The sequence below is a fragment of the Streptomyces sp. KMM 9044 genome (genome assembly GCF_024701375.2).
Taxonomy (GTDB): domain Bacteria; phylum Actinomycetota; class Actinomycetes; order Streptomycetales; family Streptomycetaceae; genus Streptomyces.
Genome location: NZ_CP113910.1, coordinates 1,839,647 through 1,954,989 on the forward strand (window position 1 = coordinate 1,839,647; position 115,343 = coordinate 1,954,989).

The 115,343-nt window shown below is 71.6% G+C and carries 95 protein-coding genes, 5 tRNA genes and 6 pseudogenes (2 of these 106 running past the window's edge); 28 read left to right on the plus strand and 78 right to left on the minus strand.

Going from position 1 to position 115,343, the window contains the following annotated elements:
- From HUV60_RS08250 to HUV60_RS08275, 6 genes and pseudogenes are all read right to left on the minus strand, one after another.
- Positions 1-210: pseudogene (locus HUV60_RS08250) on the minus strand (GH12 family glycosyl hydrolase domain-containing protein); its annotated part reaches 434 nt to the left of the window's first position; the annotation flags it as partial.
- A 37-nt stretch (positions 211-247) separates the two neighbouring features.
- A complete protein-coding gene (locus HUV60_RS08255) occupies positions 248-2,542 on the minus strand; it encodes a glycoside hydrolase family 95 protein (protein WP_257848027.1) in 2,295 nt (764 codons plus the stop codon).
- The gene (locus tag HUV60_RS08260; RefSeq protein WP_257848026.1) at positions 2,539-4,506 is read right to left on the minus strand and encodes a beta-galactosidase; all 1,968 of its coding nucleotides are present in this window, start codon (positions 4,504-4,506) and stop codon (positions 2,539-2,541) included. Before HUV60_RS08260 ends, HUV60_RS08255 begins: the two co-directional genes overlap by 4 nt.
- 157 nt (positions 4,507-4,663) lie before the next feature.
- Complete coding sequence (locus HUV60_RS08265; protein ID WP_257848025.1) at positions 4,664-5,602, minus strand: carbohydrate ABC transporter permease; 939 nt, start codon at positions 5,600-5,602, stop codon at positions 4,664-4,666.
- Positions 5,599-6,642 carry an ABC transporter permease gene (locus tag HUV60_RS08270; RefSeq protein WP_257848024.1) on the minus strand — a complete coding sequence of 348 codons (1,044 nt, stop codon included), beginning with the start codon at positions 6,640-6,642 and terminating at the stop codon, positions 5,599-5,601. Before HUV60_RS08270 ends, HUV60_RS08265 begins: the two co-directional genes overlap by 4 nt.
- A gap of 27 nt (positions 6,643-6,669) precedes the next feature.
- Complete coding sequence (locus HUV60_RS08275; protein ID WP_257848023.1) at positions 6,670-8,361, minus strand: extracellular solute-binding protein; 1,692 nt, start codon at positions 8,359-8,361, stop codon at positions 6,670-6,672.
- A gap of 373 nt (positions 8,362-8,734) precedes the next feature.
- Between HUV60_RS08275 and HUV60_RS08280 the strand changes: the two genes are divergently transcribed.
- Positions 8,735-11,707 (plus strand): glycoside hydrolase family 3 protein, encoded by a 2,973-nt coding sequence (locus tag HUV60_RS08280; RefSeq protein ID WP_257848022.1) that lies wholly within the window; start codon positions 8,735-8,737, stop codon positions 11,705-11,707.
- A 112-nt stretch (positions 11,708-11,819) separates the two neighbouring features.
- Here the strand turns inward: HUV60_RS08280 and HUV60_RS08285 are convergent, their stop codons facing one another.
- The 4 genes from HUV60_RS08285 to HUV60_RS08300 all read right to left on the minus strand — a co-directional run bounded on the left by HUV60_RS08285 (position 11,820) and on the right by HUV60_RS08300 (position 17,588).
- Positions 11,820-13,265: an aldehyde dehydrogenase family protein gene (locus HUV60_RS08285; protein ID WP_257850126.1), complete on the minus strand. Its 1,446-nt coding sequence runs from the start codon at positions 13,263-13,265 to the stop codon at positions 11,820-11,822.
- Between the two features lie 208 nt (positions 13,266-13,473).
- Positions 13,474-15,087, minus strand: coding sequence for a PucR family transcriptional regulator ligand-binding domain-containing protein (locus tag HUV60_RS08290; RefSeq protein ID WP_257848021.1), 1,614 nt, complete (start codon positions 15,085-15,087; stop codon positions 13,474-13,476).
- Positions 15,088-15,245: 158 nt separating this feature from the next.
- Positions 15,246-17,384, minus strand: a complete 2,139-nt coding sequence (locus HUV60_RS08295; RefSeq protein ID WP_257848020.1) for an ATP-binding protein — start codon at positions 17,382-17,384, stop codon at positions 15,246-15,248.
- 48 nt (positions 17,385-17,432) lie between these two features.
- Positions 17,433-17,588 carry a hypothetical protein gene (locus HUV60_RS08300; protein ID WP_257848019.1) on the minus strand — a complete coding sequence of 52 codons (156 nt, stop codon included), beginning with the start codon at positions 17,586-17,588 and terminating at the stop codon, positions 17,433-17,435.
- Between the two features lie 152 nt (positions 17,589-17,740).
- Here HUV60_RS08300 and gabT point away from each other — a divergent pair, with 152 nt between their 5' ends.
- Both gabT and HUV60_RS08310 read left to right on the plus strand, forming a co-directional pair.
- Positions 17,741-19,075, plus strand: coding sequence for a 4-aminobutyrate--2-oxoglutarate transaminase (gabT, locus tag HUV60_RS08305; protein ID WP_257848018.1), 1,335 nt, complete (start codon positions 17,741-17,743; stop codon positions 19,073-19,075).
- Positions 19,076-19,549: 474 nt separating this feature from the next.
- Positions 19,550-20,155, plus strand: coding sequence for a phosphatase PAP2 family protein (locus tag HUV60_RS08310; protein ID WP_257848017.1), 606 nt, complete (start codon positions 19,550-19,552; stop codon positions 20,153-20,155).
- A gap of 351 nt (positions 20,156-20,506) precedes the next feature.
- Here the strand turns inward: HUV60_RS08310 and HUV60_RS08315 are convergent, their stop codons facing one another.
- Positions 20,507-21,910, minus strand: a complete 1,404-nt coding sequence (locus HUV60_RS08315; protein WP_257848016.1) for an NAD(P)/FAD-dependent oxidoreductase — start codon at positions 21,908-21,910, stop codon at positions 20,507-20,509.
- Positions 21,911-21,922: 12 nt separating this feature from the next.
- A pseudogene (locus HUV60_RS08320) lies at positions 21,923-22,483 on the minus strand (ABC transporter permease); the annotation flags it as partial.
- A 1,088-nt stretch (positions 22,484-23,571) separates the two neighbouring features.
- Here HUV60_RS08320 and HUV60_RS08325 point away from each other — a divergent pair.
- On the plus strand, positions 23,572-24,651 hold the full coding sequence (locus HUV60_RS08325; RefSeq protein WP_257848015.1) for an adenosine deaminase: 1,080 nt from the start codon (positions 23,572-23,574) through the stop codon (positions 24,649-24,651).
- 59 nt (positions 24,652-24,710) lie between these two features.
- Positions 24,711-25,400 carry a glycerophosphodiester phosphodiesterase gene (locus tag HUV60_RS08330; protein WP_257848014.1) on the plus strand — a complete coding sequence of 230 codons (690 nt, stop codon included), beginning with the start codon at positions 24,711-24,713 and terminating at the stop codon, positions 25,398-25,400.
- 80 nt (positions 25,401-25,480) lie between these two features.
- Here HUV60_RS08330 and HUV60_RS08335 read toward each other — a convergent pair.
- Both HUV60_RS08335 and HUV60_RS08340 read right to left on the minus strand, forming a co-directional pair.
- Positions 25,481-25,999, minus strand: a pseudogene (locus tag HUV60_RS08335) (hypothetical protein); the annotation flags it as partial.
- A gap of 188 nt (positions 26,000-26,187) precedes the next feature.
- Entirely contained in the window at positions 26,188-27,627 is a 1,440-nt protein-coding gene (locus HUV60_RS08340; RefSeq protein ID WP_257848013.1) for a gamma-aminobutyraldehyde dehydrogenase, read from the minus strand.
- Between the two features lie 180 nt (positions 27,628-27,807).
- Between HUV60_RS08340 and HUV60_RS08345 the strand changes: the two genes are divergently transcribed.
- From HUV60_RS08345 to HUV60_RS08370, 6 genes and pseudogenes are all read left to right on the plus strand, one after another.
- Positions 27,808-28,326, plus strand: a complete 519-nt coding sequence (locus HUV60_RS08345) for an Lrp/AsnC family transcriptional regulator (RefSeq protein WP_257848012.1) — start codon at positions 27,808-27,810, stop codon at positions 28,324-28,326.
- Positions 28,311-29,698 (plus strand): annotated as a pseudogene (locus HUV60_RS08350) (aspartate aminotransferase family protein). Before HUV60_RS08345 ends, HUV60_RS08350 begins: the two are co-directional and overlap by 16 nt.
- A gap of 238 nt (positions 29,699-29,936) precedes the next feature.
- The gene (locus HUV60_RS08355) at positions 29,937-30,686 is read left to right on the plus strand and encodes an ABC transporter ATP-binding protein (protein ID WP_257848011.1); all 750 of its coding nucleotides are present in this window, start codon (positions 29,937-29,939) and stop codon (positions 30,684-30,686) included.
- Positions 30,668-32,035 (plus strand): hypothetical protein, encoded by a 1,368-nt coding sequence (locus HUV60_RS08360; RefSeq protein ID WP_257848010.1) that lies wholly within the window; start codon positions 30,668-30,670, stop codon positions 32,033-32,035. Before HUV60_RS08355 ends, HUV60_RS08360 begins: the two co-directional genes overlap by 19 nt.
- 146 nt (positions 32,036-32,181) lie before the next feature.
- A complete protein-coding gene (locus tag HUV60_RS08365) occupies positions 32,182-32,589 on the plus strand; it encodes a VOC family protein (protein ID WP_257848009.1) in 408 nt (135 codons plus the stop codon).
- 217 nt (positions 32,590-32,806) lie between these two features.
- On the plus strand, positions 32,807-33,538 hold the full coding sequence (locus HUV60_RS08370; RefSeq protein ID WP_257848008.1) for an LAETG motif-containing sortase-dependent surface protein: 732 nt from the start codon (positions 32,807-32,809) through the stop codon (positions 33,536-33,538).
- A gap of 105 nt (positions 33,539-33,643) precedes the next feature.
- Here HUV60_RS08370 and HUV60_RS08375 read toward each other — a convergent pair whose 3' ends face one another.
- The 10 genes from HUV60_RS08375 to rpsB form a co-directional block, all read right to left on the minus strand.
- On the minus strand, positions 33,644-34,444 hold the full coding sequence (locus HUV60_RS08375; RefSeq protein ID WP_257848006.1) for a maleylpyruvate isomerase family mycothiol-dependent enzyme: 801 nt from the start codon (positions 34,442-34,444) through the stop codon (positions 33,644-33,646).
- A 24-nt stretch (positions 34,445-34,468) separates the two neighbouring features.
- A complete protein-coding gene (locus tag HUV60_RS08380; protein WP_257848005.1) occupies positions 34,469-35,488 on the minus strand; it encodes an ABC transporter ATP-binding protein in 1,020 nt (339 codons plus the stop codon).
- Positions 35,489-37,177, minus strand: coding sequence for an ABC transporter permease (locus HUV60_RS08385; RefSeq protein ID WP_257848004.1), 1,689 nt, complete (start codon positions 37,175-37,177; stop codon positions 35,489-35,491).
- A complete protein-coding gene (locus tag HUV60_RS08390; RefSeq protein WP_257848003.1) occupies positions 37,153-38,250 on the minus strand; it encodes a thiamine ABC transporter substrate-binding protein in 1,098 nt (365 codons plus the stop codon). Before HUV60_RS08390 ends, HUV60_RS08385 begins: the two co-directional genes overlap by 25 nt.
- A 236-nt stretch (positions 38,251-38,486) precedes the next feature.
- Positions 38,487-39,599, minus strand: a complete 1,113-nt coding sequence (gene rlmN, locus HUV60_RS08395; RefSeq protein WP_269441156.1) for a 23S rRNA (adenine(2503)-C(2))-methyltransferase RlmN — start codon at positions 39,597-39,599, stop codon at positions 38,487-38,489.
- A 171-nt stretch (positions 39,600-39,770) separates the two neighbouring features.
- A complete protein-coding gene (locus HUV60_RS08400; RefSeq protein WP_257848001.1) occupies positions 39,771-40,907 on the minus strand; it encodes a phosphatidate cytidylyltransferase in 1,137 nt (378 codons plus the stop codon).
- Entirely contained in the window at positions 40,907-41,464 is a 558-nt protein-coding gene (gene frr / locus HUV60_RS08405) for a ribosome recycling factor (protein ID WP_004924833.1), read from the minus strand. Before frr ends, HUV60_RS08400 begins: the two co-directional genes overlap by 1 nt.
- A 182-nt stretch (positions 41,465-41,646) precedes the next feature.
- Positions 41,647-42,402 (minus strand): UMP kinase, encoded by a 756-nt coding sequence (pyrH, locus tag HUV60_RS08410; protein ID WP_042168138.1) that lies wholly within the window; start codon positions 42,400-42,402, stop codon positions 41,647-41,649.
- Between the two features lie 190 nt (positions 42,403-42,592).
- Positions 42,593-43,438 (minus strand): translation elongation factor Ts, encoded by an 846-nt coding sequence (gene tsf, locus HUV60_RS08415; RefSeq protein ID WP_257848000.1) that lies wholly within the window; start codon positions 43,436-43,438, stop codon positions 42,593-42,595.
- Between the two features lie 160 nt (positions 43,439-43,598).
- Positions 43,599-44,576 carry a 30S ribosomal protein S2 gene (gene rpsB, locus HUV60_RS08420; protein WP_257847999.1) on the minus strand — a complete coding sequence of 326 codons (978 nt, stop codon included), beginning with the start codon at positions 44,574-44,576 and terminating at the stop codon, positions 43,599-43,601.
- 354 nt (positions 44,577-44,930) lie between these two features.
- On the opposite strand from rpsB, the gene HUV60_RS08425 reads away from it, so the two are divergent.
- Positions 44,931-45,512 (plus strand): M23 family metallopeptidase, encoded by a 582-nt coding sequence (locus HUV60_RS08425; RefSeq protein WP_257850125.1) that lies wholly within the window; start codon positions 44,931-44,933, stop codon positions 45,510-45,512.
- Between the two features lie 135 nt (positions 45,513-45,647).
- On the opposite strand, the gene HUV60_RS08430 is transcribed toward HUV60_RS08425, so the two are convergent.
- The 17 genes from HUV60_RS08430 to HUV60_RS08510 form a co-directional block, all read right to left on the minus strand.
- Complete coding sequence (locus tag HUV60_RS08430; protein ID WP_257850124.1) at positions 45,648-46,205, minus strand: TetR/AcrR family transcriptional regulator; 558 nt, start codon at positions 46,203-46,205, stop codon at positions 45,648-45,650.
- 119 nt (positions 46,206-46,324) lie between these two features.
- Positions 46,325-47,167: an RNA polymerase sigma factor WhiG gene (gene whiG, locus HUV60_RS08435; protein WP_257847998.1), complete on the minus strand. Its 843-nt coding sequence runs from the start codon at positions 47,165-47,167 to the stop codon at positions 46,325-46,327.
- A 311-nt stretch (positions 47,168-47,478) separates the two neighbouring features.
- Positions 47,479-48,642 (minus strand): DNA-processing protein DprA, encoded by a 1,164-nt coding sequence (gene dprA / locus HUV60_RS08440; protein WP_257847997.1) that lies wholly within the window; start codon positions 48,640-48,642, stop codon positions 47,479-47,481.
- Positions 48,639-50,264: a YifB family Mg chelatase-like AAA ATPase gene (locus tag HUV60_RS08445; protein ID WP_257847996.1), complete on the minus strand. Its 1,626-nt coding sequence runs from the start codon at positions 50,262-50,264 to the stop codon at positions 48,639-48,641. The genes dprA and HUV60_RS08445 overlap by 4 nt, the downstream gene beginning before the upstream one ends.
- 1 nt (position 50,265) lies before the next feature.
- Entirely contained in the window at positions 50,266-50,670 is a 405-nt protein-coding gene (locus HUV60_RS08450; protein WP_257850123.1) for a YraN family protein, read from the minus strand.
- Between the two features lie 58 nt (positions 50,671-50,728).
- A complete protein-coding gene (locus tag HUV60_RS08455; RefSeq protein ID WP_003993268.1) occupies positions 50,729-51,037 on the minus strand; it encodes a DUF2469 domain-containing protein in 309 nt (102 codons plus the stop codon).
- Positions 51,038-51,145: 108 nt separating this feature from the next.
- Positions 51,146-51,670, minus strand: a complete 525-nt coding sequence (locus tag HUV60_RS08460; protein WP_257847995.1) for an NUDIX hydrolase — start codon at positions 51,668-51,670, stop codon at positions 51,146-51,148.
- Complete coding sequence (lepB, locus tag HUV60_RS08465) at positions 51,660-52,445, minus strand: signal peptidase I (RefSeq protein WP_257847994.1); 786 nt, start codon at positions 52,443-52,445, stop codon at positions 51,660-51,662. Before lepB (HUV60_RS08465) ends, HUV60_RS08460 begins: the two co-directional genes overlap by 11 nt.
- A gap of 77 nt (positions 52,446-52,522) precedes the next feature.
- The gene (gene lepB, locus HUV60_RS08470; RefSeq protein ID WP_257847993.1) at positions 52,523-53,509 is read right to left on the minus strand and encodes a signal peptidase I; all 987 of its coding nucleotides are present in this window, start codon (positions 53,507-53,509) and stop codon (positions 52,523-52,525) included.
- Positions 53,397-54,491: a signal peptidase I gene (gene lepB, locus HUV60_RS08475; RefSeq protein WP_257847992.1), complete on the minus strand. Its 1,095-nt coding sequence runs from the start codon at positions 54,489-54,491 to the stop codon at positions 53,397-53,399. Before lepB (HUV60_RS08475) ends, lepB (HUV60_RS08470) begins: the two co-directional genes overlap by 113 nt.
- Positions 54,484-55,236: a signal peptidase I gene (gene lepB, locus HUV60_RS08480; RefSeq protein WP_257847991.1), complete on the minus strand. Its 753-nt coding sequence runs from the start codon at positions 55,234-55,236 to the stop codon at positions 54,484-54,486. Before lepB (HUV60_RS08480) ends, lepB (HUV60_RS08475) begins: the two co-directional genes overlap by 8 nt.
- A 45-nt stretch (positions 55,237-55,281) precedes the next feature.
- Positions 55,282-55,632, minus strand: coding sequence for a 50S ribosomal protein L19 (gene rplS / locus HUV60_RS08485; RefSeq protein ID WP_042168098.1), 351 nt, complete (start codon positions 55,630-55,632; stop codon positions 55,282-55,284).
- 131 nt (positions 55,633-55,763) lie between these two features.
- The gene (trmD, locus tag HUV60_RS08490) at positions 55,764-56,597 is read right to left on the minus strand and encodes a tRNA (guanosine(37)-N1)-methyltransferase TrmD (protein ID WP_257847990.1); all 834 of its coding nucleotides are present in this window, start codon (positions 56,595-56,597) and stop codon (positions 55,764-55,766) included.
- Entirely contained in the window at positions 56,597-57,163 is a 567-nt protein-coding gene (gene rimM / locus HUV60_RS08495; protein WP_257847989.1) for a ribosome maturation factor RimM, read from the minus strand. The genes trmD and rimM overlap by 1 nt, the downstream gene beginning before the upstream one ends.
- An 81-nt stretch (positions 57,164-57,244) precedes the next feature.
- The gene (locus HUV60_RS08500; protein WP_042168092.1) at positions 57,245-57,484 is read right to left on the minus strand and encodes an RNA-binding protein; all 240 of its coding nucleotides are present in this window, start codon (positions 57,482-57,484) and stop codon (positions 57,245-57,247) included.
- 2 nt (positions 57,485-57,486) lie between these two features.
- A complete protein-coding gene (gene rpsP, locus HUV60_RS08505) occupies positions 57,487-57,915 on the minus strand; it encodes a 30S ribosomal protein S16 (protein WP_257847988.1) in 429 nt (142 codons plus the stop codon).
- A 293-nt stretch (positions 57,916-58,208) separates the two neighbouring features.
- Entirely contained in the window at positions 58,209-58,811 is a 603-nt protein-coding gene (locus tag HUV60_RS08510) for a hypothetical protein (RefSeq protein WP_257847987.1), read from the minus strand.
- Positions 58,812-59,411: 600 nt separating this feature from the next.
- Here HUV60_RS08510 and HUV60_RS08515 point away from each other — a divergent pair.
- Positions 59,412-60,267, plus strand: a pseudogene (locus HUV60_RS08515) (methyltransferase); the annotation flags it as partial.
- 104 nt (positions 60,268-60,371) lie between these two features.
- On the opposite strand, the gene ffh reads toward HUV60_RS08515, so the two are convergent.
- The 5 genes from ffh to nsdA form a co-directional block, all read right to left on the minus strand.
- Positions 60,372-61,922, minus strand: coding sequence for a signal recognition particle protein (ffh, locus tag HUV60_RS08520; protein ID WP_257847986.1), 1,551 nt, complete (start codon positions 61,920-61,922; stop codon positions 60,372-60,374).
- Positions 61,923-62,142: 220 nt separating this feature from the next.
- Positions 62,143-64,614 (minus strand): [protein-PII] uridylyltransferase, encoded by a 2,472-nt coding sequence (locus HUV60_RS08525; RefSeq protein ID WP_257847985.1) that lies wholly within the window; start codon positions 64,612-64,614, stop codon positions 62,143-62,145.
- A 28-nt stretch (positions 64,615-64,642) separates the two neighbouring features.
- A complete protein-coding gene (locus HUV60_RS08530; RefSeq protein ID WP_042168077.1) occupies positions 64,643-64,981 on the minus strand; it encodes a P-II family nitrogen regulator in 339 nt (112 codons plus the stop codon).
- Positions 64,978-66,318 carry an ammonium transporter gene (locus HUV60_RS08535; RefSeq protein ID WP_257847984.1) on the minus strand — a complete coding sequence of 447 codons (1,341 nt, stop codon included), beginning with the start codon at positions 66,316-66,318 and terminating at the stop codon, positions 64,978-64,980. The genes HUV60_RS08530 and HUV60_RS08535 overlap by 4 nt, the downstream gene beginning before the upstream one ends.
- A 419-nt stretch (positions 66,319-66,737) precedes the next feature.
- On the minus strand, positions 66,738-68,231 hold the full coding sequence (nsdA, locus tag HUV60_RS08540; protein ID WP_257847983.1) for a transcriptional repressor NsdA: 1,494 nt from the start codon (positions 68,229-68,231) through the stop codon (positions 66,738-66,740).
- A gap of 444 nt (positions 68,232-68,675) precedes the next feature.
- Between nsdA and HUV60_RS08545 the strand changes: the two genes are divergently transcribed.
- On the plus strand, positions 68,676-69,350 hold the full coding sequence (locus tag HUV60_RS08545) for a bifunctional DNA primase/polymerase (protein WP_257847982.1): 675 nt from the start codon (positions 68,676-68,678) through the stop codon (positions 69,348-69,350).
- A 101-nt stretch (positions 69,351-69,451) separates the two neighbouring features.
- Here the strand turns inward: HUV60_RS08545 and ftsY are convergent, their stop codons facing one another.
- The 5 genes and pseudogenes from ftsY to HUV60_RS08570 all read right to left on the minus strand — a co-directional run bounded on the left by ftsY (position 69,452) and on the right by HUV60_RS08570 (position 76,851).
- Positions 69,452-70,651 carry a signal recognition particle-docking protein FtsY gene (gene ftsY / locus HUV60_RS08550; RefSeq protein ID WP_257850122.1) on the minus strand — a complete coding sequence of 400 codons (1,200 nt, stop codon included), beginning with the start codon at positions 70,649-70,651 and terminating at the stop codon, positions 69,452-69,454.
- 363 nt (positions 70,652-71,014) lie between these two features.
- Positions 71,015-71,812 (minus strand): annotated as a pseudogene (locus HUV60_RS08555) (MFS transporter); the annotation flags it as partial.
- 236 nt (positions 71,813-72,048) lie between these two features.
- Entirely contained in the window at positions 72,049-75,741 is a 3,693-nt protein-coding gene (gene smc, locus HUV60_RS08560; protein ID WP_257847981.1) for a chromosome segregation protein SMC, read from the minus strand.
- A 249-nt stretch (positions 75,742-75,990) separates the two neighbouring features.
- On the minus strand, positions 75,991-76,194 hold the full coding sequence (locus tag HUV60_RS08565; RefSeq protein WP_004924871.1) for a hypothetical protein: 204 nt from the start codon (positions 76,192-76,194) through the stop codon (positions 75,991-75,993).
- A gap of 375 nt (positions 76,195-76,569) precedes the next feature.
- Positions 76,570-76,851 carry an acylphosphatase gene (locus HUV60_RS08570; protein WP_257847980.1) on the minus strand — a complete coding sequence of 94 codons (282 nt, stop codon included), beginning with the start codon at positions 76,849-76,851 and terminating at the stop codon, positions 76,570-76,572.
- A 165-nt stretch (positions 76,852-77,016) separates the two neighbouring features.
- On the opposite strand from HUV60_RS08570, the gene HUV60_RS08575 reads away from it, so the two are divergent.
- Positions 77,017-78,372: a CAP domain-containing protein gene (locus tag HUV60_RS08575; RefSeq protein WP_257847979.1), complete on the plus strand. Its 1,356-nt coding sequence runs from the start codon at positions 77,017-77,019 to the stop codon at positions 78,370-78,372.
- 186 nt (positions 78,373-78,558) lie between these two features.
- Positions 78,559-78,969: a winged helix-turn-helix transcriptional regulator gene (locus tag HUV60_RS08580; RefSeq protein ID WP_257847978.1), complete on the plus strand. Its 411-nt coding sequence runs from the start codon at positions 78,559-78,561 to the stop codon at positions 78,967-78,969.
- On the opposite strand, the gene mutM is transcribed toward HUV60_RS08580, so the two are convergent.
- From mutM to recG, 8 genes are all read right to left on the minus strand, one after another.
- Positions 78,942-79,802 carry a bifunctional DNA-formamidopyrimidine glycosylase/DNA-(apurinic or apyrimidinic site) lyase gene (gene mutM, locus HUV60_RS08585; RefSeq protein WP_257847977.1) on the minus strand — a complete coding sequence of 287 codons (861 nt, stop codon included), beginning with the start codon at positions 79,800-79,802 and terminating at the stop codon, positions 78,942-78,944. The two genes, HUV60_RS08580 and mutM, sit on opposite strands and share 28 nt — an antisense overlap.
- 165 nt (positions 79,803-79,967) lie before the next feature.
- On the minus strand, positions 79,968-80,846 hold the full coding sequence (gene rnc, locus HUV60_RS08590; RefSeq protein ID WP_443047242.1) for a ribonuclease III: 879 nt from the start codon (positions 80,844-80,846) through the stop codon (positions 79,968-79,970).
- 7 nt (positions 80,847-80,853) lie between these two features.
- Positions 80,854-81,027 carry a 50S ribosomal protein L32 gene (gene rpmF, locus HUV60_RS08595; protein WP_003951102.1) on the minus strand — a complete coding sequence of 58 codons (174 nt, stop codon included), beginning with the start codon at positions 81,025-81,027 and terminating at the stop codon, positions 80,854-80,856.
- 2 nt (positions 81,028-81,029) lie between these two features.
- Positions 81,030-81,674: a YceD family protein gene (locus HUV60_RS08600; RefSeq protein ID WP_257847975.1), complete on the minus strand. Its 645-nt coding sequence runs from the start codon at positions 81,672-81,674 to the stop codon at positions 81,030-81,032.
- A gap of 194 nt (positions 81,675-81,868) precedes the next feature.
- Positions 81,869-82,993 carry a cell division initiation protein gene (locus HUV60_RS08605; protein ID WP_257847974.1) on the minus strand — a complete coding sequence of 375 codons (1,125 nt, stop codon included), beginning with the start codon at positions 82,991-82,993 and terminating at the stop codon, positions 81,869-81,871.
- Positions 82,994-83,170: 177 nt separating this feature from the next.
- Entirely contained in the window at positions 83,171-83,650 is a 480-nt protein-coding gene (coaD, locus tag HUV60_RS08610) for a pantetheine-phosphate adenylyltransferase (RefSeq protein WP_257847973.1), read from the minus strand.
- 26 nt (positions 83,651-83,676) lie between these two features.
- Positions 83,677-84,264 (minus strand): 16S rRNA (guanine(966)-N(2))-methyltransferase RsmD, encoded by a 588-nt coding sequence (rsmD, locus tag HUV60_RS08615; RefSeq protein WP_257847972.1) that lies wholly within the window; start codon positions 84,262-84,264, stop codon positions 83,677-83,679.
- A 110-nt stretch (positions 84,265-84,374) separates the two neighbouring features.
- A complete protein-coding gene (gene recG, locus HUV60_RS08620; RefSeq protein WP_257847971.1) occupies positions 84,375-86,624 on the minus strand; it encodes an ATP-dependent DNA helicase RecG in 2,250 nt (749 codons plus the stop codon).
- A 190-nt stretch (positions 86,625-86,814) separates the two neighbouring features.
- Here recG and HUV60_RS08625 point away from each other — a divergent pair, with 190 nt between their 5' ends.
- Positions 86,815-88,671, plus strand: coding sequence for an HSP90 family protein (locus HUV60_RS08625; RefSeq protein WP_257850120.1), 1,857 nt, complete (start codon positions 86,815-86,817; stop codon positions 88,669-88,671).
- Positions 88,668-91,697, plus strand: a complete 3,030-nt coding sequence (locus HUV60_RS08630; RefSeq protein ID WP_257847970.1) for a tetratricopeptide repeat protein — start codon at positions 88,668-88,670, stop codon at positions 91,695-91,697. Before HUV60_RS08625 ends, HUV60_RS08630 begins: the two co-directional genes overlap by 4 nt.
- Positions 91,698-91,749: 52 nt before the next feature.
- Here the strand turns inward: HUV60_RS08630 and HUV60_RS08635 are convergent, their stop codons facing one another.
- On the minus strand, positions 91,750-93,462 hold the full coding sequence (locus HUV60_RS08635) for a DAK2 domain-containing protein (RefSeq protein WP_257850118.1): 1,713 nt from the start codon (positions 93,460-93,462) through the stop codon (positions 91,750-91,752).
- Positions 93,463-93,729: 267 nt separating this feature from the next.
- On the opposite strand from HUV60_RS08635, the gene rpmB reads away from it, so the two are divergent.
- Positions 93,730-93,915 carry a 50S ribosomal protein L28 gene (gene rpmB, locus HUV60_RS08640; protein WP_004924906.1) on the plus strand — a complete coding sequence of 62 codons (186 nt, stop codon included), beginning with the start codon at positions 93,730-93,732 and terminating at the stop codon, positions 93,913-93,915.
- Positions 93,916-94,027: 112 nt separating this feature from the next.
- On the opposite strand, the gene thiD is transcribed toward rpmB, so the two are convergent.
- Both thiD and HUV60_RS08650 read right to left on the minus strand, forming a co-directional pair.
- On the minus strand, positions 94,028-94,909 hold the full coding sequence (gene thiD / locus HUV60_RS08645) for a bifunctional hydroxymethylpyrimidine kinase/phosphomethylpyrimidine kinase (protein ID WP_257847969.1): 882 nt from the start codon (positions 94,907-94,909) through the stop codon (positions 94,028-94,030).
- Positions 94,906-95,871, minus strand: a complete 966-nt coding sequence (locus tag HUV60_RS08650; protein WP_257847968.1) for a thiamine-phosphate kinase — start codon at positions 95,869-95,871, stop codon at positions 94,906-94,908. The genes thiD and HUV60_RS08650 overlap by 4 nt, the downstream gene beginning before the upstream one ends.
- 218 nt (positions 95,872-96,089) lie before the next feature.
- Between HUV60_RS08650 and HUV60_RS08655 the strand changes: the two genes are divergently transcribed.
- Together HUV60_RS08655 and HUV60_RS08660 are read left to right on the plus strand one after the other, a co-directional pair.
- The gene (locus tag HUV60_RS08655) at positions 96,090-96,323 is read left to right on the plus strand and encodes an Lrp/AsnC family transcriptional regulator (protein ID WP_257847967.1); all 234 of its coding nucleotides are present in this window, start codon (positions 96,090-96,092) and stop codon (positions 96,321-96,323) included.
- Between the two features lie 20 nt (positions 96,324-96,343).
- The gene (locus tag HUV60_RS08660; protein ID WP_257847966.1) at positions 96,344-96,844 is read left to right on the plus strand and encodes a DUF3515 domain-containing protein; all 501 of its coding nucleotides are present in this window, start codon (positions 96,344-96,346) and stop codon (positions 96,842-96,844) included.
- Positions 96,845-96,875: 31 nt separating this feature from the next.
- Here HUV60_RS08660 and HUV60_RS08665 read toward each other — a convergent pair whose 3' ends face one another.
- From HUV60_RS08665 to HUV60_RS08675, 3 genes are all read right to left on the minus strand, one after another.
- Complete coding sequence (locus HUV60_RS08665; protein WP_257847965.1) at positions 96,876-98,033, minus strand: D-alanine--D-alanine ligase family protein; 1,158 nt, start codon at positions 98,031-98,033, stop codon at positions 96,876-96,878.
- 148 nt (positions 98,034-98,181) lie between these two features.
- Positions 98,182-99,192 (minus strand): NAD(P)H-dependent glycerol-3-phosphate dehydrogenase, encoded by a 1,011-nt coding sequence (locus HUV60_RS08670; RefSeq protein ID WP_257847964.1) that lies wholly within the window; start codon positions 99,190-99,192, stop codon positions 98,182-98,184.
- On the minus strand, positions 99,189-100,052 hold the full coding sequence (locus HUV60_RS08675; RefSeq protein ID WP_257847963.1) for a lysophospholipid acyltransferase family protein: 864 nt from the start codon (positions 100,050-100,052) through the stop codon (positions 99,189-99,191). Before HUV60_RS08675 ends, HUV60_RS08670 begins: the two co-directional genes overlap by 4 nt.
- Positions 100,053-100,210: 158 nt before the next feature.
- On the opposite strand from HUV60_RS08675, the gene cofC reads away from it, so the two are divergent.
- Positions 100,211-100,849 (plus strand): 2-phospho-L-lactate guanylyltransferase, encoded by a 639-nt coding sequence (gene cofC, locus HUV60_RS08680; protein ID WP_257847962.1) that lies wholly within the window; start codon positions 100,211-100,213, stop codon positions 100,847-100,849.
- A gap of 9 nt (positions 100,850-100,858) precedes the next feature.
- Positions 100,859-101,062, plus strand: a complete 204-nt coding sequence (locus HUV60_RS08685) for a hypothetical protein (RefSeq protein ID WP_055572423.1) — start codon at positions 100,859-100,861, stop codon at positions 101,060-101,062.
- A gap of 103 nt (positions 101,063-101,165) precedes the next feature.
- Here HUV60_RS08685 and HUV60_RS08690 read toward each other — a convergent pair whose 3' ends face one another.
- The 4 genes from HUV60_RS08690 to leuC form a co-directional block, all read right to left on the minus strand.
- Positions 101,166-101,789 carry an HU family DNA-binding protein gene (locus HUV60_RS08690; RefSeq protein ID WP_257847961.1) on the minus strand — a complete coding sequence of 208 codons (624 nt, stop codon included), beginning with the start codon at positions 101,787-101,789 and terminating at the stop codon, positions 101,166-101,168.
- A gap of 136 nt (positions 101,790-101,925) precedes the next feature.
- Positions 101,926-102,156 carry a hypothetical protein gene (locus HUV60_RS08695; protein ID WP_257847960.1) on the minus strand — a complete coding sequence of 77 codons (231 nt, stop codon included), beginning with the start codon at positions 102,154-102,156 and terminating at the stop codon, positions 101,926-101,928.
- 275 nt (positions 102,157-102,431) lie between these two features.
- The gene (gene leuD / locus HUV60_RS08700) at positions 102,432-103,034 is read right to left on the minus strand and encodes a 3-isopropylmalate dehydratase small subunit (RefSeq protein ID WP_257847959.1); all 603 of its coding nucleotides are present in this window, start codon (positions 103,032-103,034) and stop codon (positions 102,432-102,434) included.
- Positions 103,035-103,036: 2 nt separating this feature from the next.
- Positions 103,037-104,467, minus strand: coding sequence for a 3-isopropylmalate dehydratase large subunit (gene leuC, locus HUV60_RS08705; RefSeq protein ID WP_257847958.1), 1,431 nt, complete (start codon positions 104,465-104,467; stop codon positions 103,037-103,039).
- Between the two features lie 203 nt (positions 104,468-104,670).
- On the opposite strand from leuC, the gene ndgR reads away from it, so the two are divergent.
- The gene (ndgR, locus tag HUV60_RS08710; RefSeq protein ID WP_257847957.1) at positions 104,671-105,384 is read left to right on the plus strand and encodes an IclR family transcriptional regulator NdgR; all 714 of its coding nucleotides are present in this window, start codon (positions 104,671-104,673) and stop codon (positions 105,382-105,384) included.
- 122 nt (positions 105,385-105,506) lie between these two features.
- Here the strand turns inward: ndgR and HUV60_RS08715 are convergent.
- From HUV60_RS08715 to HUV60_RS08755, 9 genes are all read right to left on the minus strand, one after another.
- Positions 105,507-105,579 (minus strand) — tRNA-Glu (locus tag HUV60_RS08715).
- Between the two features lie 28 nt (positions 105,580-105,607).
- A tRNA-Gln gene (locus tag HUV60_RS08720) sits at positions 105,608-105,679 on the minus strand.
- Between the two features lie 22 nt (positions 105,680-105,701).
- A tRNA-Glu gene (locus HUV60_RS08725) sits at positions 105,702-105,774 on the minus strand.
- An 86-nt stretch (positions 105,775-105,860) separates the two neighbouring features.
- Positions 105,861-105,933: transfer RNA gene (locus tag HUV60_RS08730), tRNA-Glu, on the minus strand.
- A gap of 40 nt (positions 105,934-105,973) precedes the next feature.
- Positions 105,974-106,045 (minus strand) — tRNA-Gln (locus HUV60_RS08735).
- A 91-nt stretch (positions 106,046-106,136) separates the two neighbouring features.
- Positions 106,137-106,868, minus strand: coding sequence for an HAD family hydrolase (locus HUV60_RS08740; RefSeq protein WP_257847956.1), 732 nt, complete (start codon positions 106,866-106,868; stop codon positions 106,137-106,139).
- Positions 106,869-106,943: 75 nt separating this feature from the next.
- Positions 106,944-108,443 carry a glutamate--tRNA ligase gene (gene gltX / locus HUV60_RS08745; protein ID WP_443047243.1) on the minus strand — a complete coding sequence of 500 codons (1,500 nt, stop codon included), beginning with the start codon at positions 108,441-108,443 and terminating at the stop codon, positions 106,944-106,946.
- Positions 108,427-109,212, minus strand: a complete 786-nt coding sequence (locus HUV60_RS08750; RefSeq protein WP_257847954.1) for a fumarylacetoacetate hydrolase family protein — start codon at positions 109,210-109,212, stop codon at positions 108,427-108,429. Before HUV60_RS08750 ends, gltX begins: the two co-directional genes overlap by 17 nt.
- Positions 109,213-109,440: 228 nt before the next feature.
- The gene (locus tag HUV60_RS08755; RefSeq protein ID WP_257847953.1) at positions 109,441-109,614 is read right to left on the minus strand and encodes a hypothetical protein; all 174 of its coding nucleotides are present in this window, start codon (positions 109,612-109,614) and stop codon (positions 109,441-109,443) included.
- 630 nt (positions 109,615-110,244) lie between these two features.
- Here HUV60_RS08755 and HUV60_RS08760 point away from each other — a divergent pair.
- The 4 genes from HUV60_RS08760 to HUV60_RS08775 all read left to right on the plus strand — a co-directional run.
- Positions 110,245-114,096 carry a sensor histidine kinase gene (locus tag HUV60_RS08760; protein ID WP_257847952.1) on the plus strand — a complete coding sequence of 1,284 codons (3,852 nt, stop codon included), beginning with the start codon at positions 110,245-110,247 and terminating at the stop codon, positions 114,094-114,096.
- A 9-nt stretch (positions 114,097-114,105) separates the two neighbouring features.
- Complete coding sequence (locus HUV60_RS08765) at positions 114,106-114,519, plus strand: roadblock/LC7 domain-containing protein (protein ID WP_257850117.1); 414 nt, start codon at positions 114,106-114,108, stop codon at positions 114,517-114,519.
- 111 nt (positions 114,520-114,630) lie between these two features.
- Complete coding sequence (locus tag HUV60_RS08770) at positions 114,631-115,026, plus strand: DUF742 domain-containing protein (protein WP_042167979.1); 396 nt, start codon at positions 114,631-114,633, stop codon at positions 115,024-115,026.
- A protein-coding gene (locus HUV60_RS08775; protein ID WP_257847951.1) for a GTP-binding protein crosses the window boundary here: on the plus strand, positions 115,007-115,343 show its 5' portion. The gene runs 254 nt beyond the window's last position; the window shows 337 of its 591 coding nt (coding positions 1-337); its start codon is at positions 115,007-115,009; its stop codon lies off the right edge, out of view. The genes HUV60_RS08770 and HUV60_RS08775 overlap by 20 nt, the downstream gene beginning before the upstream one ends.

Below are 115,343 nucleotides of genomic sequence, written 5' to 3' on the forward strand. Positions count from 1 at the left end.
GGAGTTGCCCCGGACGCACTGGCTGCCGGCGCCGGAGCCCCAGATGTTGTTGCAGAGGATGCAGCCGTTCGGAGTCGTGTTGCCCCACTGGTCGCAGGAGCTCCAGATCGCGGCGTGGGCGGGGGCGGAGGCCACGCCCACGGTGATACCGAGCACGAGGGCTGGCGCCGCCAGGACCGTGCCGATCCTGCTCATGGCGCTTGGTGCCATGAAATGTCCTTCCATGGGCGGGGGGATTGCGCCGATGTCACCGCGCCTTCAGGGTGAGGACGCGGTCTTCGTGGGCGACGAGGTCGAGCGGCTCGGCGCCTTCGGAAGTCCTCAGTTCGATGCGGACGGTGCGGGTGGGGCGCAGGACGGCGGTGACGCCGTCCGGGGCCCAGGTGAGGTCGAGAGCGGCGCCGAAGCGGGTCCGTACGCCGTGCAGCGTCCCGCGCGGGTACCCGGCGGGCGGGGCGGGCAGCAGGACCAGCCGGCCGGGGGTGGACTGCACGAGCGCCTCGATCAGCACGGCCGGGAGGGTGTGGGCGGCATCGGCGTTGTAGACGTCGCGGCGGGGGTAGTGCGCGCTCATCAGGGAGGCGTGGAAGAAGTCGCCCTCGAGGACCCGGCCGAGGGCGCCCGCGACCCGTTCGGCGTCGCGGAGGCGGGCGGCGATCAGGGCATGGTGCAGATGGCCGTGCGCGGAGTCGTTCTCGGGGCCGCGCAGTTCGAGGGCGCGGTGGGCGGCGGCCGCCAGGTCCGGGGTGTCGTACGGGGTGATCTCGTGCAGCGGCCAGACGGCGTAGAGGTGGCTGAGGTGGCGGTGGTCGTAGGAGTCCGCGAGGCCGGGCCGGGCCCATTCGGCGAGGGCCCCGTCGGCGTTGATCCGGTGCGGCGGAAGCCGGTCGGCGAGGGCCCGCCAGCGTTCGGCGTGCTCGGGGTGGCGGTCGGCGGCGGTGCGCAGCGCGTGCCGGGCGGCGGAGAGGTCCATGGCCGCGTTCACGGTGCCCCAGCCGGCGTTCGCGGGGCGGTTCTCCGGCGAGTAGGAGGGAACGACGACCAGGCGGTCCCCGTCGTCGGTACGGGTGAGGAAGTCCTGGTAGAACAGGGCGACTTCGGCGAGGGCGGCGGTGGTGCGGGCATCGTGCTCGCCGCAGGTGTCGTCGTGGTCGACGAGCGGCCCGAGGAGCCAGTCGGCGCCCGCTGTCCACAGGTGCAGCGGGTACTCGCGGTTGAAGTGGTAGCTGTGCCCGGACTCGCCGTCGGAGTGGGCGGGCGCGACCACGCCACGGGCACCGAAGACCTCGCGGGCGTTGTCCCGCCAGTCGGGAAGCTGGCGCTGGACGAGTGACGCCAGCGCCTCGGTGACCTCGGGGAGGGCCGCCGCGGCGGCGGAGGCGGTCTGGAGGTTGAGGTTGGCGTCGTTGGTGAAGGCTCCGGACCAGGCGGTGCCCCAGTCGCCGGTCCACAGGCCGGTGAGGCGGGGCGGGAACAGACCGCCGGAGGACAGCAGGTGGTAGCGGCCTGCCGCGAAGAGGCGCTCGAGCAGGGCCGCGCTGCGCGGCCGGTCCAGCAATGCCGATCCCTGCAGGGCCCGTTCGGCCGGGTCGGCGTCCAGGTCGAGGGTGACGCGGTCGTAGGCGGTGCGGTGGAGGGACAGGTGGCGGGCGAGGAGGGCGTCGTACGCCTCGGCGGGGGAACCGGGCCCTGCCGGCACGCCCTCGCTCCCGCGGCCGCCGTCGTCGCCGCCGTGGGCGTCCGTGAGCAGGTCACGGAGTGCGCGGCCCTCGCCGGTCACGTCCGTCTCCCCGGTATGCCGGCGTACCCGGGTGAGCAGGAGTACCGACCGCGCGCCCGCGACCCGCACGCCCGGCAGGGCGAGTGTCGTCGTGCCGCCGGTGACGGCGACCAGGGTGACACCGGTGTACGCGAGGTCGCTGTCCGGGTAGCGGGCGCGCAGGCTCAGCAGGGCGCCCTCGGCGGTGAGGACGGCGCCGTGTCCGACACCGAGCGTGGCGGGGGCACCGGCGAGTCGGTGGTCCAGGCGGATGTCGAGGGTGAGGTCCGGCCCGGTGACGTGCTGGACGATCACGTCGTCGGCGCGGGAGACGAAGACGCGGCCGGCCCGGTCGGCGCGGGTGGCCTCCGCCACGCCGGTACGGAAGTCGACGGCGCGACGGTGGAACGGCGGGGCGCCGGTCTCGTCCGGGGCACCGTCGGGTCGGCGCAGGCGTATCTGGAAGGCCGGGTGGAAGGGCCTGACCCACTGGAGCGGGCGGCCGTCGGTGAAGGACTCGGCGGCGCCCGTGTCACCGGCGAGCAACCGGTCCTGGAGGGCGGACAGTTCCCCGGCCAGTCGGGGCGGCAGCCGGCCCTCGTCGGCACCCACCGGACGGACCAGGGTGTGGTGGGTGACGACGACCCGTTCGTCGTCCGGGTCACCGGACACAAGGATCCCGTGGTGGCCGTTGCCGCTCAGGAAGGCGTCCTCCCAGCGAGCGGCGGGCTGCGGTTCCCAGGTCCCGTGAACGGGGGCGGTGGGGTTCACGGGCGCGTTCACGGGCGGAGCACCACCGCGCCGTGGCGGCCGAGGGTGACCCGGTCGGTGACGTCGGTGCCGGTGAGCAGGTCGTGGTGGGCGCCCGGCAGGTCGACGGCGACCGGTTCGCGGCCGTGGTTGAGCAGGAACAGCAGGTTCCCCCGGCGTACCGCCTCCACCTGGCCGGGGAGACCGTCGAGTACCGGCTGTACGCCCGCGCCGGCGGCGATCCGGGTGAGCAGGTCGCGCAGCGCCCCGGGTTCCGGGAGCGTCGAGACATACCAGGCGCGGCCCTTGCGCAGGACGGCGGGCAGGCCGTCGAGTTCACCGCCCTTGTAGGGGGTCGTCGCGTCGGCGGTGCCGTCGGCCTCCAGTTCCTCGGACCACAGGGTGCCGTGGAAGCCCTCGCAGGCGACCGTCTCCCCCGCGTCCAGCGGCCACCACTCGTGCAGGGTGCGGATGCCGAAGAGGTCCCGCAGCCGGGCGTCCATGCCGCCGGGCCGCACCCGGTCGTCCTCGTCGGCGACGCCGGTCAGGAAGCCGCAGACGAGCGTGCCGCCGCCGCGTACGTGGGCGAGGAGGTTGTCGACGGCCGCGTCCGTGAGCAGGTAGAGCTGCGGGACGACGACCAGCGGGTAGGCGGACAGGTCGTGCTCGGGGTGGGCGAAGTCGGTGGCGAGGTGGGCCTGCCACAGGGCGCGGTGCCAGGCGCGCAGCATGCCGGGGTGGTCGACCTCGTGGGACGGCCGGGCGTCCTGGTCACCGGCCCACCAGGAGTGCCAGTCGTGCAGTACGGCGACGCGGGCGGTGCTGTGCGCGCCGGCGACGTGCGGGGCGATCCGCGCCAGGTCGCCGCCGAACTGCCTGACCTCCTGGTACGTACGGCCCTGCTCGCCGGCGTGGCTCACCATCCCGGAGTGGAACTTCTCCGCACCCTGCCGGGACTGCCGCCACTGGAAGTAGCAGACGGCGTCCGCGCCGCGTGCCACGGCCTGCAGGGACCACAGGCGGTTGAGGCCGGGGGGCTTGGGGTGGTTCACGCCGCGCCAGTTGACCGGTCCGGCCGCCTGCTCCATGAGCATCCAGGGGCCTCGGGCCTGGGAGCGCGTCATGTCCTGGATCAGGGCGCCTTCCTGGGCGCCGAAGGGGTCGCGCGGGTCGGGGTAGAGGTCGACGGAGACGACGTCCTCCTCCTCGGCCCAGCGCCAGGCGTCCTGCCCCGCCCACAGCGGCATGAAGTTGGTGGTGACCGGGAGGTGCGGGGTGTGCCGGCGGACGATGTCGCGTTCGGCGGTGTAGCACTCCAGGAGCATGTCGGAGGTGAACCGTTTGAAGTCCAGCACCTGGGTGGGGTTCTTCAGGTAGTGCGGGTGGCGGGGCGGCATGATCTCGGCCCAGTCGCCGTAGCACTGGCTCCAGAAGGCGCTGCCCCAGGCGGTGTTGAGGGCGTCCAGGGTGCCGTGACGGTCGCGCAGCCAGTCGCGGAAGCGGGCGGCGGCCTCGTCGCCCCAGTCGTAGGTGCAGTACTCGTTGTTGATGTGCCACATGGTCAGGGCCGGATGGCCGGCGTAGCGGGCGGCCAGGTCCTCGGTGACGGCGGCGGCGTAACGGCGGTAGGTGGCGCTGGAGTGGGAGAAGTGCTGCCTGCCGCCCCACCACTCGGTGCGGCCTTCCTCGTCGCGGGGCAGGGTGTCCGGGTGCAGGTGCCCCATCCAGGGCGGCGGCGAGGCGGTCGGGGTGGCGAGGACCACGCCGATGCCGGCCTCGTGCATCAGGTCCATGATCCGGTCCAGCCAGCCGAAGTCCCTCTCCCCCGGACGGGGTTCGAGCTTCGCCCAGGAGAAGACGCCCAGTGTCACGGAGTTGACGCCAGCCTGTCGCATCAGGCGGACGTCCTCGTGCCAGGTCTCCTCGGGCCACTGCTCGGGGTTGTAGTCACCGCCGTAGAGGATGCGCCCGCGGGTGGCGTCGCTCAGTCCGGGCATCAGGCACGCTCCTGGCGGGTGAGGAGCGTACGGGATGTGCGGGACGCGTGCATGACCTGGCCTACCTCGTTCGGCGGATGGCGGGAAGTGCGGGAAGTGGGATGGGAGGACCGTGGGGAGCCGCGGCGGATCGGCGGATCGCCGGGCTCCCCGTCCGTCAGCCCTTCACGGCGCCCGTGAGCATGCCCTTCTTGAAGTGCTTCTGGACGAAGGGGGACAGCACGGCGACGGGGAGCAGGGCCATGACCATGACGGCCATCTGGACGGCCAGTCCCGACAGCTCACCGGTCTTGATGGCCTGACCGAGGCCGACGGGGGCCTCCTGTTTCTGGACGAGCTGGATCATGACGTTCTGCAGGGGCAGCATGTTCTGGTCGTTGAGGTACAGCGAGGCGTTGAACCAGGCGCTCCAGTAGCCGACGGCGTAGAAGAGCGTGATGACCGCGATCACCGCACGGGACAGCGGCATGACGATCTGCCACAGGATGCGGAAGTCGCCTGCCCCGTCGATGCGGGCGCTGTCGGTGAGTTCCTGCGAGATGTTCATGAAGAAGCCTCGCAGGACCAGGATGTTGAAGACGCTGAGGGCGCTGGGGAGGATCAGGGCGAGGTAGCTGTCGGTCAGACCCAGGGTCTGCACCAGCAGGTACGTCGGGATGAGGCCGGCGCTGAAGAACATGGTCGCCAGCAGCGTCATCAGGATCCAGCGGTGCCCCAGCGAGTCGGTACGCGACAGACCGTAGGCGCAGAGCACGGACACGGTCATCGAGAACACGGTGCCGACCAGTGTGACGCCGATGCTGACCAGGGCGGCCCTGGTGACCTGGCCGCCGCTGAGCAGCTCCTGGTAGGCGATGAAGGTGATGTCCCTGGGCACCATCACCAGGCCGCCGGCCTCGTCGATGGTCCTGCGGGTGGACAGGCTGGTGACGATCACGATCCACAGCGGGAAGACGACCGCCAGGCAGGCGAGGGCCAGGACGATGCCCTTGCCCGCGAGCCCGGCTCTGGTGGGAGCTTCCTCCCACACCGGGCGGGGCGGGGCGGCCCAGCTCCGGACCTTGTGCGTCGGGGGTTCGTCGATCACGGCGGTCACTTCTTGTACACCCCCTGCTCGCCCATGAGATGGGCCACCTTGTTCGCGGCGAGGACCAGTCCGAGGCTGACCACGCCCTTGATGAGGCCCGCGGCGGCCGCGTAGCCGAAGTCCTGGTTGCGCACGCCGTTCCACCAGACGAAGGTGTCGAGGACCTCCGACGCCCCCGGCCCCACGGCGTCGCGTTGCAGCAGGATCTGTTCGAAGCCGACGGTGAGCGCGTCACCCACCCGCAGGACGAGCAGCAGCGCGATCACGGGCCGCAGCGCGGGCAGGGTGACGTGCCACATCCGGCGCCAGCGTCCGGCACCGTCCATGGCGGCGGCCTCGTACAGGTCAGGGCTGACGGAGGCCAGCGCGGCGAGGAAGACGATGATCCCCCACCCGGCGTCCTTCCACACGCTCTGCGCGGTGAGCAGGAACACGAAGGTGTCGGGGTTGGTCATGACCTCCAGGCCGTCGTGGCCGTTCTGGCGCAGGAGCTGCGAGAAGATGCCCGCACCGCCGAACATCTGCTGGAAGACGGCGATGACCAGCACCCAGGAGAAGAAGTGCGGCAGGTACAGGACGGCCTGCGCGACCGCCCGCACCCGGGGCCTGACCACGCTGTTGATGAGCAGCGCGAGCAGGATCGGGATCGGGAAGAACAGCACGAGCTGGAGGAAGAAGAGCACCAGGGTGTTCTTCAGGGCGTTCCAGAACGCCGAGTCCTCGAGGATCCGCTGGAAGTTCTCCAGTCCCACCATGGGACTGTTCAGCATCGAGACGACGCCGTTGTCGCTGATGTAGGGGTCGTAGTCCTGGAAGGCGACGACGTTGCCGAGGATCGGCAGGTAGTTGAAGACCAGGACCAGTGCCACGGCGGGCAGGATCATCAGCAGCAGGACGCGGTCGCGCCGGTATCTGAGCCGCAGGCTCAGTCTGCCGCGCTTTCCCCGGCGTGGCGCGTCAGGGGGGCCGGCTGCGTCACCGGACGCCGCCGGCTTCTCGACCGGCTTCGTGGCCTCGGCCTTGCTCCGAGGCACCGTGCTGTGCGACACGGCGGTTCTCCTTGCCCCGGTCCCGGGTCAGCCGGCCGCCGGACCGTTCTCGTCGAGGATCTCCTGGTACCAGTCGCGCAGTTTGTCCCCGCCCTTGCTTTTCCAGTCGGAGACGGCCTGCTGTACGTCACCGATCTTCTTGCGGCCCCGGATGACGTCGTCCTCCAGTTGCTCGAAGTCGTTGGAGAGGTTGGTGTAGCGGGTGGGCTCGGTGATCTGCATGCCGTAGAAGGGCGACTTCCTGGTGAACGCGCCCATCCGCTGCTGCCACTCGACCTGGCCCTTGGCGACCTCGGGGAAGTCGGGGTGGGCGATGGTCGCGGCGGGGCTGGCGACCATCACGTAGGCGTTCATCACATCGATGTTGCCCTGGTCGTTCTTGGTGGGCACACCGTCCTTGACGGTGTAGTGGGTTCCCTCCACGCCGTAGTTGGTGAGCATGTACTCCTTGGTGCCGTACGGCGCGGCGGTGACGTTGGCGACGGCCAGCACGTCACGGATCACGGCCTCGGACGCCTTCTTGTTGACGAAGGCGAAGATGCCGGCCGGGTTCTTGGCCCACAGGGTGGGGTCGCCGCCGTCGTGACCGAAGATGTCCATACCCCAGATCTTGAAATCCGGGTTCTGGGTGGCCTGTTCGGCGGTGCGGCTCCACCACTGCGAGGAGTCCTGGTTGTAGATCAGGAACTCTCCGGCGGCGAACTTGGGCCCGGGGTCGGTGGCGTTGCTCTTGCCCAGCTCGGCGTCGGGGTGCACGACACCGGCGGCGAACAGCTTGCGCGTCCACTCCAGGGCCTCGAGGTACTCGTCGGTCTCGATGCGGTAGAGCAGCTTGCCGTCGGCCTGGTTCCAGCCGAGCGACTTCTCCTCGCCGGAGAGCACGCCGAAGGCGTTGAAGGCGGTCCACTTCATGTCCAGGCAGGCCCAGCGCTTGGCCCTGGCGTTGGTGGCGTCCTTGGCCAGCGCCATGAAATCGTCGCAGGAGCCGGGGACTTCGTACCCCTCCTTCTCGAAGATGTCCTGGCGGTAGAGCGGCACGATGCCGGTGACGTACGAGGAGGGCATGGGCAGGCCGCGCAGCTCGCCGCCGAAGATGGACCGCTGCCAGGCGTCGGTGGGGATCGCCGCGAGGTTCGGGTAGTCCTTCACCGCGTCGCCGGAGAGGTATGGGCCGAGGTCGGCGAACTTGCCGATGACGGCGCTGGGGATCTTGCCCGTCATGTTCCAGCCGGGCACGACGACCACGTCGGGCACGTCGCTGGAGGCGAGGACCGCGCCGAGCTTCTGGTCGTAGGTGTTGCCGTCCTGGTTCTGCCAGACCACGTCGACGCCGATGAGGTCGTTCATCGCCGTGTAGTAGGCGTTGCCGCCCTTGGGCGGGGAGCCCCAGAAGGGCGACATGACGGTGACCTTGCTGCCCTTGCCGAGCTTCTCGGGCACCGACGTCTTCAGGCCCGCGAGGTCGAGCTTGCTGGTGAAACCGACCGCCGAACCGTTCTTGCTGGGGATGTCGGGGGTGACCACAATGCCGGCCACATACGTCGGCAGCAGCTTCTTGGCGTCCTTGCCCGAGGTGGTGCCCTCCCGCGAACCTCCGTCGGACCCGCCGCACGCGGCGAGCAACGGCATTCCCCCCGCCACCGCTGCGGTGGCGACCGCCGTGGAGGCGAGGAAGCTTCTCCGGCTGGGCCCGGAGGAGGTGGAGGCGTTCGGCGTCATTGCGTCAACCCTTCATGGCACACCAGGACACCCGGCGGCCGTCGGCTGCGGTGTCTTCACTGGAACTGGCTGAGCCGAAGCGGTCGTTCGGAAGGAACGTGCCGGGGAGGCGGCCCTGCAGTCGAAGCGCTTCGATGTTGCTGCGAGGTTAAGTGAACACCCAGGGGCGCACAAGAGTTGCTTACAAGATTCCTCCGAGGTGTGCCGAGGAACTGCGCGATCATCATGCGCGCGCACTCCTCACGGAATGTCCGCGAGATCCCCCGGGGTGTCCGATCCGTCACACCCATGTCCTTGACACCCACCCCTGCTCGGAATGAGCATCGAAGCGCTTCGAAAGCGCCTCGCCGCTCCACCGCAAGGGGATGTCCACGTGACCGCACCAACGCCGCCCATGCCGCCTTTCCGCGATCCGCGCCTGCCGTTCGCGAAGCGCATCGACGACCTTCTGTCGCGGCTCACCCTCGAGGAGAAGATCGGAGCTCTGCACCAGTTCACGCCCGCTGTCGAGCGGCTCGGCATTGCCGCCTTCCGCACCGGCCAGGAGGCGCTGCACGGCGTGGCCTGGATGGGTCCGGCGACGGTGTTCCCTCAGGCCGTCGGGCTGGGGGCGACCTGGAACCCCGAGCTGGTGCGCCGGGTCGGCGAGGCGGTGTCCCGGGAGACCCGCGCGATGCGTGCCCGGGACGAGCGGGTCGGCCTCAACGTGTGGGCGCCGACCGTCAATCTGCTGCGCCATCCCCTGTGGGGCCGCAACGAGGAGGGCTACTCGGAGGATCCCCTGCTCACCTCGGCGATCGCCACCGCCTACACCCGCGGTCTGCGCGGTGATCACCCGGTGTACTGGCGCACGGCCCCGGTGCTCAAGCACTGGCTCGCGCACAACAACGAGACGGCCCGGGACACCGCATCCAGCTCGGTCCGCCCGCGCGTGCTGCACGAGTACGATCTGCGCGCCTTCCGCGACGCCGTCGAGGCCGGCGCGGTGGCCGGGGTGATGCCCGCCTACAACCTGGTCAACGGCCGCCCGAACCATGTCTCGCCGTATCTGCGCGAGCAGTTGCGTACCTGGACGGAGGAGGAGCTGCTGGTCTGCTCGGACGCCGGCGCACCGTCCAACCTGGTCGATTCCGAGCACTACTTCGACACCCACGAGGAGGCCGTCGCGGCCTCGCTGCGGGCCGGGGTGGACAGTTTCACGGACCACGGCACGGACAGCTCGGTCATCGTGGGTCGCCTCGAAGCGGCGTTGCGGCAGGGTCGGCTGACGGAGGCCGAGATCGACGGCGCCGTCCGCCGGCAGCTCTCGGTGCGCTTCCGGCTCGGCGAGTTCGACCCGGGCGAGGACCCGTACGGAAACGGCGGGGACGGCGGTGTCCCGCAGGCAAAGGGACGCGCCGGTGAGCACTCCTTCGACACCCCGGAGCACCGGGCGCTGGCGCAGGAGGCCGCCGAGCAGGCGGTGGTCCTGCTGAAGAACGACGGCCTGCTGCCCCTGGCACCGGCCCCCGCCCGTGTCGCCGTGGTCGGCCTGCTCGCCGACGAGTGCAAGCTCGACTGGTACAGCGGCACCCTCATCCACCGCTCCACTCCCCTGGAGGGGCTCTACCAGCGGTTCGGCACCGAGCGGGTGGAGTTCGCCGAGGGCGTGGACCGCGTCCTGCTGAGGACCTCCGCCGGCGCCTTCGTGCACGTGCCGCCCGCGCCCGACAGTCCCGACGAGGTGCGTGGCGCCGAGGGCGCGCTGGACCCGGCGCTGCTCGCGGGCCGGACCGACCTGGCCCCGCTCACCGCCGGGCCGGAGGGTACCGAGCTCGCCCTGGTCGACTGGGGTGAGGGCGTGCTGACCCTGCGCGCCCCGGACGGCCGGTATCTGTCGGTCGCCGAGGACGGCTACCTCCGCGCCTCCGCCGACCAGCCGGGCGGCTGGGTCGTGCAGGAGACGTTCCGGCTGGAACCGCACGGCGGCGGTCACCTCCTCAGGCACGTGGGAACAGGACGCCACGTGCAGGTCACCGCCGACGGCGTGAAGGTTGCCGCCGAGAACACCGAGAACACCGAGAACACCGAGAACCCGGAAGGGGTCACCACCGGGGAGAGCCCCGGCGCGTCGGCCCCCGAGGTCTTCGAGCTGATCGTCACCGAGAACGGCGCGGAGGCGGTGGCGCGGGCCGCGACGCAGGCCGACGTGGTCGTGGTGGTCGCCGGCAACGACCCGCACATCAACGGCCGGGAGACCGAGGACCGGGCGACACTCCGGCTGCCCGCCCAGCAGGAGCTGCTGCTGGGCGCGGCCCGCGCCGCCAACCCGAACACCGTGCTGGCGCTGGTCTCCGCCTACCCTTACGCGATCGATCCGACGGACCTGCCGGCGGTGCTCTGGACCGCGCACGGCGGGCAGGCCGCGGGCACCGCGCTGGCCCGGGTGCTCGCCGGTGACGTCTCCCCCGCCGGCCGGCTTCCGCAGACCTGGTACGCCGACGACGCCGACCTGCCCGGCCTGCTGGACTACGACGTGATCGGCTCCCGCCAGACCTACCTGTACTTCGGGGGCACCGCACTGTTCCCCTTCGGGCACGGTCTGTCGTACGCGGCCTTCGCCTACGGCGAGTTGACGGCTCGCGCCGAGGGACGGGCGGTGCGGGTGTCGTTCACGGTCACCAACACCGGTGCCGTCCCGGCCGACGAGGTGGCCCAGCTCTACACGCGGGCCGTGGCCCCCTCGGTGCCGCGTCCGCTGCGCGAACTGGTGGCCCACCGGCGGCTGACCCTCACGCCCGGCGAGACGGCCGAGGTCGTCCTCGAGCTCCCCCTGTCCTCCTTCGCGTTCTGGGACGTGGCGGTGGGCCGGTGGCGGGTGGAGCCGGGCCGGTACGAGCTGCTGGCCGGCGCGTCCAGCACGGACATCCGGCAGTGGACCACCGTCACCCTCGACGGCGAACCCTCCGCCCCCCGCGCAGTCCTCGAACACGGCCTGGACGCGGCCGGTTTCGACGAGCAGAGCGGTACCGAGATCGTCGACCGGGCCAGGGAGTCGGGCGACGCGGTGACGTCGGCGGCCGGGCAGGAGGGCGAACTGGTCTTCCGTCGCTGCGACTTCGGGGAGGGGGCGACGAAGGTGACCGTCGAGGTGTCGGGCGGGGGCAGCGTCGTGCTCTCCCTCGACGACGGCCCGGTGCTCACCACGCTGTCCCCGTCGGCCCCGTCGTCGGGCCCGTACGACTACGTCACCCTCGAGGCGCCCCTCGCTTGCGCCGAGAACCCCGGGGCCACCGCCGGCGTGCACGAGGTGCGCCTGAGGCTGCGCGGCGCGCTGCGGCTCGCCCGGATCGGCTTCTCCGGCTGAGGGCACGCAGAGGTGCGAAGAGGCACGCACCGGCGTCGAAAGGAAGGGGCCCGGCACCGGAAGACACCGGTGCCGGGCCCCTTCCGGCGGCCTCAGGAACCCACCGTCCGCCTCAGAGGGCGAGGCCGGTCAGGACCATCACCCGCTCGTAGGTGTAATCGTCCATCGCGAACCTCACGCCCTCGCGGCCCACGCCGGACTGCTTGGCACCGCCGTACGGCATCTGGTCGGCGCGGTAGGAGGGCACGTCGCCGATGACGACCCCGCCGACCTCCAAGGCGCGGTGGGCCCGGAAGGCGGCCTGGAGGTCGTGAGTGAACACCCCTGCCTGGAGGCCGTACTTGGAGTCGTTGGCGGCGGTGAAGGCCGCTGCCTCACCGTCCACCTTCGTCACCGTCAGGACGGGACCGAAGACTTCCTCGCGGGCGATCGTCACCCCGGCCGGTACGTCGGCGAGCACGGTCGGCGCGTAGGAGGCGCCGTCCCGCTTGCCCCCGGTGAGGACGGCGGCGCCGGCCTCGACGGCCTCCTGCACCCATGCCTCGACCCGCTCGGCGGCGTCCTGGCTGACCAGCGGGCCGACGTCGGTCGCGTCGTCGGCCGGGTCGCCGGTGACCTGGGCCTCCACGGCGGCGACGATGCGCGGCAGCAGCCTGTCGTACACGGAGGCGTCCGCGATGACCCGCTGCACGGAGATGCAGGACTGGCCGCCCTGGTAGTTGGAGAAGGTGGCGATGCGCTGCGCGGCGCGGTCCAGGTCCTCGTCGCTCGCCCAGTCGGCGAGGACGACGGCCGCGCCGTTGCCTCCGAGCTCCAGGGTGCAGTGCTTGCGCGGCACCGAGTCCATGATCGCGTAGCCGACCTTCTCGGAGCCGGTGAAGGAGATCACCGGCAGCCGCTCGTCCTGCACCAGGGCGGGCATGCGGTCGTTCGGGACCGGGAGGATGCTCCAGGAGCCGGCCGGCAGTTCGGTCTCGGCGAGCAGTTCGCCGATGAGCAGCCCGGACAGCGGGGTCGCCGGGGCGGGCTTGAGGACGATGGGGACACCGGCGGCGATGGACGGGGCGATCTTGTGGGCGCACAGGTTCAGCGGGAAGTTGAACGGAGCGATGCCCAGGACGACGCCCTTGGGGAACCGCCGTGTGAGGGCGAGCCGTCCCTGGCCGCCGGCGTCGGTGTCGAGCCGCTGGCCCTCGCCGCCGTTGAACCGGCGTGCCTCCTCGGCGGCGAACCGGAAGACGGACACGGCCCGGCCGACCTCGCCGCGCGCCCACTTGACCGGCTTGCCGTTCTCGGCGGAGATCAGCCGGGCGATGTCCTCGGCGCGCTCGGCGAGCCGTCGGCCGACGTGGTCGAGAGCGGCCGCGCGGACATGGGCGGGGGTGGCCGCGCACTCGTCCCGTACGGCGTACGCGGCGGCCACGGCTTCCTCGACCTGGGCGTCGGTGGGCTCGCTCACCGTGCCGACGACCCGGCCGTCCCACGGAGAGGTGACGTCGAAGGCGGCCTCGCCGGTGGCCTGGCGGCCGGCGAGCCAGAAGGGGTGGGTGGCCGCCATGTCTTTCTGGGGCATGAGTGATCCGGCCCTTCCGTATGGGGGTGTACGTGGCCTGCTGCATCCACCGTAGGGGCGCGCCGGCGACGTGACGCTTGTCCGAGTCGTAGCAGTCGCTTCCCGGGGCGCGCCGATTTGGCAGATCGGCCGGCGGGCGGCGGGCGGCGGGCGAAGAAAGACGGGCAGACAGTCCACCGCACCGTCGCGGCCGTCAGTCGGACGACGTCGCCTTCAGCGCTAGCCACAGCTCCATGCGGACGTCCGGGTCGTCCAGGGAACGGCCGAGGATCTCCTCGACGCGGCGCATGCGGTAGCGGAGGGTGTGGCGGTGCACGCCGAGGTCGGCGGCCGCGGCGTCCCACTGCCCGTGCCGGGAGAGCCAGGCGCGCAGGGAGGCGACGAGGTCGCCGCGCCCGGTCGCGTCGTGCTCGTTCAGGGGGCGCAGCAGTCCGTCGGCAAAGGCACGGACCGCGTCGTCCGCGAGCAACGGCACCACGGACCCGGCGGCCATCTGCTCGTGCTCCACCAGTACCCTGCCCCGCCTCCTGGCCACCGACAGCGCCTGTCCGGCCTGCTGGTAGGCGGCGGAGGCGGCGATGGGACCGACCGGCGCGGAGAGACCCACGACCAGTTCGTCCTCGCCGGCGCTCACGAAGGGCCCGTGGGCGCCTCCGGCACCGCGCGCGGCCTCCAGGGCGGCCGCGTGGTCGCGGCACGCGGCCACGGCCGCGCCGTCGTCGGCGGCCAGTACCACCAGCCGCTCTCCCTCCGGCACGACCAGAACCGCCTCGCCGGAACGGGCGGCGGCGGACTCCATGGTTTCCGCGAGCGCGCCGAGGGCGTCGCCGTTCGGGTCGCCCTGGGCGCGAGCGGGGGGTGCCGTGCCCGTCTCGGCCACGACGATCCGGAAAAGTGCGTCCAGGAGACCGCCGTACAGGTGCCCGGCCACCGCGCGGGCGTGGTCCGGCTCCCCGGCGAGCAGCATGCGCAGGACGGCGGCCCCGATCCGCTGTTCGGCGGCGTGCAGGGAGCGGGAGCGTTCCGTGGTCAGGGTGAGCAGCGCGACGGCGGAGTGGACGGCGTACCGCTCGGCGGTGCCGAGCGTGGCGGCCGTGCCGACGGCGAGCGCGGCACGGGGGCGCCGGCCGGTGCCGAGGGAGTGCAGTTCGACCCGGTCGTCGTCCTCCGGTCCGGCGACGACCGACGAGGCGGGCGCCGACCGCTCCCGCAGCCGCCGTACGTCGGCTATGAGCCGTGCGGCGCGCCGGCCCGCCCAGTCCGGTGCCGTGGCGACGACGGCGCCCGAGGCGTCGTACAGCGCGGCCCATCCGTCGATCTGGGTGGCGAGCGCGGCCAGCAGGCCCTCGGGGCCGCCGGTCAGTCCCTGCCGGGTCAGCTCCCGCTGGGCCGCGAACCCCGCGGTCACCGCGCGGTACTGGTCGGCGGCGACGGCGGCGGAGACGGCCTTGCTGATCGCGAGGAAGGGAGTGCGGTGCGGCACCTCGAGGAGCGGCAGGCCCTCCTGACGCGCGGCGTCGACCAGTGCCTCGGGGATGTCCTCGTAGTGGACGCCGACGGCGAACCCGAGGCCGACGACCCCCGCGTCCACCAGCCGCTTCACATAGCGGCGCATCGCCTCCGCGTCCTCCGCGTCCAGCTTGAGCGCGGTGATGAGCAGCAGTTCGCCGCCCTCCATGTACGGCACGGGGTCGGCCAGCTCACTGGCGTGCGCCCAGCGGACCGGCACGTCGAGGCCGTCCTCGCCCGCGCGCACGGTCAGCTTGAGCGCGGAGTGGTGGGCGAGCGAAGCGAGCGTCAGGGGCATGGCGCCTTCAGATCGACTACGGGAACGGTTGGTCGGGTGTCCGGGTCGGTGAGCGGTCTGACGTTTTGGCCGTCACGTATGAACGACCCTTGTCGATTCTGCCTCACCGTATGCACACCGCGTCACCACATGTGCGGCGCTCGTTCCCGACGTGCTGGTCAGTCCCGCAGGTCGACCAACAGCGGCGGCGCGTGCTCGCCCCGGACGTCGGTCAGGGACAGCACCGCGTGCCCGGCCGGCATCGCGTGCGCGAGTTCGGACGCGGACCACCGCTCCCGCTCGACCTGCCGTACGGTGACCGCCCGCGCGGTGGGCGCCTTGCCGGTGATGGCCCGCCGCACCGCGTGCCAGGCCTTGCCCGCCGGGCTCTCCGCGATGATCTGCCGGTCGGTGACGTCCCGTGCCTCGGTCCACTCCTTGCCCCAGACCTCGGCGAAGTCCTGCCCGTCCCACGGGGTCAGCCCGGCCAGCGCCATCCTGCATCCGACGGTCCCGAGCAGGGGGCCGCGCAGTGGCCGCGCCACGTCGTCCAGGGTGCGCAGGGTGAGCACGGCGCCGGCGTTCGCCGACCGCAGCCGCTGGATGCCGCGTACGGCCTCGGGAGTGATGACGCCGGTCGCGTCGTCCAGCACCAGACAGGCGAACAGGGACCGGTCCTCGCGCTCCGTCACGCTCGCCGTGAACTGTGCGAGCACGAGCCGCGCCAGTACCCGCGAGGCGTCGGCGTGGCCCCGCGCGGGCAGGTCGACGCGGACCCGTACGGGATGGTCCAGCGCCTTGAGGGTGAACGGCCGGGACTGCCCGGAGGTGTCGAAACCCCTGCTTTTGAAGAACGTCGCGAAGGCCGGCCGGTCGAGCAGCGCCACCCGGTCGGCGAGAACCCCGCCGACGTCGCCGGGGTGAGCCATCTGCCTTTCCCGGGCGTCGAGTTCGCGCAGCAGTGACCGCTGCCCCGTCTCCGTCAGGCCCTGGCGCAGCTCGGCCAGCGGGCCGGGCGAGCCGTCGAGCAGGCCGCGCAGCTCGGGGACGGAGGGGAAGCGGCCGTGCACCGCGTGGAAGGGGCCGAGCAGCTGGGCGAGGACGGTGGTGGCGCGCCGGCTGTCGTTGCCGGGGTTCGGGTCGGCCAGGTCACCGACCAGGGCCTCGGCGAGGACCGCGGCGGCCTCGTCGGGGTCGGTGGTCCCGCCGTACAGGTCGAGGTCGTACACGGAGTCGGGGTGGCCGATCCGCACCACGACGTCGTACGCGTCGGCCGGACCGGCGGCCACGCCGGCGGCACCGACGACGACCACGGCGGCGCGTCCGGCGAGCGCGTGCAGGCACAGCGACTCGGCGACCGGCCGGACGACGGCACTGGTCTTGCCGGAGCCGGCCGGTCCGACCGCGACCAGGGAGGTGCCCAGCAGCTCGGGGCCGAGCGCGAGGCCGGTGCCCCGGTAGGCGTACGGGTTGCGGACGTCGTCGGCGGTGGTGCCGAGCCGTACCTGACCGGTGACCAGGTCGTGCCGGGCCTGCCGGGCGGGCAGGTCGCGGGCTCCCGAGGGATGCGGGCAGGCGGCGGCACCGTGGCCGAGCACGGCGCCGGCGAAGGTGGCGAGGGGGTGCCGGCCGCTGCGTACGCCCTGCCAGGCTCGGGTGATCCGGGCGTGGTCGACGTCCCGCATCAGCCCGGCGCGCGCGTCGGCGGCGAGCCGGTCCGCCGCGTCGGTGGCGCCGGCGGCACGCAGCGCGGGCCAGGTGACGGGGTCGTCCTCGGGGGTCGGCTGCGGCTCCTTCAGCTCGGGGCGTCGCAGTCGGGGTGCCCCGAAACGACGCCAGACCTCACCCCAGCGGCCCAGTCTCCCCACCCCGATCATGATCGCGAACACGACGAGCAGGGTGTAGCCGTCCCAGACGACGAGGTTGACGATCTGGTCGTCGCTGGTGCGCCACGAATCCGGCGTGAACAGCTCCAGGGGAAGAAGCCACCAGCCGCCCAGATAGCCGTTCGCCAGCAGTGACCAGATCAGCCACCCCACGAGCAGGGCGATGAGTGCTCCGCTGAGCAGTTCCCGGGTCGCGATCTGTACCGGTTCCTCCATCGGCCGGGGCCGGTGTCCGAACCGCCATACGCCGGGCAGCGCCTCGGGGCGGGGGGTGCGCAGCCAGGTCAGGAACGCCGACCCGTCCGGCAGGGGCGGCATGCCCGGTGCCCTGGCCGGCCTCGGGGGCGCCGAGGGCACCTCCGGTGGCCCGGCAGGGCGCGGCACCGGGTTCGCGTGCGTACCCCGCGCGTCCTGCGTCCCGTCGCTGTCCATCACCCTTGCCCCCTGAGCTGCCGCGCCGTTCACCATCAGCGAGCCAATCTAACGCCCCCGCAGGGCGAGTTCACCGTTCGCCCGGCCGGGCCGGGCCACGAGGTCGCTCTGTACGGTGCCGGGTGCGCCCCGGATCCCGCGCGGCCCCCCGTCCGGCACCGCGCGGCGCAGGCCCGCCGCCCCCCGGGTCGCCGTCACGTCCACCGCCCTCTCTCCTGCCTTCCGTCCCCCGCTATGTCCACACCGGACAACCCGGCCCCCCGGACAACGCCCACATGGAGCATGCCCAGCCTCCCTTCCCCGCCCTAGCCTGCGAGAAAAGAAGGCACGTGTCCGTTTCACCCCAGGAGCCCCTCATGACCGCACTTCCGCAGGAGCGCCGCGTCGTCACCGCCATCCCGGGCCCGAAGTCGCAGGAGTTGCAGGCCCGCCGTACCGCCGCGGTCGCACAGGGCGTGGGCTCCGTGCTGCCCGTGTTCGCCGCGCGTGCGGACGGCGGGATCATCGAGGACGTCGACGGCAACCGGCTGATCGACTTCGGCTCGGGCATCGCGGTGACCTCGGTCGGCGCCTCCGCCGAGGCCGTCGTACGCCGTGCCACCGCTCAGCTCGCCGACTTCACGCACACCTGTTTCATGGTCACGCCGTACGAGGGGTACGTGGCCGTGGCCGAGGCGCTCGCCGAGCTGACGCCGGGCGACCACGCCAAGAAGTCGGCCCTCTTCAACAGCGGCGCCGAGGCCGTCGAGAACGCAGTCAAGATCGCGCGGGCCCACACCAAGCGGCAGGCGGTCGTGGTGTTCGACCACGGCTACCACGGCCGCACCAACCTCACCATGGCGCTCACCGCGAAGAACATGCCCTACAAGCACGGCTTCGGCCCGTTCGCGCCCGAGGTGTACCGCGTCCCCGTCGCCTACGGCTACCGCTGGCCGACCGGCGCCGAGAACGCCGGCCCCGAGGCCGCCGCCCAGGCCATCGACCAGATCTCCAAGCAGGTCGGCGCCGAGAACGTGGCCGCGATCGTCATCGAGCCGGTGCTCGGCGAGGGCGGCTTCATCGAGCCGGCGAAGGGCTTCCTGCCCGCGATCGGCAAGTTCGCCTCGGACAACGGCATCGTGTTCGTCGCCGACGAGATCCAGTCCGGCTTCTGCCGCACCGGCCAGTGGTTCGCCTGTGAGGACGAGGGCATCGTCCCGGACCTGATCACCACCGCCAAGGGCATCGCCGGCGGGCTCCCGCTCTCCGCCGTGACCGGACGCGCCGAGATCATGGACGCGGCCCACTCCGGCGGTCTCGGCGGCACCTACGGCGGCAACCCGGTGGCCTGCGCGGGCGCGCTCGGCGCCATCGAGACGATGAAGGAGCTGGACCTCAACGGGAAGGCCAAGGCGATCGAGGCGGTCATGAGGACCCGGCTGACCGCGATGGCCGAGAAGTTCGACGTCATCGGTGACATCCGCGGCCGCGGCGCCATGATGGCCATCGAGCTCGTCGAGGACCGCACGACCAAGGAGCCGAACGCAAAGACGACGGCCGCGCTGGCCAAGGCCTGCCGGCAGGAGGGCCTGCTGGTCCTGACCTGTGGCACCTACGGCAACGTGCTGCGCTTCCTGCCGCCGCTGGTCATCGGCGAGGACCTGCTGAACGAGGGCCTGGACATCCTCGAGCAGGCGTTCGCACATATCTGAACAGGCATTCGTGCACATCTGAGCCGCCGGGGAAGCGGGTGAGCCGCTCCGGCGTCCACCGCCGGGACGTGAGCGGCAGAGCGTGTGAAGAACGTGTGCGGGGTGGATGACAGGAGCCGGTTGGCCCTGTCGCCGGTCCACCCCCTGCCGTAGGTTCTACCGGGACAAGAGAGACACCCGTTCACAGGTGACTGTGAGCGGTACGGGCCGAGGTGTCCCCAGCTTCGACCTGGTCGTGCCCTCACGCACACAACCGGAGCCCCCGGGTTCCGGGCCTCCTCACGATCGGACAGTCGCTCGCCCCAAACCCCCCGGGGCGCGCGGCGTTCCGGTCCGGACGGCTGTCCACGCGTCATGCGCGGCAGGCCGTTGCCCGAAGGGCCAGTGCTCCCCCCTGCACTGGCCCTTCGGCCTGCCCCGCCCCGCACCGCCGCTGCGAACGGCCCCGAGCCCGCACATGCGACGCTGTGCACCATGCTGCTGCTCGGACCTCCTGTTCTCCTCTTCGCCCTGATCACCTGGCAGGTCGTCACCGACGGCCCCCTGGTGGACCTGGACGAACGGCTGAGCGAGGCACTCGTCGAGCCGGACACGGCCTCCGAAGTGCTCGCCGACCTCGGCAACACCGAAGTGGCCGTTCCCCTCCTCGCGGCCGCCCTGGTGTACGTCGCGTGGCGGGGGCGTGCCGTGGGCCGGGACCGCTGGTGGCTGCCGCCCGCCGCCGGAACGGTGGCGATGGTTCTGGTGCCGGTGCTCGTCGTGCCCCTGAAGGAGTGGACCGGCCGCCCCGGCACCCCGGCTGTGCCCCCGGCCGTCGGCTACTACCCGTCCGGCCACACCGCCACCGCCGTCGTGGCGTACGGTGCGGCGGTCCTGCTCCTCCTCCCGCTGCTGCGTTCGCCGGTGGTCCGCCGCGCGTTCCTGCTGCTCTGCGCCGCCCTGGTCGCCGGTGCCTCCTACGGGCTGGTGCGCCGGGGCTACCACTGGCCGCTGGACGTGGCGGCCAGTTGGTGCCTGGGGGCGGTCCTGCTGGTCTGCCTGTGGCTGCTGGCCGGCCCGAACAGCCGTCCGGGCCGCTGACCGGCAGTGGGTCGGTCGGCCGGAGCAGCACGTCCCACTCCTTGCCGGCCGGCAGCAGCGCCACCCCGTGCGGGTTGCGCTCCCACTCCCAGCGGCACGTCTCGGGATCGGGCGCGACGCAGGAGAGCCACTCGACCGCCGGCTTCGTCCCTGTCATCACCAACGCCTGCCTCTCTGTCGTGGACGCGGAAAAACGCGTCACGAGGAGGAGAGGAGGCTTTCCGCCGGGCATTGAGCGGGTTCCGGCACCTCGCCGCAGCGAAACGGATCACACCAGACGAAATCCGGTCACCACTGCCAAAAACAGGCCACGTCCGCCGGGACCCGGACCCTGGTTGCCGGGAATCGCTCTCAGCTGTCGAAGCCCAGCCCCAGCCTGTCCATCGTCCGCAGCCACAGGTTCCGGTGTCCGTCGTGGGTGTCGGCGTGCGCCAGCGACCACCGGGTGAGCGCGATGCCGGTCCAGGCGAAGGGCTCGGGCGGGAACGGCAGCGGCTTCCTGCGCACCATCTCCAGTTCCGTGCGCTCGGTGCGCTCCCCCGCCAGCAGGTCCAGCATCACCTCGGCGCCGAAGCGGGTGGCGCCGACACCGAGCCCCGTGAAGCCGGCCGCGTAGGCGGCCCTGCCCCGGTGGGCGGTGCCGTAGAACGCCGAGAAGCGGGAGCAGGTGTCGATCGCGCCGCCCCAGGCGTGGGTGAAGCGGACGCCCTCCAGCTGCGGGAAGCAGGTGAAGAAGTGCTCGGCGAGCTTCGCGTAGGTCTCCGGCCGGTCGTCGTACTCGGCGCGCACCCGCCCGCCGTACGGGTAGACCGCGTCGTAGCCGCCCCACAGGATGCGGTGGTCGGCGGTCAGCCGGAAGTAGTGGAACCGGTTGGCGCTGTCGCCGAGTCCCTGCCGGTTGCGCCAGCCGACGGACGCCAGCCGGGCGTCGGTGAGCGGCTCGGTCATCAGGGCGTAGTCGTAGACCGGAACGGTGTAGGCACGGGCCCGTTTGACCAGGCTGGGGAAGACGTTGGTGCCGAGGGCGGCGGTGCGGGCACGGATCTGCCCGTAGGGGGTGCGCACGGCCAGTCCGGCGCCGTGGGAGCGCAGGGTGAGGGCGGGGGTGTGCTCGTACACGCGGAGGCCGAGGCCGAGGCAGGCCCGCTTGAGTCCCCAGGCCAGCTTCGCCGGGTGGAGCATGGCCACGCCCCTGCGGTCCCAGAGACCGGCCAGGAAGGTGGGCGAGTCGACCTGGGCGCGGACCTCGTCCGTGTCCAGGAACTCCGCCCCTTCCGCGAGCCCCCGGCGGTCGATCTCCTGGTACCGGTCGCGCAGTTCGCGTGCCTGGTGGGGTGCGGTGGCGACGTCGAGCTCACCGGTGCGTTCGAAGTCGCAGTCGATGGCGTGGCGGGCGACCGTCTCCTCGATGGCGTCGAGATTGCGGGCGCCCAGCCGCTCCAGTTCGTGGATCTCGTCCGGCCAGCGGGTCAGGCCGTTGGCCAGACCGTGGGTGAGGGAGGCGGCGCAGAATCCGCCGTTGCGGCCCGAGGCCGCCCAGCCCACCTCGCGTCCCTCCACCAGGACGACGTCCCGCCCCGGGTCGCGTTCCTTGGCGATCAGCGCCGTCCACAGTCCGCTGTATCCTCCGCCCACCACCAGCAGGTCGCGGTTCTCGGCGCCGGTGAGGGCGGGCCGGGGTTCCGGCCGGCCCGGGTCGTCCAGCCAGTAAGCGGACGGACGGGCATCGGCGAGGGATTCCATCCAACGGCTCATGGTCCCGGCCCCCTACGCCTTCTGCCGCGTGCGGCGGTTGCCGACGGCCATGGAGACCAGCACCAGCAGCACGGCGACGGCGAACATGGCCGTACCGACGACGTTGATCTGTACCGGAGTTCCGCGCTGCGCGGAGCCCCAGACGAACATCGGGAAGGTGACGGTGGCCCCCGAGTTGAAGTTGGTGATGATGAAGTCGTCGAAGGACAGGGCGAAGGCGAGGAGCGCGCCCGCCGCGATGCCGGGGGCGGCGATCGGCAGGGTGACCCGCAGGAACGTCTGGACCGGGCCGGCGTACAGGTCCTGGGCGGCCTGCTCGAGGCGGGGGTCCATCGACATCACGCGGGCCTTGACGGCGACCACGACGAAGCTGAGGCAGAACATGATGTGGGCGATGAGGATCGTCCAGAAGCCGACCTGGACGCCCATGTTGAGGAACAGCGTCAGCAGTGACGCCGCCATGACCACCTCGGGCATCGCCATCGGCAGGAAGACCAGCGAGTTCACGGTGGAACGGGCACGGAAGCGGTAGCGGGCCAGCGCGAAGGCGATCATGGCGCCGAGCCCGATGGCCAGCGGCCAGCGGCCAGCGGCCAGCGGCCAGCGGCAGAAGACGCAGGCCGAGATGATCCCGAGGACGAGTCCGGTGACACCCATGCCGTTGGCCGGCTGCGGAGGCGTGCCGGTCCAGCCGTGATCGCCCTGGTCGGGCATGCCGTCGTGGGCGGGAGCACCGGCGCGGCCGGGCGGGTGCGCGGCCGGGCGGATGTACCCGCTCCGGTGGCCGCCCGGGTAGCCGTACGGCACCTGGCCGGGACCGCCGGGGGCGATGGGCGGCGGGACCGGCTCGGCGGACGGGGGCGCGAAGGGGTTGGAGGCCGCGGCTTCGGGGCCTGCGGGCGCGGGAGCGGACGGGGTGGAAGGGCCGGAGGGGCCGGAGGTGTCCGCCCGGAGCCGGGCGGGCGGCGCGGCCGAAGGGCCGGCCGGGGCCGGAGGGGCCGGGCGGGCGGCGCGGCCGAAGGGGCCGGCCGAGGCCGGAGGGGCCGGGCGGGCGGCGCGGCCGAAGGGCCGGAGGGGGCCGGAGGGGCCGGGCGGGCGGCGCGGCCGAAGGGCCGGAGGGGGCATTCGCCGCGGGGAGGGATGTGACCGTCCGCTGGTCGTGCACGGAAGGCGTCGGGGGAGCGGAGGGGGTGCCGGAGGCCGGGGGTGCGCCGGCCGCGCCGGGCGTCCCCGGGGCGAAAGCCGGAGGGTCGAACTCCGGGAGGGCGAACGGGTCGGTGACTCCGGCGGAGCCCGACGGCCCGGACGTGCCGTGGCCGCCGAGATCCAGCCGGGTCAGCTCGGGCGGCGACACCTCCCGCGGCGGGCTCTGGGGCGGCTGGGCCTGCGCGGCCCCGCTGTCGGCCGGCGCCGCCCGGACGTCGTCATGAGCATGCGGGTCCCGGGGCGGAGTGCCGCCCGCCGGGTTTCCCCGCGCTTCCGGCGCCTGCGCGTCGCCGGACAGACGCCGGCCCTCCTCCGTCGAACGTGCCGTCAAGGTAAGGCCCGACACCGCCCCGTGCGCGCCCGGCCTACGATGACCCCCGATCCACCGATCAGCCGATCACCCGCGTCCCGCCACAGCCGCACCCCGGCCGGGGACGCCGTTTTTGGGAGGGACCATGACCGAACGCCTCGCCGCGTCCGCCGGGGCGGCGGGCAGCGGCCCGCACGACTTCATCGCCGGACTGCCCAAGGCCGAACTGCACGTGCACCACATCGGTTCCGCCTCCCCCCGCATCGTCTCGGAGCTGGCCGCCCGCCACCCCGACTCCAGGGTCCCCGTCGACCCCGAGGCGCTCGCCGACTACTTCACCTTCACGGACTTCGCCCACTTCATCGACGTGTACCTGTCCGTCGTCGACCTGATCCGCACGCCCGAGGACGTCCGGCTGCTCACCTACGAGGTGGCGCGTGAGCTGGCCCGGCAGCGGGTGCGGTACGCCGAGCTGACGATCACCCCGTTCTCGTCGACCCGTCGCGGGATCGACGCGCGGGCGTTCATGGAGGCGATCGAGGACGCCCGCAAGGCGGCCGAGTCCGAGTTCGGGACCGTGCTGCGCTGGTGCTTCGACATCCCCGGCGAGGCCGGACTGGAGGCTGCCGAGGAGACCACGCGGCTCGCCACCGACGACCGTCTGCGTCCGGAGGGCCTGGTCTCCTTCGGTCTGGGCGGACCCGAGATCGGGGTGCCCCGGCCCCAGTTCAAGCCGTACTTCGACCGGGCCATCGCCGCGGGCCTGCGCTCGGTGCCGCACGCCGGTGAGACGACCGGTCCCGGGACGGTGTGGGACGCCCTGGTCGACCTGCGCGCGGAGCGGATCGGGCACGGCACCAGCGCCGCCCAGGACCCCGGGCTGCTCGCACATCTCGCCGAGCGGCGCATCGCGCTGGAAGTGTGCCCCACCTCCAACATCGCCACCCGCGCGGTCACCAGCCTCGACGAGCACCCGATCAGGGAGTTCGTCCGCGCCGGTGTGCTGGTCACCGTCAACTCCGACGACCCGCCGATGTTCGGCACCGACCTGAACACCGAGTACGCGATCGCCGCACGGCTGCTGGGCCTCGACGAGCGGAGCCTGGCGGCGCTGGCGAGGAACGCGGTGGAGGCCTCGTTCCTGGACGAGCCGGGCAAGGCACGGCTGGCCGCCGAGATCGACGCGTACACCACGTCCTGGCTCGCCTCCCGGCCGCTGCGGTGAAACCGTTCTTTGCCGCCGTGAAGCAGCCGTCCCGTGAGCCGAACCCGCGAAGGACCGCCATGCACCACGTGACCGCCGTGGCCCACCGCGGCGACCCGTACCACGTCCGCGAGAACACGCTCGCCTCGCTGCGTTCCGCGCTCCACAAGGGCGCGGACGCGGTCGAGTTCGACGTACGCCTCACCCGGGACGGCGTACCGGTCCTGCTGCACGACGAAACGCTGAAGCGGCTCTGGGAGCACGACCGCCCGCTGCGGTCGCTGTCCTGGGAGGAGGTGCGCGGCCTGACCGACGGCGGTGTGCCCACGCTGCCGGACGCGCTGTCGGCGACCGAGGGCGCCAGGGTCATGCTGGACCTGCCGGGCGATCCCGGCCCCCGGACGGTGCGCCGGATCGTGGGCGCCGTGCGGGAGCACGGCGCCCAGGACCGCGTCTGCTACTGCGCGGGCGCCGCCCCGATGCTTGCCGTGCGCGCGGCGGACCCGTCGGCCGAGATCGCCCTCACCGTCACGTCGTCGGTCCCGCCGCGCGCCGGCGTCCTGGAGGCGGTCCGGCCGCGCTGGCTGAACTACCGCTTCGGCCTGGCCGACCGGGCCCTCGCCGACCGGATCCACGCGGACGGCTGTCTGCTCTCCGTGTGGACCCCGGACACCCGCCGCTCCATGCGCCGTCTGCTGGCGCTGGGCGCCGACTCGATCACCACCAACCGCATCGACGTCCTGTGCGCGCTGCGCACCACCGCCCGGTAGGGCGCCCGGCCGGTAGGGCGCCCGGCCGGTAGGGCGCCCGGCCGGCCTGGAGGACCCCGTCCTGCGGGTCGGGCCGAAGACGCGAGAGCGGGCGGCGCGGCGTACGGGGTGAGTGCTTCCAGCCGCTTGGTCTTCTTCCGTACGGCGTGCAGCGGGATCACATCGAGCACCCCGAACGCCATGTCGATGACGCTCCGCCAGAAGGGGATGCCGCGGACCGGGCCGCAGACGAGGGTGAGCGGGATGACGCCGGCGCAGGCGATCATGCCGAACTCGACGACCCAGATGTTGCGGACCGGGTCGCGGCAGGGACCGTAGAGGGCGACGGCTACGACCAGGTGGGTGAAGGCCAGCCAGCCGGTGCCGCAGAGGAGGAACGGGTACCCGGCGTCGGCTGCGTCGAGCCCGTCACGGACCCGCTCGATCCACTCCATGAGGGCGGGAAGGTGCTCCGGTGCCCCCAGGGAACGGAGCACCTCCTCGGCCCGGAGCGGTTCGTGCACCAGGGGAAAGGCCGTGGCGCCGCTGAGCACCAGGCAGACGGCGAAGAGGACCAACCAGGCGCGAATGCCCTTGAGCAGGGCGGCTCTGTCGCTCATGGCGGCGACACGCACCCCAGTTGAACGCGTCCAAAAATCGGAGTCGGGTCAACTCCCCCTGCCCTCCTCCCCCTTCCCGCGCCGACCGCGTACCGGCCGGCGCGAACAGAAAAGTCCCGCGCCCAAAGGGGCGCGGGACCGTGACGACGTGTGACCCCGCCGCGTGGGCGGGTGCGGCCGCGGAGCGGTTACGCGTCGAGCGACGTCATCACGTGCTTGATGCGCGTGTAGTCGTCGAAGCCGTACGCGGACAGGTCCTTGCCGTAGCCGGACTTCTTGAAGCCGCCGTGCGGCATCTCCGCCACCAGCGGGATGTGGGTGTTGATCCACACGCAGCCGAAGTCGAGCTTCTTGGACATGCGCATCGCGCGGGAGTGGTCCTTGGTCCACACCGAGGAGGCAAGCGCGTACTCGACGCCGTTGGCGTACGCGACGGCCTGGTCCTCGTCGGTGAAGGTCTGAACGGTGATGACCGGGCCGAAGACCTCCTTCTGGATGATCTCGTCGTCCTGCTCCAGGCCCGAGACGACGGTCGGCGCGAAGAAGTAGCCCTTGTCGCCGACGCGCTGCCCGCCGGCCTCCACGCGCGCGTGCGCGGGCAGCCGGTCGACGAAGCCCTGGACCTGGGCCAGCTGACCGGCGTTGTTGAGCGGGCCGAAGAGGACGTCCTCGTCATCGGGGGCACCCGTCTTCGTGTCGGCGGCGGCCTTGGCGAGCGCGGTGACGAACTCGTCGTGGATCGAATCGTGGACGAGGACGCGTGTGGCCGCCGTGCAGTCCTGGCCGGCGTTGAAGAAGCCGGCGACGGAGATGTCCTCGACGGCCTTGGCGATGTCGGTGTCCTCGAAGACGACGACCGGCGCCTTGCCGCCCAGTTCCAGGTGGACGCGCTTGAGGTCCTTGGACGCGGACTCGGCGACCTGCATGCCGGCCCGCACCGAACCGGTGATGGAGGCCATCGCCGGGATCTCGTGCTCGACCATCACGCGGCCGGTGTCCCGGTCGCCGCAGACGACGTTGAAGACGCCCGTCGGCAGGACCGAGCCGAGGATCTCGGCGAGCAGGACGGTGGAGGCCGGGGTGGTGTCCGAGGGCTTGAGGACGACCGTGTTGCCCGCCGCGATCGCCGGGGCGAACTTCCACACGGCCATCATCATCGGGTAGTTCCAGGGGGCGACCTGGGCGCAGACGCCGACCGGCTCACGGCGCACGATGGAGGTCAGGCCCTCCATGTACTCACCGGCCGAGCGGCCCTCCAGCATCCGCGCCGCACCCGCGAAGAAGCGGATCTGGTCGACCATCGGCGGGATCTCCTCGGTGCGGGTCAGCCCGATGGGCTTGCCCGTGTTCTCCACCTCGGCCGCGACGAGTTCCTCGGCGCGCTCCTCGATGGCGTCCGCGACCTTCAGCAGGGCTTTCTGCCGCTCGGCCGGCGTGGTGTCGCGCCAGCCGGGGAAGGCCTCGGCGGCGGCCGTCATCGCGGCGTCCACATCCGCCTGTCCGGACAGCGGCGCGGTCGCGTACGCCTCGCCGGTCACGGGGTTGACCACCTCGGTGGTCCGTCCGTCGGCTGCGTCACGGAACGCACCGCCGATGTAGTTGCGCAGACGTCGCAGCTCGGTGCTCACTGCAGGTCCTCCCGGTGCTCCTCGTGGGTGTCGGAGGCGTCCAACCTCTGAGACACCACCCTAGACGGACCCCTGACGCATTCAACACCCCCGCCCGCCCCGAGTCTGCGAAATCCGCAGACATCAGCTCTTTCGGCAACGGATTTCATCGAATGCGCCTTGCGGAACAGCCGAGACGTCGTGCACAGTGACCGTGTGGCCAGTCGAAGCGCAGAACCCAGGGACTCCCGCGAGTCCAGGAACGGCGGCGTTCCCCACCTGGACGCCGTCTCCCTCGCCATCATCGAGCAGCTCCAGGAGGACGGCCGCAGGCCCTACGCCGCCATCGGCAAGGCCGTCGGCCTGTCGGAGGCGGCCGTGCGCCAGCGCGTCCAGAAGCTGCTCGACCAGGGCGTGATGCAGATCGTCGCCGTCACGGACCCGCTCACGGTGGGCTTCCGCCGGCAGGCGATGGTCGGCGTCGGTGTCGAGGGTGACGTGGAGTCCGTGGCGGACGCGCTGAGCGGCATGGACGAGTGCGAGTACGTGGTGATGACCGCGGGCTCCTTCGACCTCATGGTCGAGATCGTCTGCGAGGACGACGACCACCTTCTCGAGGTCGTCAACAGGCGCATCCGGGCCGTGCCCGGTGTGCGCGCCACCGAGAGTTTCGTCTACCTCAAGCTCAAGAAGCAGACCTACATGTGGGGAACCCGATAATCGTGAGCACCGACAGCCCCAGGGACCTCAGCCGGACCGCGTACGACCACCTGTGGATGCACTTCACCCGCATGTCCTCGTACGGGAACTCCCCCGTGCCCACCATCGTCCGCGGCGAGGGCACCCACATCTACGACGACAGGGCAAGCGGTACATCGACGGTCTCGCCGGGCTGTTCGTCGTGCAGGCGGGGCACGGCAGGGTCGAGCTCGCCGAGACCGCCTTCAAGCAGGCGCAGGAACTGTCGTTCTTCCCCATCTGGTCCTACGCCCACCCCAAGGCCGTCGAGCTGGCGGAGCGGCTCGCCCACGAGGCACCGGGCGACCTGAACAAGGTCTTCTTCACGACCGGCGGCGGCGAGGCGGTGGAGACCGCCTGGAAGCTCGCCAAGCAGTACTTCAAGCTGACCGGCAAGCCGACCAAGTACAAGGTCATCTCCCGCGCGGTGGCCTATCACGGCACCCCGCAGGGGGCCCTGTCGATCACCGGCCTGCCGGCCCTGAAGGCCCCGTTCGAGCCCCTGGTGCCGGGTGCCCACAAGGTGCCGAACACCAACATCTACCGCGCCCCGATCCACGGTGACGACCCGGAGGCGTTCGGCCGCTGGGCCGCCGACCAGATCGAGCAGCAGATCCTCTTCGAGGGCCCGGACACGGTCGCCGCGGTCTTCCTGGAGCCGGTGCAGAACGCGGGCGGCTGTTTTCCGCCGCCGCCCGGCTACTTCCAGCGGGTCCGTGAGATCTGCGACCAGTACGACGTGCTGCTCGTCTCCGACGAGGTCATCTGCGCCTTCGGCCGCCTGGGCACGACGTTCGCGTGCGACAAGTTCGGCTACGTCCCTGACATGATCACCTGTGCCAAGGGCATGACGTCCGGCTACTCCCCCATCGGGGCGTGCATCGTCTCCGACCGCCTCGCCGAGCCGTTCTACAAGGGCGACAACACCTTCCTGCACGGTTACACCTTCGGCGGCCACCCCGTCTCGGCCGCGGTGGGCGTCGCCAACCTCGACCTCTTCGAGCGCGAGGGGCTCCACCAGCACGTGCTGGACCACGAGGGCGCCTTCCGCGCGACGCTCGAGAAGCTGTACGACCTGCCGATCGTCGGCGACATCCGCGGCAACGGCTTCTTCTACGGCATCGAACTGGTCAAGGACAAGCACACCAAGGAGTCCTTCGACGACGAGACCGAGCGCGTCCTGTACGGCTTCCTGTCCAAGAAGCTGGACGAGAACGGCCTGTACTGCCGTGCCGACGACCGCGGCGACCCGGTCGTCCAGCTCGCGCCGCCGCTGATCTCCGACCAGGAGACCTTCGACGAGATCGAGCAGATCCTGCGCGCCACCCTGTCGGAGGCATGGACGAAGCTGTGACCCCGCACAGCGGTCCTCAGCCGTGATCTCCCGCTGTGATCTTCGGCTGGAATGACCGGATATGACCCCGGTGTCGCCCGTTCGAGTGAGAAACGGCGCTCCGGGGCCGCGTGCTGTCCGGCGTCCCGCCGTGCGCTGCCTAGCGTGCCCAGTGACCGATCGGCTCTGCTTTCGTTCCCCCGCATGGGGGATTCACGAATCTCGCACGGCATTTCTGATCCGAACCGAGGTGTACGCCATGGTGGCCCCACCGGACAACGACGTGCTCTGGGCACGTGCCCTGCACTTCCGGCACGACGACGGCTCACCCGGGCTGAGCGGGGTCTCGCTCGGCGTCGGAGAGGGCGAGATCCTCGCTGTCGGCGGCCCGCGCGGCAGCGGCAAGACGACCTTGCTGCGATGCCTGTCCGGACTGGCCTCCGTGGCGGACGGCGAGGTCTGGTACAACAGCGTGCCCGTGCACACCATGCGCCCGGCCGCCCGCGAGCGGCTGCGCCGGGAGCGCTTCGGCTGGATCGACCCGGCGCCGGTGCTCGTTCCCGAACTGAACGTCTGGGAGAACGCCGCTCTCCCCCTGATGCTGCGCGGCACCGCCCGCCGCCGGGCCAGGGCGACGGCCCTGGAGTGGCTGGAGCGCCTCGACCTCGGTGACAAGGCCCGCAAGCGGCCGGCGGAGCTGGTGCACGCGGAGCGGCAGCGGGTCTGCATCGCCCGTGCCCTCGCCCCGGCCCCCTCGGTTCTGTTCGCCGACGAGCCGACCGCCCCGCTGCACCGCGCCGACCGGCGGCACGTCCTGCGCACACTGACCACGGCGGCCCGTTCGCACGGCATCACGGTGCTCCTCGCCACCGCCGACGCGGACACCGCGGCCCTCGCCGACCGCACGGTCTCGCTGCTCGACGGGCGCCGGGTGCGCACCGTACATCTGCCTCCGGTCTCCGGGACCACCGAGACGGAGGGCCGGGCGGCGTGCTCGCTCTCCGTCTGACCCGAGGTGCCCGTCCGGCCGTCCAGCTGCGCCGTCTCCTGGTCGCGGCGGCCTCGGCGGGTACGGGCTTTCTGCTGCTGTGTGCCCTCGGCCACGCGATCGGCCACCCCGGCGCGCCGTCCGCCTCGCTGCTCCGGCTGGCCTGGTGCGCGGCCCCGCTGGCGGCCACGGTGTACTTCGCGGTCGCGGTGGCCCGCACCGACCCGGGGACCCGGCCCCGGGTCGGGCTCTCGGCACTCGGCCTCGGCCCGGCACGGCTGACGGCGATCTCCGCGACGACCACGGCCCTGGCCTGCACGCTGGGGTCGGTGATCGCCCTGTTCGTCTTCCTCCACCTGCGCGGCGACCTCACCGGTACGCCCCTCGACGGCGCCGGCACCGACTTCCTGGCCACCGGCCGGCCGCTGCCGCTTCCGGCAGCCCTGCTGCTGCTGACGCTGGTGCCGGTGAGCGCCTCGGTGGCGGTGGCGACGGCGCTGCGTCCACGCGAGCGGGCGGCGGGCCCGTCCCGTACGGAGCGGACGGTGTACGGCCGCTTCGGCGCGTACCGTGCCACCACGGCGCGGGAGACGTTCGGCGCGTACGGACGCTTCGGCGCGCACCTGGAGCCGGCGGCCCACGGCCGCGGGCCGGCCACCGCCCAGCAGGCGACGTCGGGGCAGGCACAGGCACAGCGGGACCGGGTGCGGGCGGATCTTCCCGGGAAGGATTCCGGGCGGCCGCAGGGCGCGGAGGGCAGCCCCGCCGCGGTCCCGTCGCCCGGCGCCGGCACGGCACCGTCCGGTCTGCCCTGGGGCATCGCGGTGCTGGCCGTGGGGCTGGCCGTGGAGGCCTACACGAGCCGCACCGGCACCGCGCCCGGTGACCGGCCCGGCGCGCTGACCGGTCTGGTGCTGGCCGCCGTCGGCCTCGCACTGGCCGGTCCCGGTCTCACCCATCTGTGCGGCCGGCTGCTCCAGTCGGTCCGCCCGGGTGCCCTGCGGCTGCTGGCCGGACGGGTCCTCATGACGGAGGCCACCAGGATCGGCCGCCCGCTGGGGGTGGTCTGCGCCGTGCTGTCGGGCGCGTATGCCATGGGCTCGCTGTACTACGCCGACGACCTGTCGCCCGGCCCGCTCACCCTGCTCGGGGTACTGCTGGTGACCGGCTGCGCCATGGCGACACTGCTGACCGCGGCCGTCGAGGCCAAGCAGGCGCACGCCGGCACCACGGCCGCGCTGCTGCGCCTCGGGGCTCCCCCCTCGACACCGCGTCGGGCCGCGGCCCTCAGGGCCGGCGCGCTCCTCGCCCTGTTCGGCCCGCTGACCGTGATCGTGGCCGAACTGTCGACCCTGCCCCTGGCCCTCTGAGACCGCGCACCACACGCCGCGCCACCCCTGAGGAAAACCTCCGCAGGGCGAAGAGTTCCGCACCCGGCCCCGGTCTGCCCCTCGAACGGCACGGCACCACTCGCGACCGGGACGGAACCGGTGAACCGCACGGGAGAGGCACCACCATGACGCAGCAGATGATCTTCGTGAACCTGGCCACCAACGACCTCGACGCCTCGAAGAGGTTCTTCACGACGCTCGGCTACGAGATCAACGAACAGTTCAGCGACGAGAACACCGCCTCCGTCGTGGTCGGTGAGACCATCGTCGCGATGCTGCACACCAGGCAGCGCTACGCGGAGTTCACGAGGAAGGAGATCGCCGACTCCACGAAGACCAGTGAGGTGCTGCTGGCCCTGAGTTCCGAGAGCCGCGAGAAGGTCGACGAACTGGTCGAGAGGGCCCTCTCGGCGGGCGGGTCGGTCAGCCGCGAGACCCAGGACGAGGGCTTCATGTACGGCCGCGCCTTCGACGACCTGGACGGCCACACCTGGGAGGTCGTGTGGATGGATCCGTCCGCGCTGGAGGGCTGAGGGAAGACCTGCGACCGGGGCGGAGGCCCACCGGGGAGGCTCCCAGGGCATTGAAACTCCTCGGTAGTTAACGAATCAGTAAAACGATGGCCTGCTATCGGCATATGCGTTGACACTACTTATGCGGCACTTATAGACCTGGGAGCCTCATGGGCGTACTGATGTCTCATCAGCACGCCCCCCACCCCCCGCATTTGCGTATCCCGTAAGGACAAACGTGACAGTTCTGTCCGTATCACGCCGTACTGCCTCGCGCCGTAACGTCGCGCGCACCGTACGCGCCCTCGGCGTCGTCTCCGCGTCGGCCGCACTCACCATCGGCCTCGCCGGCAGCGCGGCCGCGTGCAACATCAACGAGTTCTCGGCCGAGGCGAAGTGTGTCGGTGACAAGGGTGTCATCACCGTCACCGACGTCGACCCCGCGGGCGTTCCCGCGACCGTCACCGTGTTCCTGGAGAACAACGGTGCCGACGAGAAGAAGATCGGCGAGCAGGTCGTCAAGGGTTCCCGCGAGGGTGTGACCATCACCTTCGAGGAGGACTGGCAGCCCAACGCCGAGTACCGCATCCACGTCAAGGCCAAGCCCTACGTGGACGAGGACATCAAGCCGAACCTGACCACCCCGGCCACGGCCTGCAAGGAAGAGGAGGAGGAGCCTCCGGCTCCGACGGAGCCCGCTCCGACGCCGTCGGACTCCGTCTCGACCCCGCCCGAGGACGAGGACGAGCCCGGTGCCCCGGCTCCGTCGGAGTCGGAGCCCGAGACCACCGCCCCGGCGGACACCTCGGACAACGCTCCGTCGCCCGCTGTCGGTGAGTCGAACCTCGCCGAAACCGGCGCCGACTCCAACACCGGCCTGATCGCCGGTATCGCGGCGGTCCTGGTCGCCGTCGGTGGCGGTGCGGTCTTCTTCGGCATGCGCCGTCGCGGGGCGAACAGCGACAGCTGACGCCTCGAAGACATGATGTGACGGCCCGTCCCCGGTGGGGCGGGCCATCACTGTGCACGGCCCCTCGCCCGGCGGTTCATCTCGCCCGAACGCCGCCCGCTTCCGTCACCCGAACGTCGCCCGTGTCAGCCAGAACTCCAACAGCTCCCGGTCGCCGAGCACCTCCACCTCCGGTGCGTCGAGCGGCAGCCGGCGGTAGAAGGCGAGCAGCACGCAGGTGAGCGGGCCGCGGAGGGTGACGGTGGCCTTCTCGTGGCCCCGGTGCCAGGAGACACCGTCCTCGGTGAGCTCGATGCTCCATTCGGCGTTCACCTCCGGGCCGGTGTCGGTGGCGTGCAGACGGATGCTCCTTCGGTGCGGGCCGCGCAGTTCGCGCGCCGGGCCCTCCGGCAGCGTCCGCTGCGCCCACTGCACGATCTCCAGCCACTCGTCGATCGCATCGGCGGCGGCATCGGGTGCGACCTCGTAGGGCAGTCCGGCGGCGAGGGCCGCGTCCGCACGGTGGACGGTCATCTCGTGCGTCATACGGCGGGCCCAGAACCCGGCGTTGCAGATCCCCGCCCAGCTCCACACCTCGGCGTCCGGCCCGGCCTCCCGCAGTGCCTCGACGAGCAGGTCTCCGGACTCGGCCAGCCACCCGTCCAGCGCGGCGGGTCCACCCCGCACACCGGGCCCGTCGAATCCCGGCACCCGCTCCTCGGGAATCTCCTCCCCGGCCCGGGTGCGCACCATCAGCGCCGCCCAGCGCAGGGAGCCGCCGGTATGCCGGACAAGCTGTTCCAGCGACCACTCCGGAGTGGTGGGCACTCTGCCGTCCAGATCGGCCCCCGAGGTCACCACGGACCGCAACCGGCCTACCTGGTCGGCGATTTCACCACAGTAGCGATCATGGGTGAGTGGTGTCATGCCCCTCACCCTAGGCGGGGTGCCCTACCCGAGCACGACGATTTCCTCCGCGTCGAACTCCACCCCGACCTCGTCCCCGACCTCCGGTGCCGCCCTCAGCGCACAGGCCGCCTCAAGAACGGGTGCGTCCTTCGGCTGGAGGCGGACGGCGACATGGGTGCCGCGGAAGGTGCGCACGGCCACGGTGCAGCGCAGGCCCGCCCCGTCCGGGACCAGACGGACGCCGGCGGGCCGGACCAGCAGGGTACGGGTGCCCTGCGGGGCGTTTGCCTGCACCGGGACCTTGCCCCAGGGCGTCACCGCGACGTCCGCGGCGATCGTCGCCTCTGCCACGTTCTCGAAGCCGAGGAAGCGGGCGACGAACGCGTCGGCCGGGCGCTGCCACACCTCGAGTGGTGTACCGGACTGGGCGATCCGCCCGTCCCGCATCACCACGACCCGGCCGGCCAGGGCGAACGCCTCGCCCTGGTCGTGCGTCACGGCGAGCACGGTGGTGCCCAGCCGGCCGAACAGCTCCCGGAGTTCGACGACGAGGCGCTCCCTCAGCGACCGGTCGAGCTGGCCGAGCGGCTCGTCGAGCATCAGCAGCCGTGGGCTGGGCGCCAGCGCGCGGGCGAGGGCCACGCGTTGCTGCTCGCCGCCGGACAGGGCCGCCACCGCCCGTCCGGCCGCCCCGGGCAGCCCGACGAGGTCCAGCAGCTCCCCCACACTGTCGTCCTGTTCGCTGCGGGACACACCGCGCATCCGCAGCCCGAAGGACACGTTGCCGCCCACGTTCCGTTGCGGGAACAGCTGGTGGTCCTGGAACATCAGCCCGACCCCGCGCCGGTGTGCGGGCACACCGGCCTGGTCGCGCCCGGCGAGCGAGATCCGCCCCGCGTCGAGGGGCTGCAGCCCGGCCACCGCCCGCAGCAGCGTGGACTTGCCGCTGCCGCTCGGTCCGAGCACGCAGACGATCTCGTGCTCGGCGACCTGGAGATCCACGGCGTCCAGCACCGCCCGTCCGCCGAAGCGGACGGTGACACCCTCAAGACCCAACAGCACCTAGAACTCCCCGGATCGGTCGGTCCGCAGCCGCTCCAGGAACAGCAGCGCCACCGCGCACACGATCATCAGAATCGTCGACAGGGCCATCGCCTGCCCGTAGTTGAGCTCTCCCGGCCGGCCCAGCAGCCGTGCCACGGCCACCGGCAGCGTCGGGTTGTCCGGCCGAGCGATGAACACCGTCGCCCCGAACTCCCCCAGCGACACCGCGAAGGCGAACCCGGCAGCGACGATTACGGCCCGCCGCACCATCGGCAGGTCCACCTCCCGCCACACCCGCCACGGCGATGCCCCGAGCACCGCCGCCGCCTCCCGCAGCCGCACGTCCACGGCCCGCAGCACGGGCAGCATGGTCCGTACGACGAAGGGGACACCGACCAGCGCCTGTGCGAGCGGCACCAGGATCCAGGAGGAACGCAGGTCCAGCGGCGGCTCGTCGAGGGCGATCAGGAACCCGAAGCCGACGGTCACCGCGGACACTCCGAGCGGCAGCATCAGCAGGGCGTCGAAGCCCCGCACCAGCCGTCCCGCGTCCCGCCGGGTGAGCGCGACGGACGCCAGGGTGCCGACCGCAACGGCGATGACGGTGGCCAGGGCCGCGTACCGCAGGGAGTTGCCGACCGCCGCGATCGGCGCGACCAGGAACACACCCCCGTCGTCGTGGGTCAGCGCCCGGTAGTGGCCGAGGCCGGCGTCGCCGAAGGAGCGCTCCACCAGCACCGCGAGCGGCAGGAGCAGCAGCACGGCAGCGGTGGCGACGACCCCGGCGAGCAGCGCCCACTGCCCGGCGCCGCGCGGCCGGCGCGCGGTCTGGGAGGCGTCCACCAGCCGCAGCGCGGTCTCCCTCCGCCGTACGGTCCAGGCGTGCAGGGCGAGGATCGCACCCACCGCGACGAACTGGATCATCGTCAGGACGGCGGCGGTGGACAGGTCGAAGATCTCCGACGTCTGCCGGTAGATCTCCACCTCGAGAGTGGCGAAGGTGGGTCCGCCGAGGATCTGCACCACACCGAACGAGGTGAAGGTGAACAGGAAGACCATCAGCGCGGCGGCGGCCACGGCGGGGGCCAGCGCGGGCAGCGTGACGGTCCGCCAGGCCGTGAGCCGGGAGGCGCCGAGCATCCGTGCGGCCTCCTCCTGCCGCGGGTCGAGCTGCCCCCACAGCCCGCCGACGGTCCGTACGACTACGGCGTAGTTGAAGAAGACGTGCGCGAGCAGGATCGCCCACACGGTGGTGTCCAGCCGCAGACCCCACAGCTCGTCGAGAAGCCCGCCGCGCCCCACGAGCGCCATGAACGCCGTACCGACGACCACCGTCGGCAGCACGAACGGGACGGTGACCACGGCCCGCAGCAGCTGCTTGCCGGGGAAGTCGAAACGGGCGAAGACGTACGCGCCGGGCAGGGCGATCAGGAGGGTGAGAGCGGTGGAGACCAGCGCCTGCCAGGTGGTGAACCACAGCACCTGGCGGACGTCGGACTGCGCCAGCACCTCACCGATCCGCCCGAGCTGCCAGACCCCGTCGGTCTTCAGGCCGCGCGCGACGATCGCGGCGACGGGGTAGGCGAAGAAGACGGCGAAGAACGCGACGGGCACGGCCATCAGGCCGAGCCGCGCCGCGGTCCCGCGCCGTCTCGCCGCGGCCCGGCCCGCTTCCGCCCGGCTCACTTCAGTACGAGCGAGGTCCACGACTTGATCCACTGATCGCGGTGCTCGGCGATCTTCGTCGGGTCCATGGTCTCGGGGTTCTCGGCCTGCGGTCCGAACTCCGCGAACTCCTCGGGCACCTGGGCGGCCTCCCGCACCGGGTAGACGAACATGTTGAGCGGCATGTCCTCCTGGAACGGCTTGCTGATCAGGAAGTCGAGCAGCGCCTTGCCGCCCTCGGGGTTGCGCGCGTTGCTCAGCAGCCCCGCGTACTCCACCTGGCGGAAGCAGGTGCCGTCGGCGACACCGGTGGGCGCGGTCTTCGGCTTCGGATCGGCGTAGATCACCTCGGCGGGCGGCGAGGAGGCGTAGGACACCACCAGCGGCCGGTCGCCCCCCGCCTGCCTGCCGCCGGCCGAGCCGGAGAACTCCTCGTTGTAGGCCTGCTCCCAGCCGTCGACCACCTTCACGCCGTTGTCCTTGAGCTTCTTCCAGTAGTCCTGCCAGTTCTCGTCGCCGTACCTGGCGGCGGTGCCGAGGACGAAGCCGAGGCCGGGCGAGGAGGTGGAGGCGTTCGACGTGACGAGCAGGTCCTTGTACTCGGGCTCGGTCAGGTCGTCGAAGGTCCGCGGCGGGGCCAGGTCACGCTTCTCGAACCATTCCTTGTCGTAGTTGACGCAGACGTCACCGGTGTCGACGGGGGTGACCCGGTGCCCGTCCTCGTCGGCCCGGTACTCGGGAAGGACGGCGTCGGAGTCCTTCACCTCGTACGGCTGGAACAGCTCGTTGTCGAGGGCGCGGGACAGCAGGGTGTTGTCGACGCCGAAGAAGACGTCGCCCTGGGGGTTGTCCTTGGTCAGGATCGCCTTGTTGACGGCCTGCCCGGCGTCGCCGTCCTCCAGGACCCTCAGCCGGTAGCCGGTCTCCTTCTCGAAGGCGGCGACGACATCCTTGGACGCGGCCCACGAGTCGTGGCTGACGAGCGTGACGGTCTTCGAACCGCCGCCGCTCCGGCCGCCGGGGCCGTCCGACCCGTCGGACGAAGAACCGCAGGCGGGCAGTGTGACCAGACCCAGCCCGACGGCCAGGATCGTGACCTTCTTGGTGATGTTCACCGGTATTTCCTCCTGGGGGTGACCAGGAAGAGACGCGGCCCTGCCCGGGACCCCCGCAAGTGCCCAGGGCAGGGCGCAACAGCTCGAGTGATGACCGATCTCCCTACCCAGAATGACCTGGGCGAGGTTCGGAGGGTCTGCGGCCGGTGCCGCACTCTCAGCGCTGTGGCGCTCCCCTGTCGGAATATGAACGTGTGATGGCCCGGTATGCAGTTGTTGTTCCTGTGCCGGTCAGGTTACCGCTCGCTCGCGGCGAGCTGACCGCAGGCCCCGTCGATCTCCTGTCCGCGGGTGTCCCGGATCGTCACCGGTACACCGTGCGAGGCGATCGCGTCCACGAACGCCCTCTCGTCCTCGGGCCGCGAGGCGGTCCACTTGGAGCCGGGCGTCGGGTTGAGCGGGATGAGGTTGACGTGCACGGGCCTGCCCTTCAGCAGCCGCCCGAGCCGGTCACCGCGCCACGCCTGGTCGTTGATGTCCCGGATCAGCGCGTACTCGATGGACAGCCGCCGCCCGGACCTGGCCGCGTACTCGAACCCGGAGTCCAGGACCTCGCGCACGTTCCACCGCGTGTTCACGGGGACGAGGCTGTCGCGCAGTTCGTCGTCGGGCGCGTGCAGGGAGATGGCGAGGCGGCACTTGAAGCCCTCGTCGGAGAACCGGTTGATCGCCGGCACGAGTCCGACCGTCGACACGGTGATCCCGCGCTGGGACAGCCCGAGACCGTCCGGCTCGGGATCGGTCAGGCGGCGGATGGCTCCGACGACCCGGTTGTAGTTGGCGAGCGGCTCACCCATCCCCATGAAGACGATGTTGCTCAGCCGCGCCGGCCCGCCGGGGACCTCCCCGTCCCGCAGCGACCGCATCCCGTCCACGATCTGGTGCACGATCTCCGCGGTGGACAGGTTCCGGTCGAGACCGGCCTGCCCGGTCGCACAGAACGGACAGTTCATGCCGCAGCCCGCCTGCGAGCTGATGCACATCGTCACCCTGTCCGGGTAGCGCATGAGCACCGACTCGACGAGAGTCCCGTCGAACAGCTTCCACAGTGTCTTGCGGGTGGTGCCCTGGTCGGTGGACAGGTGCCGGACCACCGACATCAGCTCCGGAAGCAGCGCCTCCTGCAGCTTGGCCCGGGCCCCGGCGGGAATGTCGGTCCACTGCTCCGGGTCGTGCGCGTACCGCGCGAAGTAGTGCTGCGAGAGCTGCTTCGCCCGGAACGGCTTCTCACCGGCCGCTGCGACCGCCTCCTTGCGCTCGGCGGGCGTGAGGTCGGCGAGGTGCCGCGGCGGCTTCTTCGCTCCGCGGGGGGCGACGAAGGCGAGCTCACCGGGAGCAGGACGGGCCACGGTCGGGCAACTCCTCATGACGACGGGTCCTACGGCACCCCCATCGGCGGGGGAGGCTCAGGTCTCCTGGCTCCGGCATGGCCGTACCGTCGGAACACCCCCGCATCGGCGGGGATGTGCGAAAGGGCCCGCAGCCAGTGCCGCGGGCCCTTTCAGCGTACCTGATGACTGTCAACCCGAGCCGACGAAGATCACCAACAGCAACCACACCACCGGCGCCGTGGGCAACAGCGAGTCCAGCCGGTCCATGATGCCACCGTGCCCCGGCAGCAGTGTGCCCATGTCCTTGATGCCGAGGTCCCGCTTGATCATGGATTCCCCCAGGTCACCGAGGGTGGCACTGACCGAGACAGCCAGGCCGAGCAGCAGCCCCTGCCACCAGGTGCCGTCGTCGATCAGGAACTGCATACACAGCGCGCCCGCCGCCATGGCGAACCCGACCGCGCCCAGCAGACCCTCACGGGTCTTGCCGGGGCTGATGCGCGGGGCGAGCTTGTGCGTGCCGAAACGCCAGCCGACGGCGTACGCACCGGTGTCGGCGACGACCGTGATCACTATGAACGTCAGCACCCGCCAGGGCCCGTCGTCCGCGGCCAGCATCATCGACACGAAGGTCGCCAGGAACGGCACGTAGAACGCGGCGAAGACCCCCGCCGTGACATCCCTGAGGTAGTTCTCGGGCGGCTGGGCCATCCGCCGGACCAGCACCGCCAGCGCGGTGAGCGCCACGGCGATCCAGGCGCCGTCACTGCCCCAGACGTACCCGGAGACGATCATGGCCGCCCCGCCGACGGCGAGCGGCACGAACGGCGCCTTGATGCCCTTGCGCTCCTCGAGCCGCTTCGTCAGCTCCCGCAGGCCCACCCCTATGGCGACGGCGACAACGCCGACGAAGACAGCCTTGACGACGAACAGCGACACGGCGACCAGCGCGCCGAGCCCGAGGCCGACCCCTATCGCGGCGCTCAGGTTGCGCCCCGCGGTCCTCTTCTGCGGTGGGGGCACCGGCTGCGGGGCGTCGGACATGGACTCCGGATTCTGCGGATGGTGCGGCATCTCCCCGGGGTGGGGACGCGCCCGCGTCGTCTCGTCTCGGACCAGGGGACCGCTCAGCCGAGCAGCCCCCTGGTCCACGTCCTGGTCACCGCCGTGTTCGGGTGCGCCGGGCACGGTGGGCATGGGGCGAGTCTGCTGCGCGTAGTGCGCATCGTACGGGGGACCCGCCGGACCGGCTTCCTGGACGGGCCCCCGGTCGGGCGGCCCCCAGTACCCGGCCTGCGGCGGCGCCTCCCAGGAAGAGTCGTTCATCAGACCTCGAGCAGTTCCGCTTCCTTGTGCTTCAGGAGCTCGTCCACCTGGGCGACGTACTTCGCTGTGGTGTCGTCGAGCTCCTTCTCCGCACGGCGCCCCTCGTCCTCGCCGACCTCGCCGTCCTTGATCATCTTGTCGATGGCGTCCTTGGCCTTGCGGCGCACGGAACGGATGGAGACCTTGGCGTCCTCGGCCTTGGCCTTGGCCACCTTGATGTAGTCGCGGCGGCGCTCCTCGGTCAGCTCGGGAAACACCACGCGGATGATGTTGCCGTCGTTGCTCGGGTTGACTCCCAGGTCGGAGTCCCGGATGGCCTGCTCGATGTTGCGCAGCGCGCTCTTGTCGAACGGCGTCACCACGGCCATCCGCGGCTCGGGCACGGAGAACGAGGCCAGCTGGTTGATCGGCGTCGGCGCACCGTAGTAGTCGGCCACGATCTTGTTGAACATCGCCGGGTGCGCACGGCCGGTGCGGATCGCGGCGAAGTCCTCCTTGGCGACCACGACGGCCTTCTCCATCTTCTCCTCGGCTTCGAGGAGGGTCTCTTCGATCACCACTTGCTCCTGCGTGTCTTGAGTAGGCCCGGCCGCGGTTCCCTGTCGGGGCAACGACCGGCTGCGTCGCGTCTTCTTCCTGCACGGTTCCCGACCGGGGGGGGGCATTGTCCATCCCCCGGTCCGGTCCGCCCCGTCCGTCCCCCGGGGTGTCGCCCCTCGGACGGGTGCTTGCGGTCCGGTCACTTCCGGTCCATCGGGTCACCCACCAACGTGCCGATCTTCTCACCCTTGACGGCGCGCGCGATGTTGCCCTCCGCCAGCAGTTCGAAGACGACGATGGGGAGCTTGTTGTCACGGCACAGGGTGACAGCCGTGGCGTCGGCGACCTTCAGATCACGCGTGATGACCTCGCCGTACCCGAGGTGGTCGAACTTCACCGCGTCGGGGTTGGTCTTCGGGTCGGAGTCGTAGACCCCGTCCACACCGTTCTTGCCCATCAGCAGTGCCTCGGCGTCGATCTCCAGGGCGCGCTGGGCGGCGGTGGTGTCGGTGGAGAAGTACGGCATGCCCATGCCGGCGCCGAAGATGACCACGCGGCCCTTCTCCAGGTGCCGTACGGCCCGCAGCGGAATGTAGGGCTCGGCGACCTGGCCCATGGTGATGGCGGTCTGGACCCTGCAGTCCACGCCCACCTTCTCCAGGAAGTCCTGGAGCGCGAGGCAGTTCATCACGGTGCCGAGCATGCCCATGTAGTCCGAACGGGCCCGGTCCATGCCGCGCTGCTGGAGTTCCGCGCCGCGGAAGAAGTTGCCGCCGCCGATGACGATGGCGATCTGCGCGCCGTCACGGACGACCGCCGCGATCTCGCGTGCGATGGCGTGCACCACGTCGGGGTCGACGCCCAGGCCCCCGCCACCGGAGAAGGCCTCTCCGGACAGCTTCAGCAGAAACCGTCCGTGCACGGTGCCGTCGTCGCTCTTCTCAGCCTTGGTCATCGCGGGTCCCGCCTCTTTCACCTGTTGCACATACGAAGGAGGCCACTGCCGGTGGGGTGTACGACGCATCCCATGCGGCAATGGCCTCCTCGTCAGATCTGCTGTCGCCCGGCACGCGGGCGTGCGTGACGGCGTGTCCGAACGACTGCTGACGACCCTATAGGGGTCGCGCGCCCGTCGCGGTACGGACTCAGATGCCGACCTTGATGCGCGTGAAGCGCTTCAGGGTGACACCGGCCTCGTCGAGAACCTTCTGGACGGACTTCTTGTTGTCCAGCGCGTAGGGCTGGCCCAGCAGCGTGGCGTCCTTGAAGAAGCCGTTGAGGCGACCTTCGACGATCTTCGGCAGGGCGGCCTCGGGCTTGCCCTCCGCGCGGGTGGTCTCCTCGGCGACGCGGCGCTCGGTCTCGACGACCTCGGCCGGCACGTCCTCCTTGGAGAGGTACTTCGGCGCGAAGGCGGCGATGTGCTGGGCGACGCCCTTGGCGACCGCGGCGCTCTCGTCGGTCTGCTTGTCGAGCTCGACGAGAACACCGATCTGCGGGGGCAGGTCGGGCATCGTGCGGTGCATGTACGCCGTCACGTAGCCGTCGGTGAACTGGGCGAAGCGGTCCAGCACGATCTTCTCGCCCAGGTTGGCGTTGGCCTCGTCGACGTACGCCTGGACGGTCTTGCCCGCCTCGATCTCGGAGGCGAGGAGCGCCTCGATGTCGGCCGGGGAGGACTTGGTGACGTGCTCGGCGATGGCGGTCGCCACCGCCTGGAACTTCTCGCCCTTGGCGACGAAGTCCGTCTCGCACTTCAGCTCGACGAGCACGCCGGAGGAGTTGTCGTCGGCGATGATCGAGACCACGGCGCCGTTCTCGGCGGAGCGGCCCTCGCGTTTGGCGACGCCCTTCTGGCCCTTGATACGGAGCGCCTCGACGGCCTTCTCGACGTTGCCCTCGGCCTCGTCCAGCGCCTTCTTGCAGTCCATCATGCCGGCGCCGGTGAGCTCCCGGAGCTTCTTGACGTCGGCGGCGGTGTAGTTCGCCATGAGTCTGTGAGTCTTCCTCGAAGTCTGGAGAATCGGAGATCTGCGGGGTCTTCGGTGCTCAGTGAGACGGAGGACCGTGACACGCCGCGCGCCTACGGGTGAACGGCGGGAGCGGACTTCATGTCACCCGCTCCCGCCGTCATCAGCCCGGACGGGCAGGTCAGGCCTGGTCGGCCTCGGCGGCCGGAGCGGCGTCGGCCGCGGGGGCCTCCTCGGCCGGCTTCTCGGCCTCGGCGGCCGGAGCCTCGGCCTCGGCGGCCGGAGCCTCGGCCTCGGCGGCCGGAGCCTCGGCCGCGGGGGCCGGAGCCTCGGCGGCCTCGGCGGGCTTCTCGGCCTCGGCGGCGGCCGGGGCCTCGTCGGCCTTCTTCTCGCCCTCGAGCAGGTCGCGCTCCCACTCGGCGAGGGGCTCGCTCGCGGCCTTCTCGCCCTTGCCCCCGGTGGCGACACCGGAGCGGGAGATGAGGCCCTCGGCGACCGCGTCGGCGATCACACGGGTGAGCAGGGTGACGGAGCGGATCGCGTCGTCGTTGCCCGGGATCTTGTAGTCGACCTCGTCGGGGTCACAGTTGGTGTCGAGGATGGCGACGACCGGGATGTTGAGCTTCCGGGCCTCGCCGACCGCGATGTGCTCCTTCTTGGTGTCCACGATCCAGACAGCGCTGGGCACCTTCTGCATCTCGCGGATACCGCCGAGGGTCTTCTCCAGCTTGGCCTTCTCACGGGAGAGGACCAGCAGTTCCTTCTTGGTGAGGCCGGAGGCGGCCACGTCCTCGAAGTCGATCTGCTCGAGCTCCTTGAGGCGCTGCAGACGCTTGTAGACGGTCGAGAAGTTGGTGAGCATGCCGCCCAGCCAGCGCTGGTTGACGTACGGCATGCCGACGCGGGTGGCCTGCTCCGCGATGGCCTCCTGCGCCTGCTTCTTCGTACCGACGAACATGACCGTGCCGCCGTGGGCGACGGTCTCCTTGACGAACTCGTAGGCGCGGTCGATGTACGACAGCGACTGGAGCAGGTCGATGATGTAGATGCCGTTGCGCTCCGTGAAGATGAAGCGCTTCATCTTCGGGTTCCAACGACGGGTCTGGTGACCGAAGTGGACGCCGCTCTCCAGCAGCTCCCGCATCGTGACGACGGCCATGGCCGTATCTCCTTGGTTTTCTCGGTTGTGCCGCGGGAGCCGGCGGCTCCCGCGCCTGACGCCCACGACGCGCCGTTGCCACGAAGGACCGAGGGGCGCTGACACCGGGAGCGGCCGTGACCGGTCCTGATGTCGGGGCGTGCGAAGTCGACCCGGTGACCCGGGTCGCCACCAGAAGTGTACGGGACCCGCGGGGCACCGGGTGACGCCGTTGTCCACAACCGGGTGACGGTCCACAGGTCCGGGCCGTGATCACGGATTCCGTGGAGGCTTTCCGGCATGCGAGTGAACCGATTCGTGCGGCGGTCCGTGAGCCGGTCCGTGCGCCGATTTCCGAGGGTGTGGGCGCGCTTGATCGTCCTGCTGGTCCTGACACCGGCGGTCCTGTCGCCCCCGCCGCCCTCATCGCCGCCGCTGCGGCTCGCGGCCTCGGCCGGGGACACCGCTCGGGCCGGTGCCGGGGGGCCGGCCGTCGGACGGGTCTGGCCCGTGGGGACACGGCCCCGGGTGCTGCGGGGCTGGGAACCGCCAAAGACCCCGTACGGGCGCGGGCACCGGGGAGTGGACCTGGCGGCGGTGCCGGGGACACCGGTGCGGGCGGTGGCAGCGGGCCGGGTCTCCTTCGCCGGCCAGGTGGCCGGCCGGGGTGTCGTCTCGGTGGAGTTGTCGGACACGGGGACACCGCCGCTGCGTACGACCTATGAGCCGGTCCGCCCGTCGGTGGAGAAGGGGGCCGAGGTGGCACCGGGCGAGGTGGTCGGAGCGGTGGCGGCGACGGAACCGGCGAGGAGTCCGCACTGCACGGCTCCCTGCCTGCACTGGGGCCTGCTCAGAGCGGACGTCTACCTCGACCCGCTCGCCCTGCTCCCGCCCTGGCTCCTGCGCGCCGGCCCGCCGAGACTCCTCCCGGTCCTCGGCCTTCCGGTACCGGAGTGACCGGCAGGGCGGGACCGGGCCGGCCGACAGGGGTTCCTGCCGCCCCGTGAATGCGCCGGGAGCAGCCGTCACGCGCCGGAGCACCGCACGTCCGGTGTCGAGGTGTCCGGGTCCAGGGCCGGGACTCCGGGCTCGTCAGGGCTGGATGCCGCGCAGGGTCATGGCGACCGCGGCTTCCGTGACCGTCTCCGGGTGTTCGGCGGCGCCGAGTTCGATGCGGCGCACCGCCGCGTCGACCACACCCTGGAGCAGCATCGCGGCGAGCCGGGGCTGGCCGTGGCCCAGTTCGCCCAGGGCCTCGACGATCATCGCGATGAGGCCGCCGTGGGCAGCGCGGATCTTCTCCCGGGCGCCCGCGTCGAGTTCGCTCGCGGAGATCGCCACCACGGCCCGGTGACGCCGGTCCCCGACCAGCTCCAGCTGCTTGCGGACGTACGCCTCGACCTTGGCTTCGGCGCCGTCGGCCGCGGCCATGGCCGTCTCCACCTCGGTCGCCCAGACCGGGAAGTCGACCTCGCACAGCTCCTCGACGACGGCCGCCCGGGACCGGAAGTACTCGTACACGGAGGAGCGCGCCAGGCCCGTGCGCTCGGCGAGGGCGGGGAAGGTCAGTGCCTCCGTACCGCCCTCGGACAGCAGGGAGCGTGCCGCGTCCAGCAGGGCGGCGCGTTGCATCGACCGGTGCTCGGCCACGGAGGCCGCTCGAATCCTTGGCACGCCACCACTTTACGGACGCACCGCGCGAGGCGGGAGTCCCCCGGCCGAAACCGCAGGTCGGACGGGCCCACCCCGGCGGAGGGCCGACGGCCGGCTCAGCCCCGGAAACCCGTCAGCTTCGCCCTGAGCTGGAGGACGGACTTGGTGTGGATCTGACTGACCCTGCTCTCGGTGACCCCCAGCACATGGCCGATCTCGGCCAGGGTGAGCCCTTCGTAGTAGTAGAGCGTGACCACGGTCTTCTCCCGCTCCGGGAGTGTGTTGATCGCCCGGGCCAGGAACCGCCGCAACTCCCGGCCCTCGGCCACTTCCACCGGGTTGTCGGCGGTGGTGTCCTCCAGGGTGTCCATCAGGCTGAGCCGGTCGCCGCCGTCCCCTCCGGCATGCAGCAACTCCTCCAGGGCGACGACGTTGGCGAGCGACAGCTGGCTGAAAACCGCGTGCAGTTCGTCCACGGCGATGCCCATCTCACCGGCGACCTCGCTCTCCGTCGGCGTACGCCTGAGCCGCGCCTCCAGTGTCGCGTACGCCCGCTCGACATTGCGTGCCTTCTGCCGCACCGAGCGCGGAATCCAGTCCAGGGCCCGCAGTTCGTCGATCATCGCGCCTCTGATGCGGGTGATCGCGTAGGTCTCGAACTTGATCTCCCGGTCCACGTCGAACTTCTCGATCGCGTCGATCAGCCCGAACACCCCGGAGGAGACGAAGTCCGCCTGGTCGACATTGGGCGGCAGACCCACGCTGACCCGGCCCGCGACATACTTCACCAGCGGCGAGTAGTGGAGGATCAACTGCTCCCGCAGCCGCTCGTCGCCCGTCGCCTTGTACGACCGCCACAGCTCGTCGAGTGTCGAGGGAGCGGGCGGTCGCACGCTGCCACCGTCACGGGCGGCTGGGGGGATCGCCGCCCGGTCGGACCCGGAGGTGTGCTGGGGCATTCGTCGCCTCGTGCCGTTCTGCAGTGGACTGGTGCTGCCTGGGTGAGCTGTCTGTGCTGCCTGCCCGTATCGCCTGCGGTTGCCGCCTGCGGGGCTTCCCTCCATGCCGTCGTTCCGTGCGGGACGCTTGTGAGCGTAGCGTGACTGCGGCGTCGCTGTGCGCGAAGAAGTGAGGTCGGGGCGGGTGCGAGCACGTCCCGCACGCCACCCCGCCGGGTGAATCCCGTCGCTCTACGTGATCACCCGGGTGCCCCAACTGACTTGCTTTCCAAGGGGGGTAGCCGTTCCCCCGGACGGCCGAACACCCTCCGTCAGGGGACACCGGAACCGTTGTCGAGCGGAATCACCGCCTGGCGTGTCAACTTCCAGCCGTCACCGTGCCGTTCGACGTACCCGAGTGCGCGCAGTTCGTACAGTCTCGCGATCGCGTCGTCCTGGGTGGTCCGTGCGTCGCGCGCGATCCCGTCGACGAGGGCCGCCCCGTGCGCGGGCAGCGCGTCGAGGACCTGGTGGACGGCGGGTCCCAGCAGGTCCCGGGGCAGTACCGGCCCACGCCGTTCCGGGGCCAGTTCGCCCATGTCCCCGACCAGTTCGACGATCTCCGCGGCATCGGTGACCAGCACCGCGCCCTGCCGCAGCAGTTCGTGCACCCCGGCCGAGCGCCCGCTGGTGGCCGGCCCCGGTACTCCCATCGTGTGACGTCCGAGGCGCCCGGCCGCCCTGGCGGTCACCAGGGAGCCGCTGCGGTGCGCGGCCTCGACGACCACGGTGCCCCGGGTGAGCGCGGCGATGACCCGGTTGCGCAGGATGAACCTGCCAGGAGTCGGGTGATCGCCGGGCGGCAGCTCGCCGACGACCAGTCCTTGTTCCGCGATCCTGGCGATCAGCCCGGTGTGTCCGCGCGGGTAGGGCCGGTCGACACCGCAGGCGAGTACGGCGACGGTGGCGCCGGCCGAGCCGAGCGCACCGCGGTGTGCGGCGCCGTCGACCCCGTAGGCACCACCGGAGACCACGACCCAGCCGCGCTCGGCGAGCTCGGCGGCGAGGGCGGCGGCCATGTGGGCGCCGTACTCGGTGCAAGCCCGGGCGCCGACGACGGCGACCGAGCGCAGCGCCCACATCCGCAGGTCGGCGGGGCCGCGCACCCACAACCCGAGAGGCCGGCCGTCTCCCAGGTCGTCGAGCTGCCGGGGCCATTCGGCCGTCCCGGGGTACACGAACCGCACCCCGGCGTTCCGTGCGACGGCGAGGTCCCGGCCCGGGTCGGTCTGCTCGGCCCGTGCCAGCAGTCCTGCCCAGCGACGGCCGCTCACCCCCGTCAGCGGCTCGGCCCTCGCCCGCAGCCGTGCCGCCACCTCCCGCGCGCCCAGCTCCCGCACCCACCGCCCACCGGACTCGTCGCCGGGTTCGAGGACCCGCGCGAGAAAAACCCGGGCGAGGAGCTCACCGTCCGCGGACCCGGCGGCGCCGCTCATGTCAGCGCCCCGATCGCCATGGGCACCCCGCGCGGGACGCCGGTACGCAGGTGCAGGGCGAGGGCGACGTCCCTGGCGTCGGGCCGGTCGCGGCCGACCAGGTCGGCGACGGTCCACGCAACCCGCAGCACCCGGTCGAGTCCACGCGCGCTGAGCACACCGCGCTCCAGGCACCGCTCGGCGTCCTCCATCGCGCCGGGAGCCGCGTGCCAGCGGTTGCGCAGGTCCCGTCCGGGGATGTCGCTGTTGGTGCGCCACGGGGTGCCCGCGAGCCGCCTCGCGGCACGCTCCCGGGCCAAGCGCACCCGGTCGGCGACCGTGGCGGTGGACTCGCCGCGGGCTCCGTCGGCAGTCAGTTCGGCACGGGTGACGCGCTCGGCCTCGACCCGCAGGTCGACCCGGTCCAGCAGCGGGCCGGACAGCCGGGCCTGGTAGCGGCGGATCGACGAGGGCGGGCACTCGCACAGGCTGTCCTTCGTCGAGAAGCGGCCGCAGGGACAGGGGTTGGCGGCGAGCAGCATGAGGAACCTCGCCGGGAAGTGCACGACGCCCGAACTGCGCGCGATGACGACGTGTCCGGCCTCCAGCGGCTGGCGCAGGGCGTCCAGGGCATGGCTGCCGAACTCGGGGGTCTCGTCCAGGAAGAGGACGCCCCGGTGCGCGAGCGACACGGCTCCGGGACGGGCGATGCCGGGGCCACCGCCGACGAGCGCCTGCATGGTGGCCGAGTGGTGCGGGGCGCAGTAGGGGGCGGTGTCGATCAGGGGCCTGTCCGGGGGCAGCAGGCCGGCCACCGAGTGCACGGCGGTGACCTCCAGGGACGCCTGCCGGTCGAGCGGCGGCAGGAGCGAGGGCAGCCGTTCCGCAAGCATGGTCTTGCCCGCCCCGGGCGGTCCCTCGAGGAACAGGTGGTGGCCGCCGGCCGCCGCCACCTCCACCCCGGTCCGGGCCGGAAGCTGGCCGACGACGTCCGCGAGGTCGTGGCCGGTGTCGCAGTGTGCCGCGCCGGCGCTGTGCACGCCGGTGGCCGCGCCGGTGCCGGGTACCCGCAGTCCGGCCAGGAGCGGGTCGGGCCGCCCTCGACCGCCGGATTCCTCCTCGGGCACCGGCTCGTCGGTGAGGACGGCGATCAGCTGGCGCAGGCTGCGGACACCCAGTACGGACACGCCCGGCACCAGCGCGGCCTCGGCGGCGGCGCACTCGGGCACCACGACCTGTTCGTATCCGGCGTCGGCCGCCGCGACGACCGCGGGCAGCGTGCCCCGGACAGGCCGTACCCTGCCGTCCAGGCCCAGCTCGCCGATCATCACGAGGTCGGCGAGCACCCGCGGGTCGATCCGCTCGGCGGCACCCAGGACTGCGCTGGCGACGGCCAGGTCGAAGCCGCTGCCGGCCTTCGGCACCGACGCCGGGCTGAGCCCCACGGTGAGTTTCTTCTGGGGCCATTCCGCCCCGGAGTTGACGACCGCGGCCCTGACCCGGTCGCGGCTCTCCGTCAGGCTCTTGTCCGGCAGCCCCACCAGTGTGAACGCCGACACTCCCGGTTCGAGGTCGGCCTGGACCTCCACGACCACGCCCTCGACGCCGACCAGCGCCACCGAGCACGTACGGGCGAACCCCATCTCAGGCCACCCCCCGGACATGCTCGACCCGGGGCGCGCCACGCTCCGGCAGCAGGACGCCGACCAGGTCGATGCGGACGCCGCCGGGCGGTGCTCCCCCGTGTTCCTGGAGCCAGCGTTGCGCCAGGCCCCGCAGACGGGCCGCCTTGACGGGGGTGACCGCCTCCATGGGGTGCTGGAAGGACCCGGCCCTGCGGGTCTTGACCTCGCAGACGACGAGGGCGTCGCCGTCCCTGGCCACGATGTCGATCTCGCCGGTCCTGCCGCAGCGCCAGTTGCGCTCCAGGACCGTCATTCCGGCCTGCGCCAGCCGCCGCGCGGCCAGCGCCTCGCCGTACCTGCCGAGTGCCCTGCGTGCCTGCTGTCGTGGGTTCATGTCGGCACCACCTCCGGCACCCACCGTCACCCAGCCGGTCATCCGAGGTGGATCTTGGTGGACAACCCGGCGGTTGTGGAGAACTCCGTCACCCGCTCGGGAGCTCCAGGTCGCTCTTGTTGAGCTCCTCGATGTTCACGTCCTTGAATGTCAGGACGCGTACCTGCTTCACGAACCTGGCCGGCCGGTACATGTCCCAGACCCAGGCATCCGCCATGGACACCTCGAAGAACACCTCGCCCTGGACCGAGTGCACCTGCATCTCGTAGTCGTTGGTCAGATAGAAGCGGCGCTCGGTCTCGATCACGTATTTGAACAGACCGACGACGTCGCGGTACTCCCGGTAGAGCTTCAGCTCCATCTCGGTCTCGTACTTCTCGAGGTCCTCGGCGCTCATGGCATGTTCCCCTTCACCTGTGCGATCCCACCATTGTGCGCCAGTCCAAGGGCCCCGTATCCGGACCGGCCCGCCGGACGCCCCCGGGGCCCGCATCCAGGTCCCGCCCTAGACGGTCTCGGTGTCCAGGGTGACGGGCCCGGCCGGGGGGCCCTCGTCGAGCAGGGTGCGCAGCAGCTCGGCGAGTCTCGTCGGGTACACCGTCTCACGGGCCCGAGCCAGTTCCGGGCACGTCCACCAGCGTGCTCCGGTGACGCTGCGCCGCTCGAGCTCGGTCAGTGCCGTGTCCCCGGTGACCCTTCCGGTGGTGCGAGCGAGGTAGTACCACTCGTCCTGGTCCCAGCGGCGGCCCGCGAACGGGAAGGAGCACGTCCGCCGCCACAGCACGGGCCCGAGCTCCACCTCCGTGATGCCGGTCTCCTCGGCGAGCTCCCGCAGCGCCGCCTGTTCACGGCTCTCGTCGCCCTCCACCCCACCGCCGGGCGTGAACCACCAGTCGTCGGCGGGGTCGTCCGGTTCATGCCCGTGCAGCAGCAGGATGCGGTTCCTCGGGTCGAGCAGGACGACACGGGCGACCCTGCGCAGCCCGCCCCCGCAGGAGTTCCCGGGGGCGTGGGCCGTCTCAGCGGACACCGCTCGCCTCCGCTCCCGCGTCCGCACGACGGGCCCGGGACGCGCCTGCCCGCGCGGCGAGCGGGCCGTACGCGGCCCCGCCGAGGATGAGCACGGCACCGCCGATGGCCAGGGCGACGACCGTCGGCAGCGGCCCCGGTGAAGAGAGTTCGCCGAGCTCCCCGAAGCCGGTCGGAGCCTGCAGCATGCCGTCCATCGGCCAGACCACCGCGTCGACCCGGGCCTCGACCGCTTCGCGGGAGACGGTGCCGTTCGCGGTGTCGGTGAGATGGGAGGTCGAGTCCAGGGAGCCGCTGCGCTCGTCACCGAGCAGGAACAGCCGGCCCTTCGGCACGGCCACCTCCGGGAAGGCACTGAGCCCGGCCGCCTCGTCCGCGGAGAGATACGGCTCGTCGATCTCCGTACCGTTGACCCTCAGCCTGCCGTCCTGCCCGGTGGAGACGATGTCCCCGCCGACGGCGACCACCCGCTTGACGAGCGGTACGTCCGCCCAGCCCTCGTCCTCGAAGACCACGACGTCGCCGCGGCGGACGTCACCGCCGTCGACGCGCTGGGCCAGTACCCGGTCCCCGGCACCGATCGCCGGCGCCATCGAGGGGGTGGGCACGGTGTACGGCAGATACACCAGCGCTGCCCAGACGAACCCGCCGAGGAACAGCGCCAGGCCCAGCGCCACGGCCAGTGAGGACAGTCGCTGCCCGGTCCGGCTTCCCGCCGGGCCCCGGCCCGCACCGCCGCCGCGAGAAGCCGTACGTGTCGTGCTCTGCCCACTCATGGGCGGCACCCTACCCGGCAGTACCGGAGCGGGTCAGCCCCTCCTTCGGGCGACCGCCCCGCCGGCCCCCGCAGCGCTCAGGCCTCGGGCCCGTCCTCCCGGCGGCGGTCCCGCCCGCGCCGCCACAGCACCAGCGGCACCGCGCCCACGAGCGCGAGCCCCTGGGGTGCCACCGTCAGCGCCGCGGATGCCTGCGTGCCCAGCGCCGGCTGGGCGAAGGCGTCCGGGACCTCGAGCATGTCCCAGCGGCCGACCGGCCAGGCGATGACGACGGCACGGCCGACGACCTCACTCACCGGAACCATGCCGTCGTTCTTGTCGGCCCGGTTGTAACGCGAGTCCCGGGAGTTCTGCCGGTGGTCGCCCATGACCCAGATCTTGCCGTCGGGAACCTCGACCTTGAACTGGCCGCCCTGGTCGTCCTGGCTGCACGGGGTGTTGCCCGGATAGACGTAGTCCGCCTCGTTCAGGGCGACGCCGTTGACCCTCAGCGGGCCGGTGCCCTTGCACTCGACGACGTCACCGCCGACCCCGATGACCCGCTTGATCAGGTCCTTCTCCTCGGCGGACGGCATCAGGCCGATCCAGCTGAGGAACGTCTGCAACACGTTGGGTTCGGGCGTGGGCTCGCCCGCCAGCCAGTTGTCCGGGTCGTGGAAGACCACGACCTCGCCGCGCTCGGGCTCGGAGCCGAACCAGGGGGTGAGCTTGTCGACCAGAACGCGGTCCCCCTGCTGAAGGGTGTTCTGCATCGAGTCCGACGGAATGGAGAACGCCTGCAGCAGGAACGTCTTGATCAGCAGCGCCAGAACCAGGGCGATACCGACCAGGATGGGCAGCTCCTTCCAGAAGGAGCGTGGCTTCTTCTGTTCGCGGGGCGGCTCGTCCGGCCCCCGGCCACCGCGCTCCGACCGGTCGTCCGCCACTCTTCCCTCTCCTGCCGCCGGGGAATCACTCCCGGAGGTCACGGCGCCGTCCTCGACCGGGACGTAGGGTTCCGCGGGGCGCCCGCGGTGCTCCTCGCCGTCGGCTCCGGACCGTGCGCCAACCGCCACATCCCCCACGCCAGCTCCTTACTCTGTGCCGCTGCCTGCCCCATACACGGCGCAGGCCCACCACTCCCATAACGAGCGGGAGTTCCGCAGGGCTCGGGAGCTGAATCATTCCGTTCGAATCATCCGGGGCAACCCTATGCGACAGCCGGGCGGCAGCGGTCGACCCGGTCGTCGAGTCCGACACGGAGGCGTAGGTCGTCGGTTCGTCCAGCGTGTTCCAGTGACCGAACGGCCAGGCGATGACCACGGCCCGGCCCACCACCTGTTCCTCGGAGACGGTGCCGCCGTAGTCGGTGTCCTGGTGGGCGCGGGAGTCGGCGGAGTTGGACCGGTGGTCGCCCATCACCCACAGGCGTCCCTGGGGCACGGTGACGTCGAACGGCGTGGTGGACGGGGTGTTCCCGGGGAACAGGTAGTCACTCTCCTCCAGGGGCACCCCGTTGACGGTGACCCGCCCCTGCGTGTCACAGCACCGGACCTGGTCACCGCCGACCCCCACGACCCGCTTGATGAGGTCCTTCTCGTTCTCCGAGGGCAGCAGGCCGATGAAGGTGAGCCCGGTCTTGACCTGCTTGATGCCGACCGGGTCCTCCTTCTGGGGGGTGGGCTGCTCGTCCTGCAGCCAGCCGCCGGGGTCCTTGAAGACGACGACGTCCCCGCGCTGCGGCTTGGAGCCGAACCACGGGGTCAGCTTGTCCACCAGGACACGGTCGCCGACCTGGATGGTCTGTTCCATGGAGCCGGACGGGATCACGAAGGCCTGGACGAGGAACGTCTTCAGCACCAGCGCTATCAGGAGGGCGACTCCGACGAGCAGCGGTATCTCCTTGACCGCGCCCTGCCTGCGGCGCCGTTTGACCTTCCGCTGGAGCTTGCGCCGGTCGGCCCGGCTGCGGCCGCTCGTCGCGCTCACCGCGCGGCGCACGCCGGTGGGCAGCAGGTTGTCCGTGGCGCTCGCCGGGACGCCGCGGGGTTTGCCGCGGTTACCCATGGGCTCCCTCCCCCGGGTTCGCCGCGTCCGGCTGCGCCGTCGGCTCCCGGGCCGGCACGCGCGCGTAGGCGTCGGGGCGGTGCAACCGGGTGGCGCGGCCGAAGGGCTGGACGATCCAGTCGGCGCGGCCGATCACCCTGCTCACCGGGATCATGCCGCCACCAGGCGAACCGAGACGGTCACGGGAGTCGCTGGAGGCTCTGCGGTGATCACCGAGGACGAACAGGCGTCCCTCGGGGACGACGAGGTCGAAGGGCACCGTGGAGGCGCTCTCGCCGGGGAACAGGAATCCCGACTCGTCGACCGCCCGGCCGTTCACCCGGATCCTCCCCTCCATGTCGCAGCAGACCACGTGGTCCCCACCCACCCCGGCAACGCGCTTGATGTAGTCGGCGTCCCCGAAGTACCCGGTGCCGTCGAACACGACCACGTCGCCACGCTGCGGTCCGGCACCGAAACGGTATGCCAACTTGAGTACGAGAACGCGGTCTCCGGCCCTCAACAAGGGCTCCATCGATCCGCTGGGGATCTGGAACGGCCGGGCCACGAAGGTGCCGAGTGCCAGCAGGAGCAGCAGTACGAGGAGCGGGGCCGCGGTGGTCCGCCCCCCGGGAAACCGTCCCGCGAGGTGCCCTGCCAACGAGGAACGCGACCGGCCCTCCGGGCCCGGGGCCCCCGAGGTGTCCTCGGGTCCGACCGGGTGGGAGGAGCGGTCGCGCTCCGTCGGCTGTGCTTCGGTGTCCATCGAGGCCAGATGTTATCCGGCCCCGCGCTCACCTCGGGAAAGCGCTCAGTTCTCGCGCTTCTCCTTGATCTTCGCGGCCTTGCCGCGCAGCTCACGCAGGTAGTACAGCTTGGCGCGGCGGACGTCGCCCCTGGTGACGAGCTCGATCTTCTCGACGATCGGGGTGTGCACCGGGAAGGTGCGCTCGACGCCGACGGAGAAGGAGACCTTGCGGACCGTGAAGGTCTCGCGCACGCCGGCACCCTGGCGGCGGATCACGACGCCCTTGAACTGCTGCACACGGGAGCGGCTGCCCTCGATGACGCGCACGTGGACGTTGACGGTGTCGCCGGGGCGGAAGCCCGGGACGTCGTCGCGCAGCGACGCGGAGTCGACGGAGTCGAGCAGGTGAGACATTTCGTCTGCTTTCTTCGCTGATGCCGCAGGTCATCAGCGGCGATAGAAGTTCGGATCGGGGTGTGCGGTTCGAAGCGGGCGTCATGTCCCCCTGCGGCAGGGGCGCACGCCGGACGACGCACAACAGCGGCCTATTGTTCCACGCCGCCGGTCCTGCGCCAAAATCTGCCGTACGGCTCCCCTGCCCGGTCCGGCTCCCAGCCCAGGATGGAGAGCATCTCACGGTCCTTCTTGTCGAAGGCCTCGGGCTCGCAGCGCTCTATGAGGTCGGGCCGGTTGGCCGTGGTGCGCCTCAGTGCCTCGTCGCGCCGCCAGCGGGCGATCTTCCCGTGGTGGCCGCTGAGCAGCACTTCGGGGATGCCCCGGCCGCGCCAGACCGGTGGCTTGGTGTGGACGGGGCCTTCCAGGAGGTTGGTCATGGTGCCCGGGGCGAAGGAGTCGTCCCGGTGTGACTCGGCGTTGCCCAGGACGCCGGGCAGCAGCCGGGCCACGGCCTCGGTGACGACGAGGACGGCCGCCTCACCGCCGGCCAGGACGTAGTCGCCGATGGACACCTCGTGCACCGGCATGCGGGTCGCGTACTCGTCGACGACGCGCCGGTCGATTCCCTCGTAGCGGGCCGGTGCGAAGATCAGCCAGGGGCGTTCGGAGAGGCGGACGGCGAGTTCCTGGGTGAAGGGGCGGCCGCTGGGGGTGGGGACGATCAGGGCGGGCGCGTGCGCGCCGGTCTCGTAGCCGTCCGCCAGGATCTCGTCGAGCGCCTCGCCCCACGGCTCGGTCTTCATGACCATGCCGGGGCCACCGCCGTACGGGGTGTCGTCGACGGTGTTGTGCCGGTCACGGGTCCAGGAACGGAGGTCGTGCACCTGGACGTCCAGCTGTCCACGCGCACGCGCCTTGCCGACGAGGGAGACGTTCAGCGGTTCGAGGTACTCGGGGAAGATGGTGACGACATCGAGCCGCATCACGCCTCGTCCCGTGAGGAGGCGCCGTGTCCGTCGGCGGCTTCGTCGCGGGTGTCCCGGTCGTCGATGAGACCCGGCGGCGGGTCGATGACCGCGCGCTGTTCCCCGAGGTCGATCCCGGTGACGATCTGCTCCACGAACGGCACGAGCACCTCGCTGCCGTCGGGCCGCTCCACCACGAAGAGGTCCTGCGTCGGCAGGTGGGAGATCTCGGTGATCCGGCCCACCGGCTGTCCGTCCCGGGTGACGACGTCGAGGTCGATCAGCTGGTGGTCGTAGTACTCGTCCTCGTCCTCGGGCCGCTCGTCCGGGTCGACCTCGGCGATGAGGAGGGTGTGGCGCAGCGCTTCGGCACCGGTGCGGTCACGGACGCCCTCGAAGCGCAGCAGGAGCCGGCCGCTGTGCACCCGGCCCGTCTCGATGGTGAGCGGTCCGACGGAGGCCGGATCGGTGGCCAGGACGGCACCGGGCCCGAGCCTCAGCTCCGGCTCGTCGGTGCGGACCTCCACGGTGACCTCGCCCTTGATGCCGTGGGCACGGCCGATGCGAGCGACTACCAGCTGCACTGTGCTTGTTCTCCTGTCGTACGGCGACGGGCCGGGGACGGCCCTCAGGCCCTCCCCGGCCCGAGCCGGTTGCGCTGAGCGTCAGCGGACGTGGTCCACGTCGACGAGGTCGACCCGGACACCTCGGCCGCCGATGGCGCCCACGACGGTGCGCAGGGCGCGCGCGGTGCGGCCGTTGCGGCCGATCACCTTGCCGAGGTCGTCCGGGTGGACCCGGACCTCGAGCACACGCCCGCGGCGCAGGTCGCGCGAGGCGACCTGCACATCGTCGGGATGGTCGACGATGCCCTTCACGAGGTGCTCGAGAGCGTCCTCGAGCATGCTCAGGCCTCGGTCGACGCAGACGAAGAGGACTCGGCCGGGGCCTCGTCCTTCTTCTCAGCCTTCTTCTTCTGGGTGATGGCCTCACCCTTGCCCTCGTCCTCGCCGCCGAGCGCCTCGAACGACGGGCGGGCGGACTTCTCGGCCTGCTGCAGCAGCGGAGCCGGGGCGGGCTCGCCCCTGAACTTCTGCCAGTCACCGGTCTTCTTCAGAATGGCGAGCACGGGCTCGGTCGGCTGGGCGCCGACACCGAGCCAGTACGCCACACGCTCACCGTCGACCTCGATCACCGACGGGTTGTACGTCGGGTGGTACTTGCCGATCTCCTCGATGGCCCGGCCGTCACGGCGGGTACGGGAGTCGGCGACGACGATGCGGTAGTGGGGCGAACGGATCTTGCCCAGACGCTTCAGCTTGATCTTGACTGCCACGGGAGTGGGTTCTCCTGGATTTTGACGTGATGGGGCACGGCGGGACGGCCGCGTGGGGTTGCGGTACCCGAGTGCCCGATGGACGCGTCAGCCGGAGGAGAGAGGGTTCCTGTGCGACTGTCGAGTACAGCTGGCCATTGTGCCACATCCCACGGGGCGCCCGGGACCTCGGGGGCACTGCAGGTTGTCACACCGGGTGCCGGCGAGGCGGCACGGCTGCCATGGATGCGCGCGCATGGACGGCATCCACGCGCCTGACGTGCGTCCGGCACCCACGAGATGCCGGGTTGCTGTCAGCTCGCGGCCGCGGCCACCCCCTCGGGGATCCGGAACGGCTTGCCGCAGCCGCCGCAGACGATGGGGGCCTGCGCCAGGACCGACGGGACGACGCGCACATTGCGGCCGCAGTCGCAGACGGCCTTGACCCGCACACCACCGCCGGACGAGCCGTGCCGTGCCGCCGGACCACGGAAGCTGCGGGCGGTGTCGCCCGCGGTCGCGGCGGAGTGCGCCTTCAGGGCTCGCTGGAGGCGCTCGGTCGTCGGACGGTAGCGGCGCTTCGCCTCCGGCGTGAGGGAGACCAGCGAGAAACCGCTGCTGGGATGCGGCTCGTCGGGGTGGTCCAGGCCCAGTTCCTCTGCGATCGCGAGGAATCTGCGGTTGTGGTAGCGGCCGGCGCGGGAAGTGTCGCGTACACCGCGTGCGGCGGCGACGCCATGGACTGCCTCGTGCAGCAGTCGCTCGAAGGAGAGCTCGTGACCGCACGCGGACGACGACTCCCCGATCAGGGACTCGGGCGCGGCAAGATCGGGCAGCTCGGGGTGGTACCGCTGAATATCGGCCCACGCCTGCGCCAGTTCTGCGGCGAGTACAGGTGGTGTCTGTGTCGTGCTCACGTAATGACAACGAGCCTGGGTGCCCCTGTGTTCCGATTCCGGGGCATCCCAAATAATTTGCCCTTACCCGTCAGTATGCGCTCATGCGTCCCGACGAGGGCGGGTGCGCTGATCTGCGGAGAAGCCGCGCAGCTCACCTCAAGGTGGTGCGTAGGCCGACGTATGCGACCCCCCGGCCCGGCGCGTACGCGGCGTCCGCGCGCCGGCGCTCCCGTGGCCCCGAATACACAAGGGGCGTTTCGGCCGCCCTCGTGACGGAGCGGCCCCGGTTCCCCGGGCGAGTACCACGGTCGCGACGTTACCCCCTTCGCCGCCGGCATCCGACACCGGCCCACCCTCCATCGCCGCCGCCTGCTCCGAACCCGTCCACGATCACCGTTTTGCGGACCTTGGCCGGAACCACCCCGTCTCCCCCGGATTACCGGAATGTGAATTCTTGCCACTGGCACGAGCGCCTCCCAGACCGCCGCCCCTTTCCACTGGACACCCGGGCGAGGGCGGAGTTTCCTGGTATGACGGGGGTGGTACGAGCGCGCCGCGCGGGGGCGAGGCGATCGATCGGGCGGCGCGGGAACTCTCGGCTGATCGGAGCGCTTACCTATGACACCCACGCTCGTGCGGCAGCACCTTCCTCGCACGGGGCACGGCCCTCGCGTGGACCGGCAGGCGTGCGCGTGACTGGTCCGAGATACAGGAAAGGATGCTCGTACCGCTCTACGAGGCCGTCTACGAGCGATGGGACGTGGGCTCCGGGACACGGCTGCTCGGCCTCGGCTGCGGTGCGGGGCTCGCCCTGCTGAGGGCGGCCTCCCGGGGCGCCTCGGTCACCGGCGTCGACACCTCGCCGGACCGGCTGGCCCTCGCACGCGAGCGACTGCTGTCCGCCGGGCGGGACGCACATACGCGCGCGGACGCCCGGATCGTGAACGGCTCCCCCGGGGACACGGCCGGCACGGGCACGGCGGGCGGGGGCGGCCCCGCCTACACCGTGGTGACCGCCTTCGAACCGATTGGATGCCTGGCGGGCGACACGGACGGGCTGAGCGGACAGCTCGCCGAGGTGGTTCCGCTCGCCGGTCACGGAGCGGCCGTGGTGCTCGCCGGCTGGGGCCCGCCGGAGCGCTGCGCCACGGCGTCCGTGCTCCGGGTGGCCACCCGGCTGGCGGAGCCACTGCACGGTACGGGCACCTGGCGCCCCGCGCACCGCGACGACCTGGAGGACGTCGCCCGGCGGGCGGGCCTGAGGCCGGACGGCTCGGGGCGGGTGGCCTGCCCCTTCGGATACGCCGACGTGGACAGCGCCGTACGGGGCCTGCTGTCGACCGGGCTGTTCGACCCGGCGGTCACGGCGACGGACCGGGTACAGGTGGACAGGGAACTCACCGAGGCACTGCATCCGTACGAGCGGCAGGACAGGACCGTGTGGATGCCGAACGTCTTCCGGTACCTGATCGCCCCCCTGACCCACGGCTCCGCTCACCCGACGCCGACACGGGACGGGGGCGCCCCCGGCAAGGGAGGCCCCCGTGACACAGCCGGCCGAACGGATCGAACCGCTCGTCAGCCCATGAACTTCTTGAACTCGTCCGGCAGTTCGAAGTCCTTGCCGCCCTGCTGCGGCAGCCCGAAGGCGTTGCTCCCCCCGGCCGCTGCGGCACGGCGCTGGGCCTCCTCTTCCTCCTGCTGCTTGCGCTTCATCGGGTTGCCGGAGCGCTGCTTGCCCTTGGCCTGCTTCTGCTTCTTCTTCGTCCGGCCGGGACCGCCGCCCGTGCCAGGCGTCCCGGGCATCCCCGGCATGCCACCGCCCTGGGCCATGCGGGACATCATCTTGCGGGCCTCGAAGAACCGCTCCACAAGGGACTTCACCGCGCTGACCTCGACGCCGGAGCCCTTGGCGATACGGGCGCGGCGGGAGCCGTTGATGATCGAGGCGTCCTGGCGCTCGGCCGGGGTCATCGACTTGATGATCGCGGCCGTACGGTCGACGTCCCGCTCGTCGAGGTTGTTGATCTGGTCCTTGATCTGCCCCATGCCGGGCAGCATGCCGAGCAGCTTGGAGATGCTGCCCATCTTCCTGACCTGCTCCATCTGGGCCAGGAAGTCGTCCAGGGTGAAGTCCTGGCCCTTCTTCGACGCCAGCTTGGAGGCCATCTTCTCGGCCTCGTCCTGGCTGAACGTCTTCTCCGCCTGCTCGATCAGGGTGAGCAGGTCACCCATGTCGAGGATGCGGGAGGCCATCCGGTCGGGGTGGAAGGCGTCGAACTCGTCGAGCTTCTCACCGTTCGACGCGAACATGATCGGCTTGCCGGTCACCGAGGCGATCGACAGGGCCGCACCACCGCGGGCGTCACCGTCCAGCTTGGAGAGCACCACACCGTCGAAGCCGACGCCGTCACGGAAGGCTTCGGCGGTGTTGACGGCGTCCTGGCCGATCATCGCGTCGACGACGAACAGGATTTCATCAGGATGAACGACGTCCCTGATGTCCGCGGCCTGCCGCATCATCTCCTGGTCGATGCCCAGGCGGCCGGCGGTGTCCACGACGACGATGTCGTGGACCTTGGACCTGGCGAACTCGATGGAGTCCCTGGCGACCTCGACCGGGTCACCGACGCCGTTGCCCGGCTCGGGCGCGTAGACGGCGACGCCGGCGCGCTCGGCGACGACGCTGAGCTGGTTGACGGCGTTGGGGCGCTGGAGGTCACAGGCGACCAGGAGCGGCGAGTGGCCCTGTTCCTTGAGCCAGTGGCCGAGCTTGCCCGCGAGGGTGGTCTTGCCGGCACCCTGCAGACCGGCGAGCATGATCACGGTCGGCGGCTGCTTGGCGAACCGCAGACGACGGGTCTCGCCGCCGAGAATAGAGGTCAGTTCGTCATTGACGATCTTGACGAACTGTTGTGCGGGGTTGAGGGCCTTGGAGACCTCGGCGCCGAGCGCCCGCTCCTTGACGCTCCTGATGAACGCCCGGACGACCGGCAGGGCCACGTCCGCCTCGAGGAGGGCGATACGGATGTCGCGCGCCGTGGCGTCGATGTCCGCTTCGCTCAGCCGGCCTTTTCCGCGGAGGTTTTTGAAGGTCAGGCTGAGGCGGTCGGAGAGAGTATCGAACACGGCGGCGTCGGTCCTCGGAGTCGGGGGCGGAGCTGGGCTGCCCTCCAGGGTATCCGGCCCGGCAAGCAAATCGCCCCCGCCCGCTGCAGTCAGTGGACGAGGACGGATTCCCGTGTCGGCGGGGAGCAGTCGGACACACTCTCCGAACGGTCGTCGGTCGCCGGATCACCCCCGCGTCAGCGGGGAGCGCATCCGGTGAACGCGTGACACGGCCGAAAGGTCACGCCCGCAAAATCTCCTCCAGCTTCCCCGCGAGCGCTTCCGCCTCTCCACCCGGCAATGGCACACCCAGCGCTTGCGTCACGTAGAAGGCGTCGACCGCGTTCGCACCCAGCGTGCTCGCATGCGCGCTCCGCACCCGCACCCCCGCGTCCTCCAGTGCCCGCCCGATCCGGAACAGCAGCCCCGGTGCGTCCTGCGCGCGGACCTCGATCACCGTGGCCAGGCGGGACGCGGTCGGGGCGACCGTCACCCGGGCCGGGGGCGGGACCACACCCCGGCGGCGCGGGTAGGCGGCGTCGCGTTCGGCGAGGCGGCCGGCGATGTTCAGGGTGCCGTCCAGGGCGCGGACGAGGTCGGCGCGCAGGCGGGTGGCCTGGGGCAGCGAGCCGTACTCTGCGGCGACCCGCCAGTCGAGCAGCAGGACGGAGCCCTCGACGCCCTCCGGCAGGTCGAGGGTGCGCAGTTCGGCGGTGCGGACGGTCAGACGGTGCAGCGCCAGCACCCCGGCGACCGCGGGGAGCACGCCCGCCTGGTCGGGTACGGCGATCAGCAGCTCCACGCCGAGGGGTTCCGGCTCGCCCGCCCGCTCCGGTCCTGCCGGTGTTTCCGTTGACGGCCCGGCCGGCGGTTCGGTCTGGGCGCGCAGGGACAGTACCGGGCCGCCGGTGGCGACCGCCTCCAGGGCGAGCCGTTCCTGTTCGGCGGTGGGTGCGGCGGTCCCGGGTTCTTCCAGCGGTTCCCCGGCGAAAAGCGCCGAGACGCGTCTGACCAGGTCGGCGACGAGTGAGGCGCGCCAGGACGACCAGGCCGCCGGTCCGGTGGCCAGCGCGTCCGCCTCGGTCAGGGCGTGCAGCAGTTCCAGGGTGCCCTGGGTGCCGACCGCGTCGGCGACCGCGCGCACCGTGGCCGGGTCGTCGAGGTCGCGGCGGGTTGCCGTCTCGACGAGCAGCAGGTGGTGGCGTACGAGGGTGGCGAGGACGCCCGCGTCGGCGCGGTCGAAGCCGATCCGCGCGGCCATGTCCGAGGCGATGGTCTCGCCGGCCACGGAGTGGTCGCCGGGCCAGCCCTTGCCGATGTCGTGCAGCAGCGCGGCGACCAGGAGCAGGTCGGGGCGGTGCACGCGCCGGGTGAAGGCGGAGGCGCGGACCGCCGTTTCGATGAGGTGCCGGTCGACGGTCCACAGGTGCACGGCGTTGCGCTGCGGGCGGCAGCGGACCCGCTCCCAGTCCGGCAGCAGCCGTGTGATCAGGCCTTCCGCCTCCAGTGCTTCCCAGACGTCGACGGTGGGGCGGCCGGAGCCGAGCAGGGTCACCAGCTGTTCGCGGGCCTCGGCGGGCCAGGGGGTGGGCAGCGGATGCACGGTGGCGGCGAGGCGCCGGACGGCGTGGAGCGACAGCGGGAGCCCCGCCTGTGCTGCGGCGGCCGCGGCTCGCAGGGGGAGCCCGGGGTCGCGTTCGGGACGGGCGGCGCGGGCGAGGACCGCCTCGCCGTCCTGCTCGACGACGCCCTCGGCGAGCGGCGAGCGCTCGGCGTTCTGCTTTCCGCCGCCGAGCATGGCGCGCAGCCGCGGTCGCACGGCCCGGGAGCGCAGGACCCGGCCGACTTCGCGCCAGGTGACGTCGCCGGCGTACGCGATGCCCCGGGCGGCCTCGTACACCTGACGCAGCAGGGTGTCGGCGTCGAGCAGGCCGAGTTCGTCGGCGACCTGGTCCTGTTCCTGGAGGGCGAGCCGGTCGGTGGCGCGGCCGGTCGTCAGATGCAGTGCGTCCCGTACGTCGAGGAGCCGGCGGCGGGCGTCGGCGAGGCCTTCGCGCGGGGCGTCGGCGAGCCAGGAGGCGGCGACGGCGCGGAGGACGGTGGCGTCGCGCAGCCCGCCGCGGGCCTCCTTGAGGTCGGGTTCCAGGAGGTACTGCAGCTCACCGTGGCGTTCGGCGCGTTCGGCGCAGAGTTCCTGGAGTTCGGGGAGGCGTTGGGGTGCCTGGTTGCGCCAGTCGGCCAGGAGGGTGGTGCGCAGGGCGGCGGTGAGGCCGAGGTCTCCGGCGATGTGCCGGGCGTCCAGGAGGCCCAGCTGGACCCTGAGGTCCTCGCCGGCGGTGCGGCGGGCCTCGGCCGGGGTGCGTACGGAGTGGTCGAGGGCGATGCCGAGGTCCCAGACGGGGTACCAGAGCCGGTCGGCGAGGGCGGCGACGGCCTTGGGGTCGCTGCCGTCGTGCAGCAGGAGCAGGTCGAGGTCGCTGCGCGGGGACAGTTCGCCGCGCCCGTAGCCGCCGACCGCGATCAGGGAGGCACCGCGCAGTTGTCCGGTGCCCGCGGTGAACAGCGCGGTGAGCCAGTCGTCCGTGAGCCGGGCGAGGGCGGCACGGCGCGGCGGCCCGGACTGCGTCCCCTCGGTGAGGAGGCGCAGCCGGGCCGCCGCGTAGCCGCTGGGTCCCGAGTCCTGTGTCTCGTTGTGCGTGTCGGTGCTCGTCACCCGGCGACTCCTGTTCCGTCGGTGTTCCTCAGAGCGCTTCCGGCCCGCGCTCGCCGGTCCGGACCCGTACGGCCGTGTCGACCGGGATCGACCAGACCTTGCCGTCACCGATCTTGCCGGTGCGGGCCGCCTTGACGACGACGTCGATGAGCTGTTCGGCGTCGTCGTCCTCGACCAGCACCTCGATGCGGATCTTGGGGACCAGGTCGACGGTGTACTCGGCACCGCGGTAGACCTCGGTGTGGCCGCGCTGGCGGCCGTAGCCGCTGGCCTCGGTGACCGTCAGGCCGTGTACCCCGAAGGCCTGCAGGGCCTCCTTGATCTCGTCGAGCCGGTGCGGCTTGACGACGGCGGTGATGAGCTTCATGCGTCCACCTTCTTGCTCTCGGCCCGGGCTGCGGGCGGGGTGGTGGTGCTGCGGGCGGCGCCGCCACCGGCACCGCTGTGGTCGTATGCGGTCTCGGCGTGCTCGACCTGGTCGATACCGGCGACCTCGTCGTCCTCGGAGACTCGCATGCCGATCGTCTTGTCGAGGAGGAGGGCGAGGACCGCGGAGACGACCAGGGAGTAGGCGAGGACACCGAAGACACCGGCGCACTGCTTCCAGAACTGGTCGAGGCCGCCGCCGTAGAAGAGTCCCTCGACCTCGGACTGGCCCTTGCCGCTGGCGAAGAGGCCGACGAGGAGGGAGCCGAGGATGCCGCCGACGAGGTGGACGCCGACGACGTCCAGGGAGTCGTCGTAGCCGAACTTGTACTTCAGGCCGACGGCCATGGCGCACAGCACACCGGCGATGACGCCGACGGCGATCGCGCCGAGCGGGGTGACCGCTCCGCCGGCCGGGGTGATGGCGACGAGACCCGAGACCGCACCGGAGGCGGCACCGAGCGTGGTGAAGGCGCCGTGGCGGATCTTCTCGTAGGCGAGCCAGCCGAGGACGGCGGCGGCGGTGGCGATCTGGGTGTTGACGAACATCAGCGCGCCGACGCCGTCGTCGTTGCCGAGCCAGGAACCGGCGTTGAAGCCGAACCAGCCGAACCACAGCAGCCCGGCGCCGAGCATGACCAGCGGCAGGCTGTGCGGGCGCATCGGGTCCTTCTTGAAGCCGACCCGCTTGCCGATCACCAGGATGACACCGAGTGCGGCGGCACCCGCGTTGATGTGGACGGCCGTACCGCCGGCGAAGTCGATGACGCCCAGCTCGAAGGCCCAGCCGCCGGAGCCCCAGACCCAGTGCGCGACCGGGAAGTAGACGATGGTGGCCCACAGGGCGATGAACAGCGCCCACGCGGTGAACTTCACGCGGTCCGCGAGCGCGCCGCTGATCAGGGCGGGTGTGAGGACGGCGAACATCAGCTGGAAGACCAGGAAGACGAATACGGGGATGGTGTAGCCGTCCCAGAGTTCGGTCAGGCCGATGTCGCTGAGGCCGACCCAGTCGGAGTTCCAGCCGACAAGACCGGCGGAGTCGGTGCCGAACGCCATGGAGAAGCCGTACAGCACCCACAGGATGGTGACGATTCCCAGGCTGATGAAGCTCATCATCAGCATGTTCAGAGTGCTCTTTACCCGGACCATGCCTCCGTAGAAGAAGGCCAGGCCTGGCGTCATGAGCATCACCAGAGCGGAACAGATGAGCATGAACCCTGTGTTGGCGGCAGAGAGCGTGGGCGCTTCTGCGGCAAGGGTGATGGCTGGTGCCATCGGCGTCTCCTCGTCGTTGGTACGGCCCCGTGCGGGCGAAGCCTGAGCGGGTCGTGAGGGGCGGGCCGGTTCTGCGCCAAGAGATTCGCGCAGCGCCGTTTCGGTGGAAGCCCCTCACTGTTTCGCCGCCGTGACGAAGGCGCCCGGTGTGTTACACGTCGATGAACTGCCGGATCCGGGATGTGTCGATCGTTATCGTGGCGCAACCTTCGCCACAGGACACCGCAACCACCGGTTGAGCAACCACGACGACGAGCAGCACAGCCGCGAGAGCGGCGCCGGCTCAGGCGCAGAAAACAGAACCGGCCGCGGCGGGCCTTCCGATGACCTGGCACGGGGGAGCCGAGTCGGGCAGTTCGGGAGGGCCGGCCGCGGCCGGGGCTCTGGGTTTTCCCGGGGGTCTGCGGGATTCCCGGGCGTCAGACCGCTTCGGTGGTCTCCGGCAGTTCGATGGCGAGCCGCTCGGTGAGGTCGACGACCTCGGCCCGGTCACCGAAGTCGCGGACGGCCGTGGCGACCGTCTTTCGGATACGAGTGCTGACGCGCTCGGAGCGGACCTTCTTGGCTGCCTTGATGGCGTCGGTGGCGAAAACCGCTCCCTGCTCGGGCTCGCGCTGGAGCAGGTGGACGGTGGCCATGCCGATCAGGTTGAGGGCGTACGACCGCTGGTGCCGGTCGGCCTCCGCGGCGAACAGTTCGACGGCCCGTTGCATCAGCGGCTCGGCGAGCGAGGCGTACGTGGGACTGCGGCCCGCCACGTAGGCGAGGTCGCGGAAGGAGTGGGAGTTCTCGCCGTACAGCTCGGCCTCGGAGAAGAACCGGATCCAGTCGGGGTCCGGCTCGTCCCACTCGTCGACCTCGGCGAAGGTGTCCTCGGCCATCCTGACCGCGCGCTTGCACCGGCCGGGCTGGCCCATGTTGGCGAAGGCACGGGCCTCCATCGCATACAGCATCGACTGGGTGCGGGGGCTCGCGCAGTCGCGGCTGCCGTACTGCGCGAGATGGATGAGCTCCAGGGCGTCCTCGGGCCGGCCGAGGTGGATCATCTGACGGCTCAGATTCGACAGGATGTACGAGCCGAGCGGTCGGTCCCCGGCCTCCTTCGCCGCGTGCAGGGCGAGGACGTGGTACTTCTGCGCGGTGGGCTGCAGTCCGACGTCGTACGACATCCAGCCGGCCAGTTCGGCGAGCTCGGCGGCGACCTTGAACAGGCGCCGCCGGACCGGGTCGGGCTGGGGCTCCTGGAGCAGGTCCGTCACCTCGTGGAGCTGCCCGACGACCGCCTTGCGGCGCAGGCCGCCGCCGCACTGGGCGTCCCACTGCCTGAACATCACGGTGGTGGTCTCCAGCAGGTCCAGCTCCGGCTGGGACAGCCGGCCGCGCGCGCAGCCGGCGGAGACCGGCTCGGGCTCCGGGAGGGACTGCGCCGCGGCCGGCGAGGGGACGAGCCAGCGCTGCATGGGCTCGATGAGGGACGGGCCCGCGGAGAGCGCCAGCGAACCCCCGAGGAAACCGCGCCGCGCGAGCATCAGGTCGCTGCGCGAGAACTCGCCGAGCAGGGCCACGGTCTGCGGACCCGTCCAGGGCAGGTCGACGCCGGTGGCGGAGGGCGAGGGCCGGGTGGCGCGCAGGCCCAGATCCTCGGCGGGCACGACGACGCCGAAGCGCTCGGAGAACAGCTCGGAGAGGATCCGGGGGATGGGCTCGCGCGGATTCTCGCCGTCCAGCCAGCGGCGCACGCGTGAGGTGTCGGTGGAGATGTGGTTGGCGCCCAGCCGACGGGCTCTGCGGTTGACCTGGCGGGCGAGCTCGCCCTTGGACCAGCCGCTGCGGACGAACCACGAGGCGAGCAGCTCGTTCGGACGCTTCTGATTGCTCACAGCGTTCGTACCGCCACCGCCGTTGCCGCTCACTGGAACGCCCCCCTCCCTGAAAACCAGTTGCCGCTGAGTGCGCCAAGCCCTGTCGGAATGCCGGTTGCCGGGACCGCCGTCCGGCGGTCCTCACCCTTCGAACGGAATGCCGAGTTGCCTCCGGCATACCCATAGGCACATGTGCCCCGAAGGACCGTGCACACAAAGTAGCCCCACGATCACCCGTCCAGCCATGGCGAACCCGGGATCGCCACCATTCGCCACCCCATCGAATGAATTCACGGTGGCCGACCCGCGCTTCACTTGACATGTGACAGCCAAAAGTGGTGCGGCGACACACTCGGGGGCGCGCGCCATTGCGCACACCACCCCGGGCGCTTCCAAGCGCCGACCGGACAAGGGCGCACCGGAAAGCCGAGACACAGAGGGTCACGCATCGCTCCCGCTGCGTAACCGACGGCGCGTCGGACCCGTTGGAGGGGCATGGGCTTCACGATCGGTATCAGCCGGGGCATCCGTGACATCCGTGACATCCGGTCCGGCTCGCGCCGCCGGGGCCGCGGGCCCGGCGGCACCCCCGTGGCGGAGTACACCGGGTTGTGGGGCTGGGACGTCGTGCCGGGCGCCCGCGCCGCCGCCGGGGCCTGCTCCTGCGGCCGGGCGGGGTGCCGGGCGCCGGGCGCGCATCCGCTGGACTTCGCGCCGGAGATCCCCGCCGGGGCCCCGCTGGACGACGTGTCGGAGATCTGGGCCGAGTACCCGGGCGCCGCGATGATGCTGCCGGTCGGGCGGGCGTTCGACGTGATCGAGGTGGCGGAACCCGCCGGGTGCCGTGCTCTGGCACGGCTCGAGCGCATGGGCCTGCCTGTCGGGCCCGTCGCCGCCACCCCGGACGGCCGGGCCCAGTACTTCGTCGCCCCCGGCGCCGCCGTCGCGCTGCCCGAGCTGCTCTACCGCATGGGCTGGGACGACCCGGCCGCCCTCGACCTGCGCGGCCTCGGCCCCGGCACGCACATCACGGCGCCGTCGTCCGACCGGGGCGGCCTCGGCCCGGTGCGCTGGCTGCGCTCCCCCGCCCTCGATTCGGCACTCCGGCCGCCGGAGGCCCGCCTGGTGCTGGGCACGTTGGCCTACGTGGTGCACCGGTTACAGGCGTAGGCCAACGTGCCTGTATGGCGAAGCGCCCGTTTCCGGGTACCGGAAGCGGGCGCTTCTTCGCGTTTCCACGGCGGTCCGGTCCGGCCGGCCGCCCCGGGGTCTCACTCTCCGATCAGCGCGTCCACGAACGCGTCCGGCTCGAACGGCGCCAGGTCGTCCGCGCCCTCGCCGAGGCCGATCAGCTTGACCGGGACGCCCAGTTCACGCTGGACGGCGACCACGATGCCGCCCTTGGCCGTACCGTCGAGCTTGGTGAGCACGATGCCGGTGATGTCGACCACCTCGGCGAAGACCCGGGCCTGGACCAGGCCGTTCTGGCCGGTGGTGGCGTCGAGCACGAGCAGCACCTCGTCCAGCGGGGCGTGCTTCTCCACGACCCGCTTGACCTTGCCGAGTTCGTCCATGAGGCCGGTCTTGGTGTGCAGCCGGCCGGCGGTGTCGATGAGCACGACGTCCGCGGCCATCTCCTTGCCCTCCTTGACCGCGTCGAACGCGACGGAGGCCGGGTCTCCGGCCTCCGGGCCGCGCACGGTGTGGGCGCCGACCCGCTCGCCCCAGGTCTCGAGCTGGTCGGCGGCGGCGGCGCGGAAGGTGTCGGCGGCGCCCAGGACCACGGTGTTGCCGTCGGCGACCAGGACCCGGGCGAGCTTGCCGGTGGTGGTGGTCTTGCCGGTGCCGTTGACCCCGACGACCATCACGATGCCCGGGCCGCCGGTCTCGTTCTCGGTGTGCACGGTGCGGTCCATGCCGGGGTCGACCAGTGCGAGCAGTTCCTCGCGGAGCAGTCCGCGCAGCTCGGCGGGGGTGCGCGTGCCGAGCACCTTCACGCGCTCGCGCAGCCGCTCGACCAGTTCCAGCGTGGGCTGTACGCCGACGTCGGCGGTGAGCAGTGTGTCCTCGACCTCCTCCCAGGTGTCCTCGTCGAGGTGCTCGCGGGACAGCAGGGTGAGCAGGCCCTTGCCGAGCGCGTTCTGCGAACGGGAGAGACGGGCACGCAGCCGGACGAGCCGGCCTGCGGTGGGCTCCGGGATCTCGATCGCGGGCGCCTCGGCGGGCGGCTCCTCGACGATGACCGGGGCGGAGCCGTCCGGAAGATCAACCTCCTCTACGGTGCGCCGCGGTTCCTCCCGCGGCGTCTCGGCCTCGTCGCCGACGTGCGGCTCGGCCGGTGGGGCGGTGATGTCGGGGGCAGCGGGTGGCGGCGGGGGCAGCTGCTTCTTGCGGCGGCTGCCGACGATGAGCCCGCCGAGCGCGCCGACCACCACCACGGCGATGACTACAGCAAGGATGACGATGTCCATAACAGCCTCAGTATCAGCCATGGGCACCCCTGCCGTGCCGATGGCGGCCCGTGCGACGCGCCCCGTTCCGTCGGGCGCCTGTGGCCCGACGACCTGACGCCCCGCCGGTCGTGGTCCGCCCCCACAGCCCGCCCGGTGCACGGTGGGGAGGCGAGGTCGTGCCCGTCACGGCCGTACGCTTCCCTCCGGGACGAGGTGCCGGAGGCTGTGCGGCACACCGTCGCCCCGGCCCGGACTCCGTCCGGGCCGGGGCGACGGTGGTACGAGGAGAGGGACAGCGGGGACTTGAACCCTTCTCCCCCGTCCGGGGGCGGGCCGGCCCGAGGGGACCCGCCGGTATCGGCCCTGCGGCCGCGGTCGGTCCATTTCCTCCAGGACCTTGCCCTTCGTCTCCTTGACGAACTTGAGGACGAACGGGATGGAGAGCGCGGCGAAGACCGTGTAGACCACGTAGGTCGCCGACAGGTTCCGGTCGGCCAGTGACGGGAAGCTCGCGGTGACGGCCCAGTTGGCGATCCACTGCGCGGCGGCGGCCACGCCCAGGGCGGCGGCGCGGATCCGGTCGGGGAACATCTCGCCGAGCATGAGCTGCCGGGCCTCCAGGCCCAGCAGTTCGCCGCGCTGGTCTCCGCCGGCCACGTTCAGGATGCCCCAGTTGACCAGCTGCGACACGGCGATGCCGACGACGATCGCGGCCTGCTGGAAGGAGCCGAGCCGGCCGCGGTAGGCGGGCGGGGCGACCTCGGCGATGCAGGCCGGGCCGATCACCGAGGCCATGCCGATGGCTATGCCTCCGACGACCCGCCACACGGCGAGGTCCCACAGCGTGAACGGCAGGGCCGAGCCGACGGCGCTGACGGTGAACAGGACCGCGGCGATCTGCATGCACCGGATGCGGCCGATGCGGTCGGCCACGCGGCCGGCGGTGGCGGCACCGATGGCGCAGCCGATCAGCGCGATCGCGATGACCTGGGCGAGAGCGGCCGAACCGACGTCGTAGCGGTCGCGGATGGCCTCGACGGCGCCGTTGATCACGGAACTGTCGTAGCCGAAGAGGAAACCGCCCACGGCGGCCGACGCCGCGATGAAGACGACGTGCCCGAGATGATCGGGGTGAGCCGTACCGGCTCCTGACTTCTGTGCCTGCACTGAGCTGGTCACGTGTAACTCCTCGGGCCACCGGCAGCATCGCCGGTGGGGGTTCAGCCCTTCGAGGTCCACCTGAAGGTACCTGAAGGTAAAAATGACGCCGAAGAGCCTATGACTTCAAGTTTTGAAGTCAAGAGGGAAGAGCGAGGGAAGGGTGAGGGAGGGAAAAGGCGGATGTTTCAGGTAATGCCCGCACGCGTACGACAGGATTGAGTTCAAAATGTGAAGCCAGTGAGTTCAAGAGACGGTCAGAATGCCCGGGGGAGGCGCTGGCTGATGACCTTGGACACACCGTCGCCCTGCATGGAGACGCCGTAGAGCGCGTCGGCGACCTCCATGGTGCGCTTCTGGTGCGTGATCACGATCAGCTGCGAGGCCTCCTGCAGCTCCTGCATGATCCGGATGAGCCGCTGGAGGTTGGTGTCGTCGAGCGCGGCCTCGACCTCGTCCATGACGTAGAACGGGCTCGGCCGCGCCTTGAAGATCGACACCAGCAGCGCCACGGCGGTCAGTGACCGTTCTCCGCCCGAGAGCAGTGACAGCCGCTTGACCTTCTTGCCCGGCGGACGCGCCTCGACGTCCACACCCGTGGTGAGCATGTTGTCGGGATCCGTCAGCACCAGCCGCCCCTCGCCGCCGGGGAACAGCCGCGAGAAGACTCCTTCGAACTCCCTGGCGGTGTCCCGGTAGGCCTCGCTGAAGACCTGCTCGACGCGTTCGTCGACCTCCTTGACGACCTGGAGCAGATCCGCGCGGGTCTTCTTCAGGTCCTCCAGCTGCTCACCGAGGAACTGGTGGCGTTCCTCCAGCGCGGCGAACTCCTCCAGGGCGAGCGGATTCACCCTGCCGAGCTGCTGGTAGGCCCGCTCGGCGGCCTTCAGCCGCTTCTCCTGCTCGGCGCGGACGAAGGGGCGGGGGACCCCGTTCCTCGGCTTCCGTCCCTCTGTGGTGCCGTCGCCAAAGCCGTCGGAGCCCTTGGGCCGTCCTTCGTCCGGATCCCCCGGACCCCCCGGACCCACCGGACCGCCCGTGTCCGGGAGCTCTCCACCCGGCCCGGCCCCGGCGGGCGGTGCCGCCGGGACCGGCTGGTGCGGGCCGTACTCGGCCATGAGGTGGGCGGGTTCGACACCCAGCTCCTCCAGGGCCTTGGTCTCCAGCTGTTCCATCCGCAGCCGCTTCTCGGCGCCGAGCACTTCACCCCGGTGCACCGAGTCCGTCAGCTTGTCGAGGTCCGCCTTCAGGTCGCGTCCCTCGGTCCGCGCGCGGGCGAGCCCCTGCTCGCCGCGGGCCTTCGCCGCCTCGGCGGCGGTGCGCTCCTCGTCGGCACGCGCGAGGGACACCTCGACGTGCGCGAGCAGGTGCCGGGCACCGGCGGCGACGGACCCGGCGACGGCCGCCTCGTGCCGCAGCCGGGCCCGCCGCTGCTCGGCACGCGCGCGTGCCTCGCGTTCCGTACGGGCGGCACGGTCCAGGGAGTCGGCCCGCCCGGCGAGCCCCTTGACCCGCTCCTCGTGCGTGCGCACCTGGAGGCGGGCCTCCATCTCGGTCTGGCGGGCGTTGGCCCCGTCGGCGGCGAGCCGGTCGCGCACGGAGGTGTCGGGTTCCTCGTCGAACGGCATCTCCTCGGCGACGGCAAGCCGTTCGGCGAGTTCCTCCACGTCGTCGAGCGCCTTGCCGAGGGCCTCCTGCGAGCGGGCCGTCGCAGCGGCGGACCGCTCCGCCTCCCCTGCGGCCCCACGGGCCTGCCCGGCGAGCCGGCCGAGCTGCTGGGCGACGGAGGACTTCTCCCGCTCGGCCGCCCGGCGTCGCTCCCCCAGTTCCTCGACGAGGGCGGCGCACCGCCCTCGTTCCTCGGCCGCCGTGTGCTGGGCCCGGGTCAGCTCCTCACACCGCGCGGCGAGCTCCTCCAGCTCGGCGGCGGCCTCGTCCACGGAGGCCTGCACCTCCAGCAGGCTCGGAGCGCCCGCCGAACCGCCGTGCGCGAAGTGCGCGCCCAGCAGGTCGCCCTCGGTGGTCACGGCGGTCAGCTCGGGCCGCCCGCACACCAGTTCCTCGGCGTCCTCCAGGGTGCCGACGACGACGATCCCGTGCAGCAGCCGGCGTACGGCGGGCAGCAGCTCGGCGGGCCCGCGCACCAGATCGGCGGCGTACCGCGGTCCGTCGGATACGCCGGTGAGCGGCTCGTGCGGGCCGTCGGATGCCCCGGTACGCACCGCGTTCGGGCCGGTGGCGAGGAGCAGGGCGGCGCGGCCCGCGTCCTGTGCGCGCAGCAGGCGGATCGCCTCGGCGGCGGCGGCGGGGCCGGCCACGGCGAGGGCGTCGGCGGCGGCCCCGAAGGCGGCGGCGAGGGCGGTCTCGTGGCCCGGGGCGACCGTGAGCAGTTCGGCGGCGGGGCCGAGCAGTCCGGTTGGCCGGTCCTGGGCCGCGAGCAGGGCGCCGGTGCCGTCCTTGCGGCGCAGGCCCAGGGCGAGGGCCTCGTGGCGGGCCCTGGTCGCCGCGCGCTCGCGTTCGGCGGCGGTGGCCGCCTCGCGGGCGGCGGTGAGGGCGGTCTCTGCCTCGGCGAACCGCCGCTTGGCCCCGTCGTGCTGTCCGGCGAGGTCCGCGTCGCCGGCGTCGAGGCCGTCGACCTCGGCCTGCAGGGTCTCGTACTCCTCCTGGGCGGCGGCGGCCCGTTCCCGGGCCTCGTCCCGGGTGGCCGCCAGGCGCTCGATCTCGGCCTGGGCCGCCGCGGCGCGCGAGCGGGCGGCGCCCACCTTTCCGGTGAGGCGGGCGAGTTCCTCGCGCCGGTCGGCGATGGCGCGGGCGGTGTCCTTCAGGCGCCGTTCCTCCTGGGCGAGGTCGCGTTCCAGCACGGCGCGGTGGGCGACCGTGTCCTCCAGGGCACGTTCGGCGGCTTCGAGGGCGGCCTCCAGCTCGGCCTCCTGTTCGCGGATCCGGGCGGCCTCGCGTTCCAGGTCCCCGGGGTCTCGTCCGCGGCGCTCCTCGGGGGGGGCGGAGGTGGCACTCTTCACGCGCGCGTCGGCGAGCGAGACGGTGCCGCGCACCCGCTCGGCGAGCTGGGAGAGCTCGTACCAGGTCTGCTGGGCGTTCCGCAGGCCCGGGGTGAGGCGCCGGACCTCGTCCTCGAGAACCGCCTCGCGTTGGAGGGCCTTGCGCAGTTCCTGCTCGGCGGTGTCCTTGCGCTCCTTGAGGGCGGCCTCGTCGGCGATCTCCGCCGTGAGGGCCTCGCGCAGGCGTACGAGGTCGTCGGCGAGGAGGCGCAGGCGGACGTCGCGCAGGTCGGCCTGGATGACGGCGGCCCGCCGGGCGACCGCCGCCTGGCGGCCGAGGGGTTTGAGCTGGCGCCGCAGTTCGTCGGTGAGGTCCTGCACGCGGGCGAGGTTGGCCCGCATCGCGTCCAGCTTGCGCAGCGCCTTCTCCTTGCGCTTGCGGTGCTTGAGGACGCCCGCGGCCTCCTCGATGAAGGCGCGGCGGCCCATCGGGTCGGCGTGCAGGACGGAGTCCAGCTGGCCCTGGCCGACGATGACGTGCATCTCACGGCCGATGCCGGAATCGGAGAGCAGTTCCTGGATGTCGAGGAGGCGGCAGGTGTCGCCGTTGATCTGGTACTCGCTGCCGCCGTTGCGGAACATGATCCGCGTGATGGTGACCTCGGCGTACTCGATGGGCAGGGCCCCGTCGGAGTTGTCGATGGTCAGGGACACCTCGGCCCGGCCGAGCGGCGGGCGGCCGGTGGTGCCGGCGAAGATGACGTCCTCCATCTTGCCGCCGCGCAGCGACTTGGCGCCCTGCTCGCCCATGACCCAGCTGAGCGCGTCCACGACGTTGGACTTGCCCGAGCCGTTCGGTCCGACGACGCACGTGATCCCCGGTTCGAACCGGAGCGTGGTCGCCGAGGCGAACGACTTGAAGCCACGGAGGGTCAGGGCCTTGAGGTGCACGCCGCCGGACTTTACCTGCCCGGGATGTCCCCCTCCATGAACCGGCGGTTTCACCGGTGAACGCGCAGGGCACATCAAACGTTAAAGACGGTGAAAGGATGCACGGGGCAAGGAACTCGGGGCCCGGCCGGCACGGGGGTGCGGAGGAAAGAGAGAAGGGACGCCGGAGCGTCCCTTGCACTTCTGACAGCGTGGTGGTGACGGGCGGACCGACCGACCACTGCGTGCCGTGGTGGAGCGGCGCAGTGATCAGGTCAGCGCAGGCTCCGCCTGGTGTGCGTCAACGCTCTCCATGATCCTGTCGTGAGAAGCGGCAGCCGCGAGCTCGTCGTTCTCCGCCTGGATCCGTACGAGTTCGGATTCCAGGTCCTGGACGCGCTGCTGGAGCCGTCGCATCTCGGCGAGGAGTCGAGGGTCGGAGCCGCCGACGTAACCGAGAAGCGCCTTTGCCATGATGGATGGTCCTCCACAATGCGTGACCGACCTGTGCGGTGTGGGTCGTGAGGGATGAGCACCCGCGATGCCTGGCAGACTTGCAGTAGTGCCGTTCAGCCATGCCAAACAGCTGAGGTGCGCGGGGACTTTCAGCGTCTCACCAAAAAGTTTGACGGTCAACACGATCACACGCCGTATCGGCCGATGACCCGGCGCACACGGCCACCGGGCGGCCCTGCGGCGGTTTCGGCGGGCCCTCTCGGCGTGGCGGCCATCGGTGCCGGGGAGCCTCCCACGGCGCCCCGGGTCTTGGCAACCACCAGGACTTTTCCCCGTCGGAGAGCCGACCGCGGCGGCCGGCCGGCGTCCCGGGGCCCCTCGAACGCGGAGGGCTCAGCGGATGGCGAAGCCGTCATATCCGCCGCGAGGTGTGTCCCAGATCTCGGTGACGCCGTCCACGCACCCGGGCGTGTCGCCGTCCTGGAGCCAGTCGAGCAGTCCGTCACAGCGCTCGCGGGAGCCCTCGGCGACCACCTGGACGCGTCCGTCCGCCAGATTGAGAGCAAAGCCACTCAGGCCGCCGATCTCCAGCGCCTTGGCTCGCGTGAACCAGCGGAAACCCACACCTTGGACACGCCCCCGCACCCAGGCGACCAGTCGCACATCCTCGCTCATGACTGCAACCTAACCGGACAATGTCACTCGGGGCACTCCCTCCCCTGGCGGCATGCGGTACCGTCCCGATCGAATGAATCTCGTACGAAACTCACTCGATGGTGTGAGTTTCGTGTTGAACGCGAGGACGAGTCGACCGACCGCCAGGACGAGGAAGGCCAGAACATGGGACGCCACCGACGCTCCGCCGCCGGCCGCGCCGCCACGGGCCGCGCCGCCACGGGGGTCACTCAGCACGACGACCTGCACGACGGAGGCCACGGCCCGCTGGGTGCTCACGCCGAAGACGCTCCGACCATGGGCATCGCCCCCTATCTGAACCCGGAGGCGTACGCCGAGACGGCTGCGAGGAGCGAGGCATACCTCTTCGCGACGGAGAACGCTTCCGAAGGCGGCCACTCGGGGAACTTCACTCAGGGCGGCTTCTCCGCAGGTGCCGCCCACCGGGAGAACCACCAGGGGTACGGCCACCGGAACGACCGCTTCTCCGCGCGCCCGGACCGCTCCAGGTTCGCTGACACGGCCGCCGCCGACACGGCCGTCTTCGCGAGTGACGGCCTCCGGCGCGGGGACCTCCCGCAGAGCGGCTCCCCGGACGACGGCTTCACGCCCGGCGAGAGCGACCGGCACGCGGGGGGACGACGCCGGAAGAAGAAGGCCGCGACCCCGGTCCGCACCGGTCTGCTCGGGGTGTCCGCCGCGGTGGCCCTCGGCACGGTCGCGGTGGCCACGGGCGTGGTGCCCGGCCTCGACAACTACAAACTGGGGGGCGACCGCACCCCCGGCGACAGCGTGGAGGCCGCGGGCACCCCGACCAACGCGCCCGGCGGACTGGGTGGCACCTCGGACAGTCTCGAGAGCCCGAGCCGCGACGCCGGCGAATCCGCGAGCCGCGACGCCGACCGCGCCGCCTCCCCCGCACCCTCACCGTCGGACTCCTCGGACGAGAAGGAGAAGAAGACTCCGGAGAGCAAGGCGCCCGCCGAAGCGGAATCGGCGGAGGAGAAGGAGAAGGAGAAGGAGAAGGAGAAGCCTTCGACGACACCGAGCGAGGAGGTGTCCGAGAAGACGACGGCTGCGGAGCGCAGGACCGCTCCGCAGCCGGAGAAGGAGGCGCCCAGCAGCCCGGTGACCGTCTCCGAGGAGGCCGCCGCCGGAGCCCAGGTGCTCCGGCTGGTCAACCAGGAGCGGGCCAAGGTGGGCTGCAGCCCGGTGGCCGCGAACAGCGCGCTGACCGGTCTGGCCACGGCGTTCAGCAAGGACATGGCCGACCGCGGCTTCTTCGACCACACCGACCCCGACGGCGACACACCGTGGGACCGGGCGTCGGCGGCCGGGATATCCGACCTCGGCGGCGAGAACATCGCCCGCGGCCAGGCCACCGCCGCGGCGGCCATGGAAGCCTGGATGAACAGCCCCGGCCACAAGGCGAACATCCTGAACTGCGACTTCAAGACGCTGGGCGTGGGCGTGCACTTCGGCTCCGGCGGCCCGTGGTGGACCCAGAACTTCGGCTACTAGGGGTTCACCCCACCGGTTCACCCACCAGAGGGTCACAGCGGGAGGCGCACGGAACCCGGACGGCGGCCGGGGACGTCCCCGGCCGCCGTCCGGGTTCCGTGCGCACTTCTTCGCGCGGGCTTCCCCGCGCTGTCGTGTGGTGAGTGCGACCTGCTGGTGAGCGCTGCGCCGAAGTAGGCTGAAGACATGACCACCACGCGGCCCCACCCGGAGGACTCGGCGGAGCAGCGGCTCCCCTACGACGTGTTCGCCAAGGGGTGTCCGTCGCGCGGCACGCTGGAGCATGTGACGGGACGCTGGGGCGCGCTGACGCTCGGGGCACTGTGCGGGGGATCGCTGCGCTTCAACGAGTTGCGCCGCCGCGTCGACGGCGTGAGCGAGAAGATGCTCTCCCAGACGCTGCACGCGCTGGAGCGCGACGGCCTGGTGCACCGTGAGGCCCAGCCCACCAACCCGCCCCGGGTGGACTACGAACTCACCCCGCTGGGCCACGAGGTGGCACGGCGGGTGCTGTCCCTCATCCATTTCCTGGAGGGCAGGATGGACGACGTGCTCCAGGCCCACGAGCGCTACGACGAGACGCGCGGGGCCCGCTGACATTTCGGGCAGAAGCAGCTGGACCGGTTCATCCAGGGCCGTCGGCGCATCGGCGTACCGCAGCGGCGGCAGGGCAGGCCCTCCCGGCCGTAGGCGTCCAGGGAGCGGTCGAAGTAGCCCGACTCGCCGTTGACGTTGACGTACAGGCTGTCGAAGCTGGTGCCGCCCGCCGCGAGAGCGGCGTTCATCACGTCCCGGACATGGGCCAGGAGGAGCTGGGAGCGTGGGCGGGTGAAGGTCTCCGTGGGGTGCTCGTAGTGGACGTGGGCCCGCCACAGCGCCTCGTCCGCGTAGATGTTGCCCACTCCGCTGATCAGGGACTGGTCGAGCAGGGCCCGCTTGATCGTGGTGCGCTTGCGGCGCAGCGCCCGGTGGAAGGCCTCGTCGTCGAAGAGCGGGTCGAGCGGGTCGCGGGCGATGTGCGCGATGACGTCGGGCAGCCCGTCGGGGGTGTTGCCGTGCAGTGAGAGCCCGCCGAAGGTGCGCTGGTCGACGAAGCGGAGCTCGGTGTCCAGGTCGTCGGCGAAGCGGACGCGGACACGCAGGTGCTTCTCGTCAGCGGCGGTGTGCGGCTGGACCAGCAGCTGGCCGCTCATTCCGAGGTGGGCCAGGACCGACTGGTCCGCGTCCTCGAGGGGCAGCCACAGGTACTTCCCGCGGCGGCTGGGAACACCGACGCGGTGGCCCTTCAGCCGGTGCGCGAAGTCGTCGGCGCCGGCGAGGTGGCGGCGCACCGCGCGCGGGTGCAGCACCTCGGCCTCGGCGACGGTCCGGTGGGCGACCCACCGCTCCAGTCCGCGCCGTACGACCTCGACCTCGGGCAGCTCGGGCATGGTTCCTTTCCCCTCCGAGGACCGGTCTCCACGACCGCGGCCCGAGTGCCCGCCCCCTTCCGGGGCGGGCACTCGGGCCGCGCTCTGCGCGTGTCGCGACCACCCCGACGCTCGCGGGTGCCGCGTGATCCGTGGACGTGTGCGCGGTGCGCGTGCGTACGATCGTCAGGCGGAGGCCGCCGACGTGTCGGCGGCAGGCTCGGCGAACGTCTCCGTGCCTGCCCCCGCGCTCGCCTCGACGGCCGGACCGGCCGCTTCGGCGCAGGCAGCCGCTTCGGCGCGCTCGTTCGTCGCGGCCCGGATGGACCGCCAGGCGGACTCGGCGGCCTGCTGCTCCGCCTCCTTCTTGCTGCGGCCGGTGCCGGTGCCGTACGAGACGCCTCCGACGCGGGCGGCAGCAGTGAAGATCTTCTCGTGGTCGGGACCGGTCTCCGTGACCAGGTACTCGGGCACACCGAGTCCTTCGGTCGCGGTGAGCTCCTGGAGACTGGTCTTCCAGTCCAGGCCGGCACCGAGGTTGGAGGACTTCTCGATCAGCGGGTCGAACAGGCGGTGCACCAGCTCCGCCGCCGAGTCGAGCCCCCGGTCGAGATAGACCGCGCCGATCACCGCTTCGAGGGTGTCGGCGAGGATGGACGCCTTGTCCCGGCCACCCGTGCCCTCTTCACCGCGGCCGAGCCGGATGAAGGAACCGAGGTCGAGCCCGCGGCCCACCTCCGCCAGCGCACGCGAGTTGACCACCGCGGCCCGCAGCTTGGCCAGCTGGCCTTCGGGCAGGTCGGGGTGGGTGCGGTACAGCGTGTCCGTGACGACGAGGCCGAGCACGGAGTCCCCGAGGAACTCCAGCCGCTCGTTCGTCGGCAGACCGCCGTTCTCGTACGCGTAGGAACGGTGGGTCAGCGCACGCACCAGAAGGGCGGACTCGAGCCGGTAGCCGAGCCGCCCTTCCAGAAGCGTGTGGGACGAGGCCTGGTTGCTGTCCGCCGGTCCGCTCCCGCTCACACGGGGCGACTGCTTCTTGGGCGTGGACACAGTGCCTCTCACCAGCCGCTCAGACCTCGAGGACCTGGCGCTTGTTGTAGGTGCCGCAAGACGGGCACGCGATGTGCTGCTGCTTGGGCTCGTGACAGCGCTCGCACGCAACCAGGGTGGGGACCGCAGCCTTCCACTGCGACCGGCGGTGGCGCGTGTTGCTGCGCGACATCTTCCGCTTCGGAACAGCCACGGCTACTTCTCCTGCTTCTCGTCGACGCCCGGTTCGGCGCCGCTCATCTCGTCCTTCTCGCCATCTTCGAGTGAACCGGCGAGTCCCTGCAGTGCCGCCCAACGGATGTCGACGGCGTCGTGGTGGTGGTCCGGGTCGTCCGCGAGCCGGGCTCCGCATTCGGAGCACAGGCCGGGGCAGTCGTCCTGGCACACCGGCTGCATCGGCAGTGCGAGCACCACCGCATCGCGCAGCACGGTCTCGAGGTCGAACATGCCGTCCTCGATGAAAAGCCTGTCCTCGTTGTCCTCGGCGTCGTCCCCCGGTTCCGCCTTCACGCGGCCCCGGTCGTCGGCGTCATGGTACGAGAACATCTCCTGGTACTCCGCGACGAGCTCCCGCTCGAGCGGCTCCAGACACCTTACGCACTCCCCCTCGGCCGTCGCACGGGCGGTGCCGGTGACGAGCACCCCTTCCATGACCGACTCGAGCCGGAGTCCGAGTTCCACCGGGGCGCCTTCCGGCACTCCGATGACTCCCTGGATCCCGAGGTCCCCGGGCGCCTCGATCGAGCGGGTCAGGCGCTGCAGCGCGCCCGGCCTCCGTCCCAGCTCGTGTGTGTCGAACACGAGGGGATTGCGGTGGTCGAGGCGGGCGTTCAGAGCCATTCCTGCTTTCGGTCTTCGAGCTCGGGGATACGCTGCCCCCTTGTGTCCCGGGCAGCGTGGATCGCGGACGTCTACGAAGGCAGCGCAACGCACACACGACCGATGAGCCAGGATACTGGACCTTCGGCTCTCGTCCCAATCCGGGCCGGTGGGAGCGGGTACCGGGCGGCGCCGGCCGGGCCGTGGCCGGGCCGTCAGCCGTTGCCGCGGCCCTGTTCGTAGGCGCGCAGCTGCTCGGCGCTGATCATGCTGGTGTCGAAGAGACTGGTCTCGTCGAGGACGGCCGGGTTCTGCTGCTGCGGGGCGTAGTCCTGCCGGCCCTGGCCGGGGTCGTAGGCCGGCTGCTGCGGCGTCCCGTAGCCCTGGTAGGCGGCGTACGGGTCGGCCTGCAGGCCGGCGGACTGCTGCGGATAGCCGTACGGGTCCTGCCCCCCGCCGTACTGCTGCTGGTAGCCGCCGTACGGATCGGGCTGCTGGTTCTGCTGCTCGTAGCCGTACGCCTGTTGCTGCTGGGCGTAGTCCTGCTGTGCGGCCAGCGGAGCCTGCTGGGGCTGGTCGGGCACGGTCTGCTGGGGCCGGGCGGGCCGCTGGGCCGGGGCGTCCGACATGGCCGCGAGGTCGGCGAGGTAGTCGGCGTCGCTGGAGTGCTGGACCGTCGTCATGTCCTCGGAGAGGGCACCGAGGTCGTCGCTGGCGATCCGGCCGTGCAGGGTCTGGCGGCCCCGGCCGACCGCCTCCAGGGTCTTGGCGAGGACCGCCTCGAAGGCGCCGAGCTTGACGTCGACGTATGCGTCGGCACTACGGCGCAGGGTCTCCGGGTCGTGGCTGCGCTCGAGGGCGTCCTCGTCCTCGTAGCCCTGCTCGTCGAGTCCGGGGCCGGTGCCGAGCAGCTTCTCGCGGCCGCGGCCGACGGAGCCGAGAGTCTTGGTGAGGACGACCTCGAAGTTGGCGAGCTTGGAGTCGACGTAGTCGTCGGCCTCGGCACGGACCTCTTCGGCCTCCTTGCGGGCCTCGGTGAGAATCCGGTCGGCCTCGGACTGGGAGCGGCGGGCGACCTCGGTGCCGGAGACCAGGGAGCCGCGTTCGGCGTGCGCGCCCTCGATGATCCGCTCGGCCTCCTGGCGGGCCTGCTCGACCATCTGCTCGCGGCCCCCGATGAGTTCCTGGGCCTGGGCGAGGGAGTCGGGCAGCGCCGCGCGCACCTCTTCGAGCATCGAGAGCAGTTCGGCGCGATTGACCACGCACGAGGCCGACATGGGCATCGACCGGGCCCCGGAGACCAGGTCGACGATCTCGTCCAGCTTCTTCTGCACGTCCACCGTGTGCTCGCCACTCTCTACAGCTGTGTTGGAGACGGACGCAACGACTGTACGACTCTGGGGCGGGTGGGGAACACCGCCCGGCGGATTACCCGGAGGCAGGCCCGCACCCCGGGCCCCGGGCCTGCCCGATGCCGTCGCGCGCCCGGATTCCGCGCGGACGGCACTCGGGCGCTCTCAGTCCTTGCGGAGGCGCTCGGAGAGGACGGAGAGGACCTCCGGGGGCACCAGGTGAGAGACGTCGCCGCCCCAGGTGGCGACCTCCTTGACCAGGGAGGACGACAGGAAGCTGTAGGTGGGGTTGGTGGGGATGAAGAGGGTCTCCACGCCCGAGAGGCCGTTGTTCATCTGGGCCATCTGCAGCTCGTAGTCGAAGTCGCTGACCGCGCGCAGGCCCTTGACGATCGCGGGAATGCCGCGCTGCTTGCAGAAGTCGACGAGCAGGCCGTGGAAGGCCTCGACCCGGACGTTCCCGTACTCGGCGGTGACCCGGCCGATCAGGTCGATCCGCTCCTCGACCTTGAAGAGGCCCTTCTTGGACTGGTTGATCATCACCGCGACGTAGACCTCGTCGTAGAGACTCGAGGCTCGGGCGATGATGTCGAGATGTCCGTTGGTGATCGGGTCGAACGACCCGGGACAGACGGCGCGGCGCACTGGTGATCCCTCGCTCTCCGGTCCGGTCATTGTGCGTCTTCGCACGGAGCGGCGGCGCGACCGTACCAAAACGTTCCCTCGCCGTAACGACGGGACCGGAGAGCTTCGAAGCCGGACGGCCACGCGAACTCCCCGCCTCTGGTGCTGCGCTCCACGGTGACGAGGGCTTCGTCGGCGAGCCAGCCCCCGGTACGGAGTGTGAGCAGGATCTCGCGCAGATCGTCGTCGGAGACGGCGTACGGGGGGTCGAGGAAGACGACGTCGTACGGCTCGGCCGGCGGGGGCGTGCGGACGACCTGTTCCACTTTGCCCGGTCTGACCTCGGCGCCGGGCAGCCCGAGTGCCTTGACGTTGTCCCGGACGGTGCGGACGGCCCGGGTGTCGGCCTCGACGAGGAGGCTGTGCCCCGCTCCCCGGGACAGGGCCTCCAGACCGACGGCACCGGAACCGGCGTACAGGTCGAGGACGCGCTCGCCGTGCAGCGGGCCGCCGAGGAGGGCCTGCCAGGTGGAGAACAGTCCTTCGCGCGCCCGGTCGGAGGTGGGGCGGGTGCCGTTGCCCGGCGGTACGCCCAGGCGGCGTCCGCCGGCCAGGCCGGCGATCACGCGGGTCATGTCCTCGTCCTTGTCCTTGGCCGTCCTTGGCCGTCCTTGGCCGTCCTTGGCCGTGCCGGTGTGCCGACCGGTGTGCCGGCCAGTGCCCGGAGGCCGGCCGTCCCAGTCTGTCAGCCCTTCTCCAGGTACTGCTCCCTCTCGTCGTCCAGCAGAGCCGCGAGCGCGGTACGCAGTCCCGGCAGGCTCTTCAGTTCGGGGTCGGTGGCGACGACCGCGGTGGCCTCCTCACGGGCCTCGGCGATGATCTCCTCGTCGTCGATGACGGCGAGCATGCGCAGGCTGGAGCGGGTGCCCGACTGGGCCTGGCCCAGGACGTCGCCTTCACGGCGCTGTTCGAGGTCGAGGCGGGAGAGCTCGAAGCCGTCGAGGGTGCCGGCGACCGCGCCGAGCCGCTGCCGGGCCGGGCTCGCCTCGGGCATCTCGGTGACGAGCAGGCACAGGCCGGGGGCCGAGCCGCGGCCGACCCGGCCGCGCAGCTGGTGGAGCTGGGAGACACCGAAGCGGTCCGCGTCCGTGATCACCATGACGGTGGCGTTGGGGACGTTGACACCGACCTCGATGACGGTGGTGGCGACCAGGACATCGGTCTCCCCTGCGGCGAATCGGCGCATGACGGCGTCCTTGTCGTCGGGCTGCATCCTGCCGTGCAGGACCTCCACGCGCAGGCCGCTCAGCGGACCCCTCGCCAGGTGGCCGGCGACGTCGAGGACGGCGAGCGGCGGACGCTTCTCGGCGTCGTCCCCGGGAGACCCGGGCTTCTTCTTCCCGGCCTTCTTCGGGTCGTCCTCCTCGTCCCCGATGCGCGGGCAGACCACGTACGCCTGGTGGCCGTTGCCGGCCTCCTCGCGGACCCGTTCCCAGGCGCGGGCCAGGAAGTGGGGTTTGTCGGCGGCCGGGACGACATGGCTGGCGATGGGTGAGCGGCCGGCCGGGAGCTGGTCGAGGACGGAGGTCTCCAGGTCGCCGAAGACCGTCATCGCGACGGTGCGCGGGATGGGCGTGGCGGTCATGACGAGCAGGTGCGGGGGCTGTTTGCCCTTGCCGCGCAGGGCGTCGCGCTGTTCGACGCCGAACCGGTGCTGCTCGTCGACGACGACCAGGCCCAGGTCGTGGAACTGGACCTTGTCCTCGATCAGCGCGTGCGTGCCGATGACGAGGCCGGCCTCGCCGGTGACCAGGTCGAGCAGGGCCTGACGGCGGGAGGCCGCGCCCATGGAGCCGGTGAGCAGCACGACCTTGGTGGCGTTCTCCGCCCCGCCCAGCATGCCGCCCTCGGCCAGCTCGCCCATCATCTCGGTGACCGAGCGGTGGTGCTGCTGGGCGAGCACCTCGGTGGGCGCCAGCATGGCCGCCTGCCCCCCGGCGTCGACGACGGCGAGCATGGCGCGCAGGGCGACCAGGGTCTTTCCGCTGCCGACCTCTCCCTGGAGCAGCCGGTGCATCGGGTGTTCGGTGCCGAGGTCGTCGAAGATCTCCTCGGAGACCTTCCGCTGGCCGTCGGTGAGCGTGAAGGGGAGCCGGTCGTCGAAGGCGGCGAGCAGGCCGTCGGGCCGCGGTCTGCGGGCGACGGCGGGAAGCAGGCCGTCGGCGTGGCGGCGTCGGGCGAGGGCGACCTGGAGGACGAAGGCCTCGTCCCATTTGAGGCGGGCGCGGGCGTCCTCGATGTCGGCCCTGGTGTGCGGGCGGTGGATCTTCAGCAGGGCCTCGGGGAGCGGGACCAGCCCCCGCCCCTCGCGCAGCGGCCCGGGGAGGGGGTCCACGGCGTCCTGGGCGCGGGGCAGGACGGTCTGGAGCGCCTTGCCGATCTTCCAGGACTCCAGTTTGGCGGTGGCGGGGTAGATCGGGATGAGCGAGCCGGCCCAGGCCTCGACGCTCTCCTCCGGGTCGCCCCGCAGCAGCTCGTACGCGGGATGGGCGAGTTGGAGGCGACGGTTGAAGACGGAGACCTTGCCGGCGAACATCGCGCGGGTGCCCGGCAGGAGTTCCTTGTGCGGCTTGTGGACGCCGTGGCCGAAGAAGACCAGCTGGAGCCTGCCGCTGCCGTCCGTGATGGTGACTTCAAGGCGCTGGCCCTTGCCGCGCGGCGCCTTGGCGGAGGCGAAGGTGTGCAGCCGCGCGTCGGCAACCTGGGCGACCACGGTGGCGTGCTCGTCCATGGGGAGGTCGGCGAGATGGGTGAGCTGGCCGCGCTCCTCGTACCTGCGGGGATAGTGGTGGAGGAGGTCGCCGACCGTGTGCAGGCCGAGGTGTTCGGCCATCACCTTCGCGGTGGGCGGACCGAGCACCGACTTCAGCGGCTGTTGCAGTGGTTCTCGCGACGGTTCTTGCAGCGGTTCTTGCAGTGCGGGCACGGGGTCCATTGCACACCACCGCACCGACAAAGCGGGAACACCTGTGCCTCGGCGCCTTCCGAAAGATCGGGAATTCCCTGGTCAGCGGAGTCTTCCGGGCTCTAGGATGACGCGCCAACGCCCCGCCGCCCCCGCGGTCACCGCCTCACCGGGACCGCCCGACCCCGCGCCGTCAAGAGCCCTCACCGGCGCCGTGACGATGGACTCCCAGATCTCTCAGGCATCCCAGGCATCCCAGGCATCCGGCTCACCTCAGCCGCCTCATACCTTCCAGGTCGATCTCCGCGGCCTGGTGGACCTGCTCTCCCACCACCTCTACTCCAGTCCCAAGGTGTATCTGCGCGAGCTGCTGCAGAACGCGGTGGACGCCGTCACCGCCCGCCGCGCCGAGGACCCGGACGCCCCGGCGCACGTGCGGCTGTCCGTGGAGACGGGCGGACTGCGGGTGGAGGACACCGGCGTCGGCCTCACCGAGGCGGACGTGCACGACCTGCTCGCCACCATCGGGCGCAGTTCCAAGCGTGCCGAGGGCCTGCAGGAGGCCCGCTCCGACTTCCTCGGACAGTTCGGCATCGGGCTGCTCGCCTGCTTCGTGGTGGCCGAGCGGATCCGCGTCGTCAGCCGCAGTGCGCGGACGCCGAAGGCGCCGCCCGTGGAGTGGACCGCGCGCGACGACGGTTCGTACACCGTGCGGACGCTGCCCGACGCGGCGCGGCCCGAGCCGGGCACCACCGTGCACCTGGTGGCGCGGACCGGGTCCGCCGAGTGGCTGGCCGAGGAGCGGGTGCTCTCACTGGCCCGTGACTTCGGCTCGCTGCTGCCGTACGACGTACGGGTGGGCGGGGAGACGGTCACCGAACTCCCCGCGCCCTGGGACCGCGCGTATCCGAGCCCCGCCGCCCGCAGGGTGGCGCTGGCCCGGCACTGTCACGACCTGTTCGGCTTCACCCCGCTGGACTCCATCGAACTGGACGTGCCGCTGGCCGGGGTGCGCGGAGTGGCGTACGTGCTGCCGTCGGCGGTCAGCCCGGCCCGGCGCGCGGGGCACCGCGTGCACCTGAAGGGCATGCTGCTGACCGAGCGGGCCGAACAGCTGCTGCCCGACTGGGCGTTCTTCGCGCGCTGCGTCCTGGACACGGACAGCCTGCGGCCCACGGCCTCGCGCGAGTCCCTGTACGAGGACGAGACGCTGGCCGGGGTCCGCGAGGCGCTGGGCGAGCGGATCCGCGGCTGGCTGACCGGGCTGGCCGCCGGTGACCCGGAGCACCTTGCGGCGTTCCTGTCGGTGCACCACCTGGGTGTGAAGGCGCTCGCGCGGCACGACCGGGAGATGCTGCGCACGATGCTGCCCTGGCTGCCGTTCGAGACGACGGACGGGCGGCTGTCCCTGGAGGAGTTCGCGCAACGGCACCCGGTGGTGCACTTCACGCGCACGGTCGAGGAGTACCGGCAGGTCGCGCCGATCGCGTCCGCGCAGGGCATCGGCGTGGTCAACGGCGGTTACACGTACGACAGCGAGCTGGTCGAGGCGCTGCCGGCGGTGCGGCCGGGCAGCGTGGTCGCCGAGCTGGACGCGGACACCGTCACCGCCCATCTGGACGCGGTGGACCCGGCCGAGGAGCTGGCCCTGTCGGGCTTCCTGGCCGCCGCACGGGCCAGGCTGGATCCGCTGGGCTGCGACGTGGTCCTGCGCGCGTTCCACCCGCTGTCGGTGCCCGCGCTGCACCTGGACGACCGTGAGTCCCGGCACGAGCAGGCGCGCGCCGAGGCGGAGTCGGGGGCCGACGACCTGTGGGCGGGCGTTCTCGGCTCGCTGCGCGGCAGCGCCCCGCGGGCGCGTCTGGTGCTCAACCATCTCAACCCGCTGGTGCGGCGCATCAGTTCGCTTGGGGAGACCGAACTCATCGGTACCGCAGTCGAGTCCCTGTACGGGCAGGCGCTGCTCATGGCGCAGCGGCAGCTGCGGCCGACCGACTCGGCGTTGCTCAACCGCGCGTTCCTCGGCCTGCTGGAGTGGGCCACCCACGACGACTCCACGGGGGGCTCCGGCCGATGAGCTCGATCACCGATTTCGATTCCCTGCGCCACGCGATGGGTGAGAACTCCGAGCAGCCGGAGGGACCGGCGCGCAACGCGCGCGCGGAGCACCTGCTGCTCGAGGCCGAGAAGCTGAACATCCCGCTCGCCGTGATCGAGGCGCTCGGGCACCAGCTGAAGGTGTACAACTACAGCTCGGAGAAGGGAAAAATGTTCGTCCCCTTCGCGCGGCTGCTGCGTATGTGGGACGAACGCCCCGAGGACTTCGACGCGTACGAGACGCATTCGCTGCACTGGGTCTTCAAGTGGATGTCGGCCGGCATGCTCGACCAGCCGCACATCCCGCTCACCTCGGTCGAGAAGTGGCTCGGCGAGATGGAGCGCCGCTACCGGCTGGCCGGTCATTCCGAACGGGCGGTGCGCAGCGCCGAGTTCAGTGTGGCCGCGCACGTGGGGGACATGCCGCGGGCCGAGCGGGCGTACGCCGCGTGGCTGGCCGCCGACCGGGACACCATGGCCGACTGCCATGCGTGCGAGCTGCACGGGCAGGGCTGGTGGCAGGCGCAGAACGGACGGGACGCGGAGGCTCTCGAGCTGTGGCGGCCGGTCCTGGAGGGCGAGTTCACCTGCGCCCACGAACCGCACACGGTCCTGGCGTCCTCCCTGCTCTCCCTGCTGCGGCTGGACCGCGTGGACGAGGCGCGCGCCCACCATCTGCGCGGTTTCCGGCTGGTCCGGCCCATGGAGAGCATGCGCGGCGCGTACGCGGACCATGTGGAGTTCTGCGCGCTGAGCGGCAACGAGGCGCGCGCCCTGGAACTGCTCGCGGAGCGGCCCGCCTACTTCACCGACGAGGGGCATCCGCGCAGCAAGCTGGACTTCCTGAGCGTGGTGACGCTGCTCATGGACCGGCTGACCGGGCTCGGCCTGGGCGGCAGCCAGGTCCCCGGGCCGGCCGGGCGGACCTGGACCGCCGCGGAACTGGCCCCGCACGCGCGGGCCCGGGCGCTGGCTCTGGCGGCCCGTTTCGACGAGCGCAACGGCACGGAGTACGTCAGCGAGCGGGCCCGCGCGCGGATGGCGCGCCGCCCGCTGGTGGACCGGCTGCCGCTCGGCGTACGGCCGTCGGGCGCGTCCCTTGTACCGCCGCCCGGGGGCCCGGTACGGCCCGTGGCGCCGGGTGCCGGGATGTCGGCGGCAGCCGGCCCGGAGCCCTCCGGCGATTCCGCGCCGCCCACCCTGCCCGCGCTGCTTGTCGAGGCGCGGCGGATGTCGGACACCCTGCAACCGCACGCCGTGGAGGCGTGGGCGGCGGTGGCGCGCGCCGCGCACGAGGCCGAGGCGGCGGGGAACGACGCCGCCCTGGCGGCCCGTGACCGCGCGGAGGTCGCCGACCACGAGGCGATGGCGCTCGGCCCCGAGGCCACCGACCTCTTCGAGCGGGCCGCCGAGTTGTACGCGGAGGCGGGCGACCCCGGGGAGGCCCTGGCCGCACGCGCGCGTGCGGCGTACGTCCATGCGCTGGCGGGCCGGGTGGACGAGGCGCTGACGGCGGTGGCCGGACCGCACGAGGAGATCCTCGCGCTGTACGCCGCCGGCGGTACGGGCCTGCGGCAGACGGCGTCCGTACTGACGGCGCGGGCGCGGATCCTGACCCGGCGGATGCGCGCCGCCGGTGAGGACCGTGAGGACGCCGTCCTGGAGGAGGCCGTGACCGCCGTACGCGCGGTGCTGACGTTCGTGGAGGGGCACACCGGCGAGGACGTACGGCTCGCCGCGCGGGCCGCCGAGGCGCAGGCGATGCTCGGCGAGCTGGCGGGGCTCTCCGGGGACGTGGAGGGTGCCGCGGAGCTGTCCGCGCGGGCCGCCGAGGCGTTCGTCGCGGCGGGGCTGCCGTGGTTCGCGGTGGAGTACGAGGCCCGGCTGGCGCAGCTCGCCCACCATCTCGGCGACGTCGACGGCGCCGAACGGGCGTTGCGGGCAACTCTGGAGCACGGCGGGCCGTATCTGGAGCCGGCCGGGCGGGCACAGCTCCATCTGCAGCTCGCCGAGGTGACCGGCGGGCGGGGGCGGGTGGCTCAGGCCGCGGACCACGCCCTGGAGGCGGCGCACTGGGCCGACGAGGCGGGCGAGGGAGCGACGCTGGGCGCCTGGGCGCGGCATCAGCTCGGCGGTTTCCTGCTGCAGCGCGGGCGGTGGGCCGAGGCGGCCGAGGTGCTGGAGTCCGTCCTGCCCGACGTGACGGCCGATACGCACGGGGAGGGAGCGGTCGTCCAGACGCTGTGGTGGCTCGGGGACTGCCTCGGTGAGCTGGGCGAGCACCGGTCCGCCGCCGAGCGGCGGTTGCAGGCCGCCGAGATCGCCCGGCACTGGCCGGAGCAGCAGGACCACGCGACGCTGGCCCATCTGGCCGCGGCCAGTCTGGAGCAGGCGGGCCTGTCCGAGGAGGCGGAGCGGGCCTTCGCCCGTGCGGGCGAGCTGTGGCGCACGGTCGGCGACGTACCCGGACTGGTGCGCTCGTTGCGCGCCCGCGCGTGGCTCCTGCTGCGTGCGGAGGCAGGTCCCGACGGGGCACGCGCGCTGATGGCGGACGCGGTCGAGGAGTGCGGGGCGGCGGTGGCCGCGGCCCCGGACGACGGGACCCGCGTGCATCTCACCGCCGAACTCGGCCATACCTACCGGCAGTTCGCGGACCTGCTGGTGCGGGCGGCGGACGGCGGGACCGCTGACGACGACGGGAGGGCCCTGCTCGAGGAGGCGGTGGCCACGCTGGACCGGGCGATCGCCGTGTTCGCCCCGCTGGGCCCGGACGCCATCGAGGACCGTTCCCGGGCCGAACTGGCCGCGGCCCGGCTGGAGGCCGACCTGGGCCGTCCCGCTGCCGCGACGGCCCGCGCGCGTGCCGTCCTGACCGCCCACGGGAAGGCCCCCGAGGGGGACGAGGCGGCCCAGACCCTGCGCGCCCGGGCGGAACACCTTCTGAGCACCGTCACGGAGAAGAAGGAGACGAGGACGGAGGGGAAGCAGGAACGGGCGAAGGACTGACCCGGGCCGGACCTGCCGGGCGGCGGCCGCGAGAGCCGGGCCGCCCCCGTCGTCACTCCACCCCGATGAGAAGCAGGGCGCCCTGTCTGCCGCCTTGGTGGAGGACCGTGTCGACGGCCAGATAGCCCTCGCGGACGTGGGTCTCCAGGTGGGTGGCGACGGTGTGCGGGGTCTCGTCCCCGAGGACCAGGGTGACCATCTCGCCGCCGGCCGAGAGCATGCGGTCCAGGACGGCGGTGGCGGTGGCGGTGACGTCGCCGCCGATCACGGCCACGTCACCGTCGATGAGGCCGAGGACGTCCCCGGCCTGGCAGATGCCCGCCATGGTCCAGGACTGCCGTTCGGCGACGGTGATCTCGGCGTACCGGGTCGCGCCCGCCGCCGAGGTCATCGCCACCACGTCCTCGTCGAAGCGGCGCTCCGGCTCGTGCACCGCGAGCGCCGCGATGCCCTGGACCGCGGAACGGGTGGGGATGAGAGCCACCCTGAGCCCTTCGGCGCGGGCCTGTTCGGCCGCCGCGGCGGCGGTGTGGCGCAGCTCGGCGTCGTTGGGCAGCAGCACCACCTCGTGCGCGTGGGCCCGACGCACGGCGTCGACCAGCTCACCGCTCGCGGGCGGCTCCCCCGGGCGGGCCAGCACCGTGGTCGCCCCGGCTTCGGTGTACAGGCCGGCCAGCCCTTCCCCGGGCACCACGGCCACCACGGCCCGCGCGACGCGCTCCACGGGCGGACGGCCGGCGCCGGGGGCGTGGGTGTCACCGGCGCCGAAGTGCGTGATCCGGATACGGTGCGGGCGCCCTGCCTCGACTCCCGCCTCCACGGCGGCTCCGGCGTCGTCGACATGGACGTGGACGTTCCACAGTCCGTCGCCGCCGACCACGACGAGTGAGTCCCCGAGGGCGTCGAGCCGCTGCCGCAACCGCTCCACGGCCGCGTCCTCGGCCTCCAGGAGGTAGATCACCTCGAAGGCGGGCCCGGTGGCCGGGACGTCCGCCGCTCCCCCTGCGTCGGCGCACCCGGCGGGAGGCACGGCCCCGGCGGGTGCGTCGCGCCCCGGCCGCGCGTGCGTCCCGGCCCCGCCCCCGTACGTCTTGGGCCCTGTCCCTCGCGGCGTCTCTCCCGTGAACGTCTCCACCAGGGCCGCCAGCACCACCACCAGCCCCCTGCCGCCCGCGTCCACCACACCCGCCCGCTGGAGCACGGCCAGCAGGCCCGGCGTCGCGGCGAGGGCCGTGCGGGCGCCGTCGTAGGCCGCCCGCGCCACCTGCCCGCAGTCGCCCTCCGTACTGCCGGCCGCGTCGGCGGCGGCCGTGGCGACGGTGAGCACGGTGCCTTCGACGGGGTGGGCCACGGCCCGGCGCGCGGAGTCGGCCGCGGTCCGCAGGGCGCGCCGCAGCCCCCGGCCGTCGGCGTGGGCCGCCTCCTCCCCGGCCAGCACCTGCGCCATTCCGCGCAGCAGCTGCGCCAGGATCGTCCCGGAGTTGCCGCGGGCACCGATCAGCGCCCCGTGCGCCATCGCGCGCGCCGCGTCCGCCAGCGTGGGCCCTTCGGGCCCGTCCGCCGCGTACCCCGCGAACACCGCCTCGACGGCCGTGGCCGCGGACTCGACCGTCAGGTAGAGATTCGTCCCGGTGTCCCCGTCCGCCACGGGGTAGACGTTGATCGCGTCGATCTCCTCACGCGCGCGCCCCAGGGCGTCGAGCGCGAGTCCGCACCAGGCACGCACCGCGAGAGCATCGAAGAATCTCTGCGGCACCTGCGCCACCTGCGCCTCCTTGAGCTGCTGGACGTGGCACGCAGCGTAGACCGTGAGGGACGGGTCGGCGGAAGCGGGCCGGGCGGGCCCCTGAGCTGCCATGCCGGTTTCGTTCTCCTGGTTCACCCGTTGTATGCTGCTCCGGTTGCCCGATCCGAATCGGGCCTCTCCCTGGCAGAGCCACTCAGATTCCCAAGAGCTCCTCGAGTTCCGACGTTCCTGATCCCGGCATGCCGGGATCAACCGTAAGTGCATCTGAAGTCTTTGGAGTGACCCGTGGCTGCCAACTGCGACGTCTGTGGCAAGGGGCCGGGCTTCGGCAACAACATCTCGCACTCGCACCGCCGTACGCCCCGTCGCTGGAACCCGAACATCCAGCGTGTGCGTACCGTGGTGGGCGGGACGCCGAAGCGCGTGAACGCTTGCACCTCGTGCATCAAGGCCGGCAAGGTCTCGCGCTGACGCTCTCGCTGAGCGCGCGGCCACAGCTGGTTCACCGCACTGAGCCGGTCCACCCACGGTGGACCGGCTTCTTGCCGTGCCCGCGCGGGCTGTCCCTCCCGTGAGGCGGGCCTCAGCACACCTCGGGCTCAGGGCCGGCCCCGGGTCCGACGCCGGCCCTCCGCCCGAGTGCCCACCCGTGGTCCACCGGCCCGATCCCTGCGCCCAGCCCGAAGCCGGCCGCGATCGCCCCTGTGACGTACTCCTTGGCGACCGTCACCGCCTCCGGCACCGGCTGCCCCTTGGCCAGCTGCGCGGCGATCGCCGAGGCGAGGGTGCAGCCCGTGCCGTGGGTGTGCCGGTTGTCGTACCTCGGGGCGCGCAGCCAGTGCTCCTGTGAACCGTCCGTGAGCAGGTCGACGGCGTCGCCCGGGTCCCCGGCGAGATGGCCGCCCTTGATCACGACCCACTGCGGCCCGAACGCCAGCACCGCTTCCGCGGCCCGGCGGAAGTCCCGTTCCGACTGCGCCCGGACACCGGTGAGCTGGGTCACTTCGTCCAGGTTCGGCGTGGCCACGGTCGCGACCGGCAGCAGCTTCGTCCGTACGGAGTCGAGCGCGGAGGACGCCAGCAGCGCGTCCCCGTGCTTGGAGACCCCCACGGGGTCGACGACCACCGGCACCCGGCTCCCGGCGAGCAGGCCGGCCACCGCCTCGACGAGTTCGGCGGAGGCGAGCATGCCGGTCTTGACCGCCTGGACCCCGATGTCGTCGACGACGCTGCGGTACTGGGCCCGTACCGCCTCCACCGGCAGCGGCCAGGCGCCCTGCACGCCGAGGGAGTTCTGCGCGGTGACCGCGGTGATCACGCTCATGCCGTGGGTGCCCAGCGCGAGCATCGTCTTCAGGTCGGCCTGGATCCCCGCTCCCCCGCCGGAGTCCGAACCTGCGACCGTCAGCACCCTCGGCGGCACGGCCCCGGCGCCTTTGGCTCCCTCCACTCTCCCCGCGCTCATGACTCGATGTCCGAGAAGTGGTCCCAGCCGCCCTGGGCGGTCCAGGGCGCCCCGTCGACCGTCACCTGGGGCAGCGCCGAGGGGGTGCGGACCTCACCTATCACCTTCCAGCGGGCGGGCAGCTTCACGTCCGGCGGGAAGGTGGCCACGATCGCGTGGTCCTCTCCCCCGGTCAGCACCCACTGCATGGGGTCGACGCCGACGGCCTGCCCGATGTCGTTCATCTGGGAGGGGATGTCGACCGCCCCGGAGCGGATGTCGATGCGGACCTTGCTGGCCTCGGCGATGTGCCCGAGGTCGGCGATCAGTCCGTCGCTCACGTCGCACATCGCGGTCGCCCCCAGCCCGGCCGCCGCGGGGCCCGCGTGGTAGGGCGGTTCGGGCCGGCGGTGCGCCTCGACGAAGGCGCGCGGCGAGCGGAAACCGCGCGAGAGCACCGCGAACCCGGCCGCGGACCAGCCGAGCCAGCCGGTCACCGCGACGAGGTCGCCGGGCTGTGCGCCGCCCCGCGTCACCGGCTCCTGGTTGCGCAGGTCGCCGAGCGCGGTGATCGCGACCATGATCGTGTCGCCGCGCACCACGTCCCCTCCGACCACCGCGGCGCCCGCCACCTGGCACTCGTCCCGCAGGCCGTCCATCAGCTCGGAGGGCCAGGTCACCGGCAGTTCGGCCGGGACGACCAGCGCGAGCAGCAGCGCGGTCGGCACGGCGCCCATGGCGGCGATGTCCGCGAGGTTCTGCGCGGCGGCCTTGCGGCCGACGTCGTAGGCGGTGGACCAGTCGCGGCGGAAGTGCCTGCCCTCGAGCAGGACGTCACTGCTGGCCACGACCCTGCGGTCGGGTGCGGCGACCACGGCGGCGTCGTCGCCCGGACCGATCCGGACCGCCGGGGTGGTGGTGAGACGGGAGGTGAGCTCCCTGATGAGCCCGAACTCCCCGAGTTCACCAACCGTGCCCTTCATGTCCCCAGCTCCCCTTCTGTCCCGGCCCGTTCCCGGTTCCGTTCTCGGTCGCGAGTCGTGTCTGCCCTCGCTACGGTCGAAGTGACCGTCACCTTGTGTCCGTCCCGTGCCCCGGCGCGCGGGGTCCGGTTGCCGCAGGTCTCCCCTCGACGAGCGGCAACGCGATACCGTGGCGTTCCTTTTCCCCACATGATCCTCGTGGCCGCTCTGGAGGTTCCGTGGTACAGGCGTACATCCTGATCCAGACGGAGGTCGGCAAGGCGTCGACCGTCGCCGATCTGATCGGCGGGATTCCTGGAGTCGTCCAGGCCGAGGACGTGACCGGACCCTATGACGTCATCGTGCGCGCTCAAGCCGACACCGTCGACGACCTGGGGCGCATGGTGGTCGCGAAGGTGCAGCAGGTGGACGGCATCACCCGCACCCTGACCTGCCCGGTCGTCCATCTGTAGCCCCCGTCTACCCTGGGGCGGTGAGTTCCTTCCGTCACCGCCACACCGTCCTTCCCGCTCTCGCCCTGCTGATCACCGCCGCGGGTTGCTCCTCAGCAGACGACAGCGCGTCGGCGGCGGTTCCCAGCCCGGACGCGAAGGTCACCACGCTGTGCCGGAACCTGGACGAGGTCCTGCCGGCGAAGGTGGACGGCGAGGACCGCGACGATCCCGAACCCTCGTCCGCGCTGACCGCGGGCTGGGGCGGCGAGGCGATCATACTGCGGTGCGGTGTCGGGCAACCGCCGAAGATGGTGGATCCCGAAGTGACGGGCGGCAACGACCCGGAGGCGATGGCGGGCGGCGTCGACGGCGTCGACTGGCTCATGGAACAGCAGGACGACGGGACACACCGCTTCACGACCGCGAGCCGTGAGGCCTATGTCGAGGTCGGAGTGACCGACGGACGCGACAGCACGGGCGTACTGATCGATCTCGCCCCCGCCCTCAAGGAGGCGATCCCCGAAGGGATCGCCTCCTAGTCACCCGGTCTCCCGGCCCCGGACGTGCGCCTCAGCGCAGTCCGGTCCGCCGGCGCAGCGCCGCCTGCACCAACCGGTCCACCAGCTCGGGGTACTCGACGCCGGTGGCCTCCCACATCTTCGGGTACATCGAGATGGGCGTGAAGCCGGGCATCGTGTTGATCTCGTTGATGACGAACCCGCCGTCCTCGGTGAGGAAGAAGTCCGCGCGCACCAGCCCTTCGCAACCCGCAGCCTCGAACGCCTCCACCGCCAGCCGGCGCACCTCGGCGGTCTCCTCGCCGGTCAGCGGTGCGGGCACCATGCCGGGCGTGGAGTCGATGTACTTGGCCTCGAAGTCGTAGTAGGCGTGTGCGTCGGGCGGCGGGATCTCGGCGGGCACCGAGGCACGCGGGCCGTCCTCGAACTCCAGCACCCCGCATTCGATCTCGCGGCCGCGCAGGGTGGCCTCCACCAGGATCTTCGGGTCGTGCCGCTGGGCCTCGGCGATCGCCTCGTCCAGAGCGGCGAGGTCGTCGACCTTGGTGATGCCGATCGAGGAGCCCGCCCGCGCGGGCTTCACGAACAGCGGCCAGCCGTGCTCCCCTGCGAAGTCGACGATCCTCTCGCGGGCGGCGGACTCGTCGTTCTCCCACTCGCGGGGCCGGATCACCACATACGGGCCGACCTTGAGCCCGAAGGAGGTGAACACCCGCTTCATGTACTCCTTGTCCTGCCCGACGGCGGAGGCGAGCACCCCGGAGCCCACGTAGGGGACCCCGGAGAGCTCCAGGAGTCCCTGCAGGGTGCCGTCCTCACCGTAGGGGCCGTGCAGCACGGGGAAGACGACGTCGACCTCGCCGAGCGCCTTGGGTACCGAACCGGGCTCGCTGTAGACGACTTCGCGGTGCGCGGGGTCGAGGGGGAGCACCACCGCGCCCTCGGCCGCGTCGGTGAGCTGGTCCACGCTGGGCTGGCGCCGGTCGACGATGGCCATGCGGTCCGGCTCGTCGGCGGTGAGTGCCCAGCGGCCGCCCCGGGTGATACCGATCGGCAGGACGTCGTACTTCGTCCGGTCGATGGCCTTGAGGACGGCGCCGGCCGTGACCACGGAGATCCCGTGTTCGGAGCTGCGCCCGCCGAACACGACGGCCACACGCGGCTTGCGAGGCGGCTGCTCGGGGCTCTGGGGGAGGTTCTGGGTGCTCATATGGCGATGAGGGTACCCGGTGGCCGTACCTCTGATACAGCGTCCACGGTGCTGCGGACGGAGTGCTTCCGCGCGGGACGGTGCCGGCGGCGCTCCCCCGTCGCCCCGCCGTCGCCCCGCCGTCGCCCCGCCGTCGCCCCGCCGTCGCTCAGTGTCGTTCCGGCTTCGCGCTGCGCGACATCAGCTCCTTGAGGGCGACCACCGGGGGCTTGCCCTCGTGCACGATGCCGACGACCGTCTCGGTGAGCGGCATGTCGACGCCGTACCGACGGGCGAGGTCCAGCACCGACTCGCAGGACTTGACACCCTCGGCGGTCTGCCTGGTGACCGCGACGGTCTCCTCCAGGGTCATGCCCTTGCCGAGGTTGGTGCCGAAGGTGTGGTTGCGCGAGAGCGGTGAGGAGCAGGTGGCCACCAGGTCGCCGAGGCCCGCGAGTCCGGCGAAGGTCAGCGGGTCCGCGCCGAGCGCGACCCCGAGCCGGGTGGTCTCGGCGAGCCCGCGGGTGATGAGCGAGCCCTTGGCGTTGTCACCGAGCCCCATGCCGTCCGCGATGCCGACGGCCAGCCCGATCACGTTCTTCACGGCGCCGCCCAGTTCGCAGCCGACGACGTCGGTGTTGGTGTACGGGCGGAAGTACGGCGTGTGGCAGGCGGCCTGGAGCCGCCGGGCGACGGCCTCGTCGGTGCAGGCGACGACGGTGGCGGCCGGCATCCGGGCGGCGACCTCCCGGGCGAGGTTGGGTCCGGTGACCACGGCGATCCGGTCGGCGCCGACCCCGGAGACGTCCTCGATCACCTCGCTCATCCGCATGGCGGAGCCGAGTTCGACGCCTTTCATCAGCGACACCAGGACCGTGTCCGGGGCGAGCAGCGGCTTCCATCCGGCGAGGTTGTCGCGCAGCGTCTGGGAGGGGATCGTGAGGACGGTGAAGTCGGCGTCGTGCGCGGCCTCGGCGGCGTCCGTGGTGGCCCGCAGGTTCGCCGGGAGTTCGACTCCGGGCAGGTAGTCGGGGTTGGTGCGGGTGGAGTTGACCGCTTCGACGAGTCCGGGGCGTCGCGCCCACAGCACCACGTCGCATCCGGCGTCGGCGAGCACCATGCCGAAGGCCGTACCCCACGATCCGGTGCCGAAGACGGCCGCCTTGACCGGCTTGCTCACGTGTTCAGCCCCTCTTCCCGCGCGGCGGCACCTTCTCCGGGCCACCGCTGTTCGTTCTGCCGTTCCTGGTGCCGGTGTTCCGCCGGTCCGCGCCCGGACGGACCGGCGTGGCCCCTGCGCCGGGTCTGGGCCAGGGTCTTTCGGCGCTGCTCCACGCGTTCGCTCTGCGGATCGTAGGGCTCCTCGGGGGCCCTCTCGCCGCGGATCTCCTCCAGCTGGCGGGTCACCGCGGCCATGATGGCCTCGGTCGCCTCCTTGAGCAGTTCGGGTGTCATCTCCCGGCCGTAGAAGCGGTCCAGGTCGACCGGCGGTCCGGCCAGCACGCGGTGCGTCTTGCGCGGGAAGAGGTGAGGCTTGGAGGCGTACGGCGGCAGCACCTCGTTGGCGCCCCACTGCGCGACCGGGACGACGGGGCACCTGGTCTGCAGGGCGACCCGCGCGGCGCCGGTCTTGCCGGTCATGGGCCAGCCGTCCGGGTCGCGGGTGAGGGTGCCCTCGGGGTAGAAGGCGACGCATTCGCCGCGCTCCACGGCGTCGATCGCGGCCCGGAAGGCACTGAGCGCGTCCGTACTCTCGCGGTAGACGGGGATCTGCCCGGTGCCGCGCATCATGGCCCCGACGAATCCCTTGTTGAAAAGACCGCTCTTCGCCAGGAATCGCGGAACACGACCGGTGTTGTACTGAAAGTGCGCGTAGGCGACGGGGTCAATGTACGAATTGTGATTTACCGCGGTGATAAATCCACCATGGGCCGGAATGTTCCCCATTCCGCGCCAGTCCCGCTTGAGCAGAACCACCAGCGGAGGTTTGCAGATCACCGCGGCGAAGCGGTAAGCGAAGCCGATTCTGCGGCGCGGCACAGGGACACCTTCCTCTAAGTCCTGGACCCGGGGGCCAGGCGGGTCGCACAAGTGTCGCCCCGGGGCACCGGTCTGTCGAGAACACCGTACGCCCCGGCACCCCGGCCCCCGGGTGCCGCAGGGGACAATGACGGCGACAAGAGAGGGACGTAACACGCGTGCAGTGGACCTTGGTGGTACCCCTGAAGCCGCTGGCGGAGGCCAAGAGCCGGCTCTCCGACACCGCGGACGACGCCCTGCGTCCGGGGCTCGCGCTCGCCTTCGCGCAGGACACGGTGGCGGCCGCCCTGGCATGCCGTGCGGTGCGGGACGTGGTGGTTGTCACGGACGACACCCTGGCCGGCCGTGAGCTGGCCGCGCTGGGTGCGGGTGTCGTCTCCGACGAGCCGGGCAGCGGCCTGAACGCGGCCCTCGCCCACGCGGCCGCCACCGTGCGGACCGTGCGGCACGCGGGTCCCGTGGCGGCACTCAACGCCGATCTCCCGGCGCTGCGCCCGGCCGAACTGGCGCGTGTGCTGGAGGACGCGGCCGCGTTCCCGCGCGCGTTCCTCCCGGATACCGCGGGCGTCGGCACGACGCTGCTCACAGCGGCGGCGACGGAGGAACTGCGGCCGTCCTTCGGTCCCGGCTCCCGGGCCCGGCACCGCGCGTGGGGAGCCGTCGAACTGCGCCTCGACGCGGTGGATTCCGTACGACAGGACGTGGACACGGGGAACGATCTCCGGGCGGCGCTGGCGCTGGGTGTGGGACCCCGCACGGCGGCCGCCGCCGCGCGGCTGCTGATAGCGGAGCAGTAGGCTGCGGCCATGCAGGCGACCGCGTACACCTACGACCCCGAGAGCCGAAGCGGCCAGGTGCTGCTGGACGACGGCACACCGGTCCCCTTCGACGCACCGGCGTTCGACGCCGGAGGCCTGAGGCTGCTGCGTCCGGGGCAGCGCGTGCGCATCGAGACCCGGGGCGAGGGCGAGGCCCGGCGGATCACCCTGGTCACGCTCCAGACGTTCTGACCACCGCCCGCGTTCCGACGACGTTCCGGGTGCGCGCCGGCACACCGCGGGCCGGACTCCGTGACGGAGTCCGGCCCGGCGCGTGAGTACCGTTTCGCCGCCGCTACTTCTTGCGGGCGGTGGTCTTCTTGGCGGTGGTCTTGCGTGCGGTCGACTTCTTGGCGGGCGCCTTCGTGGCCGTCGCCTTCTTCGCCGGGGACTTCTTGGCGGTCGACTTCTTCGCGGCGGAGGTCTTGGCGGTCGCCGCGGACGCGCCGGTGGCCTTCTTGGCGGTCGTCTTCTTGGCGGTGGTCTTCTTCGCGGCGGCCGTCTTTCCCGCGGCCCGCTTCGCCGTCGCCTTCTTGGCGGCGCTCTTCTTCGCGGCGGCCTTCTTCACCGTCGCGGAAGCCCCGCCGGACAGACTGCCCTTGGGCGCCTTCTTGACGGCGACCTCACCACCGCGCGGCAGCTTCTTCGAGCCGCTCACCAGGTCCTTGAAACCCTGGCCCGCACGGAAACGCGGCACCGACGTCTTCTTGACCCGAACCCGCTCACCGGTCTGGGGGTTGCGGGCGTACCGGGCCGGGCGGTCGACCTTCTCGAACGAACCGAAGCCGGTGACCGAGACCCGGTCACCCGCGACCACAGCACGGACGACGGCGTCCAGGACCGCGTCGACGGCATCGGCGGCCTGCTGCCGGCCGCCCATCTTGTCGGCAATCGCTTCTACGAGCTGCGCCTTGTTCACGTCTTCCCCTTCGGAGACATCGCCCGAACGAATCCGTTCAAGCGTTTTCGCACGTTAGGCAGATATATACCGCAAATCAAACACGAAACGGGCTTATCACCCTTGTGCCGCAACGAGCTCGGCCGCCTTGAGTGGTTCAGCGTTCCTCTTCGGGAAATCGGCCCTCGTCGAGGTCCGCGATGAACCGCTCCAGCCGCTTTGCCGCAGCGGCGAGATCGTGCTTGGCCCCGGCCGTAATGACCAGCAGCTTCCGGGCCAGCGCCATCCGTACGCCCTCCGGTACTTGCAGTGCGCGCACTTTCGCATGCGCTTCTTTGAGCCGGACCGCGACCGCCGTGCAGAGCTCGAGTTGGCCGTCGTGTTCCATGCACAGATTGTGCCATCTAGGGCGAGTTGTCGCCTGCGCAGGGGGCAACTGCCGCCGCGGACAGCGGTCCGAGCACACTCCGAGGTCACGCCCACGTGACACGTGTACCCCAGCAACCACCTTCATAACGTGGGAAGTTGCCAGGCTTCAAGAGGGCGCGCAGGTCCGAACGGGTGTAGACACGGCCGTACCCCCGATCGGTCCGATCGGGGGTACGGAAGGGGGTGGGCGTGGCTGAAAGTCGACCTGCTGCCCGGACTGCGCGCTGCGGAGCGTCAGGCGCCCTGCGCCGTGAGTGTCCGCGGCTTGAACGACGGGCGCTTCGCCTCGTAGGTGGCGATGTCCGCCTCGTTCTGCAGGGTGATGGAGATGTCGTCGAGCCCGTTCAGCAGCCGCCAGCGTGAGTTCTCGTCGAGCTCGAAGGCGGCGGTGATCCCCTCGGCGCGCACCTCGCGAGCCTCGAGGTCGACGGTGATCTCGGCCTCGGGGTCCCGCTCGGTGAGCTGCCAGAGCGCGTCCACGATCTTCTGCTCGATGACGACGGTGAGCAGGCCGTTCTTCAGCGAGTTGCCGCGGAAGATGTCGGCGAAGCGGGAGGAGACCACGGTCTTGAAGCCGTAGTTCTGCAGCGCCCAGACGGCGTGCTCACGGGAGGAGCCGGTACCGAAGTCGGGGCCGGCGACCAGGACCGTGGCTCCCTCGCGCTCGGGGCGGTTGAGCACGAACTCCGGGTCCTTGCGCCAGGCCTCGAACAGCCCGTCCTCGAACCCGTCCCGCGTCACCTTCTTGAGCCAGTGGGCGGGGATGATCTGGTCGGTGTCGACGTTGCTGCGGCGCAGCGGGACGGCCCGGCCGGTGTGCGTGGTGAATGCTTCCATGGCTATCGGACTCCAGCGGGCGTACGGGTGTCGGCGGCGAGGTCGGCCGGGGAGGCCAGGTGACCGAGGACCGCGGTGGCGGCGGCGACCTGCGGGGACACCAGATGGGTACGGCCCCCCTTGCCCTGCCGGCCCTCGAAGTTGCGGTTGGAGGTGGACGCGGAGCGCTCACCGGGAGCGAGCTGGTCGGGGTTCATGCCCAGGCACATCGAACAGCCCGCGTGCCGCCACTCGGCGCCTGCCTCCTTGAAGACCACGTCCAGGCCCTCGGAGACGGCCTGCAGACCGACCCGCGCGGAGCCCGGGACGACCAGCATCCGTACCCCGTCGGCGACTTTGCGGCCCTTGACGATGTCCGCGGCGGCGCGCAGGTCCTCGATCCGCCCGTTGGTGCAGGACCCTACGAAGACGGTGTCGACGCTGATGGAACCCAGGGGCTGACCGGCCTCCAACCCCATGTATTCCAGGGCCTTTTCGGCGGCGAGGCGCTCCGAGGCGTCTTCGTACGAAGCGGGGTCGGGGACCGCCGCCGACAGCGGCGCGCCCTGGCCCGGGTTGGTGCCCCAGGTGACGAACGGGGACAGCCGGGAGGCGTCGACGACGACCTCGGCGTCGAACTCGGCGTCGTCGTCGGTGCGCAGCGTCTTCCAGTAGGCGACGGCCGCGTCCCAGTCCTCGCCCTGCGGGGCGTGCGGGCGGCCCTCGAGGTAGGCGAAGGTCGTCTCGTCGGGGGCGATCATGCCCGCGCGGGCGCCGGCCTCGATCGACATGTTGCAGATGGTCATGCGCGCCTCCATCGAGAGCTTCTCGATGGCCTCGCCGCGGTACTCCAGGACGTAGCCCTGGCCGCCGCCGGTGCCGATGCGCGCGATGACCGCGAGGATCAGGTCCTTGGCCGTGACACCGTCGGGCAGTTCGCCGTCGACGGTGATCGCCATGGTCTTCGGGCGGGCCATGGGCAGCGTCTGCGTGGCGAGGACGTGCTCGACCTGGGAGGTGCCGATACCGAAGGCCAGTCCGCCGAACGCGCCGTGCGTCGAGGTGTGCGAGTCTCCGCAGACCACGGTCATGCCGGGCTGGGTCAGGCCCAGCTGGGGTCCGACGACGTGCACGACGCCCTGCTCGACGTCGCCCAGTGAGTGCAGCCGGACGCCGAACTGGGCGCAGTTCGCCCGCAGCGTCTCCAGCTGGATGCGGGAGACCGGGTCGGCGATGGGCTTGTCGATGTCGAGGGTCGGGGTGTTGTGGTCCTCGGTCGCGATGGTGAGGTCGAGACGGCGCACCGTACGGCCGCTCTTGCGGAGGCCGTCGAAGGCCTGGGGGCTGGTCACCTCGTGCAGCAGGTGCAGATCGATGAAGAGGAGGTCGGGCTCGCCCTCGGCGCGCCGGACGACGTGGTCGTCCCAGACCTTCTCCGCGAGTGTCCTACCCATCGCTTTCCCTCCGGCCGGCAGAGGTGCGCCGGCCCAACTAGAGATCCATGAGGAGACGGCACCCCCACCCCTGATTCCGGGGCGTCGCCGCCTGGCCCGGTGATTCACGGGCCATGGTGTTGATGAACTGTGTACGTCCAGAGTGTCGCGTCCCACGGAAAATTGAACTTGCGTTTCACAGAGTGAGACGCGAGTATCGTTTCATGGACAACAGTAGCGGCGTCGGCGTTCTGGACAAGGCAGCCCTTGTCCTGAGCGCTCTGGAGTCCGGTCCGGCCACCCTCGCGGGGTTGGTCGGTGCCACCGGACTGGCACGACCCACGGCCCACCGCCTGGCCGTGGCCCTGGAACACCACCGGCTGGTGGCGCGCGACATGCAGGGCAGGTTCATCCTCGGCCCGCGCATGGCCGAGCTGGCCGCGGCGGCCGGCGAGGACCGGCTGCTCGCCACTGCGGGCCCCGTACTCACGCACCTGCGCGATGTCACCGGCGAGAGCGCCCAGCTCTACCGCCGCCAGGGCGATATGCGTATCTGCGTCGCCGCGGCGGAGCGCCTGTCCGGCCTGCGGGACACGGTCCCGGTGGGCTCCACGCTCACGATGAAGGCCGGTTCCTCCGCGCAGATCCTGATGGCCTGGGAGGAGCCGGAGCGCCTGCACCGCGGCCTGCAGGGCGCCCGCTTCACGGCGACGGCCCTGTCGGGCGTCCGACGCCGCGGCTGGGCGCAGTCGATCGGGGAGCGCGAGCCCGGCGTGGCCTCGGTCTCCGCACCGGTGCGCGGCCCGTCCAACCGCGTGGTGGCCGCCGTCTCCGTGTCGGGGCCCATCGAGCGCCTGAGCCGCCACCCGGGCCGGATGCACGCCCAGGCCGTCATCGACTCCGCGGCCCGCCTCTCCGAGGCCCTGCGCCGCACCTGACCCCGCCCGCCTTCCGGGGGTGGGCCCGCCCCAACGCCGCGGCAGGCCCTCCCCCGGACCCGGAGCATGGACGTACGGACACGAGGAAAGCCCTCCACCGAAGTGGAGGGCTTTCCCCTCTGTACCCCCGACCGGATTCGAACCGGCGCTACCGCCTTGAGAGGGCGGCGTGCTAGGCCGCTACACAACGGGGGCATGGACACTGCGTTTCCGCAGGTCCGAGCTGGTCTACCTGGACTCGAACCAAGACTAACTGAACCAGAATCAGTCGTGCTGCCAATTACACCATAGACCAATGATGGTTTAGACCAGTTCAGTACCCCCGACCGGATTCGAACCGGCGCTACCGCCTTGAGAGGGCGGCGTGCTAGGCCGCTACACAACGGGGGCCCTGGCGATCCTCACCCGGCCGGAACCAGGTGGTGTCACCGTGAGGACAGTGGACGCCGCCCAGCCGTCCTCACGGGATGGATCTGTACCCCCGACCGGATTCGAACCGGCGCTACTGCCTTGAGAGGGCAGCGTGCTAGGCCGCTACACAACGGGGGCTCGCGGATGAGGTCCGCGTTTTGCAGATGAGCTCTGCGAGCTGGCCTACCTGGACTCGAACCAAGACTAACTGAACCAGAATCAGTCGTGCTGCCAATTACACCATAGGCCACTGGAACGCAAGCCCCGGAGGGTTCTTGTTCTAGCTGTGCGCTTGAGGGCTTCGGCCTTCCGGCCCGGACCCCCGCGGCGCAGGAAGAACACTACCCGATGCCGGTCGGGGCTCCAAAACGGGTATCCGCGCGGAGGAGTGCGGGGAGTTCACCGAGAGAGACGATCCTGCACAGCCCCACGGGCGGCTCGGCGGTCGCGTACGCCCCGCCCCGGTCGATCCACACCGACAGCAGCCCGGCCTCCGCGGCACCCCTCCCGTCGATCTCGGGATGGTCACCGACGTACGCGACCTGGTCTGGCGGCAACGCCAGGGCCTCGCAGGCCGCCAGGAACGCACCGGCCTCGGGCTTGGAGACGCCCAGCTCCGCGGCGCACAGGACGGCCTCGAAGCGGTCGTGGACGCCGAGGGCGCGCAGCTTGGGATCCTGGACGTGCAGGCTGGAGTTGGACAGCACGGCGTGCCGGTGACTGGCGGCGAGCGCGTCGAGGACCGGCAGGACGTCCGGGAAGAGGGACCAGGCGGACTCGTAGTGGACGAGGTAGCGCCGGAACCAGTCGTCGGCCTCGTCGTCGGTCAGCTCGTGCTCCAGGAAGACCCGGATGCGGTCGCGCCGCTGGGTCTCGAAGTCGGCCTCGCCCGCGGCGAACCGGGCCCACTGGAGGTCGGTCACCTCCCGCCAGCGCAGCAGCGCCTCCTCCACGGAGGCGTACCCGGCGAGCAGTTCCCCGGCGAGGAGATGCGCCCGCATGCCTTCACGGTCGGCGGAGGTGTAGTCGAAGAGGGTGTCGTCCACGTCCCAGACAACTGCTCGGATCGCCATGCGGCCGACGGTACCGACAACGGGAGAGGGGCGGAACCCCGTACCTCCGGGTGCCGCCCCTCTGCCGGGGTGGGACTACGCGGCGAGCCTCGCCAGGGCCGCGTCGATGCGGGTCAGTGTCGTCTCCTTGCCCAGGACCTCGAGGGACTCGAAGAGGGGCAGGCCGACCGTGCGGCCGGTGACGGCGACGCGGACCGGGGCCTGTGCCTTGCCGAGCTTGAGGCCGTGGGCCTCGCCGGCGGCCAGGACGGCCTCCTTCAGGGACTCGGGGGACGTCCAGTCGGCCGCGTCCAGCTTCTCGCGGGCGGTGCGCAGCAGGGCGTCGGAGCCCTCCTTCATCGCCTTGGTCCAGGAGACCTCGTCGAAGACCGGCTCCGGCAGGAACAGGAAGTCGATGTTGTCGGTGATCTCGGAGAGGACCTTGAGGCGGGTCTGCGCGTGCGGGGCGACGGCCTGCCACTTGGCTTCGTCGAAGGCCTCCGGGGCCCAGGGGGCGACGGGGGCCTTCAGCCACGGGCGGCAGCGCTCGGTGAAGTCCTTCACCTCGAGCAGGCGGATGTGGTCGGCGTTGATCGCCTCGCACTTCTTGAGGTCGAAGCGGGCCGGGTTGGGGTTGACGTCACTGACGTCGAAGGCCGCGACCATCTCCTCGACCGTGAAGATGTCCTGGTCCGCGGAGAGCGACCAGCCCAGCAGGGAGAGGTAGTTGAGCAGCCCCTCGGGGAGGAAGCCGCGCTCGCGGTAGAGGTTGAGCGACGACTGGGGGTCGCGCTTGGAGAGCTTCTTGTTGCCCTCGCCCATGACGTAGGGCAGGTGGCCGAAGGCCGGGGTCCGCTTCGCGATGCCGAGCTCGGTCAGCGCCTTGTACAGCGCGACCTGGCGGGGGGTGGAGGAGAGCAGGTCCTCGCCGCGCAGGACGTGGGTGATCTCCATCAGGGCGTCGTCGACCGGATTGACCAGCGTGTACAGCGGGGCGCCGTTGGCGCGCACGATGCCGTAGTCCGGGACGTTCTCCGGGGTGAAGGTCAGCTCGCCACGGACCAGGTCGGTGAAGGTGATCGTCTCGTCGGGCATCCGGAAGCGGACGATCGGCTCGCGGCCCTGGGCCTTGTGCTTCTCGACCTGGGCGTCGGTCAGCTCGCGGCAGTGGCCGTCGTACCCGGAGGGCCTGCCGGCGGCGCGGGCGGCCTCGCGGCGGGTGTCCAGCTCCTCCTGGGAGCAGTAGCAGCGGTAGGCGTGGCCGGCCTCGAGAAGCTTGGCGGCGACGTCCGTGTAGATGTCCATGCGCTGCGACTGGCGGTACGGCGCGTGCGGGCCGCCGACCTCGGGGCCCTCGTCCCAGTCGAAGCCGAGCCACCGCATCGCCTCGAGCAGCTGGTCGTACGACTCCTCGGAGTCGCGGGCCGCGTCGGTGTCCTCGATGCGGAAGACCAGCGCGCCCTGGTGGTGCCTGGCGAACGCCCAGTTGAACAGAGCGGTGCGGACCAGGCCCACGTGGGGGTTGCCGGTGGGCGACGGACAGAAACGGACGCGTACGGGGGAAGGGGAGCCTGATGCGCTAGCCACGCTTGACAACCTTGTTGGTGAGAGTGCCGATGCCTTCGATGGTGACGGCGACCTCGTCGCCGACGTTGAGGGGTCCGACGCCGGCCGGGGTGCCCGTGAGGATCACGTCGCCGGGGAGCAGCGTCATCGCCTCGGAGATGTTGACGATCAGATCCTCGATGGAGTGGATCATCTCGCTGGTGCGGCCGAGTTGGCGCTGTTCGCCGTTGACCGTGAGCTGGACGGTGAGGTCGCCGGCGGCGGTGACGTCCAGGTCCGTCTCCACCCAGGGGCCGAGGGGGCAGGAGGTGTCGAAGCCCTTGGCCCGCGCCCACTGCGTCTCGCGCCGCTGGACGTCGCGGGCGGTGACGTCGTTGGCGCAGGTGTAGCCGAAGATCACGTCCTTGACGCGCTCGCGCGGGACCTCGCGGCAGAGCCGGCCGATCACCACGGCCAGTTCGGCCTCGTGGTGCACCTCCTCGGAGAAGGAGGGGTACTGGATCTCGTCGCCGGGTCCGATCACCGAGGTGGCGGGCTTGAAGAAGGCGAACGGCACGTCGGGGGCCTCGCCGCCCGTCTCCCTCGCGTGTTCGGCGTAGTTGCGGCCGAAGGCCACCACTTTGTTGGGAAGCACCGGGGGCAGCAGCCTGACCCTGCTCACGGGGACCTTCGTACCGGAGAGCTCGAAGTCCGTGAACGGGATGCCCTTGATGATGTCCAGGACGAGTTCGTCCTGCTGGTCGCCCTGGACCGCGCCGAAGGCGACGTTCCCGTCGATGGAGAATCTGGCGATGCGCACGGGATGCTCGGCCCCTTGACTGAACTGGCTGGAGTCTGACGCTCCAGGCTAACGCGGCAGGGGGCGCGCGCCTCGCGCATTGCCCCGCGTACAGCACGGAGCGGCGCCCCCGGGGAAGGGGGTGCCGCGGGGCCGCTCGGGATGCCTCCGGGGCCTTTGAGCGTTTCCGGGCCGGTGCCCGTACCAGTCGGTGCCCGTACCAGTCGGTGCCGGTACAGGGAGGGGGAACTAGTTCGCGGCGCCGGCCGCGGTCGGCATCTCCATGAGGATGGTGCGCCTGGGATTGGCGGTCTGGGCCGGGAGTTCGACGGTGTGCTCCCGCTGGAACGGCGTCTGCAGTTCGGCGGCGCCGTCGAGGTGGGCCAGCGTCGTGCGTCGCGGGTTGGCGATCTTGTGGAACATCGTCGTCTTCACTGTTTACTCGACCCTGTCCTGTTCACGGGCGTCCGGCGGGGTCCGGAGACCGCCCCTCGGGCGCGGGTTGTCTGTTTTGCCATCTCTGTAAAGCGTCAGGCTAAGCATGCGTTTCCCATCGGCCGCCGCGGGAGACCGCCACAGGCATGTGAGTTTGCTCACTAATCGAGGGGCAAATCACGCAATCCGGACCGCTCCCCCGTGCGAGCGAAACGGACATCGAGCACCTGAAGTAGCCATTCCGCCCCTGATCATCGCGACTGGGGCACCGGATCGACCCCGGATCCGCTCGGCACGATCACCCCCATTGACCCCCTTTGCTCTGGATCACTTCCCACGCGGGGTGACCCCTCCCTCACACGGCGTCATGTAAGTCACTGCATACCCCGTGGGCCTTGTTGGGAGATCCCGCACTGTGCTGGAATTCCAGCGACCGCCGCAGATTCCGATCCGGCGCACAGGGGGCGCACAAACGCGCCATCGCGGCGGTGAGCAAGGGGGAACCCGCGCCGGTCACTCACGACCATCACGGGGCGTATTCAGGGCGCCCCTATGACGCCGACACCGTGTCCCGTCCGTTCACGCGGAGGGGCGCCTGGTCCAGAGGTTGCGACGCTAGTGCAGGGACGTTTCAAGAGGGATGGCAGCGCTTCGGCGGAGCCGGAGCACGGCGGGAATGGCCCCGTGCCCGCCGGCTCCTCGCCCCAGCACGCCCAGAACCAGAACCAGGGCCCGGCGGTGAACGGTGAAGGCGGCGAACGCCCCGGCGCCAGGTCCGCGGAGCCGGAGGGTGCTCCCCCGGCCCCGTCGAAGCCTCCGAAGAGCCCCACCGGCCCGGGGCCGCGCGTAGCCCTGCGCAACTGGCGGATCTCCACCCGGCTGATCTCGCTGCTCGCGCTCCCGGTGGTCGCGGCCACCTCGCTGGGCGCCCTGCGTATCAGCCAGTCGATGGACGACATCCAGCAGCTCGACAACATGAAGCTGCTGACCGACATGACCCAGCAGGCCACCGAGCTCGCCGCCGCACTCCAGGAGGAGCGCGACCAGTCGGCCGGCCCGCTGGCGCACGGCGGCAAGGCCACCGACTTCGGGGTCAAGGGCCACCGCGAGAAGACCGACCGCGCCCGGAAGAACTTCCTCGACAGCTCCGAGGAGATCAACGACACCAGCCGGGACGGCAATCTCACCGGTGTCCGCGACAACCTTGTCCAGCTCGCCGGCAACCTGGGCGACCTCGAGAAGATCCGCAACACGGCCTACGCGGCGGAGGGCAACTCCACCCAGACCGTCGAGGCGTACCACCGTCTGATCGAGAACCTGATCGGCCTCTCCCAGGACATGGCCGAGGCGACCAGCAACTCCGAGATGATCCAGCGCACACGCGCCCTGGGGGCCTTCTCCGCCGCCAAGGAGTACGCGTCGATCCAGCGCGCGGTCCTCGCGGCGGCCCTGCCCTCCAACAACACCAGCTTCGGCGACCTCGCCGAGAACGACCGGCTCTACGCCGAGTCGGCGCTGGAGAGCCAGAAGTCCGAGGTGCGCAGCTTCAAGAGCATCTACGGCGAGGACTCGGCCGCCGAACTGCTGCTGCCCATCGAGGACGGCAACGCCACCATCCAGGCCACCGACAAGTACGCGAGCCGTGCCCTGGTGTCGTCCGGCGGCCTGGAGTCGATGGACAAGCGGTCCTACCGGGACTGGCTGGACGACAGCTCCACCAAGCTCCAGCAGATGAAGAACGTCGAGCACACGCTGCTCGAGGAGATGGAACAGAAGGCCCGTGAGCTGCGCAGCGCCACCGAGCGCGACGCGATCATCTCCGGTGCGCTGATCCTGATCGTGCTCGGTGTCTCACTGGTCGGCGCCTTCGTCGTGGCCCGCTCCATGATCCGCTCGCTGCGCCGCCTCGAGGACACCGCGACCAAGGTCGCCCAGGAACGTCTGCCCGAGCTGGTCAAGCAGCTGTCCGAGGCCGACCCGCAGGACGTCGACACGTCCGTGCAGTCGGTCGGTGTGCACTCCCGGGACGAGATCGGCCGTGTGGCCGCGGCCTTCGACGACGTGCACCGCGAGGCGGTCCGCCTCGCCGCCGAGCAGGCCCTGCTGCGGGGCAACGTCAACGCGATGTTCACCAACCTCTCGCGCCGCTCCCAGGGTCTGATCCAGCGCCAGCTGTCGCTGATCTCCGAACTGGAGTCCCGCGAGGCCGACCCGGACCAGCTGTCCTCGCTGTTCAAGCTGGACCACCTCGCCACCCGTATGCGCCGCAACGGTGAGAACCTGCTGGTCCTCGCGGGTGAGGAGCCCGGACGACGGTGGACCCGCCCGGTCCCGCTGGTCGACGTGCTCCGTGCCGCCGCCTCCGAGGTGGAACAGTACGAGCGCATCGAACTGACCTCCGTGCCGGGCACCGAAGTGGCCGGCCGGGTCGTCAACGACCTCGTCCACCTGCTCGCCGAGCTGCTGGAGAACGCGACGTCGTTCTCCTCCCCGCAGACCAAGGTCAAGGTCACCGGTCACGCGCTGCCCGACGGCCGTGTGCTGATCGAGATCCACGACACCGGTATCGGTCTGTCGCCGGAGGACCTGGCGGCGATCAACGAGCGGCTCGCCTCGCCGCCCACCGTGGACGTCTCCGTCTCCCGCCGCATGGGTCTGTTCGTGGTCGGCCGGCTGTCGCAGCGCCACGGCATCCGCATCCAGCTCCGCCCGTCCGACTCCGGTGGTACGACCGCGCTGGTCATGCTGCCCGTCGATGTCGCCCAGGGCGGCAAGAAGCCCCAGGGCAAGCCCGGTCAGCCGGGTGTCGGCGGCGGTCCCGCCGCCGCGCAGGCCGCGGCCGGTGCCGCGGCGGCCCGCAGGGCCGCCGGTGGCGGTCAGTCCAACGGCGGTGCCCTCGGTGCCGGCGCGTCCGGCGGTGGCCGGCTCGCCGCCGGCCAGGGTCCGCGGGCCGCGCTGCCCGGACGGGACGGCCAGGGCCGGCCGGGTGCCCCGGGAGGGGCGCGTGGCCAGCAGGGCAGGTCGTCCGCTCCGTCGCTGTTCGAGCAGGGTGGCAGTCCGTCACAGGGACGTCCGGCCCCGGCCGGCGCGGGTGCCGGCTACGGCGGCCAGGCTCCGGGTGCCCCGCAGGGGACGCAGTCCCCGGGGCAGGGCGGTGCACAGGGCCAGGACATGTTCGGTGGCGGCCGGGGCGACGTGCCCCAGCAGCGGAGCAACGGCAACGCCGAGCGGGGCCGTCGTCCGCAGTCGCCGCCGCGCGCCGAGCTGCCCGGCGGCGACCAGCAGCCGCGGGTGCCCAGCTGGAGCGACGAGAACGCCCAGCGGCCGGTGCCCCGGGCCCCGCTGGACGCACCGCGCGGCCACGACGAGCCGGACACCGCCCGGACGAACTCCATGCCGCGGTTCGACGACCAGCACGGCGCCGGGGCGACGGCCGAGATGCCCCGGTTCGACGACCGACAGGGCTCCGGCGCCCCCCGTCACGACGCTCCCGGTGGCGACGCCCCGCAGCACACCGGCCAGTACGGCCAGTACGGCCGGCCCGGTGCGAACGGTGCCCAGGATCCGGGCCAGTTCGTCCGCGGTGACCTCTACGGCGCCCCGGCGGACCGCTACAACGGTCAGGACCCGTCCCGCACCGGTCAGTTCCCGGGCCAGCAGGGCTACGACACCGGGGCCTACGGCAACGGCTCGTACGACAACGGTTCCACCGGCCAGTACCCGGCCCAGCCGGGTCTGGGCGACGGCGCTCCCGCGCGGTACCCCGCCCCGGAGCGCCCGAATCTCGCGGATCCGGCCTCCACCGGCCAGTTCGAGCGTCCGCAGACGAACGGGACGCAGGGGGCCGGCTACGGCAACCGGCGCCCTGCTGCCCCGCAGCAGCGGCCGGACCGTCCCCAGCCGGGACAACAGGGGGCCGCCCCTCAGCGGCCCGACAACGGCCGTGGGCAGAGCGACGCCTGGGCACTGCCGCCGGCGCCCGGTCCCGGCGACGGGCGTACCCCGCTGTACGACACCCTGGAGACCAACTGGTTCCACGGTGCCCGGGAGGAGCAGGGCAATCCCCCGGCTCCGGCCCAGCCGCCGCAGCAGCAGCAGCAGCAGCCGCAGCCGCCGCAACAGGAATCCTCGCAGCAGCCGCAGGGACCGACCGGCCCGCAGCGGTCCGTTGCCTCCACCTGGCGCAGCTCGCCCAACGACGAGCTGGTCCGGCAGGCCGAACGCGTCCGGCAGCCGGCCGCGGGTGGAGTCACCACCTCCGGCCTGCCACGCCGGGTGCCCAAGGCGAACCTCGTCCCGGGCACGGCTCAGCAGCAGTCCCACCAGAGCGGTCCGCAGGTCTCCCGTGCGCCCGATGACGTGCGCGGCCGGCTGACCAATCTCCGTCGAGGTATCGCCCAGGGCCGTCAGGCCGGTTCGTCCCCCCAGACCGGCAGCTTCCCCCGACCCACTCACCAGCAGGAGCGTTAGTTGAGCCCGATGAGCCAGGCGGCACAGAACCTCAACTGGTTGATCACCAACTTCGTGGACAACACCCCAGGGGTGTCCCACACCGTTGTCGTGTCCGCCGACGGACTCCTCCTGGCGCTGTCCGAGGGCTTCCCGCGCGATCGTGCGGACCAGCTCGCGGCCGTGGCATCGGGACTGACCTCCCTGACCGCCGGCGCCTCCCGCATCTTCGAGGGCGGTGACGTCGCACAGACCGTCGTCGAGATGGAGCGGGGTTTCCTCTTCCTCATGTCCGTCTCGGACGGTTCGTCCCTGGCCGTCCTCGCTCACCCCGATTGCGACATCGGCCTCGTCGGCTACGAGATGGCACTCCTGGTCGACCGTGCGGGAGCGGTCCTCACCCCGGACCTGCGGGCTGAGCTACAGGGAAGTCTGCTCCACTGATCGGCCCCGGCACCACCCGTCTCACCAAATCACCGTCCGGCCGCCACATTCCCCCCACCGGCCCCGTCAGACGGCTTGACCGACCGACTTGCTGTCCCGCCCGGAGGATCCATGACCCCGCCCACCGCCTCTCATGATCCGTACGCGGAGCCGTACGAGGACGAGGGCGACCAGCCGCTGGTCCGTCCCTATGCGATGACCGGTGGCCGGACCAGGCCGCGCTATCAGCTCGCCATCGAGGCACTGATCAGTACGACGGCCGATCCGGCAGCGCTCATGGGGCTCCTCCCGGAGCACCAGCGCATCTGCCATCTGACCCGTGAGGTGAAGTCGGTCGCCGAGGTCTCGGCGCTCCTGAACATGCCGCTGGGCGTGGCCCGGATCCTGGTGGCGGACCTCGCGGAGGCGGGTCTCGTCGCCATCCACCAGCCGGGCGGCGACGAGACCACCGGCGCACCGGACGTGACACTGCTCGAAAGGGTGCTCAGTGGACTTCGCAAGCTCTAGCGGCGGGACGGTCTCCGAAAGCCGTTCCACCACCTCCGCGAAGATCGTGGTGGCGGGCGGTTTCGGCGTGGGCAAGACCACGTTCGTCGGTGCCGTATCGGAGATCAACCCGCTGCGCACCGAGGCCGTGATGACCTCCGCCAGCGCGGGCATCGACGACCTCACCCACACCGGGGACAAGACCACCACGACGGTGGCCATGGACTTCGGCCGTATCACCCTGGACCAGGACCTGATCCTGTACCTCTTCGGTACACCCGGCCAGGACCGCTTCTGGTTCATGTGGGACGACCTGGTACGCGGCGCGATCGGCGCGG

Coding starts and splice junctions, on each gene's coding strand:
- HUV60_RS08630 (WP_257847970.1), top strand. CDS start 88,668: ATGAGCTCGATCACCGATTTCGATTCCCTGCGCCACGCGATGGGTGAG.
- HUV60_RS08570 (WP_257847980.1), bottom strand. CDS start 76,851: ATGAGCGAGGATGTGCGACTGGTCGCCTGGGTGCGGGGGCGTGTCCAA.
- HUV60_RS08650 (WP_257847968.1), bottom strand. CDS start 95,871: ATGAAGGGCACGGTTGGTGAACTCGGGGAGTTCGGGCTCATCAGGGAG.
- HUV60_RS08765 (WP_257850117.1), top strand. CDS start 114,106: ATGAGCCAGGCGGCACAGAACCTCAACTGGTTGATCACCAACTTCGTG.
- HUV60_RS08275 (WP_257848023.1), bottom strand. CDS start 8,361: ATGACGCCGAACGCCTCCACCTCCTCCGGGCCCAGCCGGAGAAGCTTC.
- HUV60_RS08755 (WP_257847953.1), bottom strand. CDS start 109,614: ATGTTCCACAAGATCGCCAACCCGCGACGCACGACGCTGGCCCACCTC.
- HUV60_RS08740 (WP_257847956.1), bottom strand. CDS start 106,868: ATGGCGATCCGAGCAGTTGTCTGGGACGTGGACGACACCCTCTTCGAC.
- lepB (WP_257847994.1), bottom strand. CDS start 52,445: ATGAGTGGGCAGAGCACGACACGTACGGCTTCTCGCGGCGGCGGTGCG.
- leuD (WP_257847959.1), bottom strand. CDS start 103,034: ATGGAAGCATTCACCACGCACACCGGCCGGGCCGTCCCGCTGCGCCGC.
- rpsB (WP_257847999.1), bottom strand. CDS start 44,576: ATGGCCGTCGTCACGATGCGGGAGCTGCTGGAGAGCGGCGTCCACTTC.
- HUV60_RS08315 (WP_257848016.1), bottom strand. CDS start 21,910: ATGAGCCGTTGGATGGAATCCCTCGCCGATGCCCGTCCGTCCGCTTAC.
- HUV60_RS08375 (WP_257848006.1), bottom strand. CDS start 34,444: ATGACACCACTCACCCATGATCGCTACTGTGGTGAAATCGCCGACCAG.
- HUV60_RS08310 (WP_257848017.1), top strand. CDS start 19,550: ATGCTGCTGCTCGGACCTCCTGTTCTCCTCTTCGCCCTGATCACCTGG.
- HUV60_RS08355 (WP_257848011.1), top strand. CDS start 29,937: ATGGTGGCCCCACCGGACAACGACGTGCTCTGGGCACGTGCCCTGCAC.
- HUV60_RS08665 (WP_257847965.1), bottom strand. CDS start 98,033: ATGAGCACCCAGAACCTCCCCCAGAGCCCCGAGCAGCCGCCTCGCAAG.
- HUV60_RS08445 (WP_257847996.1), bottom strand. CDS start 50,264: ATGGGGTTCGCCCGTACGTGCTCGGTGGCGCTGGTCGGCGTCGAGGGC.
- thiD (WP_257847969.1), bottom strand. CDS start 94,909: ATGAGCGCGGGGAGAGTGGAGGGAGCCAAAGGCGCCGGGGCCGTGCCG.
- HUV60_RS08600 (WP_257847975.1), bottom strand. CDS start 81,674: ATGGCTCTGAACGCCCGCCTCGACCACCGCAATCCCCTCGTGTTCGAC.
- dprA (WP_257847997.1), bottom strand. CDS start 48,642: ATGAGCGGCGCCGCCGGGTCCGCGGACGGTGAGCTCCTCGCCCGGGTT.
- HUV60_RS08535 (WP_257847984.1), bottom strand. CDS start 66,318: ATGGCACCAGCCATCACCCTTGCCGCAGAAGCGCCCACGCTCTCTGCC.
- tsf (WP_257848000.1), bottom strand. CDS start 43,438: ATGGCGAACTACACCGCCGCCGACGTCAAGAAGCTCCGGGAGCTCACC.
- HUV60_RS08770 (WP_042167979.1), top strand. CDS start 114,631: ATGACCCCGCCCACCGCCTCTCATGATCCGTACGCGGAGCCGTACGAG.
- leuC (WP_257847958.1), bottom strand. CDS start 104,467: ATGGGTAGGACACTCGCGGAGAAGGTCTGGGACGACCACGTCGTCCGG.
- ndgR (WP_257847957.1), top strand. CDS start 104,671: ATGGACAACAGTAGCGGCGTCGGCGTTCTGGACAAGGCAGCCCTTGTC.
- HUV60_RS08290 (WP_257848021.1), bottom strand. CDS start 15,087: ATGCCCCTGACGCTCGCTTCGCTCGCCCACCACTCCGCGCTCAAGCTG.
- pyrH (WP_042168138.1), bottom strand. CDS start 42,402: ATGACCAAGGCTGAGAAGAGCGACGACGGCACCGTGCACGGACGGTTT.
- HUV60_RS08365 (WP_257848009.1), top strand. CDS start 32,182: ATGACGCAGCAGATGATCTTCGTGAACCTGGCCACCAACGACCTCGAC.
- rsmD (WP_257847972.1), bottom strand. CDS start 84,264: ATGACCCGCGTGATCGCCGGCCTGGCCGGCGGACGCCGCCTGGGCGTA.
- rplS (WP_042168098.1), bottom strand. CDS start 55,632: ATGTCTCACCTGCTCGACTCCGTCGACTCCGCGTCGCTGCGCGACGAC.
- HUV60_RS08685 (WP_055572423.1), top strand. CDS start 100,859: ATGCAGGCGACCGCGTACACCTACGACCCCGAGAGCCGAAGCGGCCAG.
- HUV60_RS08565 (WP_004924871.1), bottom strand. CDS start 76,194: ATGGCAAAGGCGCTTCTCGGTTACGTCGGCGGCTCCGACCCTCGACTC.
- lepB (WP_257847992.1), bottom strand. CDS start 54,491: ATGGGTAACCGCGGCAAACCCCGCGGCGTCCCGGCGAGCGCCACGGAC.
- ftsY (WP_257850122.1), bottom strand. CDS start 70,651: ATGGACATCGTCATCCTTGCTGTAGTCATCGCCGTGGTGGTGGTCGGC.
- recG (WP_257847971.1), bottom strand. CDS start 86,624: ATGGACCCCGTGCCCGCACTGCAAGAACCGCTGCAAGAACCGTCGCGA.
- HUV60_RS08285 (WP_257850126.1), bottom strand. CDS start 13,265: ATGGCGGCCACCCACCCCTTCTGGCTCGCCGGCCGCCAGGCCACCGGC.
- gabT (WP_257848018.1), top strand. CDS start 17,741: ATGACCGCACTTCCGCAGGAGCGCCGCGTCGTCACCGCCATCCCGGGC.
- HUV60_RS08260 (WP_257848026.1), bottom strand. CDS start 4,506: ATGCCCGGACTGAGCGACGCCACCCGCGGGCGCATCCTCTACGGCGGT.
- trmD (WP_257847990.1), bottom strand. CDS start 56,597: ATGCGGCTCGATGTCGTCACCATCTTCCCCGAGTACCTCGAACCGCTG.
- HUV60_RS08625 (WP_257850120.1), top strand. CDS start 86,815: ATGGACTCCCAGATCTCTCAGGCATCCCAGGCATCCCAGGCATCCGGC.
- HUV60_RS08400 (WP_257848001.1), bottom strand. CDS start 40,907: ATGAACGACTCTTCCTGGGAGGCGCCGCCGCAGGCCGGGTACTGGGGG.
- mutM (WP_257847977.1), bottom strand. CDS start 79,802: ATGCCCGAGCTGCCCGAGGTCGAGGTCGTACGGCGCGGACTGGAGCGG.
- HUV60_RS08455 (WP_003993268.1), bottom strand. CDS start 51,037: ATGAGCGCCGAGGACCTCGAGAAGTACGAGACCGAGATGGAGCTGAAG.
- HUV60_RS08530 (WP_042168077.1), bottom strand. CDS start 64,981: ATGAAGCTCATCACCGCCGTCGTCAAGCCGCACCGGCTCGACGAGATC.
- HUV60_RS08545 (WP_257847982.1), top strand. CDS start 68,676: ATGGGCTTCACGATCGGTATCAGCCGGGGCATCCGTGACATCCGTGAC.
- HUV60_RS08325 (WP_257848015.1), top strand. CDS start 23,572: ATGACCGAACGCCTCGCCGCGTCCGCCGGGGCGGCGGGCAGCGGCCCG.
- HUV60_RS08295 (WP_257848020.1), bottom strand. CDS start 17,384: ATGGACAGCGACGGGACGCAGGACGCGCGGGGTACGCACGCGAACCCG.
- HUV60_RS08330 (WP_257848014.1), top strand. CDS start 24,711: ATGCACCACGTGACCGCCGTGGCCCACCGCGGCGACCCGTACCACGTC.
- HUV60_RS08695 (WP_257847960.1), bottom strand. CDS start 102,156: ATGGAACACGACGGCCAACTCGAGCTCTGCACGGCGGTCGCGGTCCGG.
- whiG (WP_257847998.1), bottom strand. CDS start 47,167: ATGCCCCAGCACACCTCCGGGTCCGACCGGGCGGCGATCCCCCCAGCC.
- HUV60_RS08580 (WP_257847978.1), top strand. CDS start 78,559: ATGACCACCACGCGGCCCCACCCGGAGGACTCGGCGGAGCAGCGGCTC.
- HUV60_RS08500 (WP_042168092.1), bottom strand. CDS start 57,484: ATGCTCGAGGACGCTCTCGAGCACCTCGTGAAGGGCATCGTCGACCAT.
- HUV60_RS08575 (WP_257847979.1), top strand. CDS start 77,017: ATGGGACGCCACCGACGCTCCGCCGCCGGCCGCGCCGCCACGGGCCGC.
- lepB (WP_257847991.1), bottom strand. CDS start 55,236: ATGGACACCGAAGCACAGCCGACGGAGCGCGACCGCTCCTCCCACCCG.